Source organism: Citrobacter sp. Cb041 (assembly GCF_030336655.1).
In the GTDB taxonomy this organism is placed as follows: Bacteria; Pseudomonadota; Gammaproteobacteria; order Enterobacterales; family Enterobacteriaceae; genus Citrobacter; species Citrobacter braakii.
The window spans coordinates 1-92661 of the sequence record NZ_JAOWDD010000020.1 but is presented as its reverse complement, the minus strand read 5'-3'; the positions used below and the strand labels follow the sequence as shown (position 1 = coordinate 92661).

Sequence of the window (92661 nt, the reverse complement as noted above, 5' to 3'; positions counted from 1 at the left end):
CCCGCCATAAACTGCCAGGCATCAAATAAGTGAAGAAGCCCATCCTGCCGGATGGGCTTTTTTGCGTCTGCAGGGAGTGAGAACTGCCGGATGCAGCGTACCATTTTATCCAGCCCATCATGTTGTAACCGCTGTGCAGGCCTGAGAAGCGCAGCACACCTGGCTCTCCCGGCAGCACATTGCCTGTTACGCGAACGACGAATAGCATTCTCCTTTTTTCTTTACTGCACTAATCTACAGCAAGGAGCCGTGAAACTTTCTCAACTTGAGGATGCAGGCTCGACATTCGCATGATTCCTGGGTATCTTCAGCTATCTGGATGTCTAAACGTTTAAACGTATGTAGTGAGGTTATCAGGTTATGCCAATTCGCGTGCAGGACGAGCTACCCGCCGTCAATTTCTTGCGTGAGGAAAACGTCTTTGTGATGACGTCATCTCGCGCTTCTGGTCAGGAAATTCGTCCACTGAAGGTGCTCATCCTCAACCTGATGCCCAAGAAGATTGAAACGGAAAACCAGTTCCTGCGTTTACTCTCTAACTCACCGCTGCAGGTAGATGTTCAGCTATTGCGCATTGATGCCCGCGAGTCACGCAACACCCCTACGGAGCATCTGAATAACTTTTACTGTAATTTCGAGGATATCTGCGATCAGAACTTTGATGGGCTAATCGTGACCGGCGCGCCGTTGGGTCTGGTTGAATTTAATGACGTAGCTTACTGGCCGCAGATTAAACAAGTGCTTGAATGGGCGAAAGATCATGTTACATCGACGCTCTTTGTCTGTTGGGCGGTGCAAGCCGCATTGAATATCCTGTACGGAATTCCCAAGCAAACCCGTACGGATAAACTCTCAGGCGTCTATGAGCACCATATTCTTCATCCTCATGCGCTGCTGACGCGTGGATTTGATGATGCGTTCCTGGCCCCGCATTCGCGCTATGCCGATTTTCCTGCTGCCCTTATCAGGGACTACACCGATCTCGAGATTTTTGCCGAAACAGAAGAGGGAGATGCCTACCTGTTTGCCAGCAAAGATAAACGTATCGCCTTCGTAACGGGCCATCCTGAGTATGACGCCCATACACTCGGCAGTGAATATTTTCGTGACGTCGAAGCGGGCTTAACGCCGGAAGTGCCCTATAACTACTTCCCAAAAGATGACCCGCAAAATAAACCGCGGGCAACCTGGCGTAGCCACGGCAATCTGTTGTTTACCAACTGGCTCAACTATTACGTTTACCAGATCACGCCATATGATCTGCGTCACATGAATCCAACGCTGGATTAATCTTCTGTAACAGACGATCCTTAAGCGTTTCAGCATGTTGAATCAGGCACCTTCGGGTGCCTTTTTTATTTCCGAAACGCACCTCACTGTGTAATTAAATTTTATTTATATTGTTATCAATAGGTTAATTGATAATTAAATTAAAAATGGAAATTGTTTTTGATTTTGAAATTTAAATGAGTAGTCTTAGTTGTGCTGAACGAAAACCGCACAACGATCCTTCGTTCGCATTGGGGATGTGTTTGGATCAATGACGAGGAACTACGCAATGAATCAACAGGCAACGACAACCGATGAACTGATCTTCACCAGGCCGCGTGGCGAACAGGAACAGCAGATTCTGACCGCTGAAGCGGTGGAGTTTCTGACCGAGCTGGTGACAAGATTTACGCCAAAGCGGAATAAACTTCTGGCTGCACGTATCCAGCAGCAGCAGGATATTGATGACGGTAAGTTGCCTGACTTTATTTCGGAAACAGCTTCCATTCGTGAAGGTAACTGGAAAATTCGCGGTATTCCTGATGATTTACTGGATCGCCGTGTAGAGATTACCGGACCGGTTGAGCGCAAGATGGTTATCAACGCGCTGAACGCGAACGTCAAAGTCTTTATGGCTGATTTTGAAGATTCGCTGGCTCCTGAGTGGAGCAAAGTTATCGACGGGCAGATCAACTTGCGCGATGCAGTCAATGGCACCATTAGCTACACCAACGAAGCCGGTAAAATTTATCAACTCAAACCCAATCCGGCCCTGTTAGTGTGCCGCGTTCGCGGTCTGCATCTGCCGGAAAAACACGTCACCTGGCGTGGCGAATCGATCCCGGGAAGCCTGTTCGACTTTGCCCTCTATTTCTTCCACAACTACAAAACGTTGCTGGCAAAAGGCAGTGGCCCTTATTTCTATCTACCCAAAACGCAGGCCTGGCAAGAAGCGGCATGGTGGAGTGAAGTGTTCAGCTATGCAGAGGATCGCTTTAATCTGCCGCGTGGCACAATTAAAGCGACCCTGCTGATTGAAACGCTGCCAGCCGTTTTCCAGATGGACGAAATTCTGCACGCGCTGCGTGACCACATTGTGGGCCTGAACTGCGGTCGCTGGGACTACATTTTCAGCTATATCAAAACCCTAAAGAACCACCCGGATCGCGTGTTGCCGGACCGTCAGGTGGTGACGATGGATAAGCCATTCCTCAGTGCGTATTCGCGTCTGCTGATTAAAACCTGTCATAAACGCGGCGCGTTCGCGATGGGCGGCATGGCCGCGTTCATTCCCAGCAAAGATGCGGAACGTAACAACCAGGTTCTGACCAAGGTAAAAGCGGACAAAGCGCTGGAAGCCAATAACGGTCATGACGGCACATGGATTGCCCATCCAGGACTGGCAGATACCGCAATGGCGGTGTTCAACGACGTACTCGGTGAAAACAAAAATCAGCTGTTCGTGACCCGTGAAGAAGATGCGCCGATTACCGCAGAACAATTGCTGGCACCCTGTGAAGGTGAGCGTACTGAAGAAGGCATGCGTGCCAACATTCGTGTCGCGGTGCAGTACATCGAAGCGTGGATCTCCGGTAATGGCTGCGTACCGATTTATGGTCTGATGGAAGATGCGGCCACCGCCGAAATCTCTCGTACTTCCATCTGGCAGTGGATCCACCACCAGAAAACGCTCAGCAACGGCAAACCGGTTACCAAACCGTTGTTCCGCCAGATGCTGGCCGAAGAGATGTTGGTGATTCAGGACGAACTGGGAGAACACCGCTACAGCAGCGGGCGTTTTGACGATGCCGCGCGCCTGATGGAGCAAATCACCACTTCCGACGAGTTAATTGACTTCCTGACGTTACCGGGCTATCGCCTGTTGGCCTAATTTACCCACAATTTATCCTAATGGAGCATCTGCACATGAAAACCCGTACTCAACAAATCGAAGAATTACAGAAAGAATGGACTCAACCGCGCTGGGAAGGCATCACCCGCCCCTATAGCGCGGAGGAAGTGGTGAAATTACGTGGCTCGGTCAACCCGGAATGCACGCTGGCGCAGCTTGGCGCGGCGAAAATGTGGCGTCTGCTACACGGCGAATCGAAGAAAGGTTATATCAACAGCCTCGGCGCGCTGACTGGTGGTCAGGCGCTGCAGCAAGCGAAAGCTGGTATTGAAGCGGTCTACCTTTCAGGCTGGCAGGTGGCGGCAGATGCCAACCTGGCGTCCAGTATGTATCCGGATCAATCGTTGTATCCAGCGAACTCCGTTCCGGCGGTGGTGGACAGGATCAACAACACATTCCGTCGTGCCGATCAGATCCAATGGTCAACCGGTATTGAGCCGAACGATCCGCGCTATGTGGATTACTTCCTGCCGATCGTTGCCGATGCGGAAGCGGGTTTTGGCGGGGTACTGAACGCGTTTGAACTGATGAAATCGATGATTGAGGCTGGTGCAGCGGCCGTTCACTTCGAAGATCAGCTCGCATCGGTGAAAAAATGTGGTCACATGGGCGGCAAAGTCCTGGTGCCGACTCAGGAAGCTATCCAGAAACTGGTGGCAGCCCGTCTGGCTGCAGACGTTATGGGCGTTCCGACGCTGGTGATTGCGCGTACCGATGCTGACGCAGCCGATCTGATTACGTCTGATTGCGACCCATACGATAGCGAGTTCATCACTGGCGAGCGTACCAGCGAAGGGTTCTACCGTACGCATGCGGGCATTGAGCAGGCGATCAGCCGTGGTCTGGCTTACGCACCGTATGCGGATCTGGTGTGGTGTGAAACCTCCACGCCGGACCTCGAACTGGCGAAGCGCTTTGCCGATGCTATTCATGCGAAATTCCCAGGCAAACTGCTGGCCTACAACTGTTCGCCATCGTTTAACTGGCAGAAAAACCTGGATGACAAAACCATTGCCAGCTTCCAGCAACAGCTGTCCGATATGGGTTACAAATACCAGTTCATTACGCTGGCGGGTATCCACAGCATGTGGTTCAACATGTTCGACCTCGCGCATTCCTATGCGCAGGGTGAGGGCATGCGCCACTACGTTGAGAAGGTTCAGCAGCCGGAATTTGCGGCGGCTAAAGATGGTTACACCTTCGTGTCCCATCAGCAGGAAGTAGGGACAGGCTACTTCGACAAAGTAACCACCATCATTCAGGGCGGCACTTCTTCAGTGACCGCGCTGACCGGCTCGACTGAAGAATCGCAGTTTTGATCAATGCCCGGTGGCGCTGCGCTTACCGGGCCTACGAAGGGATGTAGGCCGGATAAGCGAATGCGCCATCCGGCATGACATTGTGCCGGATGGGAGAAATTGATGACGCGTGGCCTGGAATTACTGATTGCTCAGACGATTTTGCAAGGTTTCGACGCCCAGTACGGGCGTTTTCTGGAAGTGACCTCCGGCGCGCAGCAGCGTTTTGAACATGCCGACTGGCACGCGGTTCAGCAGGCGATGAAAAGCCGTATCCACCTTTACGATCATCATGTGGGTCTGGTGGTGGAGCAACTGCGCTGCATTACTGATGGCAAAAGTACCGACGCGGATTTTTTACTTCGCGTGAAAGAGCATTACACCCGGCTATTGCCAGATTACCCGCGCTTCGAGATTGCGGAGAGTTTCTTTAACTCCGTCTATTGCCGGTTATTTGACCACCGCTCGCTGACTCCCGAGCGACTGTTTATTTTCAGCTCTCAGCCAGAGCGCCGTTTTCGCACGATCCCACGCCCGTTGGCGAAAGATTTTTTTCCCGATACCGGCTGGGAGTGGCTGCTTACGCGCGTCCTCAGCGATCTGCCCTTGCGTCTGCCGTGGCAGAACAAACATCGGGATATCCACTACATCATCGAACACCTGACCGAAACGCTGGGGGCGGATGTGTTGCAGCGCAGTCATTTGCAGGTGGCGAACGAACTGTTTTATCGCAACAAGGCCGCCTGGCTGGTCGGTAAGTTGATTACCCCTTCCGGGACGCTGCCGTTTTTACTGCCAATTCACCGTACTGACGAGGGTGAACTGTTTGTCGATACCTGCCTGACCACGACGGCGGAAGCCAGTATCGTGTTTGGCTTCGCCCGCTCGTATTTTATGGTTTACGCCCCACTGCCCGCCGCGTTAGTGGAGTGGCTGCGCGAGATCCTGCCCGGTAAAACCACCGCTGAATTGTATATGGCGATCGGCTGTCAGAAACACGCGAAGACCGAAAGTTACCGCGAATATCTGCTCTATCTTGCCCATTGCGATGAGCAATTTATCGAAGCGCCGGGGATCCGCGGCATGGTGATGCTGGTATTTACCCTGCCAGGCTTCGACCGCGTCTTTAAAGTCATCAAAGACAAATTTGCGCCGCAAAAAGAGATGTCGGCCGCCCACGTCCGCGCCTGTTATCAACTGGTCAAGGAGCACGATCGTGTCGGGCGGATGGCTGACACTCAGGAGTTCGAGAACTTTGTGCTGGATAAACGGCAAATCGATCCGTCGCTGATGGCGCTGTTGCTACAGGAAGCCCCGGAAAAAATTACCGATCTCGGCGATCAGATCGTCATTCGCCATCTGTATATCGAACGACGGATGGTGCCGCTGAATATCTGGCTGGAGCAGGTCGAAGGCCAGCAACTGCGCGATGCAATTGAAGAGTACGGCAATGCCATTCGTCAGCTGGCCGCCGCCAATATTTTCCCCGGCGATATGCTGTTTAAGAACTTCGGCGTGACTCGCCACGGGCGCGTGGTGTTCTACGACTACGATGAAATTTGCTACATGACGGAGGTGAATTTCCGTCATATCCCGCCGCCGCGCTACTCGGAAGATGAGATGAGCGCTGAACCGTGGTATAGCGTATCCCCGGGGGATGTCTTCCCGGAAGAGTTTCGTCACTGGCTATGCGCTGACCCGCGTATCGGGCCGCTATTTGAAGAGATGCATGCTGACCTGTTCAGCGCTGACTACTGGCGAGGTCTGCAAACGCGGATCCGTGAAGGGCACGTGGAAGATGTTTACGCCTACCGGCGCAAACAGCGGTTTTGCATCAGATTTGCGGCTTGATGCCCGGCAACCCTTTCTTAACGAAATCCGCCGTATGCCAGCGTGACTTCTTTCGCCGCTTTGATCGCCATGGCACCAAACTCGGTCACTCGATCGTCGGTAATGCGCGAAATGGGTCCGGAGATGGAAATAGCGGCAAACGGCTCGCGGTGTTCATCATAAATGCACGACGCCACGCAGCGCAGACCCAGCGCATGCTCCTCATCATCAAAGGAGTAGCCGCGCTTGCGCGTCTGGGCTAAATCCTCTTTCAGATGCACCGGCGACACCAGCGTGGCGTGGGTGTATGCGTGCAGCCCTTTACGGTGCAGCAGGCCAGTCACCTGTTCTTCACTCAGTTGGGATAAAAACGCCTTACCCGCACCGGAGGCGTGCATCGGCAGTTTGCCGCCGATAGGCGCGGACATACGCATCAGTTGGGTACACTGCACCTGGTCGATAATAATGGCCTGATGGTCGCTTTGATCTAACACGGCCAGGTTTACCGTCTCACCGGAGTCTTCCATCAGCTTGCGCAGGATCGGGTGGACAATCGCCAGCAAATTACGGCTTTGCAAAAAGCTGCTGCCGACGATAAACGCATGCGCACCCACGGCCCAGTGGCCTAATTCACCCACCTGACGGACAAATCCTTGCTGCTGCATGGTGGTCAACAAACGGTGAGTCGTGGAGTTTGGCAAGCCGGCCTGCTGTGCCAGCTCGGTTAGCGCCACGCTGCCGTTGGATTCTGCAATCCACTCCAGTAGCTTCAGGCCGCGAGTCAGAGACTGAACCTGTCCGGTTGCAGGCGTAGTAGCTGCGGCGGGTTTTCTACCTCGTTTCGCGGGGATTGTGGCAACCATGGCGGACTCCTTTTCTGTATCGTGGAAATCATTTTCGTTTTATTCAATTATAATGCAAGAATTCCTGTACTGATCGGATGAGTGAAGCTGAACATGTCTCATGTTGGCCGTTGTTCTCTTTTCCACCTCTCAGGTTTGTGCCAGTATGGTCTGTTGAGTTTTTTTCGGTCTGGTTGAGCGTTGTCGGGAGCGAGTGTGAGCAGCAAAGTTGAACAATTACGTCAGCAGTTAAATGAACGTATTCTGGTGCTGGACGGCGGTATGGGCACCATGATCCAGGGATATCGTCTGAGCGAAGAGGATTTCCGCGGCGAACGCTTTGCCGACTGGCCGTGCGATCTGAAAGGCAACAACGACCTGTTGGTGCTCAGCAAACCTGAGGTGATCGCCGCCATCCATAACGCCTATTTTGAGGCGGGCGCGGATATCATCGAAACCAACACCTTTAACTCCACGACTATCGCCATGGCGGATTACCAGATGGAATCCCTGTCGGCGGAAATCAACTTTGCGGCAGCTAAACTGGCGCGCGCGGCGGCAGACGAATGGACGGCACGCACACCGGAAAAACCGCGCTATGTCGCGGGCGTGCTTGGCCCAACCAACCGTACGGCGTCTATCTCGCCTGACGTCAACGACCCGGCTTACCGCAATATTACCTTTGATCAGCTGGTGGCCGCCTACCGTGAATCCACCAAAGCGCTGGTGGAAGGTGGCAGCGACCTGATCCTGATTGAAACTGTCTTCGATACCCTGAACGCCAAAGCCGCTATTTTCGCGGTTAAAACCGAATTTGAAGCGCTGGGCGTTGAGTTGCCGATTATGCTCTCCGGCACTATCACCGATGCTTCCGGGCGTACGCTCTCCGGTCAGACAACCGAAGCGTTCTATAACTCACTGCGCCACGCCGATGCGCTGACCTTCGGTCTGAACTGCGCCTTAGGCCCTGACGAGTTGCGCCAGTACGTGCAGGAACTGTCGCGCATTGCCGAATGCTACGTTACCGCGCACCCGAACGCCGGGTTGCCGAACGCCTTTGGCGAATACGATCTCGATGCCGACACCATGGCGGCGCAAATACGCGAGTGGGCGCAAGCGGGCTTCCTCAACGTGGTCGGCGGCTGCTGCGGCACCACGCCGGAACACATCGCCGCGATGAGCCGCGCAGTGGAAGGCTTGCCGCCGCGCCGCTTGCCGGAAATCCCGGTAGCCTGCCGTCTGTCTGGCCTTGAACCGTTGAATATTGGCGACGATAGCCTGTTTGTGAACGTCGGCGAGCGTACCAACGTCACCGGTTCGGCGAAATTTAAGCGACTGATCAAAGAAGAGAAATACAACGAAGCGCTGGATGTCGCCCGTCAGCAGGTGGAAAGCGGCGCACAGATTATCGATATCAACATGGATGAGGGAATGCTCGACGCCGAAGCGGCGATGGTGCGTTTTCTCAACCTTATCGCCGGTGAGCCGGATATCGCCCGCGTGCCGATTATGATCGACTCCTCAAAATGGGACGTCATCGAAAAAGGGCTGAAGTGCATTCAGGGTAAAGGCATCGTTAACTCCATCTCGATGAAAGAGGGGGTTGAGACCTTTATCCATCACGCGAAGTTGCTGCGACGCTACGGTGCCGCAGTGGTGGTGATGGCCTTTGACGAGCAGGGGCAGGCCGACACCCGCGCGCGTAAAATTGAGATTTGCCGACGGGCGTACAACATTCTTACCGAAGAGGTAGGCTTCCCGCCGGAAGACATTATCTTCGACCCGAACATCTTTGCGGTCGCGACCGGGATTGATGAGCACAACAACTACGCCCAGGACTTTATCGGTGCCTGTGAAGACATCAAACGCGAACTACCGCACGCGCTGATCTCCGGCGGCGTCTCCAACGTGTCATTCTCCTTCCGTGGTAACGACCCGGTTCGTGAAGCCATTCACGCGGTATTCCTTTACTACGCCATTCGCAACGGCATGGACATGGGGATCGTCAACGCCGGACAACTGGCGATCTACGACGACCTGCCCGCCGAGCTGCGCGATGCGGTTGAAGATGTGATCCTCAACCGTCGTGACGATGGCACCGAGCGTCTGCTGGAGCTGGCTGAGAAATATCGCGGTAGCAAAACTGATGACACTGCCAATGCCCAGATGGCGGAATGGCGCAGTTGGGACGTGAAAAAACGCCTCGAATATTCGCTGGTGAAAGGCATTACCGAATTTATTGAGCAGGATACTGAAGAAGCTCGCCAGCAGGCCGCGCGTCCGATCGAGGTGATTGAAGGGCCGCTGATGGACGGGATGAACGTGGTTGGCGATCTGTTTGGCGAGGGTAAAATGTTCCTGCCGCAGGTGGTGAAATCCGCCCGCGTGATGAAGCAGGCGGTAGCCTACCTCGAACCGTACATTGAGGCCAGCAAAGAGAAAGGCTCCAGCAACGGCAAGATGGTCATTGCTACCGTGAAAGGCGATGTGCACGATATCGGCAAAAACATCGTTGGTGTGGTGCTGCAATGTAACAACTACGAAATCGTCGATCTTGGCGTGATGGTGCCAGCGGAGAAAATCCTCAGAACGGCACGTGAAGTGAATGCCGATCTGATTGGTCTTTCCGGGCTGATTACCCCGTCGCTGGACGAAATGGTCAACGTGGCGAAAGAGATGGAGCGTCAGGGGTTCACTATTCCATTGCTGATTGGCGGCGCGACCACCTCAAAAGCGCACACGGCGGTGAAAATCGAGCAGAACTACAGTGGCCCGACGGTTTATGTGCAGAACGCCTCGCGTACCGTTGGCGTAGTAGCTGCACTCCTCTCTGACACTCAGCGCGATGACTTTGTCGCCCGTACGCGTAAAGAGTACGAAACCGTGCGTATCCAGCATGCGCGTAAGAAACCGCGGACCCCACCAGTAACGTTACAGGCTGCCCGCGACAACGATCTGGCCTTCGACTGGGAAAACTACACGCCGCCAGTGGCGCACCGCCTCGGCGTACAGAGCGTTGAAGCCAGCATCGAAACGCTGCGCAACTACATCGACTGGACGCCGTTCTTTATGACCTGGTCGCTGGCCGGGAAATACCCGCGCATCCTCGAAGATGAGGTGGTGGGAGAAGAGGCGAAACGTCTGTTCAAAGACGCCAATGACATGCTGGATAAACTCAGCGCTGAGAAGACCCTGAATCCGCGCGGCGTGGTGGGCTTGTTCCCGGCTAACCGCGTGGGGGACGACATCGAGATTTACCGTGACGAGACGCGTACGCACGTCATCAACGTCAGTCATCACCTGCGCCAGCAGACGGAAAAAGTCGGTTTCGCCAACTACTGCCTGTCTGACTTTGTTGCGCCGAAACTGAGCGGCAAAGCGGATTACATCGGTGCTTTCGCAGTTACCGGCGGTCTGGAGGAAGATGCACTGGCGGACGCCTTCGAAGCCCAGCATGACGACTACAACAAGATCATGGTGAAAGCGATCGCCGACCGCCTGGCGGAAGCGTTCGCGGAATATCTGCACGAGCGCGTGCGTAAAGTCTACTGGGGCTATGCGGCGAATGAGAACCTCAGTAACGAGGAGCTGATCCGCGAAAACTACCAGGGAATTCGCCCGGCACCGGGCTATCCGGCGTGTCCGGAACACACCGAAAAGGCCACCATCTGGGAACTGCTGGATGTAGAAGCGCACACCGGGATGAAGCTCACTGAATCCTTCGCGATGTGGCCAGGTGCGTCGGTTTCCGGCTGGTATTTCAGTCATCCGGACAGCAAGTACTACGCCGTGGCGCAAATCCAGCGCGATCAGGTTGAAGATTACGCCTTCCGTAAAGGCATGAGCGTGGCGGAAGTCGAACGTTGGTTAGCGCCTAATCTGGGCTATGACGCTGACTGATTCACAAAACTGTCATCTTTATTTACAACAAACAGGGCACTCAATGAGTGCCTTGTCTCTTTATTACGTTTAAACCCTTATACTGAAAGAACGTTCATCGGTAGTGCTTGCCGGATGGCACATTTTTGTCGGCCTGATAAGCGTGGCGTCATCAGGTGTTATGTCATCGCTATGAACCTCAGGAACATATAACGATAAGGAGAACCTGATTCCGTGCTAACTCTGTTACACCTGCTTTCTGCTGTCTCTATGCTGGTTTGGGGTACTCATATTGTGCGCACCGGCGTGATGCGCGTCTTCGGCGCCCGCTTGCGTACCGTACTCAGCCGTAGTGTTGAAAAGAAGCCGCTCGCCTTTTGTGCGGGTATCGGCGTGACGGCGCTGGTACAAAGCAGCAACGCCACCACCATGCTGGTGACCTCGTTTGTCGCGCAGGACCTCGTCGCGCTCACCCCTGCGCTGGTGATTGTACTCGGCGCCGACGTCGGGACCGCGCTGATGGCGCGTATCCTGACCTTCGATCTCTCCTGGCTGTCGCCACTGCTGATTTTTATCGGCGTGATCTTCTTTCTCGGACGTAAGCAGTCCCGTGTGGGGCAACTGGGGCGGGTTGGTATTGGACTGGGGTTGATTTTACTGGCGCTGGAACTGATTGTGCAGGCGGTAACACCGATCACCCAGGCTAACGGCGTACAGGTTATTTTCGCCTCGCTCACCGGCGATATCATGCTGGATGCGCTGATTGGCGCTATGTTCGCGATTATCAGTTACTCCAGCCTTGCGGCGGTGCTGCTGACGGCAACGCTGACCGCGGCAGGCATTATCTCGTTCCCGGTGGCGTTGTGTCTGGTGATTGGCGCCAACCTCGGCTCTGGCCTGCTGGCGATGCTTAATAACAGCGCCGCTAACGCCGCCGCCCGCCGTGTGGCGCTCGGTAGCCTGCTGTTTAAGCTGGTGGGAAGCCTGATTATCCTGCCGTTTGTTCATCCGCTGGCCAATCTGATGGATGAACTGCCGTTACCGAAATCTGAACTGGTTATTTACTTCCATGTCTTCTACAACCTGGTGCGCTGCGTGGCGATGGTGCCGTTCGCAGAACCGATGGCGCGTTTTTGTAAGCGCATCATCCGCGATGAGCCGGAGCTGGATGCGCATCTGAAGCCCAAGCATCTGGACGTCAGTGCGCTGGATACGCCGACGCTGGCCCTGGCCAATGCCGCTCGTGAAGCTCTGCGCATCGGCGACGCGATGGAGCAGATGATGGACGGGCTGAAGAAGGTGATGCACGGCGAGCCGCGTGAAGAGAAAGAGCTGCGCAGGATGGCGGACGACATTAACGTGCTATACACGGCAATTAAGCTCTATCTGGCGCGGATGCCAAAGGATGAACTGGCGGAAGAGGAATCACGCCGTTGGGCGGAGATTATCGAAATGTCGCTTAACCTCGAGCAGGCTTCCGATATTGTCGAACGTATGGGCAGTGAGATAGCGGATAAGTCGCTGGCTGCCCGTCGCGCATTCTCCGTGGAAGGATTGAAAGAGCTGGATGCGCTCTTCGATCAGCTGCTCAGCAATCTGCAGCTGGCGATGTCGGTGTTCTTCTCAGGTGACGTGACCAGCGCCCGTCGTCTGCGCCGTAGCAAGCACCGTTTCCGTATTCTCAACCGTCGTTATTCGCATGCGCACGTTGACCGTCTGCATCAGCAGAACGTGCAGAGCATCGAGACCAGCTCCTTGCACCTGGCGCTGCTGGGCGATATGCAGCGTCTGAACTCGCTGTTTTGTTCCGTGGCCTATAGCGTGCTGGAACAGCCGGATGAGGACGATGAGCGCGACGATTATTGAGTGAGGTGGACCGGTTGGCCGGATAAGGCATTTATGCCGTTATCCGGCAACGTCGGTTAGAAGCAGTGACCTGCTTCGAGGGCAACCGCGTCTTCACCCGCTTTAAAGACGTAAGTGGTGTTCGGACCGCCAAGAACCGCCTGGCCGTTACTCACCTTAATCCAGTTTCCTTCCGGCAAGCCAATCACCGTCAGCTCTGGTGCCACAACCAGCAGCTCGCGAATACGCTGTTCACGCGTTTCGCCTTTGTGGCCTTCCGGAAGCGCATTGGTGAAATGTGGGTTAATCTGCAGCGGGAACAGACCCAGGGCATCAAAACCTTTTGGATCGACAATCGGCATGTCGTTGGTGGTGCGGATGGTCTGGCAGGCGAGGTTAGAACCTGCGCTCCAGCCGATGTACAGCGCACCGCGTTTGACGACATCCACAATCGGCGCCAGCAGTCCGCGCTCGCGGCTCTCTTTCAGTAACTGGAAGGTGTTACCCCCGCCGACAATCACCAGCTCTGCGTTTTCAATGGCAGCGATCGGATCGGCAACGGTATGAATGCCAGTAACGTTGACGCCCATTGGCGCAAAGATGGCTGTCGTTTTCGCCGTGTATTCATCCCAGGTTTGCGTCACGCCAGCGAACGGAATAAACACCGCCGTACGGCGACCATTCAGCTGCTCAGCAATCAGTGGTAGCGCATGTTCCATCCAGCCTTTGCCCGGCAGTGTCGAGTTACTCAATAAAAGCAGTTCCATCATTTCTCCATGTAATCAGAAAATTACAAACCACGCTAATGCTACCACTATCAGCGTAACGCCTTACTGATATGGCTCACGATGTTGGAAGGGGGGGAAAGCCGAACGGGTTAACCACAACCTCCTGTTGGAAAAGCCCGTTCAGACTTAACAACGATCAATCTATTGAAACAGCGTCCTTTTGCGTAGTGGCAAACGCCAGGCCTTCGTCCTCCCAGCCCTTAATACCACCAATCATTATTTTCACCGGTCGACCTAGCTGCGCCAACTTCAGCGCCGCGCGATCGGCCCCGTTACAGTGTGGGCCAGCGCAATAGACGACAAACAGTGTGTCCTGTGGCCATTTTTTCAAGGATTCCGTATTTATCAGTCGATGGGGAAGATGAATCGCGCCAGGGATATGACAACGAGAAAAACTCTCTGCACTCCCCACTACATGTAAAAGCACAAAATCTTTGTCGTCAGCAGCCATCGCGGAATGAACGTCAGAACAATCCGTCTCCATATTCAGACGTTGCTGGAAATGGGCGATAGCTTGTGCAGATGAAGCGGCTGGAATATCAGTTACGGTACTCATATTGTTGTTTTCTCTTGTGGTGAAATCAGCTGTTGTGTTACCTCTTATCTCATCAAAAAATTAACCTTGAAACACCCTCTGACCATGACAGATTCCGCCAGGATCATGACAACATCTTCTCGCCCGTTGGTCGTTGCACTCGCTTATGACGGGCTATGTACTTTCGAGTTTGGCGTCGCAGTGGAAGTTTTTGGGCTTCCGCGACCTGAACTGGGAGAGAGCTGGTATCGTTTTGCCGTGGCTTCGGTTGATCAAGGTGAATTAAGGGCAACTGGTGGGGTTCGTATCGTGGTGGACGGTGGATATGAATTGCTGCAGGAAGCAGACACTATTGTCATTCCTGGCTGGCGTGACGTGAGCTCACCGGTCCCGGAAGCATTATGCGATGCGCTTCGTGAAGCACATCAACGCGGTTGTCGAATCATCTCTATCTGTTCTGGTGTATTTGTTCTGGCTGCGGCAGGTTTGCTGGATGACCGTAAGGCGACGACGCACTGGCGTTACGTCAGTGAACTCCAGCGACGCTTTCCCGCCATCAACGTCGTGGAAGATGTCCTGTATGTCGGTGACCACGACGTGCTCACTTCGGCAGGTAGTGCGGCAGGGATTGATTTATGTTTGCATGTGGTACGCACTGATTTTGGACTTGAGGTTGCCAATAACGTGGCCCGTCGCCTGGTGCTGCAGCCCCACAGGGATGGCAGCCAGACTCAGCAGCAACTGCGTCCTGTTGCCCGCAGTCGGGAAAGCCAGCGTTTTGGTCTTTTGCTTGACTGGTTACATAACAATATCGCGCAGAAGCATACCCTTGACGCTCTGGCCAGCCAGGTCGGTATGAGTCCCCGAACGTTGATGCGGCGATTTCAGGAGTCAACGGGGCTTACTCCCGCACGTTGGCTGATGAATGAACGGCTAAACCGTGCGCAGCAGGCGCTCAATACATCCCATATCAGTATTGAGCAGATCGCGCAGCAAACCGGGTTCGGCAGCGCAAACTCTTTGCGTTACCACTTTCAAAAACGATTTGGAATCAGCCCGCAGGCATTACGTAATCAGATGCGATAGCACATTTTCACGCTCTGCTTTTTTATCCCCCGCAAGGTAGGGTATATTTCGCTGTCAAAGGAGAAATTATGCTGCCCGACTCATCCATCCGATTAAATAAATACATCAGTGAAAGCGGAATCTGCTCGCGCCGCGAGGCGGATCGCTTTATCGAACAAGGGAATGTCTTCCTGAATGGTAAACGCGCCACCATTGGCGATCAGGTGATGCCTGGCGACGTCGTAAAAGTGAATGGTCGGTTGATTGAGCCGCGTGAAGCGGAAGATCTGGTTTTTATCGCGCTGAACAAGCCGGTAGGGATTGTCAGCACCACTGAAGACAGCGAACGCGACAACATTGTTGATTTCGTTAACCACAGCAAGCGCGTGTTCCCAATCGGTCGTCTGGACAAAGATTCCCAGGGGCTTATCTTTCTGACCAACCACGGCGACCTGGTGAATAAAATCCTGCGTGCCGGTAACGATCACGAAAAAGAGTATCTGGTGACGGTAGATAAGCCGGTCACTGATGACTTTATCCGTGGGATGAGTGCCGGTGTGCCAATCCTTGGCACCGTTACCAAGAAATGTAAGGTCAAGAAAGAAGCGCCGTTTGTGTTTCGTATCACGCTGATTCAGGGGCTGAACCGCCAGATCCGTCGTATGTGCGAGCACTTTGGCTATGAAGTTACTAAGCTTGAGCGTACACGTATCATGAACGTTGGTCTGTCCGGCCTGCCGCTGGGTGAATGGCGCGACCTGACGGATGACGAACTGATCGACCTGTTCAAGCTGATTGAGAACTCGTCCTCAGAAGCCAAACCGAAGGCGAAAGCGAAGCCAAAAACCGCAGGCATTAAGCGCCCGGTGGTGAAAATCGAAAAATCGGCAGAGAAAGAGAAATCGCGCCCGGCGGCAAACGGGAAGCGTTTTACCTCGCCGGGGCGTAAGAAGAAAGGGCGTTAACGTCTGCCGCGCGTTGGCGTATTCGCTGACCAGGAAAATGATGCTTCCGCATCCGGTTTATAAGCCTGCTTTTTCTTCAACTGGCGGGCTTTTTTAGCTTCTGCTTCGCGCAAGGCCATCAGTTTATCGATGTACTCTTTCTTGATGCTGTTGGTCTCAGCGTTGGTCAGCAGTCGACCATGCGCAATGCGCGCGCGGTCGAGCAGCGTTTTCAGTTCACGCTGTTCGCGCTCGGTCATCTCTTTTTGGGTTATGCGGGGGAGTGCCATAAGGGTGCCCTCTGTTAGCCGATATTCGCAGTGTACGGCAAAGTGCAGAGGCTGGGTAGGCCGGATAAGGTGTTAGCCGCTATCCGGCCTACCGCCGCCAATTAGCGGCGTTCTTTTTCTTCAATCGGTTTACCGGACCAGTAACCTGCCAGCAGCGAACCGGAAAGGTTATGCCAGACCGAGAACAACGCGCCGGGCAGCGCCGCAAGCGGGCCAAAGTAGATTTTGCCCAGCGCAGCGGCAAGCCCTGAATTCTGCATGCCCACTTCAATAGCCAACGTACGACAGGTTGACTCGTCGAAACCAAACAGTTTTCCGCCCCAGTAGCCGCCGAGCAAGCCAATGGTGTTATGCAGGATCACGGCGATAATCACCACAAAGCCGACGGACGCAATGTGCGAGGCGGAACCCGCCACGACGGCGCTGATGATCGCCAGGATGCACAGCATAGAAAACGCCGGCAGATACGGTTCCACGGCTTTTACGACGCGTGGGAACAGATGGTGAATGACCAGCCCCAAAGCAATCGGAATGACCACTATCTGCAGAATACTCAGCAGCATACCCATCACATCCACCTGGATATGCGCGTCGACATACAGCCGTGTCAGCAGCGGCGTGGCGACAACGCCGACCAGCGTTGAAACCGATGAAATAGTCACGGAGAGCGCCACATCACCTTTTGCCAGATAGATCATGACGTTCGATGCCGTTCCGCTGGCGACGCTACCGACCAGCACCATCCCTGCCGACAGTTCCGGCGGCATATTAAATGCCAGCGCCAAAATCCATGCGGCGAGCGGCATCACCAGATAGTGCAAGAAAATACCCGCCGCGACCGGAGCGGGGCGTGAGAGTACGCGTTTAAAGTCGTCCACCTTCAGGTGAACGCCCATGCCGAACATGATCAGCATCAGCAACGACGGTACGAATGGCCCGACAGGCGTAAAGGTGGAGGGCGTGTAATACGCAATAACAGAGAGCAGCAGCGCCCATAACGGGAACAGCCGCGTGAGAGTAGCGAGCATGTTATCTTCCTTGCGATTGAAATGTGTTGTGTTGTTATAAAAAAGCCGGGTTCGAGCCCGGCTATAGTTATTGTTTATCGCGTGATGAAATATTATTCAAACAAATTATGATGTAGCTTCTGTACCACCTGTTCGGCTTCGCTACCGGGCACCAGGAAGCACAGGTTATGGCTGGACGCGCCGTAGCAAATCATGCGGATGTTGAACGGCTCCAGTACACCAAACACCTCTTTACCCACCCCGCAGGCTTTGGACAGGTCGTTGCCAATCAACGCCACCAGCGCCAGGCCTTCTTCGACTTCAACCCGGCACAGGGCAGACAGTTCCATCAGCAGAGACTGCGTTAACAGCGTATCGCCGGTGGAGGTTGAACCGGTGGTATCCAGCGTCAGCGCTACGCTGACTTCAGATGTGGTAATTAAATCTACCGAGATATTGTGGCGTGCAAGGATGCCGAACACTTCTGCTAAAAAGCCGCGAGAGTGCAGCATATTCAGGCTATGCAGCGTCAGCAGCGTCTGCTTACGGCGTAGCGCCAGCGCACGGAACAGCGGTGGATTCGCGGTTTTATTGCAGACCAGCGTACCGCCTGCTTTTGGATCCTTGCTGGAGCCAACAAATACCGGGATATCGCTACGTACGGCCGGCAACAGGGTTGCCGGGTGCAGCACTTTCGCGCCAAAGGTCGCCATTTCAGCGGCCTCTTCAAAGGCGATTTCATCAATACGCTGCGCAGCAGGAACAACGCGCGGATCGGTAGTGTAAATGCCTGGAACATCGGTCCAGATATCGACGCGCGTTGCGTGCAGCGCTTCGGCCAGCAGGGCGGCTGTATAATCGCTACCGCCGCGCCCCAACGTGGTGGTGCGGCCTTTGCCTTCGCTGCCGATAAAACCCTGAGTGATTACCAGACCTTCGCTCAGACGCGGGGCCAACTGAAGCGTTGCCAGTTCAGCCAGCGCCGCGACGTCGGGTTCTGCGCGACCAAAACGATCGTTGGTGCGCATCACTTTACGCACGTCAAACCACTGCGCTTGTACGTTGCGTTCACGCAGGATTTCGACGAACAACAGGGTAGACATCAGTTCACCGTGGCTGACCAGTTCGTCGGTCAGGGCGGTTGAGGTCGCCAGTGACGCCGCTTCTGCCAGCGTGGTGATGTTTTCCAGCAGACGTTCAATCTCTTCACGAATTACGTTTGGATAACGCAGGCGTTCCAGAATATTGAATTGAATTTGACGAATGGCGTCGAGTTTTTCGAAGCGCTCGGTTGGCTCCAGCCCTTCAGCCAGTGCGACCAGCAGGTTGGTAATTCCAGCGGAAGCGGAAAGTACCACTACACGGACGTTAGCATCAGAAAGCACCACATCAGCGCTGCGATTCATGGCATCAAAATCCGCCACGCTGGTACCGCCAAACTTGGAGACAACTACATCAGTCATAACTACCTCGTGTCAGGGAATGAATAGAGCGACCATGGCACATAAGGCAGAACGAAAACCGGTGCAGGCGCAAATGCAAATACCGTATTTATAAATAAAATGTGTAGCTTGCACTGTCAACGCTGGGATTATGCGGATTTTTCATGCTGCGTTTCCGTTCAGTAACAGCGCTTATAACATCTATACTTTTTACCCCGGTTCGATGGATACAAGGGCGATGGCATTAAAACAATCACACTTTTCTGTGACTGGCGTTACAATCGATCTCAGTCACAATTCTCAAAATCAGAAGAGTATTGCTAATGAAAAACATCAATCCAACGCAGACCTCAGCCTGGCAGGCACTACAAAAACACTTTGAAGAGATGAAAGACGTTACTATCGCGGATCTGTTCGCGAAAGATGGCGATCGTTTCGCTAAATTTTCCGCAACGTTTGACGATCTGATGCTGGTGGATTTCTCCAAAAACCGCATCACTGAAGAGACGCTGGCTAAACTGCAGGATCTGGCGAAAGAGACCGATTTGGCAGGCGCCATCAAGTCCATGTTCTCCGGTGAGAAAATTAACCGCACTGAAGATCGTGCCGTGCTGCACGTGGCGCTGCGCAACCGTAGCAACACTCCAATCATCGTTGACGGCAAAGATGTGATGCCGGAAGTGAACGCGGTGCTGGAGAAGATGAAATCCTTCTCTGAAGCGATTATCTCCGGAAGCTGGAAAGGCTATACCGGTAAAGCCATTACTGATGTCGTGAACATCGGTATCGGCGGTTCAGACCTCGGCCCGTTCATGGTGACCGAAGCGCTGCGCCCGTACAAAAATCACCTGAACATGCATTTTGTGTCTAACGTCGATGGTACGCACATTGCCGAAGTGCTGAAGAAAGTGAATCCGGAGACTACGCTGTTCCTGGTCGCTTCCAAAACCTTCACCACTCAGGAAACCATGACTAACGCCCACAGCGCGCGCGACTGGTTCCTGGCGACCGCTGGCGACAACAAGCACGTTGCCAAACACTTCGCAGCGCTCTCCACTAACGGTAAAGCGGTTGGCGAGTTCGGTATTGATACCGCCAATATGTTCGAGTTCTGGGACTGGGTTGGCGGTCGTTACTCTCTGTGGTCTGCAATCGGTCTGTCCATCATCCTTTCTGTGGGCTTCGACAACTTTGTTGAGCTGCTTTCTGGCGCGCACGCCATGGACAAACACTTCTCCACCACTCCGGCGGAGAAAAACCTGCCGGTGCTGTTGGCGCTGATCGGTATCTGGTACAACAATTTCTTCGGTGCTGAAACCGAAGCGATTCTGCCGTACGACCAGTATATGCACCGTTTCGCGGCCTACTTCCAGCAGGGCAATATGGAATCCAACGGTAAATACGTTGACCGTAACGGCAATGCGGTGGATTACCAGACAGGCCCAATCATCTGGGGTGAGCCGGGTACTAACGGTCAGCATGCGTTCTACCAGCTGATTCATCAGGGTACCAAAATGGTTCCGTGCGATTTCATCGCTCCGGCAATCACCCACAACCCGCTGTCGGATCACCATCCGAAACTGCTGTCTAACTTCTTCGCCCAGACCGAAGCGCTGGCTTTTGGTAAATCTCGTGAAGTGGTTGAGCAGGAATACCGCGACCAGGGTAAAGATCCTGCAACGCTTGACCACGTTGTGCCGTTCAAAGTGTTCGAAGGTAACCGTCCAACTAACTCCATCCTGCTGCGCGAAATCACACCGTTCAGCCTGGGTGCGCTGATTGCGCTGTACGAGCACAAAATCTTCACTCAGGGCGCGATCCTGAATATCTTCACCTTTGACCAGTGGGGCGTTGAGCTGGGCAAACAGCTGGCGAATCGCATTCTGCCAGAGCTGAATGATGATAAAGAAATCACCAGCCATGATTGCTCAACTAACGGTTTGATTAACCGTTATAAGTCCTGGCGTTAATCTGCTTCTTCCTTCGAGCCGCAGCGCTGTTGGCTGCGTTCGTTAACCCCGGTCACATAGCTATCTATGCTCCCGGGGATTAACGATCTTGCCGTCTTGCTGCAATTCGAATGAATTTGCAGATTACTTATAAAAAAAGCCGATATTAATATCGGCTTTTTTATAATCTGGCTCCCGAATATCTACGCTTTTGCTTTACACCTTTATTGAGCTTAATCCTAAAATAATTCATTCAACGTTATCGTGTTTCTGGTTTTTTCAGAATTACCGGATATTGTGTTTTTGTTTTTGTATTTTAACTTTATGATTATATTGAATTAATTATCTTACGTTAATCATTTTATTTCTTGCTATCTAATTATCCTAAATTCCCGCCTGGCGTAATTTGCACACTTTGGCTTGTGTATACTCGATCTCGCCCGAAATTCTTTTGGGTAAATCTCCATTCATACAATGAAGGGAATTTGTGATGAAAAAAGTTCTGTATGGCCTTTGGGCTATATCTGCGCTTGCGGCGACTTCTGTCTATGCTGCCCCCGTTCAGGTGGGTGAGGCTGCAGGGTCGGCTGCCGCGTCGGTTTCGGCAGGAAGTTCCTCCGCAACCAGCGTGAGCACCGTAAGTTCTGCGGTGGGGGTTGCCCTTGCGGCAACCGGTGGCGGTGATGGTTCTAACACAGGAACCACAACCACCACAACCACCAGTACCCAGTAATACCGGTACGTTTAATTCTAACCACACTTCGGTGTGGTTATTTTGCCGCTGCGGAGAAATGTCGTGAAGCGACCAGCGCTGATAATGGTTTGCCTGTTATTACAGGCGTGCTCAGCCACCACCGAAGGGCTGGGTCATTCGCTATGGGATAGCGTGTTTGGTACTCCCGGCGTACAGATGACGGACGATGAAATCAAAAACATGCCCTACGCCAGCCAGTACATGCAGCTCAACGGCGGCCCACAACTGTTTGTGGTACTCGCGTTCGCGGAAAACGGACAGCAGAAATGGGTGACTCAGGATCGGGCCATTCTCGTCACGCAGTCTGGGCGCATGGTGAAAACGCATCTCGGCGGGGATAACCTGATCGAGGTGAATAATCTCGCGGCAGACCCGCTCATCAAACCAAACCAGATAGTTGACGGGGCAACGTGGACCCGCACGATGGGCTGGACCGAACATCAGCAGGTGCGCTATGCCACCGCCCGCTCGGTTTTCGAATGGGATGGCACTGACACCATTAAGGTTGGTAGCGAAGATACGCCAGTACGAATCCTTGACGAAGAAGTCACCACCGATCAAACGCGCTGGCATAACCGCTACTGGATCGACAGCGAAGGGCAGATTCGCCAATCGGAACAGTATCTTGGCGCACGTTACTTCCCGGTGAAAACCACGCTGATTAAGGCGGCAAAATCATGATGAAACGAGCCGTTGTGGCGCTGCTATTGAGCCTGAGCGCAGCGTCAGTTTTTGCTGCGGGTAGCGTTAAGGTCTTTACCTCCGCCAGCGAAGAGCCAAAAACGTTGACCGGGGCCGAACATCTGCTCGACCTGGTTGGGCAGCCGCGGTTGAGTAATAGCTGGTGGCCAGGAGCGGTTATCAGCGAAGAGCGGACAACGATGGAGGCAGAGCGTCAGCAGCAGGCATTACTGGCTCGTCTGGCGATGCTCAGCGCTGAAGAAAGCGGTGACGATGCCGCGGCTATCAACGCATTACGCCAACAAATTCAGGCGCTGAAGGTGACCGGCAGACAGAAGATTAATCTCGACCCGGATGTTGTGCGCGTCAGTGAGCGAGGCAACCCGCCGTTGCAGGGCAATTACACGCTGTGGGTCGGACCGCAGCCAACGGATATAACGCTGTTTGGCCTGCTAAGTCATCCGGGTAAACAACCGTTTATGCCCGGGCGCGATATCGCCAGCTATCTCGATGGGCAACGTCGGCTCAGCGGCGCAGATCGTAGCTATGCCTGGGTCATCTATCCCGACGGACGCACGCAAAAAGTCCCGGTCGCCTACTGGAACAAACATCACGTTGAGCCGATGCCCGGCAGCATCATTTTTGTCGGGCTCTCTGATGCTGTTTGGCGCAGCACCCCGGATGAAATCAATGCCGACATTCTTCGCACCCTGACCCAGCGGATACCCGAATAATGAGAAAAACTTATCTGCTCAGCTTACTGGCGTTGGGCGTAAGCGTTGCCTGCCACGGTGAAACCTGGCCCGCGCCCATTGGACCTTCCCAGTCCGATTTTGGCGGCGTGGGACTGCTGCAAACCCCAACCGCACGCATGGCGCGTGAAGGCGAAATGAGCCTTAACTACCGCGATAACGATCAATACCGTTACTACTCTGCGTCGGTACAACTCTTCCCCTGGCTGGAAACTACCCTGCGCTATACCGATGTGCGTACCAAAAAATACAGCGGCGTGGAGTCGTTTTCTGGCGATCAGACTTATAAAGATAAGGCTTTTGATCTCAAACTTCGCCTGTGGGAAGAGAGCTACTGGATGCCGCAGGTAGCGGTTGGCGCGCGGGATATCGGTGGTACCGGACTGTTTGATGCGGAGTATGTGGTGGCGAACAAAGCCTGGGGCCCGTTTGATTTCTCTCTCGGCCTTGGCTGGGGATATCTCGGGACCAGCGGCAACGTTAGCAACCCGTTTTGCTCATACAGTGATAAATTCTGCCATCGCGATAACAGCTACAAGCAGGCCGGTTCTATTGACGGTAGCCAGATGTTCCACGGTCCGGCGTCGCTGTTTGGCGGCGTAGAGTATCAGACTCCCTGGCAGCCGCTGCGCCTGAAACTGGAGTATGAAGGTAATAATTACCAGCAGGATTTTGCCGGCAAGTTGGATCAGAAGAGCAAGTTTAACGTCGGCGCTATTTATCGCGTCACCGATTGGGCCGACGTTAACCTCAGCTATGAGCGCGGGAACACCTTGATGTTTGGGGTCACGCTGCGGACTAACTTTAACGATCTGCGACCAAACTATAACGACAATACCCGCCCGAAATATCAACCACAGCCGCAGGATGCCATCCTGCAACATTCGGTGGTGGCGAATCAGTTAACGCTGCTGAAATATAATGCCGGGCTGGCGGATCCTAAAATTCAGGTGCAGGGCGATACGCTGTATGTGACGGGTGAACAGGTGAAATACCGTGATTCGCGCGAAGGGATCGAGCGTGCTAACCGGATCGTGATGAACGATCTTCCCGATGGGATCCGCACGATCCGCATTACGGAAAACCGCCTTAACTTGCCGCAGGTGACGACCGAAACGGAGGTTTCCAGCCTCAAGCGCCATCTGGAAGGCGAGCCGTTGGGCCATGAAACTCAGCTGGCACAAAAACGCGTCGAACCCGAGGTACCGAAAACGACCGAGCAGGGCTGGTATATTGATAAGTCACGCTTCAATTTCCACATCGATCCAGTGCTAAATCAGTCGGTGGGCGGCCCGGAAAACTTCTATATGTATCAGTTGGGCGTGATGGGAACGGCGGATTTGTGGGTTACCGATCATCTGCTGACCACCGGGAGTTTGTTCGCCAACCTCGCCAATAACTATGACAAGTTTAACTACACCAACCCGCCGCAGGATTCGCATTTACCACGCGTGCGTACCCATGTGCGTGAGTATGTGCAAAACGATGTCTACGTGAATAACCTGCAGGCCAACTACTTCCAGTCACTCGGAAACGGGTTCTACGGACAGGTTTACGGGGGCTATCTGGAAACTATGTACGGCGGAGCGGGGGCAGAAGTGCTGTATCGCCCGCTGGACAGCAACTGGGCGTTTGGTGTTGATGCCAACTACGTGAAACAGCGTGACTGGCGTAGCGCGCAGGACATGATGAAGTTCACCGACTACAGCGTGAAGACCGGGCATTTGACGGCTTACTGGAATCCTTCGTTCGCCCAGGATGTACTGGTGAAAGCCAGCGTGGGGCAGTATCTGGCGGGGGATAAGGGCGGAACGCTGGAAGTGGCGAAACGCTTTGACAGCGGCGTAGTGGTGGGTGGTTATGCGACCATCACCGACGCCTCGCCGGATGAGTACGGAGAGGGTGATTTTACCAAAGGGGTGTACGTTTCTGTGCCGCTGGATCTGTTCTCGTCAGGCCCAACCCGCAGTCGTGCGGCGATTGGCTGGACGCCGTTAACACGCGATGGCGGCCAGCAGCTTGGACGTAAGTTTGGTCTGTACGACATGACCAGCGACAGGAGTGAAAACTTCCGCTGATAGATGGCCGGATGGGACCTGCGCTTATCCGGCTCTATAAACGACGTAATAATTTTGCCGGATTTCCCGCATACACGCCTTTCTCGGTGATCGATTTGGTCACCACGCTTCCCGCGCCGACGACCACGCCATCACAGATAGTGACCGCCAGAATGGTCGCTCCGCTACCGATCGAGACATCGTCGCCAATCGTAATACGTCCCCAACTGTTGCGGTCGGCATTGGGTTTTCCTTCGCGAAACATATCGTTGGCGAACATCACGCCGTGACCGATAAAACAGCGGGCGCCGAGGGTGACATATTCGCAGATGAAGGTGTGTGACTGAATTTTGCTGTCTGCGCCAATCTGCGTATTACCCTGGATTTCAACAAATGGTCCGACAAAAACGTTGTCACCCAATGTGCAGTCGTAGAGATTTGCGGGTTCATAGATCACCACGTTCTCACCGCAGGTAACGTTGCGAACAGCGGATTGTCTTAGCTGCATAATTCATTCTGTGAAATGTGTCGTGACACTCATCATTCCCTGCTGACCTTTCTTGCACAAAATATAAACAAAAAATGTAGATCTCTGTCACATTTTTGCGTTATACAGGAACCTCGCCACTGAGTAAGAGGTGCTGTTATGACGTCGCTATCTCGTCCGCGCGTGGAGTTTATCTCCACTATTTTACAGACCGTGTTGAATCTGGGGTTGCTGAGTCTGGGCCTGATCCTGGTCGTATTCCTCGGGAAAGAAACGTTGCATCTGGCGGATGTGCTGTTCGCGCCGGAACAAACCAGCAAATATGAACTGGTGGAAGGGCTGGTGGTTTACTTTCTCTACTTTGAATTTATCGCGCTGATTGTGAAGTACTTTCAGTCAGGTTTTCACTTTCCGCTGCGCTACTTTGTCTATATCGGGATCACTGCGATTGTGCGGCTGATCATTGTCGATCATAAAGCGCCGATGGATGTGCTGATCTATTCTGCGGCGATCCTGCTGCTGGTGATCACCCTGTGGCTGTGTAATTCCAAACGGCTGAAGCGAGAGTAAAAGACAACACGCCGCAATTAGGCTGCGGCGTGTTTTGGGTAAGAATTACTGCGCAGAGGCCGGCTGGGTTTTCTCCGCTGCGGGCTCCCACAGCTCTTCAAGTTCTTCCAGCGTTTTGCCTTTGGTTTCCGGCACAAACTTCCACATAAACAGCGCGGCCAGAATGCCCATACAACCGTAAATCCAGTAGGAGAAACCGTTGTGGAAATGGGAAATCAGCCACGAATTTTTGTCCATCATCGGGAAAGTCCAGGAAACGAAGTAGTTCGCCAGCCATTGCGCGGCAACCGCAATGGCGAGCGCTTTGCCACGAATTGCATTGGGGAAGATTTCGGCCAGCAGCACCCAACAAACCGGTCCCCAGGACATGGCGAATGCGGCGACATAAAACAGCATCGACAGTAACGCAACCAGCCCGGAAGCCTGGGTATAAAAGGCGGTTCCGAGGCTGAACATACCGATGGCCATGCCTAAGGCGCCAATAATCTGCAGCGGTTTGCGACCAAATTTATCCACCGTCATGATCGCCAATACGGTAAAGCTTAGGTTGATCACGCCAACAATAATGGTCTGCAACAGCGCCACGTCAGTGCTGGCTCCCAGCGTTTTAAACACTTCCGGGGCATAGTAGAGCACGACGTTAATACCGACGAATTGCTGGAAGATAGACAGCATCACGCCGATGACGATAACGCCTGCGCCAAACATCAGCAGTCGACCGCCGGTTTTACGACCATGTTCCAGAGACTGATTGATCTCCTGTATGGCCTGGGCGGCGAGGGTGCTCCCCATAATTTTGCGCAGAATACCTTCCGCTTGTTCATGTCTACCACGCGCCATCAGCCAGCGTGGGCTTTCTGGTACGGTATACAGCAGCAGTAAAAATAGCAGAGCGGGAATACTTTCGGACGCAAACATATATCGCCAGCCATCAGTATTCAGCCAGTTAGCGTCACCTGAACGAGCGATAAAATAGTTAACGCAATACACCAATAGTTGACCAAAAATAATGGCGAACTGGTTAAATGACACCAGTTTCCCACGAATATGTGCGGGTGCCAGTTCAGCAATATACATTGGTGAGAGCATTGAGGCTAAACCTACCCCAATACCACCAATGATGCGATAAATAACAAATTCGGGAACGTATCCGGCTAAATAAACAGGTACCGCGTTATCTGGATTAATCGTCGTAAAGCCTAATTCTGGCCAGGCGGATCCAATGCCGGAAATAAAGAACAGCAGGGCGGCGATTTTCAGCGAGTCCCGACGACCAAACCGGTTACTGCAATAGCCGCCCAGCGCGCCGCCGATGATGCAACCAATCAACGCACTGGCGACGCAAAAACCTAACAGCGAGTTGGCAGCGGATTCACTTAAGTGTTGTGGGGCGACAAATACGGTATTTAAGGATTCTACCGTTCCGGAAATGACAGCCGTGTCATAGCCGAATAATAGCCCTCCTAATGTTGCGACTAATGTAATCGAAAAAATATAACTGGAATTATATTGAGTGTTCATTCAGACCTGCCTTAAAGGGTACAGCTCTTTTGATCAGTGCGGTGATGGTGAATTTAACAGGCAGGGAAGACAATTATCATTTTTTACATTGCAATTATGTTTTGTCTTTTCTGTGATCTTAATTCTGTTTAATTTGTCGAGTTTCAGGCGAAAAATTGATTTGCAGTGATGGGGGGCACGAAAGGAAATAATCGTAAGCGTAATGCAAAATAACATAAAAAAAGGGCGCTCCGTAGAGCGCCGAATAACAGTCACAGGTTGGGATAACATAAGTTGAGGGTTGCAGTGGCATTGCCCGTTGCCGGGCAGTTACTTCGGTAAAACTTAACCTTTCACACCACCCGCCGTCAGTCCGTTGACCAGCCAGCGCTGTGCCAGCAGGAACACCAGAGTGATCGGAATGGCTGAAAGTACAGCTGCGGCGGCAAAGTCGCCCCACAAATAGTTCTGTGGATTGAGGTACTGCTGCATACCTACCGCAAGGGTATAGCTGTTCACATCACGCAGCAGCAGTGATGCGACCGGTACTTCGGTAATCGCGGCAATGAAAGACAGAATAAACACGACCGCCAGAATCGGAACGGAAAGCGGTAGCAACACCAGGCGGAATGCCTGCCACGGCGTTGCGCCATCCAGCGCGGCCGCTTCTTCCAGCGAACCGTCGATGGTTTCGAAATAGCCCTTAATCGTCCACACATGCAGCGCAATACCGCCGAGATAGGCGAAGATCACGCCGCCGTGAGTGTTCAGACCAATAAACGGAATGTACTGGCCCAGGCGGTCAAACAAAGCGTACAACGCGACCAGAGACAGCACCGCCGGGAACATCTGGAATATCAGCATCCCTTTCAGCAGGGTTGCTTTGCCCGGGAAACGCATACGGGCAAAGGCGTAAGCGCAGGTGGTGGAAAGCGTCACGATACCGATCGCGGTAATGGTGGCTACTTTTACCGAGTTCCACAGCCATAACAGCACCGGGAACGGCGGCGGCGTCACGCGGCCATCCGCATGCTCAACGCTAAAGCCCAGCGCCAGTTTCCAGTGTTCCCAGGAGATGTTTTCCGGGATCAGGCTGCCGGTGGCAAAGTTACCTTCACGCAGCGAGATAGCGATAACCATCAGCAGCGGGAACATGATCGCTGCAATGAAAATCAGCAGCAGCAAGTGCGTTGTTAAGAGACGCAGTTTCTGAGATTTGGGTTGTACCATAGCCATGTTCGTTGTCTCCCTTAATCAAACTTCATACGCGTGGCTTTCAGGTTCACGATGGCCAGCGCACCGACCAGCAGGAAGATCAGCGTGGCAATCGCCGCCGCCAGACCGAAGTCCTGACCACCGCCGCCTTCGAAGGCGATACGGTAGGTGTAGCTCACGAGCAGGTCGGTATAGCCTGCTGGCGTGGTGGTACCAAGACGGTCTGGACCACCGTTGGTCAACAGTTGAATCAGCACGAAGTTGTTAAAGTTAAAGGCGAAGCTGGCGATCATCAGCGGCGTCAGCGGCTTAATCAGCAGCGGCAACGTAATCTTAAAGAAGTTCTGGAACGGACCTGCACCATCCATCGCCGACGCTTCATACAGGTCGTCAGGGATCGCTTTAAGCAGACCCATGCACAGGATCATCATGTACGGGTAACCAAGCCAGGTGTTGACGATAATAATCATCGAACGCGCGGTGGTTGGGTCGCTGAACCAGGCCGGTTTGATGCCAAACAGCGCGCTCAGCATCATGTTGATTTCACCGAAGCTCTGGTTGAACAGCCCTTTGAAAATCAGAATCGAAATAAACGACGGTACGGCATACGGCAGAATCAGCAGGACACGGTAAATCGCTTTGCCTTTGAGAGACTCCCACTGTACGAGACAGGCCAGTACCATCCCCACGGCCACGGTGAGGATCACGGTCAGAACGGAGAAGACCACCGTCCAGACAAAGATGGCGAAGAACGGTTTCTGAATGCCTTCGTCGGTAAATACGCGGGCGAAGTTGTCCCAACCGATGGCTACGGTATAGCCTGGGCTGAGTTTTTCGTTACCCCAGCTACCGTCAGCGTTAATTGCCTGATAATAACCAATATCGTTGTTGGCGCGGTATTTTACGCCGCTTTGGCTGTTGGTAAGCGTGCCGTCATCAGCGAGCGTATAGAGTGGCTGCGTGCCGGAAAACTGGCGCAGTGAACTCATAATCACTTTGCTTTCATCCGGCAGGATGGCGGTGAGTTGGGTTAACGCCTGGCGATTTTGCGTAATGACACGCAGCGTCGCACGTTCGCCCGTTGGCAGCGCTTCGGCTTCTTTCAACTGCAGTTTCTGTTCGCCGCCAAATTTAAAGGCGTCGGAGAGATAATTCTTGCCAGTTTCACCGTCGGTGAGGGCCAGTTGCCACTCCGTACCCGCCGGATACAGGCCGAAGTTGTAGGTTTTCCCCGCCTGATAAGAACGGTCCATCAGGACTTCCTGAGCACGTTCAAAGGTCAGTTGGTTGGTGCTGCTGTAGTTGGTAAAGGCAATTGCGATAGTACAAATTAGCGGAAACAGGACAAACAGCCCCATCCCTGCAACGCCTGGGTAAACATAGCGCCAGGCGTAGGCTTTACGGTTAGCAAAAATATACAGGCCAGCAGAGCTTAAAATCAGCGTCATGATGGCAAACAGGTACTCCCCCTGAGCATACATCAAAACAACAAGGTAACCGACCAGCAGCCCAAGCAGACCCATCACTGACCATTTCAGCCGGTCGCTTTGCCACCAGTGTTTCTTTTTAATGACATCCATGGGGATCAATCCTCTTTACGCTTTATCCTTCGCACTACCTCTTTGTTGGCTGCGGAAGCTCACCCCAGTCACTTACTTATGTAAGCTCCTGGGGATTTGCCTCCTTGCCGCCTCGATGTAGCGCGAATGATTTCGCGTAACAACGTATTCAATAAACCTGATTCCCTAAGAAATAAGGGAAACCGTATTACTTGGTGATACGACCTTGTGCATCTTTCAGCGCGGCATCGACGGTCTGACGGCCGCTGGCAGCGTTGATCACTGCGGTACGAACGGCATACCAGAATGCGGACATCTGCGGGATGTTCGGCATGATCTCGCCTTTCTGGGCGTTATCCATGGTGGCCGCGATACGCGGGTCTTTCGCTAACTGATCCTGGAAGGATTTCAGCGCAACCGCGCCCAGCGGTTTGTCCTTATTCACTTCATCCAGACCCTGATCGGTCAGCAGGTAGTTTTCGAGGAACTCTTTTGCCAGTTCTTTGTTCGGGCTGGCAGCGTTGATACCTGCGCTCAGAACGCCCACGAACGGTTTGGACGGTTTACCCTTGAAGGTTGGCAGCAGGGCAACGCCGTAATTCACCTTGCTCTTATCGATGTTGGACCACGCCCACGGACCGTTGATGGTCATCGCGGTGTCACCTTTGTTAAAGGCCGCTTCGGCGATGGAGTAATCGGTATCCGCGTTCATGTGTTTGTTCTTGATCAGATCAACCAGGAAGGTCAGACCCGCTTTTGCGCCCGCGTTGTCCACGCCCACGTCTTTCACGTCGTACTTGCCGTTTTCAAACTTGAACGCGTAACCGCCGTCGGCGGCAATCAGCGGCCAGGTGAAGTACGGTTCTTGCAGGTTGAACATCAGCGCGGATTTTCCTTTCGCCTTCAGTTCTTTATCCAGTGCAGGAATTTCTTCCCAGGTTTTTGGCGGGTTCGGAACGAGGTCTTTGTTATAAATCAACGACAGCGCTTCAACCGCGATCGGGTAGGCAATCAGTTTGCCGTTATAGCGTACGGCATCCCAGGTGAACGGATAGAGTTTGTCCTGGAACGCTTTATCTGGGGTGATTTCAGCCAGCAGGCCAGACTGAGCGTAGCCGCCAAAACGGTCATGTGCCCAGAAGATGATGTCCGGGCCGTCGCCAGTCGCGGCAACCTGTGGGAACTTCTCTTCCAGTTTGTCCGGGTGCTCAATGGTGACTTTGATACCGGTGTCTTTCTCGAATTTTTTGCCCACTTCAGCGAGGCCGTTATAGCCTTTGTCGCCGTTAATCCAGATAACCAGCTTACCTTCTTCAATCTTGGCGAGAGCCGAGGCGGAAAACATCATCGTCGTTAATGCAGACAATGCGAGGATGCATGCGCCAGTTTTGATTTTCATAGTTCCCATCCTGTTTGGTGATTTTGCAGAGGTGGCTTAACGGTTACTAGTTTCTTTATACGACAACCTCTTTCCATCCTCCTTACCCCTACGCCCCACCCGCTCTTTATGTGATCTGTGTTACATAAATGTGAGTATTGCGTACTGGCGCACATAAAAACCCACTGATTTTTGCAGGCTGCATCACGAAATTCCTCCGCGGCGTACGGCCCGGGTCTCAGACGCTGTTCTCTCATCCTCCCGCCTCCTCCCCCATAAAAAAGCCGGGGGTGGAGGATTCACGCAGTCAAGGGATCACGCATAGTCAGCCCATCATGAATGTTGCTGTCGATGACAGGTTGTAACGAAGGGAGAAGGGCATGGCGAGCGTACAGCTGCGAAATGTAACGAAAGCCTGGGGTGACGTGGTGGTATCGAAAGATATCAATCTCGACATTCACGAAGGGGAATTCGTGGTGTTTGTCGGACCGTCAGGCTGCGGTAAGTCGACCTTGCTGCGTATGATCGCCGGACTTGAAACCATCACCAGTGGCGACCTGTTTATCGGGGAGACCCGGATGAACGACATTCCCCCCGCCGAACGCGGCGTGGGCATGGTCTTTCAGTCCTACGCGTTGTATCCCCATTTATCCGTCGCAGAAAACATGTCGTTTGGCCTCAAACTGGCTGGCGCAAAAAAAGAGGTGATGAATCAGCGCGTGAATCAGGTCGCGGAAGTTCTGCAACTTGCGCACCTGCTGGAGCGTAAACCGAAAGCGCTTTCCGGCGGGCAACGTCAGCGTGTGGCGATTGGCCGAACGCTGGTTGCCGAGCCGCGCGTATTCCTGCTGGATGAACCGCTGTCGAACCTCGACGCCGCTCTGCGTGTGCAAATGCGAATTGAAATCTCCCGTCTGCATAAACGTCTTGGCCGCACGATGATTTACGTCACCCACGATCAGGTCGAAGCGATGACGCTGGCCGACAAAATTGTGGTGCTGGATGCTGGTCGCGTGGCGCAGGTCGGCAAACCGCTGGAGCTATACCACTATCCGGCTGACCGCTTTGTTGCCGGGTTTATTGGCTCGCCGAAGATGAACTTCCTGCCGGTGAAAGTCACCGGGACGGCCATCGATCAGGTGCAGGTTGAACTGCCCAACCGCCAGCAAATATGGCTACCAGTGGACAGCCATGCGGTACAGGTTGGTGCCAACATGTCTTTAGGTATCCGCCCGGAACATCTGCTGCCCAGCGATATCGCCGATGTCACCCTCGAAGGTGAAGTGCAGGTGGTCGAGCAGCTTGGTCACGAAACTCAAATTCATATCCAGATCCCCGCCATCCGTCAAAACCTGGTTTACCGCCAGAACGACGTGGTGTTGGTAGAAGAGGGTGCCACATTCGCCATCGGCCTGCCGCCAGAGCGTTGCCATCTGTTCCGTGAGGATGGCACTGCATGTCGTCGGTTGCATCAAGAGCCGGGCGTTTAAGGTCCCCATAAAAAACGAAACGCAAAGCCATTCGAAGCTACATCGAGGCGGCAAGTAAATGAATCCCCGGGAGTGTACAAAGAGTACGCGACTGGGGTGAAAGAACGCAGCCAACAAAGAGGCAGCCCGAAGGGGGACGCGTTTAAAGAAAAGCAATGATCTCAGGAGATAGAACGATGATTACTCTGCGCAAACTCCCTCTGGCGGTTGCTGTAGCAGCAGGCATTATGTCTGTTCAGGCAATGGCTGTAGATTTCCACGGTTACGCTCGTTCCGGTATTGGCTGGACAGGGAGTGGCGGTGAACAACAGTGTTTCCAGGCAACCGGTGCACAAAGTAAATACCGTCTCGGTAACGAATGTGAAACCTATGCGGAAATCAAATTAGGTCAGGAAGTGTGGAAAGAAGGCGATAAGAGCTTCTACTTCGACACCAACGTTGCTTACTCCGTCGCACAGCAGAATGACTGGGAAGGCACAGACCCGGCATTCCGTGAAGCAAACGTGCAGGGTAAAAACCTGATCGAATGGCTGCCAGGCTCCACTATCTGGGCCGGTAAGCGCTTCTACCAGCGTCATGACGTACACATGATCGACTTCTACTACTGGGATATTTCAGGTCCTGGCGCCGGTATTGAAAACATCGATCTGGGCTTCGGTAAACTGTCTTTGGCAGCGAGCCGTTCACAGGAAGCGGGTGGTTCATACGCTTTCAGCAGCCAGAATATCTATGATCGTACCAAAGACACCGCGAACGATGTCTTTGACGTTCGTTTAGCGCAGTTGGCAACTAACCCGGATGGGATGTTGGAACTGGGCGTTGACTATGGTCGCGCGAATACCACCGATGATTACAGGCTGGCGGACGGCGCATCTAAAGATGGTTGGATGTTCACCGCTGAACATACCCAGAGCATGCTGAAGGGCTACAACAAGTTTGTCGTTCAGTACGCCACAGATTCCATGACCACCCAGGGCAAAGGCCTGAACCAGGGTTCTTATGGTTCTTCCACTACGACCATTGAAGATCCCGTTACTGGCGTTAAAACCAACTATGCCAACAACGTTGTGAATAACAACGGTAGCCTGTTCCGCGTGCTGGACCACGGTGCAATCTCCTTGGGCGACAAGTGGGACCTGATGTACGTCGGTATGTACCAGAACCTCGACATGGATAACGACCTGGGGACCGAATGGTACACCGTCGGTATTCGCCCGATGTATAAATGGACGCCAATCATGAGCACCCTGCTGGAAGTCGGTTACGACAACGTCAAATCTCAGCAGACCAGCGATCGCAACAGCCAGTACAAAATCACCCTGGCCCAACAATGGCAGGCGGGTGACAGCATCTGGTCTCGTCCGGCAATCCGCGTCTTCGCAACCTATGCAAAATGGGATGAAGAGTGGGGTTACATCAAAAATGGTAACGACGTAACCAAATTCGCAGCGGCAACGAACTCTGGCCTCAGCACAACCAGCCGTGGCGACAACGATGAGTGGTCCTTCGGTGCCCAGATGGAAATCTGGTGGTAATTCAGCACTAACCTGACGTAAAGACCGAAAGAGGGGCGCAAGCCCCTCTTGATTACGGTTTAGCGCGCTATTGCCTGGCCACCGCTGAACCCATGCTATCTGAGGTGATAACAATGAAAATGAAGAAAAGTCTCGTTGCCCTTTGTTTATCTGCAGGGTTATTTGCCAGCGCTCCTGGCATCAGCCTGGCCGATGTGAATATTGTTCCGCAGAACACCACCGCGGCCCCATCTATTCCCACTGCGGCGCTGCAGCAGTTAACCTGGACGCCTGTTGATCAATCCAAAACCCAGTCTTCGCCGCTTGCGACAGCGGGTCAGCGTCTGGATGTCGCCGGTATTACTGGCCCGGTCGCTGCGTATAGCGTCCCGGCGAATATTGGCGAGCTCACCCTGACGCTGTCCAGTGAAGTGAATAAACAAACCAGCGTATTTGCGCCAAACGTATTAATTCTTGACCAAAACATGACGCCATCTGCGTTCTTCCCCAGCAGCTATTTTACCTACCAGGAGCCCGGCGTGATGAGTGCCGATCGTCTGGAAGGGGTAATGCGTCTGACGCCAGCGCTGGGTCAGCAAAAACTCTATGTTTTGGTCTTTACCACTGATAAAGATCTCCAGCAGACCACAACCCTGCTTGACCCGGCAAAAGCCTATGCCAAGGGCGTAGGTAACGCTATTCCGGATATTCCAGACCCGATCGCCCGTCATACCACCGACGGTTTATTGAAACTGAAAGTCAAAACCAGCTCCTCCTCCAGTGTTCTGGTCGGGCCGCTGTTTGGCTCATCCGGCCCTGGTCCTGTCACGGTGGGCAATACCGCCGCGCCTGCGGTGACCTATGCGGCTCCGGCAGCAGCCGTTGCTGCTCCAGCGGCACAACCGGTGAAGAAAAGTGAGCCGATGCTGAACGACACGGAAAGTTATTTTAACCAGGGCATTAAGGATGCCGTTGCGAAAGGCGATGTCGATAAAGCGCTGAAGCTGCTTGATGAAGCTGAGCGTCTGGGATCCAAATCTGCCCGATCCACCTTTATCAGCAGTGTAAAAGGCAAGGGGTAAACATCGCCCCGCATTGTTGATTTTGCAACAACTGGTGCGTCTCCTGGCGCACCTTTTTTTATCCTTCGGTGCTAATTGTTACACTTATGTTGCTCTGGCGATCACTTAATTGTGTTTGCTCACCCCGTAATGCATTTTCTGCGATACAATGCCTTCAAGTTATAAATCGGAGAGTAAGGCATGCCACACCCTGCGTTAACGCAACTGCGTGCGCTGCGTTATTTTGATGCGATCCCGGCGCTGGACGCCCAACTGCTCGACTGGTTGTTACTGGAAGATTCCATGACTAAACGTTTTGAGCAGCAGGGAAAACAGGTCACCGTAACGTTGATTCGCGAAGCATTCGTTGGGCAAAATGAGGTGCCTGAAGAGCTGCCGCTGCTGCCTAAAGAGTCCCGTTATTGGTTACGTGAAATCCTGTTATGTGCGGATGGTGAACCCTGGCTTGCCGGGCGGACCGTGGTGCCTGAATCAACCTTGTGCGGCCCTGAGCTGGCCTTACAAAATCTGGGGAAAACCCCGCTCGGACGTTACCTGTTTACATCATCGACATTGACCCGAGATTTTATTGAGATTGGCCGCGATGCAGCGCTGTGGGGGCGCCGTTCCCGCCTGCGGCTGAGCGGTAAGCCGCTGATGCTTACCGAGCTTTTTCTACCTGCATCGCCGTTGTACTGAGAGGAAGATAAAGATGGAGTGGAGTCTGACGCAGAATAAGCTGCTGGCATTTCACCGCTTGATGCGTACGGATAAGCCAATCGGTGCCTTACTGCTGCTCTGGCCTACGCTGTGGGCATTGTGGGTGGCAACCCCAGGCATGCCGCAATTGTGGATCCTGGCGGTTTTTGTTGCTGGCGTTTGGTTAATGCGCGCTGCCGGCTGCGTGGTGAATGATTATGCCGACAGGAAATTTGACGGACACGTTAAACGCACCGCAAATCGCCCGTTGCCGAGCGGGGCCGTCACTGAAAAAGAGGCCCGAACGCTGTTCGTCGTATTGGTACTGCTGGCCTTCCTGCTGGTTTTGACGCTCAACACGATGACCATTTTGTTGTCCGTTGCGGCGTTAGCGCTGGCGTGGGTTTACCCGTTCATGAAGCGCTATACGCACCTGCCGCAGGTGGTGCTGGGGGCGGCGTTTGGCTGGTCGATCCCGATGGCGTTCGCCGCCGTGAGCGAGTCCGTACCGCTGAGCTGCTGGCTGATGTTCCTCGCCAATATTCTCTGGGCGGTGGCCTACGACACGCAGTATGCGATGGTTGACCGCGATGATGACCTGAAGATCGGCATTAAATCGACCGCGATTCTGTTCGGTCAAAACGACAAGCTGATCATTGGTATCCTGCAGGTGGGCGTACTGGTGCTGATGGCGCTGGTGGGTTGGTTAAACGGGCTGGGACTGGGTTATTACTGGTCTCTGCTGGTGGCTGGCGCGCTGTTTGTATATCAGCAGAAACTGATCGTCAATCGCGAGCGTGATGCCTGTTTTAAAGCGTTTATGAACAATAACTACGTCGGTCTGGTGCTGTTCTTAGGGCTGGCGATGAGCTACTGGCATTTTTGAGTTTGGCTTAGCCTGCAAAATAAAAAACCGGTCATTTCATTTCGACCGGTTTTTTTATGCTTACTCGCCCTGTGTGGCGCTCTCAATGGTCAGACGCACATCTGACGTGACCAGTTCGGCCAACATCTGATAGATCTTCATCGTCTCTTCCGGTTCGGCATCTCCGGTATCGCTGATGAATCCCTCGTCACGCAGCGTCAGCACCAGAGAGCTGAACACGGCTTTATCGAAGAATTCCGGCGCGTTAATGCCGTGCAGTACGGAGAGGCGTTGCGCCACGGTGCGGCTCTCTTTCTCCAGCGTGCCACGGTTGATAGACGGGTTCGCGCTCAGCAGCCAGAAGGTAATGGCGTAGCGTTGCAACGTCTCGCGAGCACCCGCCGCCAACAGCTGTAGCGTACGAGAGCGGGCCGGATTGATATGCAGTTCGTCATCGTTCAGGGCGATCAGTCCCTGGCGCTGCATTTCGCTGGCCAGTTCGTCAATCACTCCGGCGAGTTCATCACGCTCCCAACGTAAGAACAGCTCTGCTTTCAGCATCGGGTACAGCGCATCAATATGCTGCTGTAGCGCGGCGCGAGAAATACGACGATGCTGAGTCACAATGGCTGCCATCAACGAAGGCAGAACCAGCATATGCGCAATGTTGTTGCGGTAATACGTCATCAATACCGCCTGCTCGCGCGGCAGAATGATGATGTCACCGATGGTGTCTTTCTCGACCTCAAACTTATTCATCTGTAAGGCATGGTCGATCAATTCACTGGCGCTCTGCGCAGGAACCGTACAATCCGCCGCATACGGCACGTTGCGCAGCAGACTCAGATAGCAGTCGAGCTGTTCAGTCAGTTGCTCACGGGTCAGAGAGCGCTGGCGGGAGGCCAACAGCGCGGTACAGCACAGGTTCATGGCATTGGCCGCGCCTGCATTGTTAATGCGTACCATCAGATCGGCGGCAATGCTATTCACCGTCGGCGTCAGCCAGGCCGGACGGATGGACTCGATAGGATCGATCGATTCACGCCACTCCGGTACATGCTGGTTGAGGTAAGTCATCAATGGCATCGGTTCGCCAAAGTTGACATAACCCTGACCCAGATTACGCAGCTTGCTCAAGCCACGCAGCATTTGCGGCAAACTCTCTTTCTCTTTCGTCGCGCCACGCAGCTCTTTCGCGTACGTGCCTACTTCCATTACGTGCTCGTAGCCGATGTAGATGGGTACGAGGGTAATCGGACGCGTACCGCCGCGCAGCATCGCCTGAATGGTCATCGACAGCGTGCCGGTTTTCGGGTCGAGCAGACGCCCGGTACGTGAACGGCCTCCTTCGACAAAGTATTCAACCGAGTAGCCGCGGCTGAACAGCTCGCCCAGGTATTCGCGGAAAACGGTGGAATAGAGCTTGTTGCCCTTGAAGGTACGACGAATAAAGAACGCGCCCAGACGACGGAAAATCGGACCTGCTGGCCAGAAGTTCAGGTTGATACCGGCAGCGATGTGCGGCGGAACCAGCCCCTGGTGGTACAGAACGTACGACAGCAGCATATAGTCCATATGGCTGCGGTGGCACGGAACATAGACGATTTCGTGCCCATCGTGCGCCAACTGACGTACACGCTCCGCATTGTGAACGTTAATCCCCTGATACAGACGGTTCCAGGTAAAGCCCAGAATACGGTCTGTCAGACGAATCATCTCGTAGGAGAAGTTGGCGGCAATCTCTTCCATCAGCGCAATGGCATTTTGCTGCGCTTTTTCGTGGGAGATTTTTTTACTGCGCGCTTCATCTTCTACCGCGCGAGCGATAGCTTTTGAGGCCAGCAGCTTATTGAACAGGTCCTGGCGGGCAGGGAGGCGCGGGCCGACTGCGGCCAGACGCTGACGAGCAAAGTGCATGCGCGCCACGCGAGCCAGCTTCTGAGCGATGATTTTATCCGTACCGTGTTCGTCCGCCATGCGACGCAGGGAGACCGATGGGGAGAAGCGGACAAAACTGTCGCGACCCAGCCAGGACACAGCAAAGAATTTCTGTACGCCGTTCAGCATGCGCAGCGGCGGATTGACCTCGCCTTTTTCACGCCCAGGCGCGCGGCCAAACATCACCGAAACCGGCACCATTTGCACATCCAGGTCTGGATTGCTGCGATGCAAGTCGAGATAGTTATGGAACAGCTTAATGGACTCTTCTTTCGGCGTGTAATAGGTGAACACGCGCGGGCCGCCGTGAATAAACACGTAGCGCGGCAGCAGAGTTCCGTCTATCTCCAGCGGTTCCAGGGGATCCGGGAGATCGTGCACCAGACATTGGGCACGCAGCGTCAGCAAGTCTGCTTTTGAATTGTACGGTAGGACGTACATAATGGGACGCGAAGTATCGAGCCCCAATTCCGGGGCAGGTTCTGCCGGAATAGACTTGCTTTTTACCAGGACGCTTAATGGTAAATTCAGTAATTTGTAGTAAATTCGTGGCCAGCCGGACATAAACGATGTAAAGCCTCTGGTTAATAATGCAAATGCGCTGCAAGGATATCAGAAAGTTTAGTGAATTTCTGGTGTATCCGGTCATACTTCGCGCTGCTTTGCCACACCCTGAAACAAACGGGGTAACGTTACAATGACATTGACGCTAATAATGTAAAAAGGTTCTTTTTGATGGCCAATAATACCACTGGATTCACCCGAATTATCAAAGCTGCAGGCTATTCCTGGAAAGGTTTTCGCGCCGCATGGATCAATGAGGCGGCATTCCGCCAGGAAAGCGTTGCCGTACTGTTGGGCGTAGCCATCGCCTGCTGGCTGGACGTCGACGCCATTACCCGCGTGCTGTTGATTGGTTCCGTGATGCTGGTGATGATCGTTGAAATCCTCAACAGTGCGATTGAGGCGGTGGTTGACCGTATTGGCTCTGAGTATCACGAACTTTCCGGTCGGGCGAAAGATATGGGCTCGGCGGCGGTATTGCTGTCTATTTTTGTCGCTCTGATCACCTGGGGCATCCTGTTGTGGTCGCATTTGCGATAAAGATTCCACAACTGCATAAATCTCCTGTTTTTTGTGCAGTTTGCGGTTCCAAAATCACCTTTAGCTGTATATACTCACAGCATAACTGTATATACACCCAGGGGGCGGAATGAAAGCGTTAACGGCCAGGCAGCAAGAGGTGTTTGATCTCATTAGGGATCACATCAGCCAGACAGGTATGCCACCGACGCGTGCGGAGATCGCGCAGCGTTTGGGGTTCCGTTCCCCAAACGCCGCTGAAGAACACCTGAAAGCGCTTGCGCGTAAAGGCGTCCTTGAAATTGTATCCGGCGCATCGCGCGGTATTCGACTGCTGCAGGAAGAAGAAGAAGGGTTACCGCTTGTCGGACGCGTAGCGGCAGGCGAGCCACTGCTGGCGCAGCAGCACATCGAAGGCCACTATCAGGTCGATCCTTCACTGTTCAAACCGAACGCCGATTTTCTGCTGCGCGTTAGCGGTATGTCGATGAAAGACATCGGTATTATGGACGGTGATTTACTGGCTGTGCATAAAACTCAGGATGTGCGTAACGGTCAGGTCGTTGTTGCCCGTATCGATGACGAAGTCACCGTCAAGCGTCTGAAAAAGCAGGGCAACAAGGTTGAGCTCCTGCCTGAAAACAGCGAATTTAAACCTATTGTTGTCGACCTGCGCGAGCAAAACTTCACTATTGAAGGGTTGGCGGTAGGCGTCATTCGTAATGGTGAATGGCTGTAATTTTCTGTTGATTCCCTGTAGCCCGGGTAAGACGTTTACGTCGCTATCCGGCAACTTGCCCGGTGGCGCTACGCTTACCGGGCCTACACAGCATCTTTTTTCAGTATATCTAACTTCTTCTCAGGCTCTCCTGTATGCCTTTCTTTACCTCTTCTGATAAAGCACTCTGGCACCTCGCCTTACCGATGATCTTCTCCAATATCACCGTTCCCCTGTTGGGACTGGTGGACACCGCGGTGATTGGTCATCTGGACAGTCCGGTCTATCTTGGCGGCGTTGCTGTTGGCGCCACGGCGACCAGCTTTCTCTTTATGCTGCTGCTTTTTTTGCGCATGAGTACCACCGGCCTTACCGCGCAGGCATTTGGCGCGAAAAATCCGCAGGCGCTGGCGCGCGCGTTGGTGCAGCCGCTATTGCTGGCGCTGGGGGCGGGGCTGCTTATCGCACTGTTTCGGACGCCGATTATCGATCTGGCTCTGCATATTGTCGGCGGAAGTGAGGCGGTACTGGAGCAGGCCCGACGCTTCCTGGAAATCCGCTGGTTAAGCGCACCCGCGTCGCTGGCGAATTTGGTGCTGCTCGGCTGGTTGCTTGGCGTTCAGTATGCGCGCGCGCCAGTTATCCTTTTGATTGTCGGCAATATTCTCAACATTGTGCTCGATTTATGGCTGGTAATGGGCCTGCATATGAACGTGCAGGGGGCGGCGTTGGCGACGGTGATTGCCGAATATGCCACGCTGCTGATTGGCCTGATGATGGTACGCAAAGTCCTGCATATGCGTGGAATTTCGCTGGCAATGTTGAAGCTGGCGTGGCGTGGTAACTTCCGTCGTTTGCTGGCGCTCAACCGCGATATCATGCTGCGTTCTCTGCTGCTACAGCTCTGCTTTGGGGCCATTACGGTTCTTGGCGCGCGTTTGGGAGGCGACATCATCGCGGTTAACGCCGTTCTGATGACTCTGCTGACGTTTACCGCCTACGCGCTGGATGGATTTGCCTATGCTGTGGAAGCGCATTCGGGTCAGGCCTATGGGGCGAGGGATGGCAGCCAGTTGCTTGATGTCTGGCGGGCGGCCTGTCGACAGTCCGGTATTGTGGCTATTCTGTTTTCGCTGGTTTATGCCCTGTTTGGCGAGCAGATTGTTGCGCTGCTGACCTCGCTGCCGCAAATCCAACAGTTGGCCGATCGCTATCTTTTCTGGCAGGTGGTTTTGCCGCTGGTGGGGGTGTGGTGTTATCTGCTCGACGGTATGTTTATTGGAGCGACACGGGCTGCAGAAATGCGCAACAGTATGGCCGTTGCCGCAGCAGGATTCGCATTAACGCTACTGGCTTTACCGTTGCTGGGAAATCATGGTTTGTGGCTGGCGTTAACCGTTTTTCTCGCGCTGCGTGGGCTTTCCCTGGCCTTTATCTGGCGGCGTCACTGGCGTAATGGAACCTGGTTTGCCTGAGCGGATGGTTAAAAATTCCGAATAGTAAATAAAACCCAGAATCCCTGACTACACTTATTCTCACGTCCAGCAAAAACAGCATGTGTCTGGACATGGCACTCTCGCTATTCACAACCTAACGATGAGGACTTGATGATGAATAAAGACGAAGTCGGCGGTAACTGGAAGCAGTTTAAAGGTAAAGTGAAAGAGCAATGGGGCAAACTGACCGATGATGATATGACGGTCATTGAAGGTAAGCGTGACCAACTGGTCGGTAAAGTCCAGGAGCGTTACGGTTACGCGAAAGATCAGGCGGAGAAAGAAGTGACCGATTGGGAAAAACGTAATGATTACCGCTGGTAATTAACCCTTCCCTCCTGAGAGTACAAGGATGTACGCTCTCCCACCCGCTTAACGCCCAACTTTTTTCTTCACCTGAATCGTATGGTCATGCTGGCATTCGCCAGGGTGACGACATGACTCAACCTCCACACAGGCCGGGCACAGTCCATGGGCTTCAATAACGTTATGTCGCAGGGCAAAGCCCATTTTTGCTGCCAGCGTATGCATGATGTCTTCCACGCCTTCCGCGCACTCTTCTTTTACCACACCACAGCGATCGCAAATGAACATTGCGGAACTGTGAGTTGGCTGATCGAACAGATGGCAAAGCACATAGCTGTTGGTGGATTCCACCTTGTGCACAAACCCTTGTTCCAGCAGAAAATCGAGCGCACGATACACGGTCGGCGGCTTGGCCTGCGGCTCGGTTTCCCGCAACAGGTCAAGTAGGTCGTAAGCGCTGATTGCGCCTTCCTGCAGGCTCATCAGGCGCAGCACTTCGAGGCGTTGTGGCGTAAGCCGTACGTTGCGTTGCGCACAGAGTTTTTCAGCTTGAGCCAATAACTCCTGCGTGGTGGTTTTGTCCATTTGGCGCCTCGATTTGCGTGCAAGGTTAATCCCTTACTTTAACATGTTCTGTTTAAAACACCGAGATCCACCACGGTGTGCTATACCTGACCCATCGCAATACTGGAAAATAATCATGAAAAGACCCGATTGTATTCGTCACTGGCGTGAAGTTGAGGGGGCTGATGACTCCACCTATCCCGACAGCGATGAGCTGTTTTCCATAGGCGCGCCGCTTGCCCGCAAGCTGGGGTTAGGGCGACTCGGCATTCATCATGAGCGCCTGCCGCCGGGCCGACGCACCTCGTATCCGCACGCTGAAAGTGATGAGGAAGAGTTTATCTATGTGCTGGAAGGATATCCTGAAGCCTGGATTAACGGTTATTTATGGAAGCTGGAACCGGGCGACAGCGTCGGTTTCCCGGCGGGCACCGGCGTGTGTCACACCTTTATCAATAACACCAGTGAAGAGGTACGTCTGCTGGTCGTGGGTGAGGCGAACAAAAAATACAATCGTATTTATTATCCGCTTAATCCGGTTTATGCCGCCACGCGTGAGGACCGTTGGGTCGACCATCCGCCGCAGTTTTTTGGATCTCACGACGGAAAACCGGGGCGTAAATAGCGCTTGTCGGGGAGCAGGGAGGGGGAACCGCGAGGATGTGGCTCACTATCGTAACGGTCTATGCTATAGTAGCGCCCCTTTTTTAACCGGATGCTTGAATATTCGCCATGCTGCCTGAATCTCAGTCTACCGCTTTTCCCGCTCATCGTTTTTCTATCGCGCCGATGCTCGACTGGACGGACAGACATTGCCGCTACTTTTTGCGCTTACTGTCCAGCCAGACGCTGCTCTACACGGAGATGGTAACCACCGGCGCGATCATTCATGGTAAAGGCGATTATCTGGCGTATAGCGAAGAAGAACATCCGGTCGCTTTGCAACTGGGCGGGAGCGATCCGGCTGCGCTGGCGCAGTGCGCAAAGCTTGCTGAACAACGGGGCTATGACGAAATTAACCTCAACGTGGGTTGCCCTTCCGATCGTGTACAGAATGGAATGTTTGGTGCCTGTCTGATGGGAAATGCGCAACTGGTCGCTGATTGCGTCAAAGCGATGCGCGATGTGGTATCGATTCCGGTAACGGTGAAAACCCGTATCGGTATTGATGACCAGGACAGCTACGAATTCCTGTGCGATTTCATCAACACGGTCTCCGGTAACGGTGAATGTGAGATGTTTATCATCCACGCCCGTAAGGCCTGGTTGTCCGGGTTAAGCCCGAAAGAAAACCGCGAAATCCCACCGCTGGATTATGACCGTGTTTATCAGCTAAAGCGCGATTTTCCGCATCTGACGATGTCGATCAACGGTGGCATAAAATCGCTGGAAGAAGCGAAAATCCATCTGCAACATATGGATGGCGTGATGGTGGGGCGCGAAGCTTATCAAAACCCAGGCATTCTGGCGTCCGTTGACAGCGAGATTTTTGCTGTCACTAGCGAAGATGCCGATCCGGTCGCCGTAGTGCGTGCGATGTATCCGTATATTGAGCGTGAACTGAGTAAAGGAACCTATTTGGGGCATGTCACGCGCCATATGCTGGGACTGTTTCAGGGGATTCCAGGGGCACGGCAGTGGCGTCGCTATCTGAGCGAAAATGCGCATAAAGCCGGGGCAGATATTGAGGTTCTGGAACATGCGCTGAAGCTGGTGGCAGACAAACGTTAAGTTTTCGCCAAAAGTTAGTGAATTTCACCACGCCCTGCGCTTCGTCGCGGGGCATTTGCTTTATAAATCAATATATTAATTTTGGCATGTTTCTTGTAAAGCTGTGGAGAGTATTTCATTTCGGGAGAGAGCCATGCTGGAACTACTTTTTGTGATTGGATTTTTTATCATGCTGATGGTCACCGGCGTATCTTTGCTGGGAGTGCTGGCCGCATTGGTGGTAGCCACTGTGGTGATGTTTTTGGGCGGACTATTTGCGTTGATGATTAAACTGTTGCCCTGGCTGTTATTGGCCGTTGCCGTGGTGTGGGTTATCAAGGCGATAAAAGCGCCAAAAGTCCCACAGTATCAGCGCAATAACCGCCGATTTTACTAAGGTATTGAGCGGTGTGTCACAACCTGCAACATTGCCTTTAGAAGCAAATAGGAATTGATTATCAAATCTGTCACTATTGCCAGGTTAACGAATTCATCGAGCTGTACCCTACATACAGCCGAACTAAAAAAAGAAAGGGCTTCCTACGGGAAGCCCTAATTCTTTCTTCCCCCTTCATAATTCAAACCGCAGGTTTGTTGGCGGCTTGAATTATTTAGCGGAAATGAGGGCGTTACGGGATCAGCAAACTCGACCCCTGTGTGGCCCGGCTTTCCAGCACTTCATGAGCACGCTGCGCGTCGTGCAGTGCGAACGTCTGGCCCGGTGCGACATCCACTTTGATCACTCCGCTGGCAATCAGCGAGAAAAGCTCATTGCTGGCTTCGGTTAATTCATGGTGGTTGGTGATGTAACCCTGGAGTGAAGGGCGAGTCACGTACAGCGAACCTTTCTGATTCAGAATGCCTAAGTTAACGCCAGTCACCGGTCCGGAAGCATTACCAAAGCTGACCATGAGCCCCCGGCGCTGCAGGCAATCCAGTGAGGCTTCCCAGGTATCTTTCCCCACCGAGTCATACACCACCCGCACTTTTTTACCGCCAGTGATCTCTTTTACACGTTCTACAATGCTCTCTTCACGATAGTTAATGACCTGCCATGCGCCGGCCTGCAGCGCAATTTGCGCTTTTTGCGCATTACCGACGGTGCCAATCAGCTTCGCACCCAATGCTTTTGCCCACTGGCAGGCAATCATACCGACGCCGCCTGCAGCCGCATGAAACAAAAATGGTTCATCGGGCTGAATTTCATAGGTCTTACGCAACAGATAAAAAACGGTGAGCCCTTTAAGAAATGAGGCTGCAGCTTGTTCAAACGAGATAGCGTTGGGCAAAATAGCGGTTTTATCCGCCGGGACGTTATGCACTGAGCTGTAGGCGCCCAGGGGAGACTGAGCGTAAACCACGCGATCGCCGGCTTTAATGTGCGTCACTTTGCTACCGACTTTACTGACCACGCCTGCGGCTTCGGTACCCAGACCGCTGGGCAGAGAAGGCGGCGGATAAAGACCACTGCGGATATAGGTGTCGATATAGTTGATCCCAATCGCTTTGTTCTCGACCTGGATTTCATTTTCCGCCGGGTCTACGGGCGTAAACTCCACTGCCTTGAGTACATCAGGGCCACCATGCTTGTGAAATTCAATACGTGTTGCCATGCTTCCTCCAAAAGAAATGTGGTAATCTTTCGACCCAATCATTATCTCGGTAACTCCATTCACTATGGCAGGAAATAAACCCTTCAACAAACAACAGACTGATGCTCGTGAGCGCGATCCCCAGGTCGCCGGGCTGAAAGTACCGCCGCACTCGATTGAAGCGGAACAGTCGGTGTTGGGCGGTTTAATGCTGGATAACGAGCGCTGGGACGATGTGGCTGAGCGTGTGGTGGCGGAAGATTTTTATACCCGACCGCACCGGCACATCTTCACCGAAATGCATCGCCTGCAGGAGATGGGAAAACCCATCGATCTGATCACGCTTGCAGAATCGCTGGAAGTTCAGGGGCAACTGGACAGCGTCGGCGGTTTTGCTTACCTGGCTGAGTTATCTAAAAATACGCCAAGTGCAGCGAACATTAGTGCCTATGCGGATATTGTCCGCGAACGTGCCGTTGTTCGTGACATGATTTCGGTGGCGAACGAGATCGCGGAAGCTGGGTTTGATCCGCAAGGCCGTTCCAGTGAAGATCTGCTGGACCTCGCGGAATCCCGTGTCTTTAAAATTGCTGAAAGTCGCGCCAATAAAGACGAAGGTCCGAAAAATATTACCGATGTGCTCGACGCTACCGTCGCGCGTATCGAACAGCTGTTCCAGCAGCCACACGACGGTGTCACCGGGGTCAACACCGGTTATGACGACCTCAATAAAAAGACTGCTGGTTTGCAGCCGTCAGACTTAATTATCGTCGCCGCGCGTCCGTCGATGGGTAAAACGACATTTGCAATGAACCTCGTCGAAAATGCGGCGATGCTGCAAGATAAGCCGGTTCTTATCTTTAGTCTTGAAATGCCCTCAGAACAGATCATGATGCGTTCCCTGGCCTCACTCTCACGTGTAGACCAAACCAAAATCCGTACCGGTCAACTGGATGATGAAGACTGGGCGCGAATTTCCGGAACAATGGGTATTTTGCTGGAGAAACGAAACATCTATATTGATGACTCCTCCGGCCTGACGCCAACGGAAGTGCGCTCGCGTGCCCGTCGTATCGCCCGCGAACACGGTGGTATCGGACTTATCATGATCGACTACCTGCAGCTGATGCGCGTGCCGTCGCTCTCCGACAACCGTACGCTGGAAATTGCTGAAATTTCCCGCTCGCTGAAAGCGTTAGCGAAAGAACTGCATGTGCCGGTGGTGGCGCTGTCGCAGCTTAACCGCTCTCTGGAACAACGCGCCGATAAGCGTCCGGTCAACTCGGATCTGCGTGAGTCCGGCTCCATCGAGCAGGATGCCGACTTAATCATGTTTATCTATCGTGATGAGGTTTATCACGAAAACAGCGACTTGAAAGGCATCGCCGAGATCATTATCGGTAAACAGCGTAACGGCCCGATCGGTACGGTGCGCCTGACGTTTAACGGTCAGTGGTCGCGCTTCGATAACTATGCTGGCCCGCAGTACGACGACGAATAACAACACTGAATCAGGTTACTCAAGCAAATACTTATCAAGGAATACAAATGCAAGCGGCAACTGTAGTCATTAACCGCCGCGCTCTGCGACACAACCTGCAACGTCTGCGTGAACTGGCTCCAGCCAGTAAACTGGTTGCGGTCGTGAAAGCGAACGCTTACGGCCATGGTCTGTTAGAGACCGCGCGAACGCTCCCCGATGCGGACGCTTTTGGTGTCGCTCGTCTTGAAGAAGCCCTGCGGTTGCGAGCGGGAGGGATCACGCAGCCCATCCTGCTGCTGGAAGGATTTTTTGATGCTTCCGATCTGCCGACTATCTCCGCGCAGCGTCTGCATACTGCCGTCCACAACCAGGAGCAGCTTGAAGCTCTGGAAGCCGCGGTACTGGCTGAACCGGTCACCGTCTGGATGAAGCTCGACACGGGAATGCACCGTCTGGGCGTGCGTCCGGAGCAGGCCGAGGCGTTTTATCAGCGCTTGACGCAATGTGAAAACGTCCGCCAGCCGGTCAATATCGTCAGCCACTTTGCGCGTGCGGACGAGCCTGAGTGCGGCGCGACCGAAAAGCAGCTCGATATCTTCAATAGCTTTTGCGCAGGTAAACCGGGTCAGCGTTCGATCGCCGCGTCGGGAGGTATTCTGCTGTGGCCGCAGTCTCACTTCGACTGGGCGCGTCCGGGGCTGATTCTGTATGGCGTATCGCCGTTGGAAAACCACTCTATCGGTGCCGATTTTGGCTGCCAGCCGGTGATGTCGCTCACTTCCAGCCTGATTGCGGTGCGTGAACACAAAGCGGGCGAGCCGGTTGGCTATGGTGGAACCTGGCTGAGCGAGCGCGACACGCGTCTGGGCGTGGTGGCGATGGGCTATGGCGATGGTTATCCGCGCGCAGCGCCGTCTGGGACACCGGTACTGGTCAATGGCCGTGAAGTGCCGATCGTCGGTCGCGTCGCGATGGATATGATTTGCGTCGATTTAGGTCCCGAGGCGCAGGATAAAGCCGGCGATTCGGTTATCCTGTGGGGTGAAGGCCTGCCCGTTGAACGCATTGCTGAAATGACGAAAGTAAGTGCTTACGAACTTATCACGCGCCTGACCTCAAGGGTGGCAATGAAGTATATCGATTAAGTTCATGATGTGCCGGATAAGGCGGTTACGCCGCCATCCGGCAATATTCCTCTCAACATCCTCTCGATCTTCTCCCGCTTCCGGTTTATTGTGTTCTTAACCCCTGCCTGTAAACCTGGAGAACCACACGTGTTTCAAAAAGTTGACGCCTACGCCGGCGACCCGATTTTATCGCTCATGGAGCGTTTCAAAGAAGATTCACGTAGCGACAAAGTGAACCTCAGCATCGGTCTGTACTACAACGAAGACGGCATTATTCCTCAGCTTAAAGCGGTGGCAGAAGCGGAAGCCCGACTGAATGCCAAACCGCATGGCGCTTCGCTGTATCTGCCGATGGAAGGCCTGAACACTTATCGCCATACTATTGCGCCGCTGCTGTTTGGCGCAGAGCATCCGGTTCTCCAGCAGCAGCGCGTCGCAACGATTCAGACGCTGGGCGGCTCCGGTGCGCTAAAGGTTGGCGCAGACTTCCTGAAACGCTATTTCCCTGATTCTGCCGTGTGGGTCAGCGATCCGACCTGGGAAAACCACATCGCGATTTTTGAAGGTGCTGGGTTCGAAGTAAGTACTTACCCCTGGTATGACGACACCACCAATGGCGTGCGTTTCAACGACCTGCTGGCCACGCTGAACTCCTTACCGGCGCGCAGCATCGTACTGCTGCATCCATGCTGCCATAACCCGACGGGTGCGGATTTAACTCCCGCGCAATGGGATGGTGTCATTGAGATCCTGAAAGCTCGCGATCTGATCCCGTTCCTGGATATTGCTTACCAGGGTTTCGGCGGCGGAATGGAAGACGATGCCTATGCGATCCGCGCCATTGCCAGCGCCGGATTGCCTGCACTGGTCAGCAACTCATTCTCGAAGATTTTCTCTTTGTACGGCGAACGTGTCGGCGGACTTTCAGTGGTCTGTGAAGACGCTGATGCCGCCAGCCGCGTTCTGGGGCAGCTAAAAGCGACGGTGCGTCGTAACTATTCCAGCCCGCCAAACTTTGGTGCGCAGGTCGTGGCCGCGGTGTTGGGTGATGACGCGCTGAAAGCCAACTGGCTGGCGGAAGTCGAAGAGATGCGTACCCGTATTCTGGCGATGCGCCAGGCGCTGGTTAACGTATTGAATGCGGAGATCCCTGGTCGTAACTTTGATTACCTGCTGCAACAGCGCGGGATGTTCAGCTATACCGGGCTCAGCGCTGCTCAGGTCGATCGCCTGCGCGATGAGTTCGGTGTGTACCTGATAGCCAGCGGTCGTATGTGCGTGGCCGGGTTGAATCACGGTAACGTGCAACGCGTGGCGAAGGCATTTGCTGCCGTCATGTAACCGGGTTTTTAGGCCTGATAAGCGTCGCGCCATCAGGCATTGTATTGCCGGATAGAGGTGTAATCACCTTATCCGGCCTACTTTCTTTCACCGTGCTATTGGTCTGTTTTCCAATGTGATCATGCTCTTTTTCCAGGACAAAACCAGAGAAAATCCTTCCTTTCCCTCCCCCTAAGGGGTAAGGTCAGATAGTTTTTTGACCAGTTGTTAATAAAAAAATGATAACTAACTGACTACTTAGGGAAAAATATGCGCAAGTTTACGTTGGCACTGAGTGCCGTTTGTTTATTGTTCACGCTAAATCAGCCGGCCCAGGCGTTAGTTTCCTCTCCCTCTCAGCTTAATCCAGGCACCAACGTTGCAAAACTCGCTGAGCAGGCACCCATTCACTGGGTCTCCGTGGCACAAATTGAAAACAGCCTGACCGGACGCCCGCCGATGGCCGTCGGGTTTGATATCGATGACACCGTCCTCTTTTCCAGCCCAGGCTTCTGGCGCGGAAAAAAAACGTATTCTCCGGACAGTGAGGACTACCTGAAAAATCCGGCCTTCTGGGAAAAAATGAACAATGGCTGGGACGAATTCAGCATTCCGAAAGAAGTGGCGCGTCAGTTGATTGATATGCACGTGCGTCGCGGCGACAGCATCTTTTTCGTAACCGGGCGTAGCCAGACGAAGACCGAAACGGTGTCGAAAACGCTGTCCGATAACTTTCACATCCCGGCCGGCAATATGAACCCGGTCATTTTTGCCGGTGATAAGCCGGGCCAGAATACGAAAACGCAGTGGCTGCAGGATAAAAATATCCGTATGTTCTACGGCGACTCTGATAATGACATTACCGCCGCCCGAGACGTGGGTATTCGTGGCATTCGTATTTTACGCGCTTCTAACTCCACTTATAAACCGTTGCCACAGGCCGGCGCGTTTGGTGAAGAGGTGATCGTCAACTCGGAGTATTGAGGACGTTGCTTGCGGTTGTTGTTTTTTTAAACAAATTTGCGTTACCTGCTTTTACCTTTTGCGGACTTGCTGCACACTGAATAAAAGATGTTCTCATTAGGCAATATGCTGGTAAGGGGAATTAAGATGACAAATTCGGAGTTGCTGCAATACTGCATGGCAAAAATGGGCGCCGAGCAGAGCGTACACAGTGACTGGAAGGCCACACAAATCAAAGTCGAAGATGTGCTTTTTGCCATGGTAAAAGAGGTGGAAGAACGCCCGGCGGTGTCACTGAAAACCAGCCCGGAACTGGCAGAGTTGTTACGTCAGCAGCATAGCGATGTACGGCCAAGCCGGCATCTCAATAAGGCGCACTGGAGTACGGTGTATCTGGACGGCTCGCTGCCGGATTCGCAAATCTACTACCTGGTAGACGCCTCTTATCAGCAGGCCGTAAACACGCTGCCGGAAGATAAACGCCGGATACTGGCGCAGTCCTGATCTGTTTTCCGAAATGAGGCGCCAGCGCCTTATCCGGCCTACAAGCAATTATGCATATTTTGTAGGCCTGATAAGCGTAGCGCCATCGGCATGATTACAACAGTGGTTTGAGGAAACGGGCCGTGTGTGAGGCTTCACACTCAGCGACCGTTTCTGGTGTGCCTGAAACCAGAATTTCCCCGCCGCCGCTGCCGCCTTCCGGACCGAGATCGACAATCCAGTCAGCGGTTTTTATCACGTCCAGATTGTGCTCAATCACTACGATGGTGTTGCCCTGATCCCGGAGTTGATGCAGCACGTCCAGCAGTTGCTGAATATCCGCAAAATGCAGACCGGTGGTCGGTTCGTCGAGAATATACAGCGTTTGACCGGTACCGCGTTTGGACAGTTCACGCGCCAGCTTCACGCGCTGCGCTTCACCGCCCGAGAGCGTGGTGGCGGACTGACCCAGTCGGATGTACGTCAGACCCACGTCCATCAGCGTTTGCAGCTTACGCGCCAGCGCCGGAACGGCATCGAAGAACTCACGCGCCTCTTCAATCGTCATATCCAGCACTTCGTGGATAGTCTTGCCCTTGTACTTAATCTCCAGTGTTTCGCGGTTATAGCGTTTGCCTTTACACTGATCGCACGGCACGTAGATATCCGGTAAGAAGTGCATTTCGACTTTGATCACGCCGTCGCCCTGACAAGCTTCACAGCGTCCGCCGCGGACGTTAAAGCTGAAACGACCTGGAGTATAACCGCGCGCACGCGACTCCGGCACGCCGGCAAACAGTTCGCGCACTGGCGTAAACACGCCGGTGTAGGTTGCCGGGTTAGAGCGCGGCGTACGGCCAATCGGGCTTTGGTCAATGTCGATCACTTTGTCGAAATGTTCCAGGCCCTGAACATCACGATATGGCGCGGGTTCAGCCAGCGTGGCGCCGTTCAGCGCCGTCTGCGCAATCGGGAACAGCGTGTCGTTAATTAGCGTCGATTTACCCGAACCGGAAACACCGGTAATGCAGGTAAATAAACCAACCGGCAGCGTCAGCGTGACATCTTTCAGGTTGTTACCGCGCGCGCCGGTCAGCTTCAACACTTTTTCCGGGTCTGCCGCCACGCGCTGTTTCGGCACTTCAATCTTGCGCTTACCGCTCATGTACTGGCCGGTCAGCGACTCAGGCACGGCCATGATATCTTTTAGCGTACCTTCGGCAACCACCTGGCCGCCGTGAACACCCGCGCCGGGGCCGATGTCGATAACGTGGTCAGCGGCGCGAATCGCGTCTTCATCGTGCTCAACCACAATGACGGTATTGCCCAGATTACGCAGGTGGATAAGCGTGCCCAACAGACGCTCGTTATCGCGCTGATGCAGACCGATAGACGGTTCATCCAACACGTACATTACGCCGACCAGACCTGCGCCGATCTGGCTTGCCAGACGAATACGCTGGGCTTCGCCGCCGGAGAGCGTTTCTGCTGAACGCGACAGCGTCAGATAGTTGAGGCCGACGTTGACCAGGAACTTCAGACGATCGCCAATCTCTTTGAGAATTTTCTCTGCAATCTTCGCTCGCTGACCCGCAAGCTTCAGGTTGTTGAAGAAATCCATGGCGTGGCCGATGCTCATGTCGGAAATCGCGGGCAGCGGCGTATTTTCGACAAATACGTGGCGGGCTTCCCGGCGTAAACGCGTCCCCTCACAGCTGGCGCACGGTCGGTTGCTAATGAACTTGGCTAATTCTTCACGTACCGCGCTGGATTCCGTCTCTTTATAACGGCGCTCCATATTGTGCAATACGCCTTCGAACGGATGGCGGCGTACGGACGTATCGCCGCGATCGTTCATGTATTTAAATTCGATATTCTCTTTACCGGAACCGTACAGCACCACTTTATGCACGGCAGGGTTCAGGCTGGCCCATGGGGCTTCGACGTCGAATTTATAGTGTTCCGCCAGTGACTTAAGCATCTGGAAGTAATAGAAGTTACGGCGATCCCAGCCGCGGATAGCACCACCGGCCAGCGACAGTTCCGGATTTTGGATCACCCGGTCAGGATCGAAATACTGCTGCACGCCGAGACCGTCACAGGTCGGGCATGCGCCCGCTGGGTTATTGAACGAGAACAGGCGTGGTTCCAGCTCGCGCATGCTGTAGCCGCAGATCGGGCAGGCGAAGTTGGCGGAGAACAGCAACTCTTCCGCTTTCGGATCGTCCATATCGGCGACCACCGCCGTACCACCGGACAGTTCCAGCGCGGTTTCAAAGGATTCAGCCAGTCGCTGGGTGAGATCGTCGCGTACTTTAAAGCGGTCAATCACCACTTCAATAGTGTGTTTCTTTTGCAGTTCAAGCTTGGGCGGATCGGAAAGGTCGCACACTTCACCGTCGATACGGGCGCGGATATAGCCCTGGCCTGCCAGGTTTTCCAGCGTTTTAGTATGCTCGCCTTTACGCTCTTTAATCACCGGCGCCAGCAGCATCAGACGTTTGCCTTCCGGCTGCGACAGAACGTTGTCCACCATCTGGCTAACGGTCTGGGCCGCCAGGGGAACGTCGTGATCCGGGCAGCGCGGTTCGCCAACGCGGGCAAACAACAGGCGCAGATAGTCGTGAATTTCGGTAATCGTACCTACCGTGGATCGCGGGTTGTGGGATGTCGATTTTTGTTCAATTGAGATGGCGGGAGACAGCCCCTCAATGTGGTCGACATCCGGCTTTTCCATCAGCGACAGAAACTGACGCGCGTACGCGGAAAGGGATTCAACGTAACGACGCTGCCCTTCGGCATACAAGGTGTCGAAAGCGAGCGAAGATTTGCCTGAGCCCGAAAGCCCGGTGACGACAATCAGCTTGTCGCGCGGGATGACGAGGTTGATGTTTTTGAGATTATGGGTGCGGGCGCCCCGAACTTCGATCTTATCCATTCATCTTTCCCGGATTAAACGCTTTTTTGCCTGGCTGCATGGTGCTACCGGCGATCACAAACGGTTAATTATGACACAACCTGACCTGAATGGATATACAGTATTGGAATGCAAAACGCAGATGCCTGTGCAACAATGTCTGTCTGGGGTTGTTTACTGGAATCGATCTCGCAACGTAGTAAAAGCGCTATTGGAAATGCTACAATCCCGCGCTTACACTTATTCAGTAACGTTTTTCAGGAGACACGATCATGGCCAGCAGAGGCGTAAACAAGGTGATTCTCGTCGGTAATCTGGGCCAGGACCCGGAAGTACGCTATATGCCGAATGGTGGCGCAGTTGCCAACATTACGCTGGCTACTTCCGAATCCTGGCGTGATAAAGCGACCGGCGAAATGAAAGAGCAGACTGAATGGCACCGTGTGGTGCTGTTCGGCAAACTGGCGGAAGTTGCCAGCGAATATCTGCGTAAAGGTTCCCAGGTCTATATCGAAGGTCAGCTGCGTACCCGCAAATGGACCGATCAATCCGGCGTAGAAAAGTACACCACTGAAGTTGTGGTTAACGTTGGCGGCACCATGCAAATGCTGGGCGGTCGTCAGGGTGGTGGTGCTCCGGCAGGTGGCGGCCAGCAGCAGGGTGGTTGGGGTCAGCCTCAGCAGCCGCAAGGTGGCAATCAGTTCAGCGGCGGCGCGCAGTCTCGCCCGCAGCAACAGTCGGCTCCGGCAGCGCCGTCTAATGAGCCGCCGATGGATTTCGACGACGATATTCCGTTCTAATCCTTCTGCTTTTCGCTGAAAATTATGGCTACCTCAGGACTGGGGTAGCCATATGCAATTCTGTTATCAGTTCAACACCATCGGCCAGTCTGGCGGTGTATGGCTCATCACTTCAACCATTACGGTTTCAATGTTCTTCCAGATTGCGGACATATCCACCAGGGTTATGCCGAGTAATCCGGTCGCAAACCAGCAGGCAAAAACCAGCCCTAAACCGCTGCTAATGACGGCCAGGCCAATATAATCTGATTTACGAAAACGGATATTAAGCGTACTGGCTAAAAACATCAGCACTGCACTGAGTAATTGCCACCGCAGAAGAACCACGCCAGTTGTTATCGTTGCCATGAAAAACGTCCTCAGAAAGTCTGGATGCCCAGGACAGCGCGGGGGTGTTCACCGAGGGTGTAGTACTCTGGCTATCGACGGGCAATAACATGAATGAAACATCGTTTCTGTTACATGATTTTTGTGAACTATATCACATATGCTCGTTTGTTCACCAGTGTTGGACGTATTTTTTGCAGGATGATAACCATGTTAAATATGTGGTTATATTCAAGGAAGCAATGATACTAAATAATCAACTCTAAAGATGCATTTTCGTTACCTGTTTTATTTATCCTAAATTAATCGTTAAAAAAATCTAATGAATTTCTTAAATAAAGCCAGGATAGTGCTTATAAAAAATTACTCCTTGGGGATAATAACGTTATGAAATAAGCATAACTTTAAGTTTGCCTTACGGAAAAATAATATCATCATCAACTATTATCAGACTTTTACATAGAGAAGTCTGTTGCTAATACTGATAGATTCATGCAACTTAATCAGTCGGTGTTTATAGCATCTTGCCTTAATGGGTTCTGGCATATACGAAACAGGGAAACAGGGCTGACATGAATCACAGTGCGCGACGCAAGATACTGAAGTTCCTCGGAACATTCATGGTGGTATTGCTCCCCGTGGTGCTGGCGTTATGGTTTGCTCAAATCCGGGCAATGTCCGAAACCCGTAATCAACTTCGCTCTTTTGCGCAACTGGTGTTAAATAAAACTGAATTGGTGATCCAACAAGCCGATTTAGCGCGAGATATGGCCCTGTTGTATCAAGGTAAGATGTGTACCCCGGCACATCAGAAAAATATGCTAGATATTATTCGTGGTCGTTTATATATCAGCGAGCTAATTTATGCGCAGGGCGATCATTTTTTGTGCTCTACGTCGATGGCGCCGCCAGTCGCCTATATTATGCCGACCGCCGACTATAAACGTACGCCGGACATCTCCATCTATTACTATCGCGATACCCCCTTTTTCGCTGGCTACAGAATGACGTATATGCAACGTGGAAACTACGTTGCCGTCATCAACCCATTATCTTACAGCGAAGTTATGTCAGATGACCCGGACCTGTCCTGGGGCGTGTATGACACGGTAACGGGTACTTTTTTCTCTGCCAGCGAAGGGGCGCCTATTGCGCAGTTATTGCTGTTGGTGCGCGGTGAAGCCTCAACCTTCCAGTTGGACGATCGCTTCTACACCAAAGTGCATTCAGAAAAACGCCCGATTGCGATTATTGTGTCGACCTCGGATAAACGCATACATTCGATTTTCTATCATGAGGCTGCGTTAACGATTCCTTTCGGGATTATCTGCAGCATCCTGATGCTGTTAATGTGGTGGCGCACGCGTCAGGAATACTTATCTCCCCGCCGCTTGTTAAAACGCGCAATCAAAAAACGTCAACTGTGTCTGCACTACCAGCCGATCATTGATATCGAAAACGGTCAGTGCGTAGGGGCTGAGGCTCTGCTGCGCTGGCCGGGCTGTGATGGTGAAGTAATGAGCCCAACCGAGTTTATTCCACTGGCTGAAAAAGAGGGAATGATTGAGCGGATCACGGATTACGTGATTGAAGAGGTGTTCAACGATTTAGGATATTTTCTTTCGGCGCATCCTCAGCTTTATATCTCGATAAACCTCTCTGCTTCTGACTTTCATTCATCCCGACTTATTGCCCTGATTACCGACAAAAACCGTGAGTACTCTGTGGCGGCCCAGCAAATTAAAGTCGAGGTGACGGAACGCGGGTTTATTGATGTAGATAAAATGACCGCGGTAATCCAGGCGTTTCGTCAGGCGGGTTATGAAGTGGCGTTTGATGATTTTGGGACGGGATATTCCAATCTACACAATTTATCCGCGTTGAATATCGATATCCTGAAGATCGACAAATCATTTATTAGTACGTTGTCCACCAACAGCACCAGTCACCTGATTGCCGAACATATCATCGAAATGGCGCAAAGCTTACACCTGAAGATGATTGCGGAAGGGGTAGAGACGGTTGAGCAAATCGAGTGGCTGCGCGAACGTGGCGTACAGTATTGTCAGGGCTGGTATTTTGCGAAGGCGCTGCCGCCACAGGAGTTCATGCACTGGATACAACGGTCGCCCGCCATACTGACGCAGAGCGGGCAATAATCTTACAGGCGGTGGCGGTAATCGCTGGGGGTACGATCAAACTCGCGGCGAAACACGCGTGAGAAGGTTTGTTGTGATACGTAACCAAGATCCATTGCGATATCGAAAATAGGTCGCTCGGTCGTCCGCAGTTCAACAGCAGCCAGCAGGAGTCGACGCTGGCGGATATAGTCACCCAACGTCTGGCGCATCACCGTGCGGAACATTCTCTGTAAATACCACTTCGAGTAACCTGATTTTTTCGCCACCGCCTCAATGTTCAGCGGCTGATCGATATGGTCGTCAATCCATTCAATAAGGGTCTGAATAATCTGCTGATGGGACATAGGGCTGCCTCTTTTTCAGTATTCGATTCGTCGTTTTGTCTGTGGGCGAGTATAATTCCTCAAGTTAACTTGAGGTAAAGCGATTTATGGAAAAGAAATTACCCCGAATAAAAGCGCTGCTCACGCCAGGTGAAGTCGCAAAGCGTAGCGGCGTAGCGGTATCAACCCTGCATTTCTATGAAAGCAAAGGGTTAATCAGCAGTATGCGCAACAGCGGCAATCAGCGCCGATACAGACGTGATGTGTTGCGTTATGTGGCGATTATCAAGATTGCTCAACGCATCGGGATCCCGTTGGCAACGATCGGTGACGCGCTCGGCGTATTACCTGAAGGACATTCGCTCAGTGCTAAAGAGTGGAAGCAGCTCTCTTCGCAATGGCGTGAAGAGCTGGATCGACGCATTCATACTTTAGTGGCGCTACGCGATGAACTGGATGGGTGTATTGGTTGCGGTTGTTTGTCGCGCAGCGATTGCCCGTTGCGTAACCCAGGCGATCAGCTTGGCGAGAAGGGGACCGGGGCGCGTCTGCTGGAAGATGATTGATGTGAAATATCTGATGGATTGACGGATATAAAACTAAAGCGCCACAGAGGGCGCTTTAGTTTGGTTCCGGTCTTTGTCTTTCACTCTATCCCGCTGGTTCACGGGAGGGTTTCCCCCGACATCAACACCCCTCAGTCGAGCACATTAGGTGAGGTTCCGGTCTGTGTTGATAATGTAATTGTAAGCCACCTCTATCTATTTACCAGTGAAATGGTGGTTTTTTAGCCAAAAAATTTTCCGCATCTTCACCGGTTTTCTTGCGCAAGTTTGCGTGAAAAAGGCACACCGATGTTGTAATAACTCCGCAAATTTTGTTGCCAGACTGCGCATTGACGATAACGTTTGCGCATCGACTGATTATTTATTGCGCGTTATAAGAAGAAATGAGTAAAAAGCGGCAAAGTTCAGTTGAAAACCAGCGTATGATCGCTGGATAATCGTTTGCTTTTTTTTACCACCCGTTTTTTATGCGCGGAGCTAAACGTTTGCTTTTTTGCGACACCCCTATTGACGCAAACCTGGCACATGGAGAAAACGTTTAGCAGGCAGTGGATTGTCCAGCACGCATAATGACGAAAAAATAAACTCTCAGGGGATGTTTTCTATGTCTACGCCTTCAGCGCGTACCGGCGGTTCACTCGACGCCTGGTTTAAAATTTCGCTCCGCGGCAGTACCGTTCGTCAGGAAGTCGTTGCCGGATTAACGACGTTCCTGGCCATGGTCTACTCCGTCATCGTGGTTCCGGGGATGCTGGGTAAAGCTGGATTCCCGCCTGCCGCTGTATTTGTGGCAACCTGTCTGGTCGCGGGCGTCGGTTCTATTGTGATGGGCCTGTGGGCAAACCTGCCGCTGGCGATTGGTTGCGCCATTTCTTTGACGGCGTTTACCGCATTCAGCCTGGTACTGGGACAACATATCAGCGTGCCTGTTGCGCTGGGTGCGGTGTTCCTGATGGGTGTCCTGTTTACCATCATTTCCGCGACCGGTATTCGTAGCTGGATCCTGCGCAATCTACCGCAGGGTGTTGCGCACGGTACGGGGATTGGTATCGGCCTGTTCCTGCTGCTGATTGCGGCAAACGGCGTGGGTCTGGTTATTAAAAACCCGCTGGACGGCCTGCCGGTTGCGCTGGGCGATTTCGATACCTTCCCGGTGATTATGTCGCTGGTAGGTCTGGCGGTGATTATTGGCCTCGAAAAACTGAAAGTACCGGGCGGTATCCTGCTGACTATTATCGGTATTTCCGTAGTGGGTCTGATTTTCGACCCGGCCGTACATTTCTCCGGTATTTTTGCCATGCCGTCTCTGAGCGACGAAAACGGCAACTCGCTGATCGGTAGCCTGGATATTATGGGCGCACTAAACCCAATCGTACTGCCGAGCGTGCTGGCGCTGGTCATGACCGCTGTCTTCGATGCGACCGGAACCATCCGTGCGGTAGCCGGACAGGCGAATCTGCTGGATAAAGACGGACAGATTATTGACGGCGGCAAAGCGCTGACCACCGACTCCCTGAGCAGCGTGTTCTCTGGTCTGGTGGGTGCTGCACCGGCGGCGGTTTATATTGAATCCGCAGCGGGTACGGCGGCAGGCGGCAAAACTGGCCTGACGGCGATCACCGTTGGCGTACTGTTCCTGCTGATCCTGTTCCTCTCTCCGCTCTCTTATCTTGTACCAGTATATGCAACGGCACCTGCGCTGATGTATGTGGGTCTGTTGATGTTGAGCAACGTAGCGAAAATCGACTTTGCTGACTTTGTCGACGCTATGGCGGGGCTGGTAACGGCCGTATTTATCGTGCTGACCTGTAACATCGTGACCGGCATTATGATTGGCTTTGCTACCCTGGTGATTGGCCGTATCGTCTCTGGCGAATGGCGCAAACTGAACATCGGCACAGTGGTCATCGCCATCGCGCTGGTGGCCTTCTACGCTGGTGGTTGGGCTATCTAATCCTCATTTGATGAAGATTCTGAAAACGGGTGGCTTTGGCCGCCCGTTTTTATTTTCACAACACTCTCGTTGTCTTTTGCGTTACTCTCAAGTAGATAGAATTGAGGCACGACGCCTCTCATCACTGATCATAAGAAACATCGCAAACAGGGAACGCATGGAAATCTTTTTCACCATACTCATCATGACCCTTGTGGTCTCGCTGTCGGGGGTTTTTACTCGCGTATTGCCATTCCAACTCCCTTTACCCCTTATGCAGATCGCCATCGGCGCCTTGCTGGCGTGGCCGACGTTTGGTTTGCATGTGGAATTCGATCCTGAGCTTTTTCTGGTTCTGTTCATCCCGCCGCTGCTTTTCGCCGATGGCTGGAAGACGCCAACCCGTGAGTTTCTGGAGCACGGGCGAGAGATCTTCGGCCTTGCGCTGGCGCTGGTTCTGGTCACGGTGGTCGGGATTGGCTTTATGATTTACTGGCTGGTGCCGGGGATCCCTCTCATCCCAGCCTTTGCGCTGGCCGCTGTCCTGTCGCCAACCGATGCAGTTGCGCTTTCCGGCATAGTGGGCGAGGGACGCATACCGAAGAAAATCATGGGTATCCTGCAGGGCGAAGCGTTGATGAACGACGCCTCCGGTCTGGTATCACTGAAATTTGCCGTCGCCGTGGCGATGGGCACGATGGTGTTTACGGTTGGTGGCGCAACGCTTGAATTCTTCAAGGTAGCGATTGGCGGTATCCTGGCCGGTTTTGTCGTCAGTTGGCTGTACGGGCGCTCCCTGCGTTTTCTCAGCCGCTGGGGTGGTGATGAACCGGCAACGCAAATCGTTCTGCTGTTCCTGCTGCCGTTTGCGTCTTACCTGATTGCGGAACACATCGGTGTTTCCGGCATCCTCGCGGCGGTCGCAGCCGGGATGACGATCACCCGTTCCGGGGTAATGCGCCGGGCGCCGCTGGCGATGCGTTTACGTGCTAACAGCACCTGGGCGATGCTGGAGTTTGTGTTTAACGGCATGGTTTTCTTGCTGTTAGGACTGCAGTTGCCGGGGATTCTGGAGTCTTCTTTGGCGGCGGCAGAAGCCGATCCGAATGTTGAAATCTGGATGCTGTTTACCGATATCGTGCTGATTTACGTGGCGCTGATGCTGGTACGTTTTGGCTGGCTGTGGACGATGAAGAAGTTTAGCCTGCGCTTCCTGAAGAAAAAGCCGATGGAGTTTGGTTCCTGGACGACGCGTGAAATCATGATCGCCTCCTTTGCGGGCGTGCGTGGGGCCATTACTCTCGCCGGTGTGCTCTCTATTCCGTTGCTGTTACCGGATGGTAGCGGCTTCCCGGCGCGATATGAGCTGATCTTCCTTGCCGCGGGCGTGATTCTGTTCTCGCTGTTTGTTGGCGTGGTGATGCTGCCGCTTCTGCTGCAACACCTGGAAGTGGCAGACCACTCGCAGCAGCAGAAAGAGGAACGAATTGCCCGCGCTGCCACGGCGGAAGTGGCGATTGTCGCCATCCAGAAAATGGAGGAGCGTCTGGCCGCAGACACCGAAGAGAACATCGACAATCAGTTGCTCACCGAGGTAAGTTCACGCGTCATCGGTAACCTGCGTCGACGCGCCGACGGACGCAACGACGTAGAAAGCTCGATGCAGGAAGAAAACCTCGAGCGACGTTTCCGTCTGGCGGCCCTGCGCTCCGAGCGCGCGGAGCTTTATCACCTGCGCGCCACGCGGGAAATTAGCAATGAAACGCTGCAAAAACTGCTGCACGATCTGGATTTGCTGGAAGCGCTGTTGATCGAGAACGAATAAACGGTTGTGCCTGATGGCGCTACGCTTATCAGGCCTACGGAATCCAATTGTAGGTCTGATAAGCGTTAAGCCGCATCCGGCATGTTACGACTCTTGCGTTAGCCAGAACCCTTCACAGCATTTGAGCCACGCCTGGGCGCTGTGCGACAGATACACACCTTCGCGCCAAATCATGCCCAACTGCCAGCGTAAATCACTCTCCAAAGGGATCCAGCGCAGCGTCTGCTTATCCAACCGCTGGCAAATCGGCTCCGGTAAAATGGCGATCCCGACTCCGGCTTGCACCATTGCCGCCAGAAAATCCCACTGCCCACTGCGTACCGCGATGCGGGGTTTGACGTTGTGCTGGTTAAACAGCTCAAGCAACTGACGGCTCAACGCGAAATCTTCGTTATAGATAAGCAGGGGATGCTCCGCTAACGCCTCGGGGGAAATGGATTCACACGTTGTCCACTGACCGGAACGGGGGACCAGCACGCAGAGCGGATGGCTAAAAAGCGGTAAGGTCGCCAGGCCGCTCTCTTCTTCAACCGGCAGCGCGGTCATCGCGACATCCAGCTCGCCATTCATCACCGCCTGCTGGACGGTTAAGCCTCCAAATTCAGATACCTTCAGCTCCACGCCGGGATAGCGCTGGCGAAACAGGCTGATAGGCCCGGCCATCAACATACCGACCATGGGGGGGATGCCGAGGCGCAGCACTCCCTTGTTGAGGTGATTAATGTCGCTGAGTTCTGCTTCGAGCTGGCGAAACTCGGCGAGGATCGCCAGGCCGCGTTCGAAAACAACCTGTCCGGTGTCGGTTAACAGCAGTCGCCGACCGTCGCGGATTAACAGCGTGCAGTTAAGCTCGTCTTCAAGGTTCTTCAACATCTTGCTGATGGTGGGCTGGGTGACAAAAAGCTTCTCCGCTGCGCGGGTAAAGCTCTGCTGACGAACCACCTCAACAAAATAGCGCAGCGTTCTGATATCCATGATTATTCCTTAAGACTATGCCTGCAATGAGTTTAATTCATTTCAGTCCTGGACGGGGGCTCTCTATACTGGCGCTCTCTACTTTTTAAGGACATACCCTCATGGCTGTGGCGATAAGCCGCGTGACGCCTGCCGTTATTCATCGACTCCAGATCCCCGTTCAGGTTCTGTTGTACGCAGGTCTATTTGTATTTGCTCAATATCTTGTCTCCTGGCTGCATCTGCCGCTTCCTGCCAACCTGGTTGGGATGGTGCTGATGTTGGCGCTGATTGTCTGCCGGGTTATCCCGCTGAACTGGATTCGTGCAGGCGCTCGCTGGTTACTGGCTGAAATGTTGCTGTTTTTTGTTCCGGCGGTGGTGGCTGTCGTCAACTATACGCAGCTGTTGTTGGTCGATGGTTGGCGCATATTTGCCGTCATTGCGCTAAGTACGTTGATGGTGCTTGGCGCAACGGCGTGGGTCGTGGATAAAGTGTATCGCTATGAAATGAGCAGGCTAAACCGTGAGTAATTTCCAGCTAAGCGTGCTGTGTCTGGTGATTACGCTGGGCATCTATTTTGCCAACAAGCGCCTGTATCGCCGTTTTCGTAAATTACCGCTGATGCCGTTAGTGCTCACTCCGGCGCTGCTGGTCCTGATGCTGGTCTTTGGGCATATCTCCTGGCAAAACTATATTGGTGAATCGCACTGGCTGCTGTGGCTGTTAGGCCCAGCGACCATCGCTTTTGCCGTTCCGGTTTATGACAACCTTGCCGTGATTAAGCGGCACTGGATGTCACTGACGGCGGGCGTGGTGACGGCAACGCTGGTGGCCGTTACCAGTTCCGTGTGGCTGGCGCGTCTGTTTATGTTGCCTGATGAAATCCAGCGTAGTCTGGCGGTGCGCTCCGTCACCACGCCATTTGCGCTGGCGGCAGCAGAGCCGTTGGGTGGGCAACCAGACCTGGTGGCATTGTTCGTGGTAGTGACCGGTGTATTCGGTATGGCGGTTGGCGATGTACTGTTTTTACGGCTTTCTATTCGGGAAGGGATGGCGAAAGGTGCAGGATTTGGCGCAGCCTCGCATGGTGCGGGCACGGCGCGCTCTTATGAGCTCGGCCAGCAGGAGGGCGTGGTCGCCAGCCTGGTGATGATGCTTTCCGGCGTGGTGATGGTGCTGGTAGCGCCGCTGGTCGCGATGGTGATGTTCTGACCAGCGGCTGTGTGCTATTTCAAGCGTGAAATCAGCGCGAACTCTTTAAAATTCACCGGCCGCTGTTGCTGCATTGAAATATTCCCGGCGATACCGGTCAAAATCGACATGGCGCCGGCGCGATGGTCGGCGGCACGCTGCAACGGATCGTGCCGCGGTTCGCCAAACAGATCGGCCAGCATCGCATTATCTCCACCGCCGTGACCGCCTTCGCCGAGGGTAAAATCAGCTTGCCACGGCGCGGCAAACATCGGGAAAACAGTGATGTCACAGGCTTCAAGGCAGCCTTCGTTATCCCGCTCGCCTCCGGCGTTGACGTAGGATTTCTCAACGATTTTCATCTCCAGGCGGCCTTCGCTGCCGTTAAAGACCACGTTCAAGCCTTCCCACGGCAGCCAGGTGTTCAGTGAGTAGGTAAGCTGCACCTGATTCTGATACTTCACCAGCACCGACATGGTGTCTTCAATGGTGATGCCGTCGCTGAATACGCTCTGGTCGCGGAAATAGTTATCTTCATGTTCTGCATCCAGATAGAGCGCTTTAAGCTGAGGGTTTTCGGCCATATGCAGCGCAAACGGATCGTCTTTGGCCTGCGCATAGCCGTGAGCGCGCGGGTAAAATTGCGTCACGCCCCGGCGTTCGGCGTTCTCTTTTCCATAGAAACGCAGGCTGCCTTCGGCATACACCCGCTCGGGATAACTGCCCAGCCAGAAGTTCATTAGATCAAAATGGTGAGTGGATTTATGCACTAATAAGCCGCCGCTATTACGTTTTTCGCGATGCCAGCGACGGAAATAATCGGCACCGTGTTCGGTATTGAGCAACCATTCAAAGTGAACTGAATAAACCTCGCCAATCGTACCGTTCATCAGCAGTTCGCGAACCTTGCTGTGGTGCGGTGCATAGCGATAGTTAAAAGCGACGCGTAACTGACGGCCGGTCTCTTCAATGGCGTCCAGAATCCGCAGGGCGCGTTGCTCATCGATGGTCATCGGTTTTTCGGTGATCACATCGCAGCCTGCGCGTAGCGCACGCACGATATAGTCGTCGTGAGTCCGGTCCATGGTGGTCACAATGATGATATCCGGACGTGTTTCGCGGATCATCTCTTCAAACTGCTGCGCCTTCCATGTAGAGACCGGGGGCGCACCTTCGTTCGCCAAAAGCTGGTTGGCGTAATTCATACGGGTTTGATTGGTGTCGCAAAAGGCGACCAGACGTGCATTTTCTTTCCACTGCCCGCCAATCGCGCTGATGTAAAGTCCCGCGCGCCCGCCAGTTCCTACCAGGGCATATTTCTTCATAACATCCTCATTTCTAAAAAATGAATTAACGTGTTGATGTAATAAAAACAATATTTCAATTTTATTTTTATACAATAACGCTAATGCAGAAGATGGATACAACGCAGAAGGAAAAATGTGATCCCCAGCCAAAATGACCGGAAGAGAGGATGAGATTCTGATTTTCTTAGAGGCTATGTTTAAATTTATGTTTACGCCTTAGAATAATGATAAATGTTACTCGCCATTGTAAGGATGCGCAGCGTGAAATATTTGTGGTTATCTGCTCTTTTGTTTAGTCATGCCGTTTTGGCCTGGTGTCCTGATGAAGACCAACAGGTGACACTTCAGGGAACATTAATACAACAGACATTACCCGGTTCGCTAAATTACGAAAGCATCAAAGATGGCGATGAAGCGGTAACTTATGATTATCTTAAATTGGATCAACCGTTTGAGTGCGATGTTAACGGTGAGCCTGAAAATGTTCCGCTAGTGCAGATTATCTTGATGGGCAAAAATAAGCTTAATTACGCCGATCTTGCTCCTTCTCTGGGAAAAGATGTCATCCTGACCGGGAAAACGATGTATGCCCAAACGGGTCATCACTTTACTTCTGTGCTGCTTATTCTTTATAGCGCCAAAAACGTTACTCCCATCACCACGGCGGAACAAAAGAAAAGCGCGCTGCTGCAGTTTCAACAGTTCCAACAGGCGTTGCGGGAGAAAAACGTTGTCGCGTTGAAAACATATTTTGTCTTTCCTTTGCAGGGGACGCTATTTGACTTTATTGATTATGATGAAAACCGTCAGGAAGATGTACTTACCGAGACTGTGTTTGACCAAAATTCGCAGCAGATTATGGCGCATCTGCAGATGCTTGCCAGCATCGGTGTTGATGCTGAATCCCTGATGATAAACGAGTACAGAATTAACGCGCTTTCGGAACATGAGCAGCAGCGTCGCTATTTTCCTGCGGATGAAGATGGCATGTTTTATTATGAAGAACACGGTAAACGTCATACCGTTAAAGGAACATGCGATACCATCGCCCAAGGGGAACTTACGGACGGTATTCTTTTTATTTCACAGGGGACCGGTCCTAATACGCAACTTCCCGGCCTTTCAGAGTATTGTGATGGTGCAACGTCATATATGTTCAAGCTGGTTGATGGCAAACTGCGACTGACGGGGAGTTTTACCGCAGGGTAGGGACGTATTACAAAAGGAATGAAATAAAAATAGAAAAGGATGTTAATAAATGCTTAATGATTTATTTCTGGGGTGCCGGGTTGCTGGCTTTTTGGAAGGGCTGGCAGTGGCTAAATCTTGTGTGTGCGATTATTTTCCTGTTGCTTATCGCTGTGCCTGCTCGTCGCTTGATAACGGATGAGAATCCAGGATGATTCGCTGAACGTCTTCCCCGGCCAAAATGACCGGGGAAGAGGAGGAGTGGTTAGTGCGCGCGACCTTGTTCTACGCCGTACCCGGTCTGGGAACGGATGAACTGAGCACGGAACTGCTCGCGTTCGCGATTACCTTCTTCTGAGTTATCGGTAGCAGAGAAGAACCAGATCCCGAGGAACGCTACGCTGATGGAGAACAGCGCCGGATATTCATACGGGAAAATGGCTTTTTCATGACCAAGGATCTGGACCCAAATCGTCGGGCCAAGCACCATCAGCACCACCGCCGTCAGCAGACCTAACCAGCCGCCCAACATCGCGCCACGCGTAGTCAGTCTTGACCAGTACATGGAGAGCAGAATGATCGGGAAGTTGCAGCTGGCTGCGATAGCAAACGCCAGACCTACCATGAAGGCGATATTCTGGTTCTCAAACAGCACGCCGAGCAGGATGGCAATCACGCCCAGCACCAGTACGGTGATTTTCGACACCTTCAGCTCTTCACGTTCGGTTGCGCCTTTACGGAACACGTTGGCGTACAGGTCGTGAGAAACGGCCGATGCGCCCGCCAGCGTCAGGCCTGCAACCACCGCCAGGATGGTGGCAAACGCCACGGCTGAGATGAAGCCCAGGAACAGGTTGCCGCCCACTGCATTCGCCAGGTGAACCGCCGCCATGTTGTTACCGCCGATCAGCGCGCCAGCAGCGTCTTTATACGCCGGGTTAGCGCCCACCAGCATGATCGCGCCAAAGCCGATGATAAAGGTCAGGATGTAGAAATAACCCATAAAACCTGTGGCATAGAACACGCTCTTACGCGCTTCTCGGGCATCGCTGACCGTGAAGAAGCGCATCAGGATGTGCGGCAAGCCTGCCGTACCAAACATCAGGCCGAGACCTAACGATAGGGCGGAGATCGGATCTTTTACCAGTCCGCCCGGGCTCATAATGGCTGAACCTTTCGGGTGTACCGCCATTGCTTCGGTGAACAGGTTGTTGAAGCTAAAGCCGACGTGCTTCATCACCATAAAGGCCATAAAGCTGGCGCCGAACAGCAGCAGAACGGCTTTGATGATCTGTACCCAGGTGGTCGCCAGCATGCCGCCAAACAGGACGTACATCATCATCAGCACGCCAACCAGTACGACGGCGATGTGATAGTTCAGACCAAACAGCAGCTCAATCAGCTTACCTGCGCCGACCATCTGGGCGATCAGATACAGCGCGACCACCACCAGAGAACCACAGGCCGACAGAATACGGATTGGTCCTTGCTTCAGACGATAAGAAGCAACATCTGCAAAGGTGTAACGACCCAGGTTACGCAGACGCTCAGCAATCAGGAACAGGATAATTGGCCAACCGACCAGGAAGCCGAGCGAATAGATCAGCCCGTCATAACCGGAGGTAAACACCAGCGCGGAAATCCCGAGAAACGATGCCGCCGACATATAGTCGCCCGCAATCGCCAGCCCGTTCTGGAAACCAGTGATGTTACCGCCGGCGGTGTAGTAGTCATTACGCGAACGTACGCGCTTAGACGCCCAGTAAGTAATACCGAGCGTAAAGATGACGAAAATCAGGAACATGACAATCGCCTGCCAGTTGGTTGGCTGGCGTTGGACTGCACCGCTAATAGCATCCGCCGCGTTTGCGGCGAAGGGCAGCGTGGCGGCAAGCGCCGTCAGGACTCTCTTCATGATGCTTTAACCTCGTGCAGAACCGCATTGTTCAGGCGGTCGAATTCACCGTTTGCCCGCCAGATATAGATCCCGGTCAGGATGAAGGAGATGAGGATCACACCGACCCCAATCGGAATACCCCGGGTGACGCTGGTTCCCGCGTGTAGCGGCGTACCCAGCCAGCCAGGCGCAAAGGCAATCAGTAAAATAAAGCTGATGTAAACTGCCAGCATGATGATGGACAGAATGGTGGCAAACCGTTGCCTTTTTTCAACTAACTCCCTGAAACGCGCACTGTCTTCTATCCGCTGATAAATAGAGTCATTCATCACAGAGTTCTCCAGAGGCCCCCTTCGTCTTTCACGTTGCAAGTGTGTTGGCCGCACTCGCCCACCTCAGTCACATAGTGAACTATGCTCCTGGGGATGCGCTCGCTTGCCGCCTTCCTGCAACGCGAAATCCTTTGGGGTGGGTTATTATATTTTCCCTCCCGGTCAGGGGAGGGGTAGGGGTAGGATTTGTAGGCCCGATAAGCCGTGCACCATCGGGCATTTCACGGTTATGGTTATGATGGCATCGCGATGGCCTGCTTCTCTTCGAGCAGTTTCTCTACCACGCCAGGATCGGCGAGGGTCGAGGTATCGCCCAGATTGCTGGTATCGCCCGCCGCGATTTTACGCAGAATACGGCGCATGATTTTGCCGGAGCGGGTTTTCGGCAGTGAGTCGGTCCAGTGCAGCACGTCTGGCGTTGCCAGCGGACCAATTTCTTTACGTACCCAGTTGCGCACCTCGGCGTACAGCTCAGGTGACGGCTCTTCGCCGTGATTCAGCGTGACGTAGGCGTAGATCGCCTGGCCTTTAATATTATGCGGAATACCCACCACCGCGGCCTCGGCGATCTTCGGATGCGACACCAGCGCCGATTCGATTTCTGCCGTTCCCAGACGGTGGCCAGAGACGTTCAGCACATCGTCCACACGACCGGTGATCCAGTAATAGCCATCTTCGTCACGACGCGCGCCGTCGCCGCTGAAGTACATATTCTTGAAGGTAGAAAAGTAGGTCTGCTCAAAGCGTTCGTGATCGCCAAACAGCGTTCTCGCCTGGCCCGGCCACGAGTCGGTAATCACCAGGTTGCCTTCGGTCGCGCCTTCCAGCGGATTACCCTCGTTATCGACAATCGCAGGCTGTACGCCAAAGAACGGACGGGTTGCGGAACCCGCTTTCAGCTCGGTGGCGCCCGGCAGCGGGGTGATCATGAATCCACCGGTTTCGGTCTGCCACCAGGTATCGACGACCGGGCATTTTTCGTTGCCGATCTTCTTCCAGTACCACTCCCATGCTTCCGGGTTAATCGGCTCGCCAACGGAACCCAGGATACGCAGCGAGGAGCGGTCAGTGCCTTCAATCGCTTTATCACCTTCTGCCATCAGGGCGCGGATGGCGGTCGGCGCGGTATACAGAATATTGACCTGGTGCTTGTCCACAACCTGCGACATACGCGCCGGGGTTGGCCAGTTTGGCACGCCTTCGAACATCAGCGTGGTTGCGCCGCAGGCCAGCGGACCGTACAGCAGGTAGCTGTGCCCGGTTACCCAACCCACGTCAGCAGTACACCAATAAATATCGCCCTGATGGTAGTCAAACACGTACTTAAAGGTGGTTGCGGCATAGACCAGATATCCGCCGGTGGTATGCAGTACGCCTTTTGGCTTGCCGGTTGAACCGGAGGTATAGAGGATAAACAGCGGATCTTCCGCGTTCATTTCTTCTGGCTGATGTTCCGGGCTGGCTTTCTCGATAAGATCGGACCACCACAGGTCACGGCCTTCCTGCCATTCCGTTTTTCCACCGGTACGTTTGAGGACGACCACATGTTCCACGGTTTTGACGTTCGGGTTTTTCAGCGCATCATCGACGTTCTTTTTCAGCGGGATAGCGCGGCCGGCGCGCACGCCTTCGTCGGCGGTGATCACCAGACGTGAATTGGAGTCGATGATACGTCCGGCGACGGCCTCTGGTGAGAAACCACCGAAGATGACCGAATGCACCGCGCCAATGCGGGCGCAAGCCAGCATAGCAACCGCCGCTTCCGGCACCATCGGCATATAAATGGCCACTACGTCGCCTTTTTTAATGCCTAAATCCAGTAGCGTATTGGCGAAACGGCAAACATCGCGATGCAGTTCGCGATAAGTAATGTTTTTGCTTTGGGTGGCGTCATCGCCTTCCCAGATGATGGCGGTGCGATCGCCATTTGCCTGTAAATGACGGTCAAGGCAGTTTGCGGCCAGGTTCAGGGTGCCGTCTTCGTACCATTTAATCGACACGTTGCCTGGTGCGAAGGAGGTGTTCTTCACCTGGCTGTATGGCTTGATCCAATCAAGAATCTTTCCCTGCTCGCCCCAAAATGTGTCGGGTTCGTTAACGGATTGCTGGTATTTCTCTTCGTACTGCTCCGGGTTTATCAGGCAACGATCCGCAATGTTTGCGGGAATAGCGTGTTTATGTATTTGGCTCATGGCTTTTGTTCTCCTTGTAGGATGTTAATAATATGTCTCATAAACGTTAAATGTAGGGGCTTTGAGAGTTTTGTTTAGTATTTGCGCGGCAGATCACGCAATAAACGAATTGTGCAAATTAGCGGCAAACTTAATTTTGAAGGGAACTAGCAAAAATTGATTAAATCTCGCGATAACATGTAGTTATCTAAAGGATTATTGAAAAGGTGATCTATCTCTGAATTAGACAAAAGAGTGAGGAGTTAGAGGGGGTTTATAACTCTAAAGTGGTATTTTACATACACTTACAATTGATTAAAAACAACATTTTCAGTGTGGTTTCTTGTTACAAATAGGGTGGAGCAATGTCATGACAGTATTCGTGTGGTTGCTGTTATGGAAAACAATAAAAGAACCGCCATTGCAGATAATGGCGTCATCTGGATGAGACCCCTATGGCAAGGATAAAATCACGCGTACGCCGTTTCTTCAGCCTGTTATTACCTTTATTATTTATTTCTGCTGTTCACGCTGAACAAACTCCTGTACCCGCAAAAACCGTCACCGTTGAAGCGAAGAATGAAACCTTCGCTCCTCAGCATCCCGATCAATATCTCTCCTGGAAAGCCACGTCTGAGCAATCAGCCCGTGAAGATGCGCTGGCAGAAGATCCGCGTATGGTGATCCTGTGGGCGGGATATCCATTCTCGCGCGATTACAACAAACCGCGTGGACACGCCTATGCCGTGACCGATGTACGTGAAACCTTACGTACCGGCGCACCAAAAACGGCTGAAGACGGCCCGCTGCCGATGGCCTGCTGGAGCTGTAAAAGCCCGGACGTAGCGCGTCTGATCCAGAAAGATGGTGAAGATGGCTACTTCCACGGTAAATGGGCGCGCGGCGGTCCGGAAATTGTTAACAACCTCGGCTGTGCAGATTGCCATAACACTGCGTCACCAGACTTCGCCAAAGGCAAGCCAGAGCTGACGCTGTCGCGTCCTTATGCAGAACGCGCGATGGAAGCAATCGGCAAACCGTTTGAGAAAGCCGGTCGCTTTGATCAGCAATCCATGGTCTGCGGTCAGTGCCACGTGGAATACTACTTCGACGGTAAAAACAAAGCCGTTAAGTTCCCGTGGGACGAGGGCATGAAAGTCGAGAACATGGAGAAATACTACGACACCATCGCCTTCTCTGACTGGACCAACTCCCTGTCGAAAACGCCGATGCTGAAAGCGCAGCACCCGGAATATGAAACCTGGAGCGCGGGCATTCACGGCAAGAACAACGTGACCTGTATCGACTGTCACATGCCGAAAGTGCAAAACGCGGAAGGCAAGATCTACACCGACCATAAGATTGGTAACCCGTTCGATAGCTTTGCTCAGACCTGTGCGAACTGCCACACCCAGGATAAAGCGTCCCTGCAAAAAGTGGTCGCCGAGCGTAAACAGGCTATTCATGACCTGAAAATCAAGGTTGAAGATCAGCTGGTTCATGCGCACTTCGAAGCGAAAGCTGCATGGGATGCGGGTGCGACTGAAGCGGAAATGAAGCCGATTCTGGAAGATATCCGTCACGCACAATGGCGCTGGGACCTGTCTATCGCCTCACACGGTATTCACATGCACGCTCCGGAAGAGGGGCTGCGGATGCTGGGTAGCGCCATGGATAAAGCCGCCGATGCGCGTACCAAACTGGTCCGTCTGCTGGCGACTAAAGGCATCACCCATGAAATCCCGTTACCGGATATCTCTACCAAAGAGAAAGCCCAGGCGGCGATTGGTCTGAACATGCAGCAAATCAATGCTGAGAAGCAGGACTTCATCAAAACGGTGATTCCGCAGTGGGAAGATCAGGCGCGTAAAAACGGTCTGTTAAGCCAATAACCCCATTTCGCCCCGTCAGGGGCGGATAACTCAACGGAGTGAATATGAGCGTATTACGTTCGTTATTAACTGCTGGGGTGCTGGCGTCAGGCTTGTTCTGGAGCCTGAGTGGAATCACTGCCACGCCAACGCCGCAGGAGTCGGATCAACGCTGGACGGTTACCCAACAGCGTAATCCGGATGCCGCCTGTCTGGATTGTCACAAGCCAGATACCGAAGGTATGCATGGTAAGCATGCAGAAGTCATCAACCCGAATAACAAACTGCCGGTCACCTGCACCAACTGTCACGGCCAGCCGTCACCGAACCACCGTGAAGGGGTGAAGGATGTGATGCGCTTTAATGAGCCGATGTACAACGTTGAACAGCAGAACAGCGTCTGTATGTCCTGCCACCTGCCTGAGCAGCTACAAAAAGCGTTCTGGCCACACGATGTCCACGTAACCAAAGTGGCGTGTGCCAGCTGTCACTCACTGCATCCGAAGCAAGACACGATGCAGACGCTAAGTGATAAAGGACGGATCAAGATTTGCGTCGATTGCCACAGCGATCAGCGTAACAATCCGAACTTTAACCCGGCGTCGGTTCCGTTGCTTAAGGAGCATCCATGAGTTGCTCTCGTCGCCAGTTTATCACCCGCGTCGGCGCGCTGGTGGCAGTGAGCGGGACGGCGGGACGCGTTGTGGCGAAGACGCTGAACATCAACGGCGTACGTTACGGTATGGTACATGATGAGTCACTATGCATCGGCTGTACGGCCTGCATGGATGCTTGTCGGGAAGTAAACAACGTGCCGGAAGGGGTATCGCGTCTGACGATTATTCGCAGCGAGCCGCAGGGGACGTTTCCTGATGTGAAGTATCGTTTTTTCCGTCATTCGTGCCAGCATTGCGACCATGCCCCCTGCGTTGACGTCTGCCCGACGGGGGCATCGTATCGCGATGCCGCCAGCGGTATTGTGGATGTGAACCCGGACCTTTGCGTTGGCTGCCAGTACTGTATCGCCGCGTGTCCTTATCGCGTGCGCTTTATCCATCCGGTTAGCAAAACGGCGGATAAATGCGATTTCTGTCGGAAAACCAATCTGAAAGCGGGCAAGCAGCCCGCCTGCGTTGAGTCGTGTCCGACGAAGGCGCTGACGTTTGGTAATCTGGACGATCCCAACAGCGATATCTCCCGCTTGTTGCTGCAGAAAACCACCTACCGTTACAAGCTGGCGTTGGGCACAAAACCGAAGGTCTACCGCGTTCCCTTTAAATTTGGGGAGGTGAGCCAATGACATCCGCTTCTGCATTTCATTTTGAATCACTGGTGTGGGACTGGCCCATTGCCATCTATCTGTTCCTGATTGGCATCTCCGCCGGACTGGTCACGCTGGCGATTCTGCTGCGTCGTTTCCATCCGGAGGCGGGCGGTTCTGACAGCACGCTGCTACGCACTACGCTGGTGTTAGGGCCGGGGGCGATTATCTTCGGTCTGCTGATTCTGGTGTTCCACCTGACGCGTCCATGGACCTTCTGGAAACTGATGTTCCACTACAGCTTCACTTCGGTGATGTCGATGGGAGTCATGTTGTTCCAGTTGTATATGGTGGTGCTGGTGCTGTGGCTGGCAAAAATCTTTGAAAAAGAGGTGATTGCTCTGCAACAGCGCTGGCTGCCGCGATTAGGGATCGTACAGAAAATGCTGACGTTGATTGCGCCGTTTCATCGCGCGCTGGAGACGTTAATGCTGGTGCTGGCGGTCCTGCTCGGGGCGTACACCGGTTTTCTGCTGTCGGCGCTGAAATCCTACCCGTTCCTGAATAACCCGATCCTGCCGGTGCTGTTTCTGTTCTCCGGGATCTCCTCCGGCGCGGCGGTGGCGCTGATCGCCATGGCGTTACGTCATCGTAGCAATCCGCACAGTACCGAAGCGCACTTTGTGCATCGCATGGAAGTCCCGGTGGTATGGCTGGAGATCTTCCTGCTGGCGGCGTTTTTCGTCGGCCTGGCGCTGGGCGATGACGGCAAAATGCGCGCGCTGGCGGCGGCACTGGGCGGTGGATTCTGGACCTGGTGGTTCTGGCTGGGCGTGGCCGGGCTTGGGCTGATACTGCCGATGCTGCTAAAACCTTGGGCCAACCGCAGTTCGACGTTTCATGGCGTGCTGGCAGTGTGCGGCGCCAGCCTGACCGGCGTACTGCTGCTGCGCTTTTTTATTCTCTATGCGGGTCAGCTAACCGTTGCGTAAGGTGATATCTGGACGTTCTCCTTCCTGAAGCCGGTTTTCTGGCACTGTTGTTAAGCCTCGGGGTCAACGTGTTGACCCCGCTTGCCGTGTTGGTGGGTGTCCGCCAGCGCTGGCAAGGCGTAATGCGCCTGGCAAGCGTGGGCATGTGGACGCAATTTTCGCTGCTGCTGCTGGCCTTTGCCATTCTGATATTCTGTTTTCTGACCAGCGACTTTTCGGTGGTCTACGTTGCTCAGCATAGCTACAGCCTGCTGCCGTGGGGATTAAAACTGGCGGCGGTGTGGGGCGGGCATGAAGGATCGCTGCTGCTGTGGGTGCTGTTTCTTTCTGGCTGGAGCGCGCTGTTCGCCTTGCGCTATCGGCGTGATTCCGACCTGCTGTTTCCGTTAACGCTCAGCGTCCTCGCTCTGATAACGGCCCTGCTGCTGCTGTTTGTGGTGGTATGGTCCGATCCGTTCGTGCGTATCTTCCCGCCAGCCATTGAAGGGCGCGACCTTAACCCGATGCTGCAACATCTCGGGTTAATCCTCCATCCGCCGCTGCTGTACCTGGGTTACGGTGGCTTGATGGTGGCGGCAGGTGTGGCGCTGGCCTCACTGCTGCGCGGTGACTTTAATGCGCAGAGCGCCGGGGTGTGCTGGCGCTGGGCGCTGCCTGGCTGGTGTGCGCTGACGCTGGGGATTATCCTCGGCTCCTGGTGGGCTTACTGCGAGCTGGGCTGGGGCGGCTGGTGGTTCTGGGACCCGGTAGAAAATGCCTCCTTATTACCCTGGCTTTCCGCCAGTGCGCTGCTGCATAGTCTGTTCATCACGCGCCAACGTGGGATCTTCCGCCACTGGTCGCTGCTGCTGGCGATCGTCACGCTGATTTTATCGCTGCTGGGGACGCTGATTGTGCGTTCCGGCATTCTCGTTTCCGTGCACGCTTTTGCACTGGATAACGTCCGCGCCACGCCGCTGTTTGCGCTGTTTACCGTATTGAGCCTGGCATCGCTCGGGCTGTATGCCTGGCGGGGACAGCAGGTCCGCCAGAATGCGCGTTTTGGCGGCTGGTCGCGCGAGATGCTGATTCTGGTCGCGCTATTACTTTTTTGCGCGGTGCTGCTGATTGTGCTGATTGGCACCCTTTACCCGATGATTTACGGGTTGTTCGGCTGGGGGCGGCTCTCCGTGGGCGCACCGTACTTTAACCGTGCTACGCTGCCCTTTGGCCTGCTGATGCTGCTGGTTATCGTGCTGGCGACGATCAGAAGCCGCAAAGTGCCTGTGCGTTGCCAGCTTCCGGCACTGCTGGCGCATGCCGGGGTGCTGGTGTTTGCGGCGGGGATCGTCTTTTCCAGCGGTAGTCGTCAGGAGATAAGCCTGAATCTGAGCCCCGGGCAGCAGGTGGAACTGGCGGGCTATATTTTTCGTTTTGAGCGTCTCGACCTGGAAGCAAAAGGTAACTACACCAGTGAAAAAGCGCAGATCACGCTGTGGCAAAATGAGAAACGCATTGGCAGCCTGCAGCCTGAAAGACGCTTCTATGCCGCGCGCCGTCAACAGATGATGGAGCCGGGGATCCGCTGGAATCTGATGCATGATTGGTATGCGGTAATCGGCGAAAAAACCGGACCGGACCGTTATGCCATGCGCTTGTACGTGCAGACCGGCGTGCGCTGGATTTGGGGCGGGGGACTGTTAATGGTCTTTGGTGCGCTGCTGAGCGGATGGCGAGGGAGAAAGCGCGATGCATAAACTAATCAACGCGTTGCCGGATGGCGGCGAACGGGGTGTGAAAACGGTAGGTCGGATAAGCGCAGCGCCATCCGGCAGAACATGTTTACTGTTAGCTATCATTTTGTTTTTCATCGCCTTCGCGACACATGCCCAGGTTGTGGACACATGGACTTTTGCCAACCCGCAACAACAGGAAAAAGCGTTGTCTATTGCCAGCCAACTGCGCTGTCCACAGTGTCAAAACCAAAACTTGCTGGAATCTAATGCGCCGGTAGCGGTCAGTATGCGCCACCAGGTTTATAGCATGGTGGCGGAAGGGAAAAGTGAAGCCGAGATAACGACGTGGATGACCGATCGCTACGGTGATTTTGTGCGCTACAACCCGCCGTTGAATGAGCAAACGCTGCTGCTGTGGGCGTTGCCGTGCCTGCTGTTATTACTGGTGGGCGTGGTGGTCTGGCGGGTGAGAAGGCGTCAGCGCGTAGAGGAGGATGTGCAATGAGCCAGTCCAACCATTCCCCTGCGCCGTTACGCCCACTCCCCGTGAAGTGGCTGACCGCTGCGACGGTGCTGATGGTTGTGGCCTGCATCGGAGGTTATCTGTTGACGCCAAAATGGCAGGCGGTGCGTCAGGAACAGACGCGGCTGGCGGACCCATTACATGCGTTCACTGATGAAAATGTTCAGGAAAAACAGCTGCTTTTGCTGCAATCGCAAATTCGTGCTAATCCACAGGACGGTGTGAAATGGGCGCAACTCGGTGAGTACTATCTTTGGCAAAACGCGTATCATAATGCGCTGCTGGCCTACGAGCAGGCGCTGCGTGTAGGGGGTGAAAATGCTGAGATCTATTCAGCGCTGGCAACGGTATTGTATTACCAGGCCGGGCAGCATATGACACCGCCCACTCGCGAGATGATTGATAAGGCTCTGGCGCTGGACCCGACAGAGGTCACAGCACTGATGCTGTTAGCCTCAGATGCGTTTATGCAGGCAGACTACGCCCAGGCCATTTCAGTGTGGCAAAAAGTTATGGATTTAAACTCGCCGAGGGTGAACCGGGCACAGCTCATTGACTCTATTAATATGGCGAAGTTGTTGCAGAATCGGCAAAAATAAATTTGTTTCTTTTGTGATTGGTATCATTTGGCCTGTTTAAAAAACAGGCGAACGAACAAATGAGCAAAAAAAACTCACGCCATGACTTCTTCATTTTTGAACATATTAAAATTCTTTTATAACAAAAAGTTATTCATCAATACCCCGATAAAATTGCATTTTTATGCATAAATTCAGCTGAAGGCTCTGTTCCTGGAGGGTTGCGCGAGACAGTACGCAAATGATAATGATAATAAGCGTTAAAAAACTCCATAAACGAACGCAACACAATTCATACCCTTTCAGTATGTACTATTACCACACACCGCATGTGGAATAGCGCTCCATCGAGGAAGTCCGTTGTTATGAAAAATTTGAAAGTCAGCCTGGCATGGCAGATTCTGATCGCTATGGTGCTGGGCATTCTGCTGGGGAGTTACCTGCATTACCATAGTGACAGCCGTGAATGGCTGGTTGTAAACCTGCTGTCACCGGCGGGCGATATCTTTATCCATCTGATCAAAATGATTGTGGTGCCCATTGTTATCTCTACGCTGGTTGTCGGTATCGCCGGGGTCGGTGATGCAAAACAGCTGGGCCGTATTGGCGCCAAAACTATTATCTATTTCGAAGTAATCACCACCGTGGCGATTATCCTGGGTATCACTCTGGCGAATGTATTCCAGCCAGGCACCGGGGTGGATATGTCGCAACTGGCGACCGTGGATATTTCGAAATATCAAAGCACGACCGCAGAAGTACAGAGCCACGCGCATGGCCTGATGGGGACAATTTTGTCACTGGTGCCAACCAACATCGTCGCATCGATGGCAAAAGGCGATATGCTGCCGATTATCTTCTTCTCGGTGCTGTTTGGTTTAGGTCTGTCTTCCCTGCCGGCAACTCACCGCGAGCCGTTGGTTACCGTATTTCGCTCTATTTCCGAAACCATGTTTAAAGTCACTCACATGGTTATGCGCTACGCGCCAGTCGGCGTTTTCGCGCTGATTGCCGTTACCGTCGCGAACTTCGGTTTTGCCTCCTTGTGGCCGCTGGCGAAGCTGGTGCTGTTGGTGCATTTCGCCATTCTGTTCTTCGCGCTGGTGGTGCTGGGGATCGTGGCGCGCATCTGCGGCTTGAGCATCTGGATCCTGATCCGCATTCTGAAAGACGAGCTGATTCTGGCTTACTCTACCGCCAGCTCCGAGAGCGTACTGCCGCGTATTATTGAGAAGATGGAAGCCTATGGCGCGCCAGCTTCAATCACCAGCTTTGTGGTGCCGACCGGCTACTCATTCAACCTTGATGGTTCAACTCTGTACCAGAGTATCGCCGCTATCTTTATCGCGCAGCTGTACGGTATCGACCTGTCGCTGTGGCAGGAAATCGTGCTGGTGCTGACGCTGATGGTGACCTCAAAAGGGATTGCGGGTGTGCCGGGCGTATCATTCGTGGTGCTGCTGGCTACGCTGGGCAGCGTGGGGATCCCACTGGAAGGCCTGGCGTTTATCGCCGGTGTTGACCGTATCCTCGACATGGCGCGTACCGCGCTGAACGTGGTGGGTAATGCGCTGGCGGTACTGGTTATCGCCAAGTGGGAGCACAAATTTGACCGCAAGAAAGCGCTGGCCTATGAGCGCGACGTGCTGGGTAGATTTGATAAGACCGCTAATCAGTAATTCATGACAGCTTGCCGGATAAGCGTAGTGCCATCCGGCAATGCAAATCATTACCCGTTTGTTAACTTATCAAACTCTTCGCAGCCTGTATCGAATCCTTCCATACAGCTCAGATTCAGCCAGTGCAGCGCCTTCTGTTTATTCTTCACGATAAAACCCTGTTCACCGTTTAAGAACATCATCCCAGCCCAGTATTCGGAATAACCGGTGCGGGAAATGGCTGAGCTTCGTTTGAAATACCACGTCGCTTTCTCATCATCAGCGGGTATGCCCACACCGTTGGCGTAAATCAGGCCGAGCAGCATTTGCGCGTCGACGGCGGAGTCATTTTCCAGGTCTTCGGAGGCGTTTTGCAGCAAGGTAATGGCTTTAGGGTAATCGGTACGTCCAGCCTGGGTGTTGACCAGAATCCGCGCCAGGGTAAGTTCTCCCGCTTTACTGCCTGCTTTGGCTGCTTTTTCCGCCAGCGTTTTAGCCTGGGGATAATCCAGACTGACCGGATTCGTAATTTTGATTTGCGCCAGTAGCGCACAGGCGTCGGCATCGCCGTTGTCGGCGGCTTTTTGCGCCCAATACTCAGCTTTGCTCAAATCGCCCGAACTGAACCAGGTATCGGCAAGAAAGTACTGTGCGCGACGATCCCCTGCCTCAGCGGCCTGTAAGTACTGGCTTCCTGGCTCAGTATCACTGGCATGGGCAAAGAATGTCATAAAGAACATCAATGCAATGAGTTGTTTCATTTTGAGTTTTATTTAGGGTACGGAATGAACAGTATAAAGAGATCGTATGGATAAAAAAACAGCCTCCGGGCGGAGGCTGTTGCAGAACAGTTACGTAAACGGACTAACCCATCGCGCTTTCGCGCAGGCTGGCTTTCAGCTTGGTGTACTCATCAATGACATACTGCTCGGCAGCGCGCTGATCGGCAATGCGTTCAACGTTAACGGCACAGTACTTGTACTCCGGCGTTTTGGTAATCGGGCTTAAGTTCTCGGTTACCAGCTCATTACATGCGCCAATCCACCACTGGTAGGTCATGTAAATCGCGCCTTTGTTTGGACGATCGCTGACTGCTGCACGGGTAATGACCCGGCCTTTACGCGAGTTAACCCACACCAGCTCTTCATCCTGGATGCCCAGGCGTTCTGCGTCGGCGGTGTTGATCTGGGCATAGCCCGGTTCATCCGCCAGCGCGGCCAGCGCCGCACAGTTACCGGTCATCGAACGGCAAGAGTAGTGGCCGACTTCACGCACCGTGGACAGCACCATCGGGTACTCCTCAGTGAGTTTGTCGATTGGCGCTACCCAGTCGCAGGTAAAGAACTGCGCCAGGCCGTTCGGGGTATCGAACTTCTCTTTGAAGAGATAAGACGTACCCTGGTCGGCTTCTGAGGTGTCGCGGCAAGGCCACTGGATATAACCCAGTTCGCCCATTTTCTCGTAAGTGGCACCGTAGAAATCCGGGCACAGATGACGCAACTCATCCCAGATTTCCTGGGTGTTGTTGTAGTGCATCGGGTAGCCCATACGGGTGGCGATTTCACTGATAATCTGCCAGTCCGTTTTCAGATCCCACTTCGGCTCAACGGCTTTAAAGAAGCGCTGGAAGCCACGGTCAGCCGCTGAGAAGACGCCTTCATGCTCGCCCCATGACGTAGACGGTAAAATAACGTCTGCGGCAGCGGCAGTTTTGGTCATGAAGATATCCTGCACGATGACCAGTTCCAGATCCTCAAAGCCTTTGCGCACTGCGGAGAGTTCAGCATCGGTCTGTAATGGATCTTCACCCATAATGTACGCCGCGCGGACTTCGCCATGCGCCGCACGGTGCGGCAGTTCACTGATACGATAGCCGGTATGTGCAGGCAGACTTTCCACGCCCCAGGCTTTAGCGAACTTCTCGCGGTTAGCCGGATCTTTCACATACTGATAGCCCGGATAAGTATCCGGTAGCGCGCCCATGTCGCATGCGCCCTGAACGTTGTTCTGGCCACGAACCGGGTTAACGCCCACGCTTGGCTTACCGAGGTTGCCGGTCAGCATTGCGAGGCTGGTCAGTGAACGCACGGTTTCCACACCCTGATAGAACTGGGTAACACCCATGCCCCACAGGATGGCCGCGCTTTTTGCCGTGGCGTACATACGAGCAGCCTGACGAATATCCTGTGCGCTAACGCCAGTGATATCTTCGACGGACTCCGGCGTGTAGCCTTCGACAATCTTGCTGTACTCTTCGAATCCTTCGGTACGGGAGGCGACGAACGCCTGGTCGTACAGTTTTTCTTCGATGATGACATGACCCATAGCGTTGAGCAGCGCGATGTTCGAGCCGTTTTTCAACGCGATGTGCATATCGGCAATACGCGCGGTTTCAATTTTGCGCGGATCGCAGACGATAATTTTCGCCCCGTTACGTTTAGCGTTAATCACGTGATTCGCCACGATCGGGTGGGAATCCGCCGGGTTGTACCCGAAGATGAACACTAAATCTGTGTTATCAATTTCATTGATAGCATTACTCATTGCGCCGTTACCGACCGATTGGTGCAGACCTGCAACCGAAGGGCCGTGTCAGACGCGAGCGCAGCAGTCAACGTTATTGGTACCAATAACGGCGCGCGCGAATTTTTGCATTACATAGTTGGTTTCGTTACCCGTACCGCGAGATGAACCGGTCGTCTGAATAGCGTCCGGGCCATACTTCGCTTTGATGGCGCTCAGACGAGTGGCGACGTAATCAAGCGCTTCATCCCAGGAAACGGATTCCAGTTTGCCGCCACGCTGGCGACGGATCATTGGGGTTTTCAGACGAGGGGTCAGGATCTGGGTATCATTGATAAAATCCCAGCCATAGTAGCCCTTCAGACACAAGGTACCCTGGTTGGTTTTCCCCTGCGCCGCTTCAGCCCGGACGATTTTGCCGTTATCGACCACCAGGTTGATTTTGCAACCTGATGCGCAATATGGGCAAACCGTGACGACTTTTTTCATCGGTCTCGCTCCAGTTAATCAAATCACGCATACGCGCTTGTCGCTTGAGTTATGCATCTTTTATGCCATGTTTTTATCAGGGGCATTAGTCGATATTACGGGCGAATTTTGCGCAAAACCCTGACGAAAAACAGGCTGTCGTCATATTTGACGTGACGAATCTCCAATACGTGACGGCCCGGCAGTGTGACCGAGGTTATGTTTCCCACACATCCTTGTGCCTTATCGCTGTCACTCTGTGCAGAATCAATCACACTCATTTAAGTTGGCCAGAAATGGGGAAAAACAATGAAGCCAGCCATACTGGTTGTGGATGATGACATCGCTGTCTGCACGCTTTTACAGGATGTGCTGAGCGAACACGTCTTTGCAGTGACCGCATGTCACACCGGGCAGGAGGCGCTGCGCTGCATTGAGACTCAGCCGGAAATCGCTCTGGTATTGCTGGACATGATGTTGCCTGATATTAACGGTCTGATGGTGCTGCAGCAGGTGCAAAAGATGAGACCCGGATTACCGGTGGTGATGCTGACCGGGCTTGGCAGCGAGTCGGATGTGGTTGTCGGGTTGGAAATGGGCGCTGACGACTACATCGGTAAACCGTTCAATGCGCGGGTGCTGGTGGCGCGGGTAAAGGCGGTACTCAGACGCGTCGGCGTGTTAACGGCAGAAAGCGGCAGCCCGCAAACCACGGGGCTTTCTTTTAACGGTTGGCATCTCGATACCGCCGGTTGCCAGTTACATAATCCTCAGCAACTGAAGGTGGAGTTGACGCAGGGGGAATACAGCCTGCTGCTGGCGCTGGCCCAAAACGCCCGCCGGGTACTTAGCCGAGAACAGCTGCTGGAACTGACGCGCAGCGACAGCGTTGAGGTGTTTGACCGCACCATTGACGTGCTAATCATGCGGTTACGGCGAAAAATAGAGAACAACCCGCATCAGCCGATGCTGATCAAAACCCTGCGCGGACTGGGCTATGTGTTTGCCGCCGACGTTCAGCATCATGATAAGGCGGCGTAAACGTCTTATCCGGCTTACAAGGACGCTATATCGGCTTTTAGCTCTGCCAACGTTTTCGCGCCGTCTATCGCGTTGGCGCACAGCAAACTGGCCCGTGCGCAGGCGTGTGCCAGCCTGACGCTGTCCGTCAGCGACCAGCGTTCATGACAGCCATACAAAAATCCGGCGCAAAACGCATCTCCCGCCCCGACGCTGCCAACGATCTCCTCCGGCGCCAGGTACTGTGACGGGATCCAGACGCCCGGCAGATCCGGCGCTTCACCCCAGGCGCCTTCCGGACAGTGGATAACCACCCGCTGGCGAACGCCCGCATTCAGCAGTTCGCGCGCAGCGGTGGCGATGTGCGCAATATGCAGCTCCCCGTTGGGCTGGCGGATCTCCAGCCCGCTGAATTCCCCGGCTTCCAGCTCGTTAATTACCAGATAGTCGAGATGGCGCAGGGCTGGCATCACCAACGGCTGATAGCGCGGGTCGCCCTTGCGTGAAACCAGATCCAGTGATGTTTCAAAGCCGTTGTCGCGCATTTGCGCCAGCAGCCGTGCGCTACGCGTGCCGTACTCCTCATCCGGCATGTCCAGACTGTCGAGCAGCAGCAGATAGCCAAGATGGAAGATTTTCATCGAGGTATCCAGTTGCTCAAAAGCGGGCAGATCCAGCAGCCGGTTGGCGCCGGGCGAGTGGAAAAAGGTGCGCTGACCGCTGGGATCGGTCATCACCTGTGACATCGACGTGGGGGCGAAAGTCGTGCGCTGCACATGTTGGCGATTAACATGATACTGCTCCAGCATCGCCATGATGTAGTCGCCGTCGCTATCCTGACCGATTAACCCCACTGCCTGCAGTGGCAGTCCGGTGTGCATTTTCGCCAGCGTCAGCAGTACGTTCAGCGGCGCACCGCCCGTCGCGCGTTCGCTACGGATGATTTCCGCCAGCCAGCCGCGTTCCGGCCACTGCACAATTTGATGCACATGATCGACCAGCATGTTGCCTGCGGCGATAACGCCTCTGCGTTCCATCAGACCCGTCCCGCGCTGCCAAAAATACGCATCTGTTCTGAAACGGTATCGGTAATGGCCTCTTCAATGGCGAGCAGCAGTTCGGCAAATTCGTCGTACAGGGGCTGACGATTCGCTATTCTTGTCTCTACTGCTGACAGCGCCGCCTGCGACATGCCGGTATAGAAGTTGATTTTGTGAATGCCGAGTTCAATTGCGCGCTTGAAATCGTCGTTGCTGATGCCGGAACCGCCGTGCAGTACCAGTGGGATCGCCGCCTGCTGGCGAAGGGCGTCCAGACGTGGAAAGTCGAGCACCGGTTCGCCTTTATATTTGCCGTGTGCATTACCAATGGCGACCGCCAGCGCGTCAATCCCGGTTCTGTCGACGAAATCACGCGCCATCATCGGGTCGGTAAATAGCGACTCGTCGGCATGACCATACAACGCGCCGCCCTCATCGCCTCCCACCGCGCCCAGTTCGGCTTCCACCGATACGCCGACGGCGTGACACATCTTCACCACTTCGCGGGTTTGACGAATATTTTCTTCATACTCCAGCGTGGAGCCATCAAACATCACTGAACTGAAACCTAAGCGCAGTGCCCTAACCACCGACTCAAAGTGCAGGCCGTGGTCAAGGTTCAGCACTACCGGAATGTCATGCCGCGCGGCTTCGAACTTGACCGCTTCGACCAGAGAATCCAACGAGATATATTTAAAATGCACCTCGGCGATGTTGATGATAAACGGCGAACGTTCCTGCTTTGCCGCGGCAAACAGCGCGCGCAGGAAGTGTGAGTCCAGAACGTTAAACGCCCCTAAGGCATAGCGGTGCTCGCGGGCATGGGCAAGGCCATCGGCGAGAGATATCAACGGCATAATGCGCTCCTTGGTTAGCGGAACAGGCGATACTCATTACACAGCACCAGCTGCGCCGGTTCGTCTTCTTCAATGTCGTTATAGCGGGCGATCGGTTGCAGAAAATGGTTATCGTGGTCGTCGTCATTAACAGAAGAAACCTCGCCGACCAGCACGTCGCCAAAACCTTCTTCCGCCCAGAAGCTGTGATACAGGCCCGGCGGCAGGCAGATGCTTTCACCCGGCGTCAGGCGCAGTTGACTGCCTGCCGCATGGGTTTGCCGACAGCCGTCAATCACCACGCTCACGTCGCTGTCCTCCGTTTGTTCTCGGATCCCCGCATTCCACAGTTCCACAATTAAATTACCGCCGCCGCGATTGATAATGTCTTCGCGTTTACGCCAGTGAAAATGCATCGGCGTGACCTGCGCATCGCGAACATGCATGATTTTCTCGGCGTAGCATTTCTCGTAAGGCATTCCTTTCGGCGAGCCATTACGCAGGGTAAACAGCGTTAACCCTTGCGCGGCGAAATTGTTGCCGCCAAACGCGGTGACATCCCAACCGAGCTTAAGGTCGAAAACTTCGCTCCAGGCGGCGGGATCAAGCTTGCGCCATTGGGTCGGCGGGAAACTGGCGAAAGGGGGGAGATGCACGTCGTGCAGAGAGAAAAACTGGCGCGTGTGGCCAAGGATTTCGTTTATTGCTGAGCGTTTCATTGATTCTCCTGTGGCTGATAAGATGACCTTTATGCGGCCCTCTCTCAAAGAAGAGGGAGAAAATCAAAAGCTTTCCCATGGATAAAATGGACACAATCCGGTTACCTCTCCCTCACAGCAGAATAGGGAATAGTTATATTTTATTGTGTTTTTCTATGTGGTGATGTGATTCATTCAATAAAATGATAAATAAAAAGAGCATTTTCACAAATGTTATTGTAAATCATTATCTTAATATGTTTGTTTTTTTAGTCGAATCTCAGTTTTCTGCAGTCATTGGGATGTGAGCGCTGGCGTGTTGCCTCGCGATTAAAAATGAATAATACAAAATATAAATAATCTTATTAAAATCTGCTGCTATTGAATATAAAATGTCGTTAGTTAACCGATTGTTTATATATCATAAGTGTACTACGTACTTTTCTAATAACTATTTGTTTAGTTTTAAAATATTTTTTTAGTAAAAAATAACCTTCTTAGTAGTCTTGTTGGTATGCTGATTAAACTTTATTCTTTATGTATTACTGTCTTTCTGCAAGGGATGCGATAATGAAAAAAGGTTCTGGCTTCTATAATCTTGAAGGTATGATTTCAGATGATAGTATAAATAAATACTTATTAACCATCAGAGGGTCGGTAAATTTAGGTGTACTTGATGTTGAATCAATTGACGGAAAGGAAAGTCTAAGCAAACCATATAGTTATAAAATAACATTCACTTCAAAATGTAAAGATATCCCTCCAGAATCTCTTCTTAATATTGAAGCTATGCTACAAATTAGAGCCCCTAATAATAAATGGAGTAAATATGTTCAGGGTTCTGCAATGTGGATCAATGAACGGCAAATAGAAGGGGTTATTACATCATGTTCACTTATTAGCACTTCAGCGGATGAATCACTGTACGAAATCAGGCTGGAGCATAAGCTTGCATTACTCTCACGACGCAGGCGATCGGCTATTTACCTGAATATTAACGTTCCGAAACTGGTAACGCAGATCCTCAAAGAGCATTTTTTTGCTGATTATGAAATCGACTTTGATAAGCTTCTTTGTACCTATCCTGACCGGGAAATGATCGTACAGTGGGAGGAATCAGATTTAGCGTTTGTCAGCCGCATCCTGTCAGAAGTTGGGATCTGGTTCAGGATTGAAAATCATCATGCGGTTTCGCACATTATGGTGCTTATCTTTAGTGATTCCCAAAGCCGGTACATCTTCGATCAAAAGATTATGCATGCATCTCATGCGGGTCTGACAGCAAATGATTACGCGATCGATAAGCTGGTATCAAAGCACAACGTTGTCTCCGCAGCCGTTAAAGCAAAGAACTTTGACTACCGGCTTGCCAACTCGCTAATACTCAATGCTGATGCCGATGGGGCTGAACAAACATCGACGACGTATGGAGTGGATTATCGTTATGCGGATATTCACCACCAGCCGGGATCGAAATTTACAGAGGAACAACCGGGCGAATCCAGCTGGTTCTACGCCAAACTGCATCACGAAATTATTCTTAATAATCAATCTGTTTTAAGCGGGGTGACCACCAGCCCGTCGATCGCGCCAGGTATGGTGCTTGAAATCGACGGTACTATTCCGCAAGCGTTTACTTCAGGATTTGTGGTAACGGCAATGCGGGTGACGGGGAGGCGTGATGCCGCCCTTCAATCCCAACTGATCGGTATTCCTTACAGTGAGCGCGTTTGCTTTCGGTCGCAGCCACTACCCCGACCGCGTATCGTGGGTACGGTTCCCGCAATTGTTTCCTCCCGAATAGACAATGACAAATATGCCCATATTGATGTGCAGGGGCGCTATTGGGTGAAGTTTGATTTTGACCTCGACCAACATAAGCAAGGCTATGAAAGTATGCCCGTCCGTCTGGCACGGATTTATGCCGGTGATACTTATGGTCATCACTTCCCGCTCATTCAGGGGGCGGAAGTTGCCATTGCGTTTGAAGGTGGTGATCCGGAAAGGCCTTTCATTGCCCATGCGCTGCATCATGCTCCAAAGCCTGACCTCGTCACCAGCCGTAACAATACCCGCAACGTAATCCGTACTGCGGGCCACAATAAGCTGCGGATGGAGGACCGACGCGGACAGGAACACGTCAAGTTAAGTACCGAATACGCTAAAACCCAGCTGAACATGGGCCACCTTGTTGATGCTGGTGGTAAGCCGCGCGGTGAAGGCGCAGAACTGCGCACCGATGAGCGGGGGGTGTTGAGAGCCGCAAAGGGAATATTGCTGACGACAGAGGCGCAGCCAAAAGCCCAGGGCAAGCAGCTCGATATGAACGCAGTTGTTCAACAGCTACAGGCTGCGCTTGTACTGGCAACCTCTCTTCAGCAGAGCGCCCTGACGGCGCAAGCGTTAAACGTCGAAATGGGGCAACAGCAGCAGCTTAACGCCGCACTTGAACAGTTGACTCAGCCGGGGCTGGTGGCCTATGCCGATCAAGGTATGGCTCTGCTCACACCAGAAACCATGGCGCTGTCGGCAAACAAAGATCTGTCGCTGAATGCGGCCAATAACGGCAGTTTTAATGTTTTTAAAAAACTCTCCATGGCTGTCGGACAGGGTTTATCGCTTTTCAGCAGAGCGATCGGGATCAAAATTATTGCCGCAAAAGATGATATTTCCGTCCAGGCGCAGCGTGGTGAAATGGGCCTGCTTTCCGATCAGCATTTTCATATTCAAAGTATGAACGGCAATGTGACCATCAGCGCCAAAAAGAATATTCAGTTGCTGTGCGGGGGGGGCGGTATCCGAATAAATGAAGATGGCTCAGTAAAAATATTCTCTCCCGCTAAAGTGCAGTTGAAAGGCACCATTCTTGACTGGAGTGGGCCGGAATCCGTTAAAGATAAATCCCCCGTTTTTCAGGAAGACCAGTTTCACCGCCGCATTAAATTACATGGTTATGGGAATACGGACGATGTTCTGAAAAAGACAAAATTCAGACTGACTAAGGCCTCCGGTGAAATCATTGAAGGTGTTACCGACGATGAAGGCATGACGCCGTTACTGGATATGACGGAAATGGATGAAATGAAAATGGAGATTTTGCCAAATGAGTAACAGTCCCTTTAATCCGCGAGTCGTGGCGACGGGGGTACAAGGCGTGCCTAAATCCACCGGCGGAAAAATGGCAGTCTGCGAAGTGGCGGTTAAAAACCCTATGCCCTGTATTGTGATCCTTGTTCATGGTGTTAACGATGTGGGCGAGGCGTATCAAAATCAGGAGCAGGGGATCATTGCCGGCCTGAATGAACGTATGGGCCGTACGGATATGTATCCGCATGAATGGCACCAGTTCAAAATGGATATGGGCGATGGCGAACAGCAGCAGGTGAAAATGCCTGGGCGCAGTCCGGTGATCCCATTTTACTGGGGATATAAACCTGTTGATCATGCAACGTATATCGAGGACCAGCGGCGTTATCGTGATGAGCTGGCTAAATCAGGCAGCGCCGCAAAGCTTCCTTACAATGCCTACCAGGAAGATGACGCCACGAAGCTGGCAAAGTTAGGACACATTCCTCAAACCACGTTGAAATATCAGAATGATAATTTCGGTAATGTTCTCGACGATGTGTATGCCAAAGGCGGTGGTACCTTTGCGAATGCGACAACCACTATTCCGGATATGTTAGGCCCGGGCTCCGGCGGCCTAACGAATGGCGCTGCAGGATTTACTTCATTTCATATGAATGGTGGGGATTTTACGCATCCTATTTATGATAACCCTCACCGTATTTATCAGTTTTTTGCCGCGCAGCGGCTGGCCGATTTAATCCTGATGATTCGAAGAGAACCGGCAACCCAATTCGATCCTATCAATATTGTTGCGCACTCCCAGGGAACGATCATTACCATGCTTGCCAATATGCTGGTTAAAGAAGCAGGGGCGGACCCCGTTGATTGCGTTATTCTTAATCACTCCCCCTATGCGCTTGAAAATACGTTTGCCGAGAGTGCGACCCCCGGACATCACCAGACGGATCGCGCCCGTCAGCAGACGTTTAAAAATTTCTGTCATTTGATGGCGACAAACGATAAATATGGCAAAGGAGAATACCACACCGGAGCGGAAATTGATGATATAGAAGGCGCAACATGTCTGAGTAAAACCCATTCTCAATGGCGCAAGAATAAGCTCTATACCCGCAATAACTTCGGCAAGGTGTATAACTATTTTTGCCCCAATGACAGTGTTGTCTCATTACTTAACGTGCAGGGTTTTGGCTGGCGAGGCATACCTCACGACATTGCGAGTGGTATAGAGAATTTGCGCCAGCGTGTTTTCTGCGAAAATGGCCCCGATATAGGTTGTAGCCCCCAAAGCGTGCCTTTTGAAATGCCGACGTTAAAAAAGGGAAGTTTTAATCAGGATACGGGTTTTACTAAACAATATACGTTTTCCGATGTTGTGATTAATGGTGAACAACTTCCCGTTACTTTTAAGCATCAACTACAGGGGGGTGAGAGCAAGTATAAATATTCGTTAGAGCCTGATTCCCCCGATCAGGTCATCTCATTTTCTGCAAAAGCCACTACTATTTCCCGTACTGAGACAGATATTAAAAGTCTCAGCGGCGCAGGTTTCGATTTTTTACAGCCAGGTCGGGAATTAACACCAGCAGAACTCACAATGTTCAGCAATAAATATGGTAAGCGTTATACCAAAGGCGTTGTCCTTGGAGGGGGATACAATAAAACCGTACAGCTGATTTATGAAAAAACGACGGATGAACTGAAAAAAGAATGGATGCACTCAGACCCTGTTGGTTACAGCCAGCATTCCTCTATTGTCATGTCAAAAGATGCCCCAGCGAAAGCAATGGCCTTCGATCTAGCGGTGGGGATATGCAGGGCATTTGATTACGAAAATGGTGAGTTCTGGGTAAAACTACTTCGCCGTGGGGACTGGCGTATGAAGAAAAATGGTCTGCAAAAGACTGTTGATTATTATGATACGGGTATCCTGAATAAAGCAGATACAAAAGATTATATGAATAAACCCGATGACATCTTGCCAAAGGGGAAATTTGGTGTGGTTAACGAGTTCTATCATTCAACTACAGTTAAACCTGCCAAGTATAATGAAATATATAATACAGAGATTTCCAATCTGCAATGGGATATGCCTGAGTCGCTTAACGTTTAAGGATAAATAATGAAAATGAGAAGTATGTTAAAAATAATAATCGGAGCAATCTCGCTATGCGCCGTCTCTGCCTGTACAAAATCACCCTCACAGATTATTTATCGATTTGATGATAATCGTTATCTGGAACTGATCGGATATGA

General features: G+C 53.1%; 77 protein-coding genes and 1 pseudogene. 50 read left to right on the top strand and 28 right to left on the bottom strand.

What is annotated here, in order from left to right:
• Positions 1-208, bottom strand: a 208-nt coding sequence (locus OGV52_RS01615) for a hypothetical protein (RefSeq protein ID WP_287107978.1), incomplete at its 3' end; no start/stop codon positions are given.
• Positions 209-360: 152 nt separating this feature from the next.
• On the opposite strand from OGV52_RS01615, the gene metA reads away from it, so the two are divergent.
• From metA to aceK, 4 genes are all read left to right on the top strand, one after another.
• Positions 361-1290 carry a homoserine O-acetyltransferase MetA gene (gene metA / locus OGV52_RS01610; protein ID WP_016155321.1) on the top strand — a complete coding sequence of 310 codons (930 nt, stop codon included), beginning with the start codon at positions 361-363 and terminating at the stop codon, positions 1288-1290.
• Positions 1291-1558: 268 nt separating this feature from the next.
• Positions 1559-3160: a malate synthase A gene (gene aceB, locus OGV52_RS01605; protein ID WP_016155322.1), complete on the top strand. Its 1602-nt coding sequence runs from the start codon at positions 1559-1561 to the stop codon at positions 3158-3160.
• A 35-nt stretch (positions 3161-3195) separates the two neighbouring features.
• Entirely contained in the window at positions 3196-4500 is a 1305-nt protein-coding gene (aceA, locus tag OGV52_RS01600; protein WP_016155323.1) for an isocitrate lyase, read from the top strand.
• A gap of 102 nt (positions 4501-4602) precedes the next feature.
• Entirely contained in the window at positions 4603-6330 is a 1728-nt protein-coding gene (aceK, locus tag OGV52_RS01595) for a bifunctional isocitrate dehydrogenase kinase/phosphatase (RefSeq protein ID WP_287107977.1), read from the top strand.
• Between the two features lie 17 nt (positions 6331-6347).
• Here aceK and iclR read toward each other — a convergent pair whose 3' ends face one another.
• Positions 6348-7172 carry a glyoxylate bypass operon transcriptional repressor IclR gene (iclR, locus tag OGV52_RS01590; RefSeq protein WP_047357748.1) on the bottom strand — a complete coding sequence of 275 codons (825 nt, stop codon included), beginning with the start codon at positions 7170-7172 and terminating at the stop codon, positions 6348-6350.
• Positions 7173-7367: 195 nt separating this feature from the next.
• On the opposite strand from iclR, the gene metH reads away from it, so the two are divergent.
• Positions 7368-11051: a methionine synthase gene (gene metH / locus OGV52_RS01585; RefSeq protein WP_047357747.1), complete on the top strand. Its 3684-nt coding sequence runs from the start codon at positions 7368-7370 to the stop codon at positions 11049-11051.
• A gap of 213 nt (positions 11052-11264) precedes the next feature.
• On the top strand, positions 11265-12896 hold the full coding sequence (locus OGV52_RS01580; protein WP_016155327.1) for a Na/Pi cotransporter family protein: 1632 nt from the start codon (positions 11265-11267) through the stop codon (positions 12894-12896).
• A 56-nt stretch (positions 12897-12952) separates the two neighbouring features.
• Here the strand turns inward: OGV52_RS01580 and pepE are convergent, their stop codons facing one another.
• Positions 12953-13642, bottom strand: a complete 690-nt coding sequence (gene pepE, locus OGV52_RS01575) for a dipeptidase PepE (RefSeq protein ID WP_287107979.1) — start codon at positions 13640-13642, stop codon at positions 12953-12955.
• Positions 13643-13799: 157 nt separating this feature from the next.
• Entirely contained in the window at positions 13800-14219 is a 420-nt protein-coding gene (locus OGV52_RS01570; RefSeq protein ID WP_019077882.1) for a rhodanese-like domain-containing protein, read from the bottom strand.
• Between the two features lie 84 nt (positions 14220-14303).
• On the opposite strand from OGV52_RS01570, the gene ftrA reads away from it, so the two are divergent.
• On the top strand, positions 14304-15284 hold the full coding sequence (gene ftrA, locus OGV52_RS01565) for a transcriptional regulator FtrA (RefSeq protein WP_049282909.1): 981 nt from the start codon (positions 14304-14306) through the stop codon (positions 15282-15284).
• Between the two features lie 68 nt (positions 15285-15352).
• A complete protein-coding gene (rluF, locus tag OGV52_RS01560) occupies positions 15353-16228 on the top strand; it encodes a 23S rRNA pseudouridine(2604) synthase RluF (RefSeq protein WP_016155331.1) in 876 nt (291 codons plus the stop codon).
• On the opposite strand, the gene OGV52_RS01555 is transcribed toward rluF, so the two are convergent.
• The 3 genes from OGV52_RS01555 to lysC all read right to left on the bottom strand — a co-directional run bounded on the left by OGV52_RS01555 (position 16225) and on the right by lysC (position 18967).
• Positions 16225-16497 carry a YjbD family protein gene (locus tag OGV52_RS01555; RefSeq protein WP_003826541.1) on the bottom strand — a complete coding sequence of 91 codons (273 nt, stop codon included), beginning with the start codon at positions 16495-16497 and terminating at the stop codon, positions 16225-16227. The two genes, rluF and OGV52_RS01555, sit on opposite strands and share 4 nt — an antisense overlap.
• A 101-nt stretch (positions 16498-16598) precedes the next feature.
• Positions 16599-17525, bottom strand: a complete 927-nt coding sequence (gene panS, locus OGV52_RS01550; RefSeq protein ID WP_101700860.1) for a ketopantoate/pantoate/pantothenate transporter PanS — start codon at positions 17523-17525, stop codon at positions 16599-16601.
• 92 nt (positions 17526-17617) lie between these two features.
• Entirely contained in the window at positions 17618-18967 is a 1350-nt protein-coding gene (lysC, locus tag OGV52_RS01545; RefSeq protein WP_016155333.1) for a lysine-sensitive aspartokinase 3, read from the bottom strand.
• A 302-nt stretch (positions 18968-19269) separates the two neighbouring features.
• Between lysC and pgi the strand changes: the two genes are divergently transcribed.
• The 5 genes from pgi (at position 19270) to OGV52_RS01520 (ending at position 25160) form a co-directional block, all read left to right on the top strand.
• Entirely contained in the window at positions 19270-20916 is a 1647-nt protein-coding gene (gene pgi / locus OGV52_RS01540; RefSeq protein ID WP_065554816.1) for a glucose-6-phosphate isomerase, read from the top strand.
• Positions 20917-21385: 469 nt separating this feature from the next.
• Entirely contained in the window at positions 21386-21628 is a 243-nt protein-coding gene (gene yjbE, locus OGV52_RS01535; protein ID WP_003826562.1) for an exopolysaccharide production protein YjbE, read from the top strand.
• A gap of 63 nt (positions 21629-21691) precedes the next feature.
• Positions 21692-22330: a YjbF family lipoprotein gene (locus OGV52_RS01530; RefSeq protein WP_046275310.1), complete on the top strand. Its 639-nt coding sequence runs from the start codon at positions 21692-21694 to the stop codon at positions 22328-22330.
• Entirely contained in the window at positions 22327-23064 is a 738-nt protein-coding gene (locus OGV52_RS01525; protein WP_287107975.1) for a capsule biosynthesis GfcC family protein, read from the top strand. The genes OGV52_RS01530 and OGV52_RS01525 overlap by 4 nt, the downstream gene beginning before the upstream one ends.
• Complete coding sequence (locus OGV52_RS01520; RefSeq protein ID WP_094761853.1) at positions 23064-25160, top strand: YjbH domain-containing protein; 2097 nt, start codon at positions 23064-23066, stop codon at positions 25158-25160. The genes OGV52_RS01525 and OGV52_RS01520 overlap by 1 nt, the downstream gene beginning before the upstream one ends.
• A gap of 34 nt (positions 25161-25194) precedes the next feature.
• On the opposite strand, the gene OGV52_RS01515 is transcribed toward OGV52_RS01520, so the two are convergent.
• On the bottom strand, positions 25195-25647 hold the full coding sequence (locus OGV52_RS01515; RefSeq protein ID WP_016155439.1) for an acyltransferase: 453 nt from the start codon (positions 25645-25647) through the stop codon (positions 25195-25197).
• 138 nt (positions 25648-25785) lie between these two features.
• Here OGV52_RS01515 and psiE point away from each other — a divergent pair, with 138 nt between their 5' ends.
• On the top strand, positions 25786-26196 hold the full coding sequence (psiE, locus tag OGV52_RS01510; RefSeq protein WP_003031674.1) for a phosphate-starvation-inducible protein PsiE: 411 nt from the start codon (positions 25786-25788) through the stop codon (positions 26194-26196).
• Between the two features lie 45 nt (positions 26197-26241).
• Here psiE and xylE read toward each other — a convergent pair whose 3' ends face one another.
• From xylE to malE, 4 genes are all read right to left on the bottom strand, one after another.
• Complete coding sequence (xylE, locus tag OGV52_RS01505) at positions 26242-27717, bottom strand: D-xylose transporter XylE (protein WP_047499539.1); 1476 nt, start codon at positions 27715-27717, stop codon at positions 26242-26244.
• 324 nt (positions 27718-28041) lie between these two features.
• Positions 28042-28932, bottom strand: a complete 891-nt coding sequence (gene malG / locus OGV52_RS01500; protein WP_016155340.1) for a maltose ABC transporter permease MalG — start codon at positions 28930-28932, stop codon at positions 28042-28044.
• Positions 28933-28946: 14 nt separating this feature from the next.
• Positions 28947-30491: a maltose ABC transporter permease MalF gene (gene malF, locus OGV52_RS01495; protein WP_141876097.1), complete on the bottom strand. Its 1545-nt coding sequence runs from the start codon at positions 30489-30491 to the stop codon at positions 28947-28949.
• A gap of 187 nt (positions 30492-30678) precedes the next feature.
• On the bottom strand, positions 30679-31869 hold the full coding sequence (malE, locus tag OGV52_RS01490; RefSeq protein ID WP_200052333.1) for a maltose/maltodextrin ABC transporter substrate-binding protein MalE: 1191 nt from the start codon (positions 31867-31869) through the stop codon (positions 30679-30681).
• Between the two features lie 359 nt (positions 31870-32228).
• Between malE and malK the strand changes: the two genes are divergently transcribed.
• The 5 genes from malK to ubiA all read left to right on the top strand — a co-directional run bounded on the left by malK (position 32229) and on the right by ubiA (position 37498).
• A complete protein-coding gene (malK, locus tag OGV52_RS01485) occupies positions 32229-33338 on the top strand; it encodes a maltose/maltodextrin ABC transporter ATP-binding protein MalK (protein WP_016155343.1) in 1110 nt (369 codons plus the stop codon).
• Between the two features lie 176 nt (positions 33339-33514).
• A complete protein-coding gene (locus OGV52_RS01480; protein WP_016155344.1) occupies positions 33515-34873 on the top strand; it encodes a maltoporin in 1359 nt (452 codons plus the stop codon).
• A gap of 113 nt (positions 34874-34986) precedes the next feature.
• Positions 34987-35934 carry a maltose operon protein MalM gene (malM, locus tag OGV52_RS01475; protein ID WP_200052334.1) on the top strand — a complete coding sequence of 316 codons (948 nt, stop codon included), beginning with the start codon at positions 34987-34989 and terminating at the stop codon, positions 35932-35934.
• Positions 35935-36114: 180 nt separating this feature from the next.
• Positions 36115-36612, top strand: a complete 498-nt coding sequence (ubiC, locus tag OGV52_RS01470) for a chorismate lyase (RefSeq protein WP_016155346.1) — start codon at positions 36115-36117, stop codon at positions 36610-36612.
• 13 nt (positions 36613-36625) lie between these two features.
• Complete coding sequence (gene ubiA, locus OGV52_RS01465; RefSeq protein WP_003826589.1) at positions 36626-37498, top strand: 4-hydroxybenzoate octaprenyltransferase; 873 nt, start codon at positions 36626-36628, stop codon at positions 37496-37498.
• A gap of 60 nt (positions 37499-37558) precedes the next feature.
• Here ubiA and plsB read toward each other — a convergent pair whose 3' ends face one another.
• Entirely contained in the window at positions 37559-39979 is a 2421-nt protein-coding gene (gene plsB / locus OGV52_RS01460; RefSeq protein WP_016155442.1) for a glycerol-3-phosphate 1-O-acyltransferase PlsB, read from the bottom strand.
• Between the two features lie 171 nt (positions 39980-40150).
• On the opposite strand from plsB, the gene OGV52_RS01455 reads away from it, so the two are divergent.
• The 4 genes from OGV52_RS01455 (at position 40151) to OGV52_RS01440 (ending at position 43036) form a co-directional block, all read left to right on the top strand.
• The gene (locus tag OGV52_RS01455; protein ID WP_003826594.1) at positions 40151-40519 is read left to right on the top strand and encodes a diacylglycerol kinase; all 369 of its coding nucleotides are present in this window, start codon (positions 40151-40153) and stop codon (positions 40517-40519) included.
• A 109-nt stretch (positions 40520-40628) separates the two neighbouring features.
• Positions 40629-41237, top strand: a complete 609-nt coding sequence (gene lexA, locus OGV52_RS01450) for a transcriptional repressor LexA (protein ID WP_003826596.1) — start codon at positions 40629-40631, stop codon at positions 41235-41237.
• 134 nt (positions 41238-41371) lie between these two features.
• Positions 41372-42691 carry an MATE family efflux transporter DinF gene (gene dinF / locus OGV52_RS01445; protein WP_103767231.1) on the top strand — a complete coding sequence of 440 codons (1320 nt, stop codon included), beginning with the start codon at positions 41372-41374 and terminating at the stop codon, positions 42689-42691.
• 135 nt (positions 42692-42826) lie between these two features.
• Complete coding sequence (locus OGV52_RS01440; RefSeq protein ID WP_019077869.1) at positions 42827-43036, top strand: CsbD family protein; 210 nt, start codon at positions 42827-42829, stop codon at positions 43034-43036.
• A 48-nt stretch (positions 43037-43084) separates the two neighbouring features.
• Here OGV52_RS01440 and zur read toward each other — a convergent pair whose 3' ends face one another.
• Entirely contained in the window at positions 43085-43603 is a 519-nt protein-coding gene (zur, locus tag OGV52_RS01435; protein WP_003031709.1) for a zinc uptake transcriptional repressor Zur, read from the bottom strand.
• A 115-nt stretch (positions 43604-43718) separates the two neighbouring features.
• Here zur and OGV52_RS01430 point away from each other — a divergent pair, with 115 nt between their 5' ends.
• From OGV52_RS01430 to pspG, 3 genes are all read left to right on the top strand, one after another.
• Positions 43719-44207, top strand: coding sequence for a cupin domain-containing protein (locus OGV52_RS01430; RefSeq protein WP_016155350.1), 489 nt, complete (start codon positions 43719-43721; stop codon positions 44205-44207).
• A 107-nt stretch (positions 44208-44314) separates the two neighbouring features.
• A complete protein-coding gene (dusA, locus tag OGV52_RS01425) occupies positions 44315-45313 on the top strand; it encodes a tRNA dihydrouridine(20/20a) synthase DusA (protein ID WP_287107972.1) in 999 nt (332 codons plus the stop codon).
• Positions 45314-45446: 133 nt separating this feature from the next.
• Positions 45447-45689 carry an envelope stress response protein PspG gene (gene pspG / locus OGV52_RS01420; protein ID WP_016155352.1) on the top strand — a complete coding sequence of 81 codons (243 nt, stop codon included), beginning with the start codon at positions 45447-45449 and terminating at the stop codon, positions 45687-45689.
• A 232-nt stretch (positions 45690-45921) separates the two neighbouring features.
• Here the strand turns inward: pspG and OGV52_RS01415 are convergent, their stop codons facing one another.
• Positions 45922-46905 (bottom strand): quinone oxidoreductase, encoded by a 984-nt coding sequence (locus OGV52_RS01415; protein WP_016155445.1) that lies wholly within the window; start codon positions 46903-46905, stop codon positions 45922-45924.
• Positions 46906-46969: 64 nt separating this feature from the next.
• Between OGV52_RS01415 and dnaB the strand changes: the two genes are divergently transcribed.
• The 5 genes from dnaB (at position 46970) to OGV52_RS01390 (ending at position 52281) form a co-directional block, all read left to right on the top strand.
• Positions 46970-48385 carry a replicative DNA helicase gene (gene dnaB, locus OGV52_RS01410; protein ID WP_003826610.1) on the top strand — a complete coding sequence of 472 codons (1416 nt, stop codon included), beginning with the start codon at positions 46970-46972 and terminating at the stop codon, positions 48383-48385.
• Positions 48386-48432: 47 nt separating this feature from the next.
• Positions 48433-49512: an alanine racemase gene (alr, locus tag OGV52_RS01405; protein ID WP_016155354.1), complete on the top strand. Its 1080-nt coding sequence runs from the start codon at positions 48433-48435 to the stop codon at positions 49510-49512.
• A 129-nt stretch (positions 49513-49641) separates the two neighbouring features.
• Positions 49642-50835, top strand: coding sequence for an aromatic amino acid transaminase (tyrB, locus tag OGV52_RS01400; protein ID WP_287107970.1), 1194 nt, complete (start codon positions 49642-49644; stop codon positions 50833-50835).
• A 249-nt stretch (positions 50836-51084) separates the two neighbouring features.
• A complete protein-coding gene (gene aphA, locus OGV52_RS01395; protein ID WP_003826615.1) occupies positions 51085-51798 on the top strand; it encodes an acid phosphatase AphA in 714 nt (237 codons plus the stop codon).
• Positions 51799-51924: 126 nt separating this feature from the next.
• On the top strand, positions 51925-52281 hold the full coding sequence (locus OGV52_RS01390) for an MmcQ/YjbR family DNA-binding protein (RefSeq protein WP_016155357.1): 357 nt from the start codon (positions 51925-51927) through the stop codon (positions 52279-52281).
• A gap of 94 nt (positions 52282-52375) precedes the next feature.
• On the opposite strand, the gene uvrA is transcribed toward OGV52_RS01390, so the two are convergent.
• A complete protein-coding gene (gene uvrA / locus OGV52_RS01385) occupies positions 52376-55198 on the bottom strand; it encodes an excinuclease ABC subunit UvrA (protein WP_016155358.1) in 2823 nt (940 codons plus the stop codon).
• A 251-nt stretch (positions 55199-55449) separates the two neighbouring features.
• Here uvrA and ssb1 point away from each other — a divergent pair, with 251 nt between their 5' ends.
• Positions 55450-55977, top strand: coding sequence for a single-stranded DNA-binding protein SSB1 (gene ssb1, locus OGV52_RS01380; protein ID WP_016155359.1), 528 nt, complete (start codon positions 55450-55452; stop codon positions 55975-55977).
• A 66-nt stretch (positions 55978-56043) separates the two neighbouring features.
• Here ssb1 and OGV52_RS01375 read toward each other — a convergent pair whose 3' ends face one another.
• On the bottom strand, positions 56044-56325 hold the full coding sequence (locus OGV52_RS01375; RefSeq protein WP_016155360.1) for a YjcB family protein: 282 nt from the start codon (positions 56323-56325) through the stop codon (positions 56044-56046).
• Positions 56326-56876: 551 nt separating this feature from the next.
• Here OGV52_RS01375 and pdeC point away from each other — a divergent pair.
• A complete protein-coding gene (gene pdeC, locus OGV52_RS01370) occupies positions 56877-58463 on the top strand; it encodes a cyclic di-3',5'-guanosine monophosphate phosphodiesterase PdeC (protein ID WP_287107968.1) in 1587 nt (528 codons plus the stop codon).
• A gap of 2 nt (positions 58464-58465) precedes the next feature.
• On the opposite strand, the gene soxS is transcribed toward pdeC, so the two are convergent.
• The gene (gene soxS / locus OGV52_RS01365; RefSeq protein ID WP_016155362.1) at positions 58466-58789 is read right to left on the bottom strand and encodes a superoxide response transcriptional regulator SoxS; all 324 of its coding nucleotides are present in this window, start codon (positions 58787-58789) and stop codon (positions 58466-58468) included.
• Between the two features lie 86 nt (positions 58790-58875).
• Here soxS and soxR point away from each other — a divergent pair, with 86 nt between their 5' ends.
• From soxR to OGV52_RS01350, 3 genes are all read left to right on the top strand, one after another.
• Positions 58876-59334, top strand: coding sequence for a redox-sensitive transcriptional activator SoxR (gene soxR / locus OGV52_RS01360; RefSeq protein ID WP_016155363.1), 459 nt, complete (start codon positions 58876-58878; stop codon positions 59332-59334).
• Positions 59335-59938: 604 nt separating this feature from the next.
• A complete protein-coding gene (gene ghxP, locus OGV52_RS01355; RefSeq protein ID WP_016155449.1) occupies positions 59939-61288 on the top strand; it encodes a guanine/hypoxanthine transporter GhxP in 1350 nt (449 codons plus the stop codon).
• Positions 61289-61445: 157 nt separating this feature from the next.
• Complete coding sequence (locus tag OGV52_RS01350) at positions 61446-63092, top strand: Na+/H+ antiporter (RefSeq protein ID WP_016155450.1); 1647 nt, start codon at positions 61446-61448, stop codon at positions 63090-63092.
• A gap of 84 nt (positions 63093-63176) precedes the next feature.
• On the opposite strand, the gene OGV52_RS01345 is transcribed toward OGV52_RS01350, so the two are convergent.
• Positions 63177-64067 (bottom strand): LysR family transcriptional regulator, encoded by an 891-nt coding sequence (locus OGV52_RS01345; protein ID WP_047357727.1) that lies wholly within the window; start codon positions 64065-64067, stop codon positions 63177-63179.
• Positions 64068-64168: 101 nt separating this feature from the next.
• Between OGV52_RS01345 and OGV52_RS01340 the strand changes: the two genes are divergently transcribed.
• Positions 64169-64579 (top strand): CidA/LrgA family protein, encoded by a 411-nt coding sequence (locus OGV52_RS01340; protein ID WP_016155367.1) that lies wholly within the window; start codon positions 64169-64171, stop codon positions 64577-64579.
• A complete protein-coding gene (locus OGV52_RS01335; RefSeq protein WP_151224611.1) occupies positions 64572-65261 on the top strand; it encodes an LrgB family protein in 690 nt (229 codons plus the stop codon). The genes OGV52_RS01340 and OGV52_RS01335 overlap by 8 nt, the downstream gene beginning before the upstream one ends.
• Positions 65262-65275: 14 nt before the next feature.
• On the opposite strand, the gene OGV52_RS01330 is transcribed toward OGV52_RS01335, so the two are convergent.
• Positions 65276-66565 (bottom strand): Gfo/Idh/MocA family protein, encoded by a 1290-nt coding sequence (locus OGV52_RS01330; RefSeq protein WP_047499548.1) that lies wholly within the window; start codon positions 66563-66565, stop codon positions 65276-65278.
• 243 nt (positions 66566-66808) lie between these two features.
• Between OGV52_RS01330 and OGV52_RS01325 the strand changes: the two genes are divergently transcribed.
• Positions 66809-67756, top strand: a complete 948-nt coding sequence (locus tag OGV52_RS01325) for a DUF4431 domain-containing protein (protein WP_216404179.1) — start codon at positions 66809-66811, stop codon at positions 67754-67756.
• A gap of 244 nt (positions 67757-68000) precedes the next feature.
• Here the strand turns inward: OGV52_RS01325 and actP are convergent, their stop codons facing one another.
• The 3 genes from actP to acs all read right to left on the bottom strand — a co-directional run bounded on the left by actP (position 68001) and on the right by acs (position 72156).
• Positions 68001-69650: a cation/acetate symporter ActP gene (gene actP / locus OGV52_RS01320; protein ID WP_016155369.1), complete on the bottom strand. Its 1650-nt coding sequence runs from the start codon at positions 69648-69650 to the stop codon at positions 68001-68003.
• Positions 69647-69961, bottom strand: a complete 315-nt coding sequence (locus OGV52_RS01315) for a DUF485 domain-containing protein (protein ID WP_016155370.1) — start codon at positions 69959-69961, stop codon at positions 69647-69649. The genes actP and OGV52_RS01315 overlap by 4 nt, the downstream gene beginning before the upstream one ends.
• 236 nt (positions 69962-70197) lie before the next feature.
• The gene (acs, locus tag OGV52_RS01310; RefSeq protein WP_016155371.1) at positions 70198-72156 is read right to left on the bottom strand and encodes an acetate--CoA ligase; all 1959 of its coding nucleotides are present in this window, start codon (positions 72154-72156) and stop codon (positions 70198-70200) included.
• Between the two features lie 434 nt (positions 72157-72590).
• On the opposite strand from acs, the gene nrfA reads away from it, so the two are divergent.
• From nrfA to gltP, 7 genes and pseudogenes are all read left to right on the top strand, one after another.
• The gene (gene nrfA, locus OGV52_RS01305; protein WP_287107964.1) at positions 72591-74027 is read left to right on the top strand and encodes an ammonia-forming nitrite reductase cytochrome c552 subunit; all 1437 of its coding nucleotides are present in this window, start codon (positions 72591-72593) and stop codon (positions 74025-74027) included.
• A gap of 44 nt (positions 74028-74071) precedes the next feature.
• The gene (gene nrfB / locus OGV52_RS01300; RefSeq protein ID WP_005132587.1) at positions 74072-74638 is read left to right on the top strand and encodes a cytochrome c nitrite reductase pentaheme subunit; all 567 of its coding nucleotides are present in this window, start codon (positions 74072-74074) and stop codon (positions 74636-74638) included.
• Entirely contained in the window at positions 74635-75306 is a 672-nt protein-coding gene (gene nrfC, locus OGV52_RS01295; RefSeq protein WP_016155373.1) for a cytochrome c nitrite reductase Fe-S protein, read from the top strand. Before nrfB ends, nrfC begins: the two co-directional genes overlap by 4 nt.
• Complete coding sequence (nrfD, locus tag OGV52_RS01290; protein WP_016155452.1) at positions 75303-76259, top strand: cytochrome c nitrite reductase subunit NrfD; 957 nt, start codon at positions 75303-75305, stop codon at positions 76257-76259. Before nrfC ends, nrfD begins: the two co-directional genes overlap by 4 nt.
• Positions 76260-76267: 8 nt before the next feature.
• Positions 76268-78479: pseudogene (gene nrfF / locus OGV52_RS01285) on the top strand (heme lyase NrfEFG subunit NrfF).
• Complete coding sequence (nrfG, locus tag OGV52_RS01280; protein ID WP_047416048.1) at positions 78476-79096, top strand: heme lyase NrfEFG subunit NrfG; 621 nt, start codon at positions 78476-78478, stop codon at positions 79094-79096. Before nrfF ends, nrfG begins: the two are co-directional and overlap by 4 nt.
• 344 nt (positions 79097-79440) lie before the next feature.
• Positions 79441-80754 carry a glutamate/aspartate:proton symporter GltP gene (gene gltP, locus OGV52_RS01275; RefSeq protein ID WP_016155378.1) on the top strand — a complete coding sequence of 438 codons (1314 nt, stop codon included), beginning with the start codon at positions 79441-79443 and terminating at the stop codon, positions 80752-80754.
• Between the two features lie 50 nt (positions 80755-80804).
• On the opposite strand, the gene yjcO is transcribed toward gltP, so the two are convergent.
• Positions 80805-81494 (bottom strand): Sel1 family TPR-like repeat protein YjcO, encoded by a 690-nt coding sequence (gene yjcO, locus OGV52_RS01270; protein WP_016155379.1) that lies wholly within the window; start codon positions 81492-81494, stop codon positions 80805-80807.
• Positions 81495-81597: 103 nt separating this feature from the next.
• Positions 81598-83745, bottom strand: coding sequence for a formate dehydrogenase subunit alpha (gene fdhF / locus OGV52_RS01265; protein ID WP_153689814.1), 2148 nt, complete (start codon positions 83743-83745; stop codon positions 81598-81600).
• 288 nt (positions 83746-84033) lie between these two features.
• On the opposite strand from fdhF, the gene OGV52_RS01260 reads away from it, so the two are divergent.
• Positions 84034-84765 (top strand): response regulator, encoded by a 732-nt coding sequence (locus tag OGV52_RS01260; protein WP_019077857.1) that lies wholly within the window; start codon positions 84034-84036, stop codon positions 84763-84765.
• Positions 84766-84779: 14 nt separating this feature from the next.
• On the opposite strand, the gene OGV52_RS01255 is transcribed toward OGV52_RS01260, so the two are convergent.
• Genes OGV52_RS01255 through OGV52_RS01245 form a run of 3 tightly spaced genes read right to left on the bottom strand, consistent with a single transcriptional unit; the run spans position 84780 to position 87339 of the window.
• Positions 84780-85784: a carbohydrate kinase family protein gene (locus OGV52_RS01255; protein ID WP_087121875.1), complete on the bottom strand. Its 1005-nt coding sequence runs from the start codon at positions 85782-85784 to the stop codon at positions 84780-84782.
• Positions 85781-86641 carry a ketose 1,6-bisphosphate aldolase gene (locus OGV52_RS01250; protein ID WP_016155383.1) on the bottom strand — a complete coding sequence of 287 codons (861 nt, stop codon included), beginning with the start codon at positions 86639-86641 and terminating at the stop codon, positions 85781-85783. The genes OGV52_RS01255 and OGV52_RS01250 overlap by 4 nt, the downstream gene beginning before the upstream one ends.
• Before the next feature lie 14 nt (positions 86642-86655).
• Positions 86656-87339, bottom strand: coding sequence for a D-lyxose/D-mannose isomerase (locus OGV52_RS01245; RefSeq protein WP_016155384.1), 684 nt, complete (start codon positions 87337-87339; stop codon positions 86656-86658).
• A gap of 549 nt (positions 87340-87888) precedes the next feature.
• On the opposite strand from OGV52_RS01245, the gene OGV52_RS01240 reads away from it, so the two are divergent.
• The 3 genes from OGV52_RS01240 to OGV52_RS23500 form a co-directional block, all read left to right on the top strand.
• Positions 87889-90429, top strand: coding sequence for a type VI secretion system Vgr family protein (locus tag OGV52_RS01240; protein ID WP_287107962.1), 2541 nt, complete (start codon positions 87889-87891; stop codon positions 90427-90429).
• Positions 90422-92518 carry a T6SS effector phospholipase Tle3 domain-containing protein gene (locus tag OGV52_RS01235; protein WP_200108560.1) on the top strand — a complete coding sequence of 699 codons (2097 nt, stop codon included), beginning with the start codon at positions 90422-90424 and terminating at the stop codon, positions 92516-92518. The genes OGV52_RS01240 and OGV52_RS01235 overlap by 8 nt, the downstream gene beginning before the upstream one ends.
• A 9-nt stretch (positions 92519-92527) precedes the next feature.
• A partial coding sequence (locus tag OGV52_RS23500; RefSeq protein ID WP_502873806.1) for a T6SS immunity protein Tli3 family protein occupies positions 92528-92661 on the top strand: 134 nt, incomplete at its 3' end.

Coding starts and splice junctions, on each gene's coding strand:
- metA (WP_016155321.1), top strand. CDS start 361: ATGCCAATTCGCGTGCAGGACGAGCTACCCGCCGTCAATTTCTTGCGT.
- aceB (WP_016155322.1), top strand. CDS start 1,559: ATGAATCAACAGGCAACGACAACCGATGAACTGATCTTCACCAGGCCG.
- aceA (WP_016155323.1), top strand. CDS start 3,196: ATGAAAACCCGTACTCAACAAATCGAAGAATTACAGAAAGAATGGACT.
- aceK (WP_287107977.1), top strand. CDS start 4,603: ATGACGCGTGGCCTGGAATTACTGATTGCTCAGACGATTTTGCAAGGT.
- iclR (WP_047357748.1), bottom strand. CDS start 7,172: ATGGTTGCCACAATCCCCGCGAAACGAGGTAGAAAACCCGCCGCAGCT.
- pepE (WP_287107979.1), bottom strand. CDS start 13,642: ATGGAACTGCTTTTATTGAGTAACTCGACACTGCCGGGCAAAGGCTGG.
- OGV52_RS01570 (WP_019077882.1), bottom strand. CDS start 14,219: ATGAGTACCGTAACTGATATTCCAGCCGCTTCATCTGCACAAGCTATC.
- ftrA (WP_049282909.1), top strand. CDS start 14,304: ATGACAGATTCCGCCAGGATCATGACAACATCTTCTCGCCCGTTGGTC.
- rluF (WP_016155331.1), top strand. CDS start 15,353: ATGCTGCCCGACTCATCCATCCGATTAAATAAATACATCAGTGAAAGC.
- OGV52_RS01555 (WP_003826541.1), bottom strand. CDS start 16,497: ATGGCACTCCCCCGCATAACCCAAAAAGAGATGACCGAGCGCGAACAG.
- panS (WP_101700860.1), bottom strand. CDS start 17,525: ATGCTCGCTACTCTCACGCGGCTGTTCCCGTTATGGGCGCTGCTGCTC.
- lysC (WP_016155333.1), bottom strand. CDS start 18,967: ATGACTGATGTAGTTGTCTCCAAGTTTGGCGGTACCAGCGTGGCGGAT.
- pgi (WP_065554816.1), top strand. CDS start 19,270: ATGAAAAACATCAATCCAACGCAGACCTCAGCCTGGCAGGCACTACAA.
- yjbE (WP_003826562.1), top strand. CDS start 21,386: ATGAAAAAAGTTCTGTATGGCCTTTGGGCTATATCTGCGCTTGCGGCG.
- OGV52_RS01525 (WP_287107975.1), top strand. CDS start 22,327: ATGATGAAACGAGCCGTTGTGGCGCTGCTATTGAGCCTGAGCGCAGCG.
- OGV52_RS01520 (WP_094761853.1), top strand. CDS start 23,064: ATGAGAAAAACTTATCTGCTCAGCTTACTGGCGTTGGGCGTAAGCGTT.
- OGV52_RS01515 (WP_016155439.1), bottom strand. CDS start 25,647: ATGCAGCTAAGACAATCCGCTGTTCGCAACGTTACCTGCGGTGAGAAC.
- psiE (WP_003031674.1), top strand. CDS start 25,786: ATGACGTCGCTATCTCGTCCGCGCGTGGAGTTTATCTCCACTATTTTA.
- xylE (WP_047499539.1), bottom strand. CDS start 27,717: ATGAACACTCAATATAATTCCAGTTATATTTTTTCGATTACATTAGTC.
- malG (WP_016155340.1), bottom strand. CDS start 28,932: ATGGCTATGGTACAACCCAAATCTCAGAAACTGCGTCTCTTAACAACG.
- malF (WP_141876097.1), bottom strand. CDS start 30,491: ATGGATGTCATTAAAAAGAAACACTGGTGGCAAAGCGACCGGCTGAAA.
- malE (WP_200052333.1), bottom strand. CDS start 31,869: ATGAAAATCAAAACTGGCGCATGCATCCTCGCATTGTCTGCATTAACG.
- malK (WP_016155343.1), top strand. CDS start 32,229: ATGGCGAGCGTACAGCTGCGAAATGTAACGAAAGCCTGGGGTGACGTG.
- OGV52_RS01480 (WP_016155344.1), top strand. CDS start 33,515: ATGATTACTCTGCGCAAACTCCCTCTGGCGGTTGCTGTAGCAGCAGGC.
- malM (WP_200052334.1), top strand. CDS start 34,987: ATGAAAATGAAGAAAAGTCTCGTTGCCCTTTGTTTATCTGCAGGGTTA.
- ubiC (WP_016155346.1), top strand. CDS start 36,115: ATGCCACACCCTGCGTTAACGCAACTGCGTGCGCTGCGTTATTTTGAT.
- ubiA (WP_003826589.1), top strand. CDS start 36,626: ATGGAGTGGAGTCTGACGCAGAATAAGCTGCTGGCATTTCACCGCTTG.
- plsB (WP_016155442.1), bottom strand. CDS start 39,979: ATGTCCGGCTGGCCACGAATTTACTACAAATTACTGAATTTACCATTA.
- OGV52_RS01455 (WP_003826594.1), top strand. CDS start 40,151: ATGGCCAATAATACCACTGGATTCACCCGAATTATCAAAGCTGCAGGC.
- lexA (WP_003826596.1), top strand. CDS start 40,629: ATGAAAGCGTTAACGGCCAGGCAGCAAGAGGTGTTTGATCTCATTAGG.
- dinF (WP_103767231.1), top strand. CDS start 41,372: ATGCCTTTCTTTACCTCTTCTGATAAAGCACTCTGGCACCTCGCCTTA.
- OGV52_RS01440 (WP_019077869.1), top strand. CDS start 42,827: ATGAATAAAGACGAAGTCGGCGGTAACTGGAAGCAGTTTAAAGGTAAA.
- zur (WP_003031709.1), bottom strand. CDS start 43,603: ATGGACAAAACCACCACGCAGGAGTTATTGGCTCAAGCTGAAAAACTC.
- OGV52_RS01430 (WP_016155350.1), top strand. CDS start 43,719: ATGAAAAGACCCGATTGTATTCGTCACTGGCGTGAAGTTGAGGGGGCT.
- dusA (WP_287107972.1), top strand. CDS start 44,315: ATGCTGCCTGAATCTCAGTCTACCGCTTTTCCCGCTCATCGTTTTTCT.
- pspG (WP_016155352.1), top strand. CDS start 45,447: ATGCTGGAACTACTTTTTGTGATTGGATTTTTTATCATGCTGATGGTC.
- OGV52_RS01415 (WP_016155445.1), bottom strand. CDS start 46,905: ATGGCAACACGTATTGAATTTCACAAGCATGGTGGCCCTGATGTACTC.
- dnaB (WP_003826610.1), top strand. CDS start 46,970: ATGGCAGGAAATAAACCCTTCAACAAACAACAGACTGATGCTCGTGAG.
- alr (WP_016155354.1), top strand. CDS start 48,433: ATGCAAGCGGCAACTGTAGTCATTAACCGCCGCGCTCTGCGACACAAC.
- aphA (WP_003826615.1), top strand. CDS start 51,085: ATGCGCAAGTTTACGTTGGCACTGAGTGCCGTTTGTTTATTGTTCACG.
- OGV52_RS01390 (WP_016155357.1), top strand. CDS start 51,925: ATGACAAATTCGGAGTTGCTGCAATACTGCATGGCAAAAATGGGCGCC.
- uvrA (WP_016155358.1), bottom strand. CDS start 55,198: ATGGATAAGATCGAAGTTCGGGGCGCCCGCACCCATAATCTCAAAAAC.
- ssb1 (WP_016155359.1), top strand. CDS start 55,450: ATGGCCAGCAGAGGCGTAAACAAGGTGATTCTCGTCGGTAATCTGGGC.
- OGV52_RS01375 (WP_016155360.1), bottom strand. CDS start 56,325: ATGGCAACGATAACAACTGGCGTGGTTCTTCTGCGGTGGCAATTACTC.
- pdeC (WP_287107968.1), top strand. CDS start 56,877: ATGAATCACAGTGCGCGACGCAAGATACTGAAGTTCCTCGGAACATTC.
- soxS (WP_016155362.1), bottom strand. CDS start 58,789: ATGTCCCATCAGCAGATTATTCAGACCCTTATTGAATGGATTGACGAC.
- soxR (WP_016155363.1), top strand. CDS start 58,876: ATGGAAAAGAAATTACCCCGAATAAAAGCGCTGCTCACGCCAGGTGAA.
- ghxP (WP_016155449.1), top strand. CDS start 59,939: ATGTCTACGCCTTCAGCGCGTACCGGCGGTTCACTCGACGCCTGGTTT.
- OGV52_RS01350 (WP_016155450.1), top strand. CDS start 61,446: ATGGAAATCTTTTTCACCATACTCATCATGACCCTTGTGGTCTCGCTG.
- OGV52_RS01345 (WP_047357727.1), bottom strand. CDS start 64,067: ATGGATATCAGAACGCTGCGCTATTTTGTTGAGGTGGTTCGTCAGCAG.
- OGV52_RS01340 (WP_016155367.1), top strand. CDS start 64,169: ATGGCTGTGGCGATAAGCCGCGTGACGCCTGCCGTTATTCATCGACTC.
- OGV52_RS01330 (WP_047499548.1), bottom strand. CDS start 66,565: ATGAAGAAATATGCCCTGGTAGGAACTGGCGGGCGCGCGGGACTTTAC.
- actP (WP_016155369.1), bottom strand. CDS start 69,650: ATGAAGAGAGTCCTGACGGCGCTTGCCGCCACGCTGCCCTTCGCCGCA.
- OGV52_RS01315 (WP_016155370.1), bottom strand. CDS start 69,961: ATGAATGACTCTATTTATCAGCGGATAGAAGACAGTGCGCGTTTCAGG.
- acs (WP_016155371.1), bottom strand. CDS start 72,156: ATGAGCCAAATACATAAACACGCTATTCCCGCAAACATTGCGGATCGT.
- nrfA (WP_287107964.1), top strand. CDS start 72,591: ATGGCAAGGATAAAATCACGCGTACGCCGTTTCTTCAGCCTGTTATTA.
- nrfB (WP_005132587.1), top strand. CDS start 74,072: ATGAGCGTATTACGTTCGTTATTAACTGCTGGGGTGCTGGCGTCAGGC.
- nrfC (WP_016155373.1), top strand. CDS start 74,635: ATGAGTTGCTCTCGTCGCCAGTTTATCACCCGCGTCGGCGCGCTGGTG.
- nrfD (WP_016155452.1), top strand. CDS start 75,303: ATGACATCCGCTTCTGCATTTCATTTTGAATCACTGGTGTGGGACTGG.
- nrfG (WP_047416048.1), top strand. CDS start 78,476: ATGAGCCAGTCCAACCATTCCCCTGCGCCGTTACGCCCACTCCCCGTG.
- gltP (WP_016155378.1), top strand. CDS start 79,441: ATGAAAAATTTGAAAGTCAGCCTGGCATGGCAGATTCTGATCGCTATG.
- yjcO (WP_016155379.1), bottom strand. CDS start 81,494: ATGAAACAACTCATTGCATTGATGTTCTTTATGACATTCTTTGCCCAT.
- OGV52_RS01260 (WP_019077857.1), top strand. CDS start 84,034: ATGAAGCCAGCCATACTGGTTGTGGATGATGACATCGCTGTCTGCACG.
- OGV52_RS01250 (WP_016155383.1), bottom strand. CDS start 86,641: ATGCCGTTGATATCTCTCGCCGATGGCCTTGCCCATGCCCGCGAGCAC.
- OGV52_RS01245 (WP_016155384.1), bottom strand. CDS start 87,339: ATGAAACGCTCAGCAATAAACGAAATCCTTGGCCACACGCGCCAGTTT.
- OGV52_RS01240 (WP_287107962.1), top strand. CDS start 87,889: ATGAAAAAAGGTTCTGGCTTCTATAATCTTGAAGGTATGATTTCAGAT.
- OGV52_RS01235 (WP_200108560.1), top strand. CDS start 90,422: ATGAGTAACAGTCCCTTTAATCCGCGAGTCGTGGCGACGGGGGTACAA.